97 protein-coding genes (1 of these 97 running past the window's edge) are annotated in these 115,343 nt (G+C 66.3%); 47 read left to right on the top strand and 50 right to left on the bottom strand.

All coding sequences use genetic code 11. The annotated features are described in order from the left end of the window. The 4 genes from ASC45_RS03050 to ASC45_RS03035 form a co-directional block, all read right to left on the bottom strand. Positions 1-1,698 carry the 5' portion of a glutamate synthase-related protein gene (locus ASC45_RS03050; RefSeq protein ID WP_055449567.1) on the bottom strand. It extends 3,054 nt beyond the left edge of the window, so 1,698 of the gene's 4,752 nt are visible here — the first part of the coding sequence; it begins with the start codon at positions 1,696-1,698; the stop codon falls past the left edge of the window. Positions 1,699-1,855: 157 nt separating this feature from the next. Next, positions 1,856-2,527, bottom strand: a complete 672-nt coding sequence (locus ASC45_RS03045) for a hypothetical protein (RefSeq protein ID WP_245609934.1) — start codon at positions 2,525-2,527, stop codon at positions 1,856-1,858. A 50-nt stretch (positions 2,528-2,577) separates the two neighbouring features. Beyond that, complete coding sequence (locus ASC45_RS03040) at positions 2,578-2,904, bottom strand: chaperone modulator CbpM (RefSeq protein ID WP_055449565.1); 327 nt, start codon at positions 2,902-2,904, stop codon at positions 2,578-2,580. Next, positions 2,901-3,863 carry a DnaJ C-terminal domain-containing protein gene (locus ASC45_RS03035; protein ID WP_055449805.1) on the bottom strand — a complete coding sequence of 321 codons (963 nt, stop codon included), beginning with the start codon at positions 3,861-3,863 and terminating at the stop codon, positions 2,901-2,903. Before ASC45_RS03035 ends, ASC45_RS03040 begins: the two co-directional genes overlap by 4 nt. 219 nt (positions 3,864-4,082) lie before the next feature. Between ASC45_RS03035 and ASC45_RS03030 the strand changes: the two genes are divergently transcribed. Continuing rightward, complete coding sequence (locus tag ASC45_RS03030; protein WP_055449564.1) at positions 4,083-5,552, top strand: DEAD/DEAH box helicase; 1,470 nt, start codon at positions 4,083-4,085, stop codon at positions 5,550-5,552. Positions 5,553-5,572: 20 nt separating this feature from the next. Here ASC45_RS03030 and ASC45_RS03025 read toward each other — a convergent pair whose 3' ends face one another. Beyond that, positions 5,573-7,567 carry a hypothetical protein gene (locus ASC45_RS03025; RefSeq protein WP_245609933.1) on the bottom strand — a complete coding sequence of 665 codons (1,995 nt, stop codon included), beginning with the start codon at positions 7,565-7,567 and terminating at the stop codon, positions 5,573-5,575. A 271-nt stretch (positions 7,568-7,838) separates the two neighbouring features. Between ASC45_RS03025 and ASC45_RS03020 the strand changes: the two genes are divergently transcribed. From ASC45_RS03020 to egtD, 6 genes are all read left to right on the top strand, one after another. Further along, complete coding sequence (locus ASC45_RS03020) at positions 7,839-8,504, top strand: enoyl-CoA hydratase-related protein (RefSeq protein ID WP_055449563.1); 666 nt, start codon at positions 7,839-7,841, stop codon at positions 8,502-8,504. 3 nt (positions 8,505-8,507) lie between these two features. Beyond that, positions 8,508-9,725: an acyl-CoA dehydrogenase family protein gene (locus tag ASC45_RS03015; protein WP_055449562.1), complete on the top strand. Its 1,218-nt coding sequence runs from the start codon at positions 8,508-8,510 to the stop codon at positions 9,723-9,725. 166 nt (positions 9,726-9,891) lie between these two features. Continuing rightward, entirely contained in the window at positions 9,892-10,584 is a 693-nt protein-coding gene (locus tag ASC45_RS03010) for a glutathione S-transferase N-terminal domain-containing protein (protein ID WP_055449561.1), read from the top strand. A 24-nt stretch (positions 10,585-10,608) separates the two neighbouring features. Then, positions 10,609-11,466 (top strand): fumarylacetoacetate hydrolase family protein, encoded by an 858-nt coding sequence (locus ASC45_RS03005; protein ID WP_055449560.1) that lies wholly within the window; start codon positions 10,609-10,611, stop codon positions 11,464-11,466. An 83-nt stretch (positions 11,467-11,549) separates the two neighbouring features. After that, positions 11,550-12,857 (top strand): ergothioneine biosynthesis protein EgtB, encoded by a 1,308-nt coding sequence (gene egtB, locus ASC45_RS03000; protein WP_082454214.1) that lies wholly within the window; start codon positions 11,550-11,552, stop codon positions 12,855-12,857. Between the two features lie 30 nt (positions 12,858-12,887). Beyond that, the gene (gene egtD, locus ASC45_RS02995) at positions 12,888-13,880 is read left to right on the top strand and encodes an L-histidine N(alpha)-methyltransferase (RefSeq protein ID WP_055449559.1); all 993 of its coding nucleotides are present in this window, start codon (positions 12,888-12,890) and stop codon (positions 13,878-13,880) included. Positions 13,881-13,895: 15 nt separating this feature from the next. Here the strand turns inward: egtD and ASC45_RS02990 are convergent, their stop codons facing one another. From ASC45_RS02990 to ASC45_RS02975, 4 genes are all read right to left on the bottom strand, one after another. Further along, the gene (locus ASC45_RS02990) at positions 13,896-14,444 is read right to left on the bottom strand and encodes a response regulator transcription factor (protein ID WP_055449558.1); all 549 of its coding nucleotides are present in this window, start codon (positions 14,442-14,444) and stop codon (positions 13,896-13,898) included. 11 nt (positions 14,445-14,455) lie between these two features. After that, positions 14,456-15,754 (bottom strand): ATP-binding protein, encoded by a 1,299-nt coding sequence (locus ASC45_RS02985; protein WP_055449557.1) that lies wholly within the window; start codon positions 15,752-15,754, stop codon positions 14,456-14,458. 96 nt (positions 15,755-15,850) lie between these two features. Beyond that, positions 15,851-16,831, bottom strand: coding sequence for a quinone oxidoreductase family protein (locus tag ASC45_RS02980; protein WP_055449556.1), 981 nt, complete (start codon positions 16,829-16,831; stop codon positions 15,851-15,853). Beyond that, a complete protein-coding gene (locus tag ASC45_RS02975) occupies positions 16,828-18,045 on the bottom strand; it encodes an MFS transporter (RefSeq protein ID WP_055449555.1) in 1,218 nt (405 codons plus the stop codon). Before ASC45_RS02975 ends, ASC45_RS02980 begins: the two co-directional genes overlap by 4 nt. A gap of 126 nt (positions 18,046-18,171) precedes the next feature. Here ASC45_RS02975 and ASC45_RS02970 point away from each other — a divergent pair, with 126 nt between their 5' ends. From ASC45_RS02970 to ASC45_RS02955, 4 genes are all read left to right on the top strand, one after another. Next, positions 18,172-18,894, top strand: coding sequence for a response regulator (locus ASC45_RS02970; RefSeq protein WP_055449554.1), 723 nt, complete (start codon positions 18,172-18,174; stop codon positions 18,892-18,894). After that, positions 18,891-20,255, top strand: coding sequence for an ATP-binding protein (locus ASC45_RS02965; RefSeq protein ID WP_055449553.1), 1,365 nt, complete (start codon positions 18,891-18,893; stop codon positions 20,253-20,255). The genes ASC45_RS02970 and ASC45_RS02965 overlap by 4 nt, the downstream gene beginning before the upstream one ends. Positions 20,256-20,363: 108 nt before the next feature. Next, positions 20,364-21,155 (top strand): 3-hydroxybutyrate dehydrogenase, encoded by a 792-nt coding sequence (locus ASC45_RS02960; RefSeq protein ID WP_055449552.1) that lies wholly within the window; start codon positions 20,364-20,366, stop codon positions 21,153-21,155. A gap of 6 nt (positions 21,156-21,161) precedes the next feature. After that, complete coding sequence (locus ASC45_RS02955; RefSeq protein ID WP_082454212.1) at positions 21,162-22,370, top strand: patatin-like phospholipase family protein; 1,209 nt, start codon at positions 21,162-21,164, stop codon at positions 22,368-22,370. Between the two features lie 51 nt (positions 22,371-22,421). Here ASC45_RS02955 and ASC45_RS02950 read toward each other — a convergent pair whose 3' ends face one another. Together ASC45_RS02950 and recG are read right to left on the bottom strand one after the other, a co-directional pair. Further along, positions 22,422-23,369 carry a LysR substrate-binding domain-containing protein gene (locus ASC45_RS02950; protein ID WP_055449551.1) on the bottom strand — a complete coding sequence of 316 codons (948 nt, stop codon included), beginning with the start codon at positions 23,367-23,369 and terminating at the stop codon, positions 22,422-22,424. Between the two features lie 75 nt (positions 23,370-23,444). After that, positions 23,445-25,562 (bottom strand): ATP-dependent DNA helicase RecG, encoded by a 2,118-nt coding sequence (recG, locus tag ASC45_RS02945; RefSeq protein WP_055449550.1) that lies wholly within the window; start codon positions 25,560-25,562, stop codon positions 23,445-23,447. 149 nt (positions 25,563-25,711) lie between these two features. On the opposite strand from recG, the gene ASC45_RS02940 reads away from it, so the two are divergent. The 4 genes from ASC45_RS02940 to ASC45_RS02925 all read left to right on the top strand — a co-directional run bounded on the left by ASC45_RS02940 (position 25,712) and on the right by ASC45_RS02925 (position 31,883). Beyond that, entirely contained in the window at positions 25,712-26,185 is a 474-nt protein-coding gene (locus ASC45_RS02940) for a hypothetical protein (protein ID WP_055449549.1), read from the top strand. A 123-nt stretch (positions 26,186-26,308) separates the two neighbouring features. Further along, on the top strand, positions 26,309-27,403 hold the full coding sequence (locus ASC45_RS02935) for an efflux RND transporter periplasmic adaptor subunit (protein ID WP_055449548.1): 1,095 nt from the start codon (positions 26,309-26,311) through the stop codon (positions 27,401-27,403). Next, positions 27,400-30,540, top strand: coding sequence for an efflux RND transporter permease subunit (locus ASC45_RS02930; protein ID WP_055449547.1), 3,141 nt, complete (start codon positions 27,400-27,402; stop codon positions 30,538-30,540). Before ASC45_RS02935 ends, ASC45_RS02930 begins: the two co-directional genes overlap by 4 nt. Continuing rightward, positions 30,540-31,883, top strand: coding sequence for a TolC family protein (locus ASC45_RS02925; RefSeq protein WP_055449546.1), 1,344 nt, complete (start codon positions 30,540-30,542; stop codon positions 31,881-31,883). The genes ASC45_RS02930 and ASC45_RS02925 overlap by 1 nt, the downstream gene beginning before the upstream one ends. Before the next feature lie 241 nt (positions 31,884-32,124). On the opposite strand, the gene ASC45_RS02920 is transcribed toward ASC45_RS02925, so the two are convergent. The 9 genes from ASC45_RS02920 to ASC45_RS02885 all read right to left on the bottom strand — a co-directional run bounded on the left by ASC45_RS02920 (position 32,125) and on the right by ASC45_RS02885 (position 40,855). After that, entirely contained in the window at positions 32,125-33,297 is a 1,173-nt protein-coding gene (locus ASC45_RS02920; RefSeq protein ID WP_055449545.1) for a deoxyguanosinetriphosphate triphosphohydrolase, read from the bottom strand. Continuing rightward, on the bottom strand, positions 33,294-34,406 hold the full coding sequence (gene aroB / locus ASC45_RS02915; protein ID WP_055449544.1) for a 3-dehydroquinate synthase: 1,113 nt from the start codon (positions 34,404-34,406) through the stop codon (positions 33,294-33,296). The genes ASC45_RS02920 and aroB overlap by 4 nt, the downstream gene beginning before the upstream one ends. 75 nt (positions 34,407-34,481) lie before the next feature. Next, the gene (locus ASC45_RS02910) at positions 34,482-35,033 is read right to left on the bottom strand and encodes a shikimate kinase (protein ID WP_281173288.1); all 552 of its coding nucleotides are present in this window, start codon (positions 35,031-35,033) and stop codon (positions 34,482-34,484) included. 12 nt (positions 35,034-35,045) lie between these two features. Then, entirely contained in the window at positions 35,046-35,543 is a 498-nt protein-coding gene (locus tag ASC45_RS15675; RefSeq protein WP_141655712.1) for a hypothetical protein, read from the bottom strand. Between the two features lie 22 nt (positions 35,544-35,565). After that, complete coding sequence (locus ASC45_RS02905) at positions 35,566-37,683, bottom strand: type IV pilus secretin PilQ (RefSeq protein WP_245609932.1); 2,118 nt, start codon at positions 37,681-37,683, stop codon at positions 35,566-35,568. A 203-nt stretch (positions 37,684-37,886) separates the two neighbouring features. Beyond that, positions 37,887-38,447 (bottom strand): pilus assembly protein PilP, encoded by a 561-nt coding sequence (locus ASC45_RS02900; protein WP_055449542.1) that lies wholly within the window; start codon positions 38,445-38,447, stop codon positions 37,887-37,889. After that, a complete protein-coding gene (locus ASC45_RS02895) occupies positions 38,444-39,127 on the bottom strand; it encodes a type IV pilus inner membrane component PilO (protein WP_055449541.1) in 684 nt (227 codons plus the stop codon). The genes ASC45_RS02900 and ASC45_RS02895 overlap by 4 nt, the downstream gene beginning before the upstream one ends. An 8-nt stretch (positions 39,128-39,135) precedes the next feature. Continuing rightward, the gene (locus ASC45_RS02890; protein ID WP_055449540.1) at positions 39,136-39,756 is read right to left on the bottom strand and encodes a PilN domain-containing protein; all 621 of its coding nucleotides are present in this window, start codon (positions 39,754-39,756) and stop codon (positions 39,136-39,138) included. A 19-nt stretch (positions 39,757-39,775) separates the two neighbouring features. Further along, a complete protein-coding gene (locus tag ASC45_RS02885; protein ID WP_055449539.1) occupies positions 39,776-40,855 on the bottom strand; it encodes a pilus assembly protein PilM in 1,080 nt (359 codons plus the stop codon). A gap of 384 nt (positions 40,856-41,239) precedes the next feature. Between ASC45_RS02885 and ASC45_RS02880 the strand changes: the two genes are divergently transcribed. After that, positions 41,240-43,603 carry a penicillin-binding protein 1A gene (locus ASC45_RS02880; protein WP_055449538.1) on the top strand — a complete coding sequence of 788 codons (2,364 nt, stop codon included), beginning with the start codon at positions 41,240-41,242 and terminating at the stop codon, positions 43,601-43,603. A gap of 17 nt (positions 43,604-43,620) precedes the next feature. Here ASC45_RS02880 and cyaY read toward each other — a convergent pair whose 3' ends face one another. Next, positions 43,621-43,947 (bottom strand): iron donor protein CyaY, encoded by a 327-nt coding sequence (cyaY, locus tag ASC45_RS02875; RefSeq protein WP_055449537.1) that lies wholly within the window; start codon positions 43,945-43,947, stop codon positions 43,621-43,623. Between the two features lie 26 nt (positions 43,948-43,973). Between cyaY and lptM the strand changes: the two genes are divergently transcribed. After that, the gene (gene lptM, locus ASC45_RS15405; RefSeq protein WP_082454210.1) at positions 43,974-44,144 is read left to right on the top strand and encodes an LPS translocon maturation chaperone LptM; all 171 of its coding nucleotides are present in this window, start codon (positions 43,974-43,976) and stop codon (positions 44,142-44,144) included. A 27-nt stretch (positions 44,145-44,171) separates the two neighbouring features. Further along, entirely contained in the window at positions 44,172-45,464 is a 1,293-nt protein-coding gene (lysA, locus tag ASC45_RS02870; RefSeq protein WP_055449536.1) for a diaminopimelate decarboxylase, read from the top strand. On the opposite strand, the gene ASC45_RS02865 is transcribed toward lysA, so the two are convergent. The 6 genes from ASC45_RS02865 to ASC45_RS16140 form a co-directional block, all read right to left on the bottom strand. Next, the gene (locus tag ASC45_RS02865) at positions 45,437-46,126 is read right to left on the bottom strand and encodes a protein-methionine-sulfoxide reductase heme-binding subunit MsrQ (RefSeq protein ID WP_055449535.1); all 690 of its coding nucleotides are present in this window, start codon (positions 46,124-46,126) and stop codon (positions 45,437-45,439) included. The two genes, lysA and ASC45_RS02865, sit on opposite strands and share 28 nt — an antisense overlap. 2 nt (positions 46,127-46,128) lie before the next feature. Then, entirely contained in the window at positions 46,129-47,139 is a 1,011-nt protein-coding gene (msrP, locus tag ASC45_RS02860) for a protein-methionine-sulfoxide reductase catalytic subunit MsrP (RefSeq protein ID WP_055449534.1), read from the bottom strand. Positions 47,140-47,329: 190 nt separating this feature from the next. Beyond that, positions 47,330-48,796 (bottom strand): c-type cytochrome biogenesis protein CcsB, encoded by a 1,467-nt coding sequence (gene ccsB / locus ASC45_RS02855; RefSeq protein WP_072242958.1) that lies wholly within the window; start codon positions 48,794-48,796, stop codon positions 47,330-47,332. A 13-nt stretch (positions 48,797-48,809) separates the two neighbouring features. Next, positions 48,810-51,035, bottom strand: coding sequence for a cytochrome c biogenesis protein ResB (locus tag ASC45_RS02850; RefSeq protein ID WP_055449533.1), 2,226 nt, complete (start codon positions 51,033-51,035; stop codon positions 48,810-48,812). A gap of 378 nt (positions 51,036-51,413) precedes the next feature. Further along, entirely contained in the window at positions 51,414-52,130 is a 717-nt protein-coding gene (locus ASC45_RS02845) for a c-type cytochrome (protein ID WP_055449532.1), read from the bottom strand. Positions 52,131-52,277: 147 nt separating this feature from the next. Next, positions 52,278-52,406 carry a hypothetical protein gene (locus ASC45_RS16140; protein WP_281173290.1) on the bottom strand — a complete coding sequence of 43 codons (129 nt, stop codon included), beginning with the start codon at positions 52,404-52,406 and terminating at the stop codon, positions 52,278-52,280. On the opposite strand from ASC45_RS16140, the gene yihA reads away from it, so the two are divergent. Beyond that, the gene (yihA, locus tag ASC45_RS02840) at positions 52,405-53,034 is read left to right on the top strand and encodes a ribosome biogenesis GTP-binding protein YihA/YsxC (RefSeq protein ID WP_342665683.1); all 630 of its coding nucleotides are present in this window, start codon (positions 52,405-52,407) and stop codon (positions 53,032-53,034) included. The genes ASC45_RS16140 and yihA overlap by 2 nt on opposite strands. Here the strand turns inward: yihA and ASC45_RS02835 are convergent. The 5 genes from ASC45_RS02835 to ASC45_RS02815 all read right to left on the bottom strand — a co-directional run bounded on the left by ASC45_RS02835 (position 53,015) and on the right by ASC45_RS02815 (position 59,936). Continuing rightward, entirely contained in the window at positions 53,015-55,276 is a 2,262-nt protein-coding gene (locus tag ASC45_RS02835) for a patatin-like phospholipase family protein (RefSeq protein ID WP_082454208.1), read from the bottom strand. The genes yihA and ASC45_RS02835 overlap by 20 nt on opposite strands. A gap of 31 nt (positions 55,277-55,307) precedes the next feature. Next, entirely contained in the window at positions 55,308-56,450 is a 1,143-nt protein-coding gene (locus tag ASC45_RS02830) for a zinc ribbon domain-containing protein (RefSeq protein WP_055449530.1), read from the bottom strand. A gap of 51 nt (positions 56,451-56,501) precedes the next feature. After that, on the bottom strand, positions 56,502-57,785 hold the full coding sequence (locus ASC45_RS02825) for a zinc ribbon domain-containing protein (RefSeq protein WP_055449799.1): 1,284 nt from the start codon (positions 57,783-57,785) through the stop codon (positions 56,502-56,504). A gap of 174 nt (positions 57,786-57,959) precedes the next feature. Further along, positions 57,960-59,597, bottom strand: a complete 1,638-nt coding sequence (groL, locus tag ASC45_RS02820) for a chaperonin GroEL (RefSeq protein WP_055449529.1) — start codon at positions 59,595-59,597, stop codon at positions 57,960-57,962. 48 nt (positions 59,598-59,645) lie between these two features. Next, positions 59,646-59,936, bottom strand: a complete 291-nt coding sequence (locus ASC45_RS02815; RefSeq protein ID WP_013104897.1) for a co-chaperone GroES — start codon at positions 59,934-59,936, stop codon at positions 59,646-59,648. 402 nt (positions 59,937-60,338) lie between these two features. On the opposite strand from ASC45_RS02815, the gene ASC45_RS02810 reads away from it, so the two are divergent. From ASC45_RS02810 to ASC45_RS02775, 8 genes are all read left to right on the top strand, one after another. Continuing rightward, complete coding sequence (locus ASC45_RS02810; RefSeq protein ID WP_072242957.1) at positions 60,339-60,782, top strand: type IV pilin protein; 444 nt, start codon at positions 60,339-60,341, stop codon at positions 60,780-60,782. Position 60,783: 1 nt separating this feature from the next. Then, complete coding sequence (locus tag ASC45_RS02805) at positions 60,784-61,263, top strand: GspH/FimT family pseudopilin (protein WP_245609931.1); 480 nt, start codon at positions 60,784-60,786, stop codon at positions 61,261-61,263. Further along, positions 61,260-61,757 carry a type IV pilus modification PilV family protein gene (locus ASC45_RS02800; protein WP_055449528.1) on the top strand — a complete coding sequence of 166 codons (498 nt, stop codon included), beginning with the start codon at positions 61,260-61,262 and terminating at the stop codon, positions 61,755-61,757. The genes ASC45_RS02805 and ASC45_RS02800 overlap by 4 nt, the downstream gene beginning before the upstream one ends. A gap of 1 nt (position 61,758) precedes the next feature. Then, positions 61,759-63,069 carry a PilW family protein gene (locus tag ASC45_RS02795; RefSeq protein ID WP_055449527.1) on the top strand — a complete coding sequence of 437 codons (1,311 nt, stop codon included), beginning with the start codon at positions 61,759-61,761 and terminating at the stop codon, positions 63,067-63,069. Further along, a complete protein-coding gene (locus ASC45_RS02790; protein ID WP_055449526.1) occupies positions 63,057-63,674 on the top strand; it encodes a hypothetical protein in 618 nt (205 codons plus the stop codon). Before ASC45_RS02795 ends, ASC45_RS02790 begins: the two co-directional genes overlap by 13 nt. A 60-nt stretch (positions 63,675-63,734) precedes the next feature. Next, positions 63,735-66,728 (top strand): hypothetical protein, encoded by a 2,994-nt coding sequence (locus ASC45_RS02785; protein ID WP_141655711.1) that lies wholly within the window; start codon positions 63,735-63,737, stop codon positions 66,726-66,728. Positions 66,729-66,856: 128 nt separating this feature from the next. Beyond that, entirely contained in the window at positions 66,857-67,336 is a 480-nt protein-coding gene (locus ASC45_RS02780; RefSeq protein WP_055449524.1) for a type IV pilin protein, read from the top strand. A gap of 26 nt (positions 67,337-67,362) precedes the next feature. Further along, positions 67,363-70,161 (top strand): putative bifunctional diguanylate cyclase/phosphodiesterase, encoded by a 2,799-nt coding sequence (locus ASC45_RS02775; RefSeq protein ID WP_055449523.1) that lies wholly within the window; start codon positions 67,363-67,365, stop codon positions 70,159-70,161. Positions 70,162-70,213: 52 nt separating this feature from the next. Here the strand turns inward: ASC45_RS02775 and ASC45_RS02770 are convergent, their stop codons facing one another. After that, positions 70,214-71,041 (bottom strand): TIGR04325 family methyltransferase, encoded by an 828-nt coding sequence (locus ASC45_RS02770; protein WP_055449522.1) that lies wholly within the window; start codon positions 71,039-71,041, stop codon positions 70,214-70,216. Positions 71,042-71,245: 204 nt separating this feature from the next. Here ASC45_RS02770 and ASC45_RS02765 point away from each other — a divergent pair, with 204 nt between their 5' ends. Genes ASC45_RS02765 through ASC45_RS02755 form a run of 3 tightly spaced genes read left to right on the top strand, consistent with a single transcriptional unit; the run spans position 71,246 to position 74,510 of the window. Continuing rightward, positions 71,246-73,051 (top strand): tetrathionate reductase family octaheme c-type cytochrome, encoded by a 1,806-nt coding sequence (locus ASC45_RS02765; protein WP_082454206.1) that lies wholly within the window; start codon positions 71,246-71,248, stop codon positions 73,049-73,051. Positions 73,052-73,063: 12 nt separating this feature from the next. Beyond that, a complete protein-coding gene (locus ASC45_RS02760; protein ID WP_055449521.1) occupies positions 73,064-73,711 on the top strand; it encodes a cytochrome b/b6 domain-containing protein in 648 nt (215 codons plus the stop codon). A 28-nt stretch (positions 73,712-73,739) separates the two neighbouring features. Then, positions 73,740-74,510: a hypothetical protein gene (locus ASC45_RS02755; RefSeq protein WP_245609929.1), complete on the top strand. Its 771-nt coding sequence runs from the start codon at positions 73,740-73,742 to the stop codon at positions 74,508-74,510. A gap of 43 nt (positions 74,511-74,553) precedes the next feature. Here the strand turns inward: ASC45_RS02755 and ASC45_RS02750 are convergent, their stop codons facing one another. Continuing rightward, entirely contained in the window at positions 74,554-75,705 is a 1,152-nt protein-coding gene (locus ASC45_RS02750) for an NAD(P)/FAD-dependent oxidoreductase (RefSeq protein WP_245609928.1), read from the bottom strand. 568 nt (positions 75,706-76,273) lie between these two features. Between ASC45_RS02750 and ASC45_RS02745 the strand changes: the two genes are divergently transcribed. Beyond that, positions 76,274-76,717, top strand: coding sequence for a Uma2 family endonuclease (locus tag ASC45_RS02745; RefSeq protein ID WP_245609927.1), 444 nt, complete (start codon positions 76,274-76,276; stop codon positions 76,715-76,717). Between the two features lie 9 nt (positions 76,718-76,726). On the opposite strand, the gene ASC45_RS02740 is transcribed toward ASC45_RS02745, so the two are convergent. Then, positions 76,727-77,617, bottom strand: coding sequence for a LysR family transcriptional regulator (locus ASC45_RS02740; RefSeq protein ID WP_055449520.1), 891 nt, complete (start codon positions 77,615-77,617; stop codon positions 76,727-76,729). Positions 77,618-77,727: 110 nt separating this feature from the next. Here ASC45_RS02740 and ASC45_RS02735 point away from each other — a divergent pair, with 110 nt between their 5' ends. Continuing rightward, positions 77,728-78,690: a DMT family transporter gene (locus tag ASC45_RS02735; protein ID WP_245609926.1), complete on the top strand. Its 963-nt coding sequence runs from the start codon at positions 77,728-77,730 to the stop codon at positions 78,688-78,690. A gap of 12 nt (positions 78,691-78,702) precedes the next feature. Here the strand turns inward: ASC45_RS02735 and ASC45_RS02730 are convergent, their stop codons facing one another. The 4 genes from ASC45_RS02730 to ASC45_RS02720 form a co-directional block, all read right to left on the bottom strand. Then, complete coding sequence (locus tag ASC45_RS02730; RefSeq protein ID WP_055449794.1) at positions 78,703-79,110, bottom strand: VOC family protein; 408 nt, start codon at positions 79,108-79,110, stop codon at positions 78,703-78,705. 30 nt (positions 79,111-79,140) lie between these two features. Continuing rightward, a complete protein-coding gene (locus tag ASC45_RS02725) occupies positions 79,141-79,437 on the bottom strand; it encodes a hypothetical protein (protein WP_055449519.1) in 297 nt (98 codons plus the stop codon). Then, positions 79,397-79,699, bottom strand: coding sequence for a BrnT family toxin (locus tag ASC45_RS15400; RefSeq protein ID WP_072242955.1), 303 nt, complete (start codon positions 79,697-79,699; stop codon positions 79,397-79,399). The genes ASC45_RS02725 and ASC45_RS15400 overlap by 41 nt, the downstream gene beginning before the upstream one ends. A gap of 66 nt (positions 79,700-79,765) precedes the next feature. Next, positions 79,766-81,172, bottom strand: a complete 1,407-nt coding sequence (locus tag ASC45_RS02720; RefSeq protein WP_055449518.1) for an FAD-binding oxidoreductase — start codon at positions 81,170-81,172, stop codon at positions 79,766-79,768. Between the two features lie 66 nt (positions 81,173-81,238). Between ASC45_RS02720 and ASC45_RS02715 the strand changes: the two genes are divergently transcribed. The 8 genes from ASC45_RS02715 to ASC45_RS02680 all read left to right on the top strand — a co-directional run bounded on the left by ASC45_RS02715 (position 81,239) and on the right by ASC45_RS02680 (position 93,675). Beyond that, positions 81,239-81,832 (top strand): cob(I)yrinic acid a,c-diamide adenosyltransferase, encoded by a 594-nt coding sequence (locus ASC45_RS02715; RefSeq protein ID WP_055449517.1) that lies wholly within the window; start codon positions 81,239-81,241, stop codon positions 81,830-81,832. A gap of 115 nt (positions 81,833-81,947) precedes the next feature. Beyond that, positions 81,948-83,255 (top strand): efflux RND transporter periplasmic adaptor subunit, encoded by a 1,308-nt coding sequence (locus ASC45_RS02710; RefSeq protein WP_055449516.1) that lies wholly within the window; start codon positions 81,948-81,950, stop codon positions 83,253-83,255. A 2-nt stretch (positions 83,256-83,257) separates the two neighbouring features. After that, complete coding sequence (locus ASC45_RS02705; protein ID WP_072242954.1) at positions 83,258-86,518, top strand: multidrug efflux RND transporter permease subunit; 3,261 nt, start codon at positions 83,258-83,260, stop codon at positions 86,516-86,518. Next, on the top strand, positions 86,515-89,622 hold the full coding sequence (locus ASC45_RS02700; protein WP_055449514.1) for an efflux RND transporter permease subunit: 3,108 nt from the start codon (positions 86,515-86,517) through the stop codon (positions 89,620-89,622). The genes ASC45_RS02705 and ASC45_RS02700 overlap by 4 nt, the downstream gene beginning before the upstream one ends. A gap of 5 nt (positions 89,623-89,627) precedes the next feature. After that, the gene (locus ASC45_RS02695; RefSeq protein WP_055449513.1) at positions 89,628-91,076 is read left to right on the top strand and encodes an efflux transporter outer membrane subunit; all 1,449 of its coding nucleotides are present in this window, start codon (positions 89,628-89,630) and stop codon (positions 91,074-91,076) included. 76 nt (positions 91,077-91,152) lie between these two features. Further along, positions 91,153-91,422, top strand: a complete 270-nt coding sequence (locus ASC45_RS02690; RefSeq protein ID WP_055449512.1) for a type II toxin-antitoxin system prevent-host-death family antitoxin — start codon at positions 91,153-91,155, stop codon at positions 91,420-91,422. A gap of 16 nt (positions 91,423-91,438) precedes the next feature. Next, the gene (locus tag ASC45_RS02685) at positions 91,439-91,753 is read left to right on the top strand and encodes a CcdB family protein (protein WP_055449511.1); all 315 of its coding nucleotides are present in this window, start codon (positions 91,439-91,441) and stop codon (positions 91,751-91,753) included. Positions 91,754-91,869: 116 nt separating this feature from the next. Next, a complete protein-coding gene (locus ASC45_RS02680) occupies positions 91,870-93,675 on the top strand; it encodes a cation:proton antiporter domain-containing protein (RefSeq protein ID WP_055449510.1) in 1,806 nt (601 codons plus the stop codon). A gap of 50 nt (positions 93,676-93,725) precedes the next feature. On the opposite strand, the gene ASC45_RS02675 is transcribed toward ASC45_RS02680, so the two are convergent. The 6 genes from ASC45_RS02675 to ASC45_RS02650 form a co-directional block, all read right to left on the bottom strand. Next, the gene (locus ASC45_RS02675) at positions 93,726-94,250 is read right to left on the bottom strand and encodes a histidine phosphatase family protein (protein ID WP_245609925.1); all 525 of its coding nucleotides are present in this window, start codon (positions 94,248-94,250) and stop codon (positions 93,726-93,728) included. Between the two features lie 164 nt (positions 94,251-94,414). Continuing rightward, a complete protein-coding gene (locus ASC45_RS02670) occupies positions 94,415-94,651 on the bottom strand; it encodes a histidine phosphatase family protein (RefSeq protein ID WP_245609924.1) in 237 nt (78 codons plus the stop codon). Positions 94,652-94,746: 95 nt separating this feature from the next. After that, on the bottom strand, positions 94,747-95,994 hold the full coding sequence (locus ASC45_RS02665) for a Y-family DNA polymerase (protein ID WP_055449509.1): 1,248 nt from the start codon (positions 95,992-95,994) through the stop codon (positions 94,747-94,749). A 105-nt stretch (positions 95,995-96,099) separates the two neighbouring features. After that, the gene (locus tag ASC45_RS02660; RefSeq protein WP_055449508.1) at positions 96,100-96,975 is read right to left on the bottom strand and encodes a DMT family transporter; all 876 of its coding nucleotides are present in this window, start codon (positions 96,973-96,975) and stop codon (positions 96,100-96,102) included. A gap of 63 nt (positions 96,976-97,038) precedes the next feature. Continuing rightward, complete coding sequence (locus ASC45_RS02655; protein WP_055449507.1) at positions 97,039-97,557, bottom strand: methylated-DNA--[protein]-cysteine S-methyltransferase; 519 nt, start codon at positions 97,555-97,557, stop codon at positions 97,039-97,041. Next, positions 97,539-99,161, bottom strand: coding sequence for a DNA-3-methyladenine glycosylase 2 family protein (locus ASC45_RS02650; RefSeq protein ID WP_055449506.1), 1,623 nt, complete (start codon positions 99,159-99,161; stop codon positions 97,539-97,541). Before ASC45_RS02650 ends, ASC45_RS02655 begins: the two co-directional genes overlap by 19 nt. A 396-nt stretch (positions 99,162-99,557) precedes the next feature. Here ASC45_RS02650 and ASC45_RS02645 point away from each other — a divergent pair, with 396 nt between their 5' ends. The 4 genes from ASC45_RS02645 (at position 99,558) to ASC45_RS02630 (ending at position 104,821) form a co-directional block, all read left to right on the top strand. Further along, a complete protein-coding gene (locus tag ASC45_RS02645) occupies positions 99,558-101,051 on the top strand; it encodes an FAD-linked oxidase C-terminal domain-containing protein (RefSeq protein ID WP_055449505.1) in 1,494 nt (497 codons plus the stop codon). A gap of 48 nt (positions 101,052-101,099) precedes the next feature. Continuing rightward, positions 101,100-102,224 carry a glycolate oxidase subunit GlcE gene (gene glcE / locus ASC45_RS02640; protein ID WP_055449793.1) on the top strand — a complete coding sequence of 375 codons (1,125 nt, stop codon included), beginning with the start codon at positions 101,100-101,102 and terminating at the stop codon, positions 102,222-102,224. 5 nt (positions 102,225-102,229) lie between these two features. Next, on the top strand, positions 102,230-103,462 hold the full coding sequence (gene glcF / locus ASC45_RS02635; RefSeq protein WP_055449504.1) for a glycolate oxidase subunit GlcF: 1,233 nt from the start codon (positions 102,230-102,232) through the stop codon (positions 103,460-103,462). A gap of 228 nt (positions 103,463-103,690) precedes the next feature. Then, the gene (locus ASC45_RS02630) at positions 103,691-104,821 is read left to right on the top strand and encodes an ABC transporter substrate-binding protein (protein ID WP_055449503.1); all 1,131 of its coding nucleotides are present in this window, start codon (positions 103,691-103,693) and stop codon (positions 104,819-104,821) included. A gap of 6 nt (positions 104,822-104,827) precedes the next feature. On the opposite strand, the gene ASC45_RS02625 is transcribed toward ASC45_RS02630, so the two are convergent. After that, the gene (locus ASC45_RS02625; protein ID WP_055449502.1) at positions 104,828-105,337 is read right to left on the bottom strand and encodes a glutathione peroxidase; all 510 of its coding nucleotides are present in this window, start codon (positions 105,335-105,337) and stop codon (positions 104,828-104,830) included. A 15-nt stretch (positions 105,338-105,352) separates the two neighbouring features. Further along, positions 105,353-106,249 carry a DMT family transporter gene (locus ASC45_RS02620; RefSeq protein WP_055449501.1) on the bottom strand — a complete coding sequence of 299 codons (897 nt, stop codon included), beginning with the start codon at positions 106,247-106,249 and terminating at the stop codon, positions 105,353-105,355. 216 nt (positions 106,250-106,465) lie between these two features. On the opposite strand from ASC45_RS02620, the gene ASC45_RS02615 reads away from it, so the two are divergent. Beyond that, complete coding sequence (locus ASC45_RS02615; protein ID WP_055449500.1) at positions 106,466-109,825, top strand: EAL domain-containing protein; 3,360 nt, start codon at positions 106,466-106,468, stop codon at positions 109,823-109,825. A gap of 27 nt (positions 109,826-109,852) precedes the next feature. Here ASC45_RS02615 and ASC45_RS02610 read toward each other — a convergent pair whose 3' ends face one another. Further along, a complete protein-coding gene (locus ASC45_RS02610) occupies positions 109,853-110,656 on the bottom strand; it encodes a TlpA family protein disulfide reductase (protein WP_055449499.1) in 804 nt (267 codons plus the stop codon). Positions 110,657-110,658: 2 nt separating this feature from the next. Next, positions 110,659-111,987, bottom strand: coding sequence for a lysophospholipid transporter LplT (gene lplT / locus ASC45_RS02605; RefSeq protein ID WP_055449498.1), 1,329 nt, complete (start codon positions 111,985-111,987; stop codon positions 110,659-110,661). Positions 111,988-112,147: 160 nt separating this feature from the next. Here lplT and alr point away from each other — a divergent pair, with 160 nt between their 5' ends. Continuing rightward, on the top strand, positions 112,148-113,251 hold the full coding sequence (gene alr, locus ASC45_RS02600; RefSeq protein ID WP_055449497.1) for an alanine racemase: 1,104 nt from the start codon (positions 112,148-112,150) through the stop codon (positions 113,249-113,251). A 92-nt stretch (positions 113,252-113,343) separates the two neighbouring features. Next, positions 113,344-114,756 carry a DNA repair protein RadA gene (gene radA, locus ASC45_RS02595; protein ID WP_055449496.1) on the top strand — a complete coding sequence of 471 codons (1,413 nt, stop codon included), beginning with the start codon at positions 113,344-113,346 and terminating at the stop codon, positions 114,754-114,756. A gap of 321 nt (positions 114,757-115,077) precedes the next feature. Here radA and ASC45_RS02590 read toward each other — a convergent pair. Continuing rightward, a partial coding sequence (locus ASC45_RS02590; protein ID WP_167344834.1) for an ATP-binding protein occupies positions 115,078-115,343 on the bottom strand: 266 nt, incomplete at its 5' end.

The following is a 115,343-nucleotide window of genomic DNA, read 5'->3' as shown; positions in this document are numbered from 1 at the left end:
GATGTCGAGCAGGTTCGGGCGCGGTCCGATGAAAGACACCAGCGACATCACCATGTTCTCGCGGATCGAATCGATCGGCGGGTTGGTGACCTGTGCGAACAACTGCTTGAAGTAGTTGTAGAGCGGCTTGGCGCGGTTGGACAGCACCGCCAGCGCAGCGTCGTTGCCCATCGAACCCACGGCCTCGTCGCCCTTCTCGGCCATCGGCGCCATGAGGAACTTGAGGTCTTCCTGTGTGTAGCCGAAAGCCTGCTGGCGGTCGAGCAGCGGAATGGGCGATGGCTCGGCGTGGCCGAGATGATCGAGGTCATCGATGCGGATACGCAGGTTCTCGATCCACTGCCCGTAGGGACGCGCACCGGCGAGCTGGCTCTTGATCTCCTTGTCGTCGACGATGCGGCCAGCTTCCATGTCGATGAGGAACATCTTGCCCGGCTGCAGACGCCACTTCTTGACGATGTGGCTCTCGGGAATGGGCAGCACGCCCGACTCGGACGCCATGATGACCAGATCGTCGTCGGTGACGATGTAGCGAGCCGGCCGCAGGCCGTTGCGGTCGAGCGTGGCGCCGATCTGGCGGCCGTCGGTGAAGGCGATCGCGGCGGGGCCGTCCCACGGCTCCATCATGGCGGCGTGATATTCGTAGAAGGCGCGGCGGCGCGGGTCCATCAGGGTGTGCTGCTCCCACGCCTCGGGAATCATCATCATCATGGCGTGCGACAGCGGGTAGCCCGCCATCAGCAGCAGCTCCAGACAGTTATCGAAGCTCGCGGTATCGCTCTGACCGGGGTAGATCAGTGGCCAGAGCTTTTGCAGATCGGTGCCGAGCACCGGCGAACTCACCGCGCCCTCGCGTGCGCGCATCCAGTTGTAGTTGCCCTTGACGGTGTTGATCTCGCCGTTGTGCGCCACCAGCCGATAAGGGTGAGCCAGCGGCCATTCGGGAAAGGTGTTGGTGGAAAAGCGCTGATGCACCAGCGCCAGCGCCGACACCACACGCGGATCTTTCAGATCCTTGTAATACTCGCCCACCTGATCGGCCAGCAGCAGGCCCTTGTAGACGATGGTGCGCGCCGACATCGACGGCACGAAATACTCCTTGCCATGGCGCAGGTTGAGCTTCTGGATGGCGTGGCTCGCGGTCTTGCGGATGACGAAGAGCTTGCGCTCGAGCGCGTCGGTCACCATCACGTCGGGGCCGCGACCGATGAACACCTGACGGATCACCGGCTCCTTGGCGCGCACCGTGGGCGACATCGGCATCTCGGCATCGACAGCCACGTCACGCCAACCCAGCAGTTCCTGCCCTTCGGCGCGCACTGCCCGCTCGATTTCCTGCTCGCACGCCAGACGTGACGCCTCCTCGCGCGGCAGGAAAATCATGCCCACGCCGTACTCACCCGGCGGCGGCAGTTCCACGCCCTGCTTGGCCATTTCTTCACGGAAGAAGGCGTCGGGGATCTGGATCAGAATGCCTGCGCCGTCGCCCATGAGCTTGTCGGCCCCCACCGCGCCGCGATGGTCGAGATTCTTGAGGATGAGCAGGCCGTTCTGCACGATGTCGTGCGACTTCACCCCTTTGATGTGTGCCACGAAACCCACGCCGCAGGCGTCGTGCTCGTTTTGTGGGCAATACAGGCCGCCACGTGAGAGGGCAGCGATTTCGGCGCCGGAGGCGGAAATTTCGGGCGTGGACATGGCAGGCTCCGCATGAAGTCGACTAGGAGGTGCGAATTTACTGCATCGCAACACAAGGCGCAAGGAAAAATCTTTATTCCGTCCCCATTAAATACCCGAGTCACGCAAATACGGCACTAAAAAGGGACAGATTATTGAATCGCGTCTGCGCCCCGACTCAAGCAATATTCATGCGCGGCCGCCCGCGCGCGGCTGGTCGCAGACGACGCCCGGTTTCCATCTCCACTTGAGTCAGAAAGACTTCATCGCCCACCGCCAGACCTCGTCGCAGGGCGGCGTCCAGCGCGTCCTCCAGTTCGGCAGTCCATCCGTGGGCGAGACGTTCGCGGTAGGCGGCTTCGCGCGCAAAGGGCGTATTACCCAAATGCCAATATGACTCGGGGGCGGCGAGCGCGGGGCCGCGTACTGCGCTCGATGGGGCCTCACCGACGTGAACGCCCAGGCTGCTCCAGCGCCAGGGCGAGGCGCCCGCCAGCCCGGCGCGGTCGGCGGCGCGGTCGATCCAGACCATGGAGGTCAATTCCCATTCACCAGGTTGCACCAGCGCGCTCTGAAACCGCCCGGCCCATGCTGCCTCGCGGCCGACAGGCTCGGGGGCCTCGACGCGGGGGGCAGGTCGGGCGCGGCTGCTGCGCCGCGCCAGCCCCTGCACGAAACGGGACAAGTCTTCCGCGGCCTGCGGGGTGAGCAACATCTGCACCGCGTCGGGCAGCACCGCATAGGCATGCAGGCGTACCGACACCTGGGCGAGCCCCTGCGCCATCGCCTGCAAGAACCGGTCTCTCTGGTCGGGCGTTGCCAGGGGTGAAGGGCCTTGGGCAGCTTGCATGCGCACCAAGTGAGCGCGCCCCGGACTGCAAAAACGGGCCTGACGCGCCATCAGGCGGCGAAGTCGCGCAGGGCCTGCCGCAGAGATGCAACCTCATCGAGCAGATCGAGCACTAGCGCCGCCGCTGCGGGATTGAGTTCGAGTTCTCGCTGCAGCCGCAGGGCGCGGCGCGCACGCGAGAGCGCCTCGCCGCTGAATCGCCATTGCGCCGAGAGAGCAGGCGTCGGGGGAAGCGGATCGATCACACCTTCCTCGACCAGGTGCACGACCTGCGTGTGCTCTACCCGGCAGAGGGCACAGATCTGATCGACGGTGATGTCGACCTGCTCTTCCAGGACGACGCCCACCAGGGGCGTGGCGGTCAGTTTGTCGCTCATGATGCGGCTCCTTGATCCAGATGGGCGCGCGGCTTGAACGCCGGAAAATCGCTCTGCATACGCCGATAGGCCGAACGGGCGGCGTCGGTGTCGGCCGCCGGCAGCACGATTTGCGCGATCACGTAAAGATCACCCGGCGTCGCCCCCGGAATGCCGCGGCCCTTCAGGCGCAGGCGTCGGCCGCTAGCCGTCGTCGGAGGAATCTTGAGTTCGACACGCCCGTCCGGCGTCGGCACCTGCACTTCCGCGCCCAGTGCCGCCTCCCAGGGCGCCAGCGGCAGGTCGACGAACACGTCGCGCCCTTCCACGCGGTACAGGCCGTGAGGATTGAAGCCGATCTCCAGATACAGATCACCGGCGCCGCCCTCGCCGAGGCCCGGCGCGCCCTGCCCGGCGAGCCGGATGTGCTGCCCGGCGCGCACGCCCTTCGGAATCTGCACCTGCAGGGTGCGCTCGCGCGTCACCACATGGCCTTGCGCGTCTACCTCGGGCATGCGCAGGGTGAGCGTGCGGGTTGCGCCGCGGTAGGCGTCTTCGAGGTCGATGAGGATCTGCGCATGATGATCCTGCCCTCGCATGTGCATGCCCTGCGCCCGCCCACCTGCACGACGCGACCCGGCTCCGCTGCGCGCGAACAGCGCCTCGAAAAAGTCGCTGAAGTCGGCCTCGCTCTCGGGCATGCCGCCGCGCTGCTCGAAGCCCGCGCCCCAGCCCGGCGGGGGCTGGAAGTCTTGTCCGGCGCGCCAGTTGCTGCCGAGCTGGTCGTAGGCCGCGCGCTTTTCCGGGTCTTTGAGCACCTCGTAGGCCTCGCCCAGTTCCTTGAACTTGGCCTCGGCCCCGGCCTCCTTGTTCACGTCCGGGTGGTACTTGCGGGCGAGCTTGCGGTAGGCCCGCTTGATTTCATCTTGCGTGGCGCCGCGCTCCACGCCCATCACCTTGTAGTAGTCCTTGTAGTCCATCGTGCGATCCAGCCATGAAGTCTTGTCGGCCATATGGGGACGAAAGCCGAATTTACAAAAACGCGGGCGACGGCGCGATCGGCCTAGAATACACGGCCGATGCATCCGCCACTGCAGGCACTCTTGTGCTGCACCCTCGTCCAGGCGGAACACCGCGAGGGCCGGCCCCCTTCTTGTCTGGCGCTCCATGACATCATCGCCGCCTGCGGCACCGCACGGATGAACACCACCACACCCCCGACCGACTCCACCCCCCTCCCTGAACGCTTCGCCGACCTGGCGCTCGATGACCGCATTCTGCGCGCCGTGGCCGACATGGGCTACGAAAAGCTCACGCCCATTCAGGCCAAGGCCATTCCTCTGTTGCTCGACGGCCGCGACATCATGGGCGCGGCGCAGACTGGCACCGGCAAGACCGCCGCGTTCTCACTGCCCATTCTGCAGCAGCTCCTGCCTCTGGCTTCCACCAGCGTGTCACCGGCGCGCCACCCGGTGCGCGCGCTGATGCTCGCGCCCACGCGCGAGCTGGCCGATCAGGTCTACACCAATCTCAAGGCCTATGCCAAGCACACGCCACTGCGCTGCGCCTGCGTCTTCGGCGGCATGGACATGAACCCGCAGAAGGACGAACTGCGCAAGGGCGTGGAACTGCTGGTGGCCACGCCAGGGCGACTGCTCGACCACATCGAAGCCAAGACCGCCAACCTGAGCCAGGTACAGTTCGTCGTGCTCGACGAGGCCGACCGTATGCTCGACATCGGCTTCCTTCCCGATCTGCAGCGCATCCTGGGCTATCTGCCCAAGCAGCGCACCACCCTGCTGTTCTCGGCCACTTTCTCGCCCGAAATCAAGCGACTGGCGCAGAGCTATCTGCAAAATCCGCTGCTGGTCGAAGTGGCCCGCCCCAATGCCACCGCGACCACGGTGGAACAGCGTCTCTATCAGGTGGACGAGGACGACAAGCGCGCCGCTCTGGTGCAACTGCTGCGCGACAACGCGCTGCCGCAGGTGATCGTGTTCGTCAACAGTCGGCTCGGCGCGGGCCGCCTGACGCGGGCGCTGGAGCGCGACGGCATCAAGGCCGCCGCGATGCACGGCGATAAATCTCAGGCCGAGAGGCTGACCACTCTCGACGCCTTCAAGCGCGGGGAAATCCAGGCGCTGGTGGCCACCGACGTGGCCGCACGCGGTCTCGACATCGCCGAGCTGCCCGGCGTGGTGAATTACGACGTGCCCTTCAACGCCGAAGACTATGTGCACCGCATCGGCCGTACCGGCCGCGCAGGCGCCTCGGGCCTGGCCATCACCTTGGCGACATCGCGTGACGCACGGGCCGTGGCCGACATCGAAAAACTGATCAAGCGTCAGTTCGAGAAGCTGACCGTGTCGATCGAGCGCGTGTCGCGCCCGCGCCGCGAGGCCGACGAATCACGTGAACACCGCATGCCCCGCGCGGCTCGTGGCCTGACGGTCGAGGGACAGTCGAGCGCGATGGCTGCACCCCGTGCCGGGCGCTCTTCCCGACACGATCCCTGGTTCGACAAGCCCTACGAGGCCGACCCGAATGCCCAGCCAGCCTGGGACGCCGCGACGCCCACGCCGACCAGCGGCAGCGGCCGCTCGGTCTCTCCGAGCATTCGTCCGCGGCGCAAGGTCGCCGCACTGCTGGGCGGGCAGGGCCCGAAGTAGGCCCGTTACCAGCAAGCCCCTCAGGCGTCGGAAGGTTTATCGCCTGGACGCGGCACCAGCCTGAACTCGGCAGAAGTCGGCCCGGGCGTCTCAGGCCGGGGGGCGTCGGCTCCGGCAGCGGAGGGCTCCAGTGGCAGCTCGAAATCCAGATCGAAATGCGCCGGGGTATCGAGCGTCGAGAGCTCGACGTGCTCCACCTGCGTCGCCGTGGAAATGTTGTCCGGGAACAGATCGCGCGCGACGGCGAACAACATCAGCAGGTCACGATAGGCCGCCAGCTCGAACCCCATGCGGTGCTGATGCGGATCATCGAGCAGCATGCGCTCGAGCACGGTCACGATCTGCGGCTCTCCCCAGGTCATGGTGATGAGCTTCATGGCGCGGTCGTAGTCCATCAGATCGCGGCTCTGCGATTGCTTCAGCACTTCGGGCGACGTGCCCCAGGGCGGTACGGCGACGTTGAATCGCCGCTCGAAGCGGCCGTACAGCGCCTCGAACGCCTGCTTGCGTCCATGTTTGCGATACAGCTCGAACAGCAGAAGGTAAGGCAAGGCGAAGCTGTCGCTCGTGCTGTCGTCGAGCGATTTTTCGAGCAGGGCCATGGCGCGATCATCGTCGCCCATGTCGATGAAGTACTCGGCCAGATGCCCCGCATCCATCAGCTCGTCCACATGCACCTGCTTGTCCTGGCTGAGCGGCTGCATGAAGCGTGAATCCCAGTTGATGCCCGAATCGGCCCATTGCCCTGGTCGGGCCACATCGGGCTGCGGCGCATCGATTTCGGGCTGCACGGGGCGGCCGTCCACCATGGGAGGCAGGCCGAAAGGCAGCACCGGCGGCTGGATGGTGCTGGCCTGTACCGACATGGACGTCATCGGCGACGCCAGCTCGTGCCTCGTCGCTGGCGCTTCGGGCTCTACGTTGGCAACCCGCGCCCCGGCACCGATCGAGGCCGGCACGAAGGGGCTCTCCGTCGGCCCCGGGTCGGCGCCACGGCGCCAGAGCCAGAAGCTCAACAACCCCATGGCCACCAAGGCGGCGATCAGGGCGTAGACCACACCCGCGGAATAACTCTGCCCTCGCAGGTTCGTCAGCTCGGACCGCGATCGCTGCGCTTGCGCCGAGGCCTGCTCGAACTGCCGCTGCAGCACCGTAGCGCGCTCCTGCAGCGCATTGAGCTGCTGCAGGGTCGGCTGTGCCTCTCCCGGCGCTGCGGTCGCGTCGAGTATGAGCTGGCGCAGTTGATTGAGCTGGCTGCGCTGTTCCGGGCTGAGGTTGGGCAGGGCCGCGGGCAGAGCCGTGGCCAGACGCAATTCAGGCACGGCGGCCAAGTCGGCCGCGCCGAGATCATCGAGTTCGAGCCGATTGGCAGCATGTACCGGTGCGACAGGCTTGATGACCTTGATCGGCGGAGGACGGCGCTGCTCCGTCTTGGCCACGGTCGGTGCCGGATGTCGGGGAGGCTCGCGGTCGCGCCGAACCGGCCGGGGGACTTGCGGGACGGCCTGCGGCGCAGTGGAAGAAGAACCGGACGTTCCGGAAGACGTTGCATCTGCCGACGCACCCGACGAGCCACGCGAGGACGTTGACGCCAGCCGCGACGATGCCGCAGCACTGCCCGCCACCATCGGCAACTCCGGTGCGGGCGGATCGACGAGCAGGGTATAGACCTGGGTGCGCTGATACTGGCAGGCCAGCTGCAGCCGCACGGTCACGATGGGCTCACGCAGCGGCTGCTGGCTGCGTAGCGACAGCGTCACCCCGTCTGCCGACGGGCTCGACGCGATCGTCAGCGTGCCCAGCCCCTGGCCGAAATCGGCCGATTGAGCCTGCGCCTTCACGCACGACAGCGGCAAGGACTCTTTCGCATCCAGGCGGATGGGAATCGTCATCTGCAAGGTGCGGCCCAGTTCGGCGCGTGTGTGCGGCGTGCCGATCATCAGCGCCTGCGCCGGTGCGATCAGCCCGACGGCCAGCCCCGCTGCGACGGCCCACGCACGCACCCGCAAGTTCACGTCTTGACGAGGTGCAGAAAAACGGGCGAATGGGCGAAAAATCGAAAGCATGGATGCAAAAGAGTATCTGTGTGTCTCCACGGAGCGAATCTTGGGAAGGCAATGTATCACGCGGCCTTGCAGCAGAAAGCCGCCGCGCTGAATGCAGCCAAAGCCGTGTGACAAAATTAACAAATTGCCGATTTAGTGTCGGAATCAACCAACAGTCGCAAGGCTGCGGCAGCCGACTCCCTATCATGCGCTCACCTCTTTCACAGAGCCCCTTGACCGCATGAGTGCCGAACTCCGAGCCGAACGACAGGGTGACAGCCTGGTGCTGAGCCTGCACCACCCTGAAACCCGCCACGCGCTGACCGCCGCGCTTTGCGCCGCCGCTCTAGAGGCGCTGACCACGGCGCAGCGCGACACCGACATCCGCGCCGTGGTGCTGACCGGCACCGCACCCCATTTCTGCAGCGGTCTGCACGACCTCGATGCGCTCGAAGCCCTGCACGACTGCATCCTCGCGTTGCGCGACTGCGAGCCGCTGATCGTCGGCGCGGTCGAAGGCTTGGCGCGCGGCGCCGGGGCAGCGCTGGCGCTGGCCTGTGACCTGCTCGTGCTGGCGGAAGATGCGCAGGTGCAGCTCATCGACCCGCTGCTGCCCAACCGGGATGTCGGCGGAGCCCAATGGCTCGCCGCGCAACTGCTGCCCCGCCCGGTTTGCAACGAGGCGGCGCTGCCCGGTCTGGGTCTCGGCGCCGCGCGTCTGCATCAGCTCGGCGTGGCCAACCGCTTGTGCCCACCCGGCCTGAGCGTGCAAACTGCGCTGCGGCTCATCGACGGCATCGGTCACACGCCCAACGCCCCGCGCAAGAACCTGCCCAACCCGCGCAACGCTGATGGCGACCTGCATCGGCATCTGAGTGCCCAACATCACACCGTCACGCGCGACTGACCCATGCCTCCCAGACCGATGAACGCGGCGCCCTCGCCACGCGTCAGCACGCTCCAGACCCGGCTGCACCGCTTCCTGCACACCGTGGTGCTGCCCCAGGAAAGCGCCATCAACACCGCGCTGCGGCTGGGCAGCTCCAACCCGGAGCCGTCGGCAGGAGCGCAGCTCGCCCTCATTCGCCAGAAGGCGCAACTCGCGGGGCTGTGGAACCTGTTTCTGCCCACCTCGCCCCGCGCCAGTCAGGGTCTGAGCCATTGGGAATTTGCCCCGATGATCGAGGCCATGGGGCACATCGCCTGGGCCACCGAGCTCTTCAATTGCGCCCAGCCCGATGCCGGCAATATGCAACTGCTCGACAGCTATGCCAGCGAAGCGCTGAAAGACGCCTGGCTCGAGCCGCTGCTGCGTGCCGAAACACGCAGCGCCTGGGCGGCGGCCGAGCCCGATGCCGCGCTGCACCAGCCCGACACCCTGCAAACGCACGCCACGCGCGAGGGCGCTCACTGGCTGCTCAACGGCCACAAGACCTGGGTGCAGGGCCTGCTCGACCCGCGCGCGGCCTGCCTGCTGGTGCTGTGCCGCACCGATGCCGAGGCCGCCCTGCATCGGCAGTTCAGCGTGCTGCTCGTGCCCATCGGAACCGATGGCGTACACATCGGACGGCAGTTGCACGGCTGGGGCACGGCGCAGTCGGTGCTGGCCGAGGTCAGGTTCGACGGCGTGCGCGTGCCCGAATCGCACGTGATCGGCCAGCCGGGCCAGGGGCTGGAGATGCTGCAAGCCCGCCAGCGCATCGTCGGTCTGCATGAAGCCTTGTGGAGTCTGGGCGCGGCCGAGCGCGCGCTAGGCCTGCTGATCGCCCGCTTGCAGACCCGCCGCATCGGCGAGCAGCTCGCCGTTCATCACCCGGTCTGGCAGCAGCGCATCGCCCGCACCCGCACCGGGCTGGACACTACCCGCATGCTGGCACGCCGCAGCGCCTGGCAGATGGATCAGAACGACAGCCACCTGCCCTTGCAGGAACTCGCCATGCTGCAAAGCCTGGCGCTGCCGCTGGCGCTTGACGCGGTGCAGTGGAGCATCGTCGCCCACGAAGCCGACGCGCTCGACGACAGCCTGCCCCTGGCCGGTCTGGCCGCTCAACTGCGGCTGATGCAGCAACTCACCCCACCGATCGAAACCCTGCACGCCCAGATCGCCCAGGGCGAACTGTTGCGCTGAGACGGCGCTCACAGCGGCCTTCGCGGGCCGCTGCAGCTTCGCGGCAGCCGTCGCACAATGCAGTCACAGCCTGTCAACGATCTACGCACGCACCCAAGTCTGCGAACCCGCATGAGAACAGGACCCGATCCACTGTTCATACCGCCGCATCGTCGGCACACTCACCATGATCGACCTCTACTCCTGGGCCACTCCCAACGGCCACAAGATCCACATCCTGCTCGAAGAACTGGGCCTGCCCTACCGGGTGCACGGCGTGAACATCGGCCGCGGCGAGCAGTTCGCACCCGACTTTCTCGCCATCAGCCCGAACAACAAAATCCCCGCGATCGTCGACACTGAAGGGCCGGACGGCCAGCCCATCAGCGTGTTCGAGTCGGGTGCCATCCTGCTTTACCTCGCCGAAAAGACCGGCCGATTTCTCGGCACCGGGCCGCGAGCGCGCATCTCCACGCTGGAATGGCTGATGTGGCAGATGGGCAGCATCGGCCCCATGCTCGGGCAGGCGCACCATTTCCGCCAGTACGCGCCGCAGAAGATCGACTACGCCATCGACCGCTACACCAACGAGGCCCACCGGCTCTACGGCGTGCTCGACAGGCGGCTGGCGTCTCACCTGTATCTGGCGGGCCCCGACTACACCATCGCCGACATCGCCACCTTTCCCTGGTGTCGCAGCGCGGCCAACCAGGGCATAGACTGGTCAGAGTTCCCCCACGCCAAACGCTGGTTCGACGCCATCGCCGCAAGGCCTGCGGTGCAGCGCGGCGTCAAGGTGCTGGCCGACGTGCGACCGCCCGAGATGGACGCCACCGCACGCGAGCACCTGTTCGGCAGCACCCAGTACCAACGACGCTGAATCACCCCTACCGAGGAGACCGCGATGAAGTTCGTCCGCTACGGCCGCAACGGCCAGGAACAACCCGGCCTGATCGATGCCCAGGGCCGACTGCGCAGCCTGAGTGGCCAGGTCAACGACATCGACGCCAGCGTGTTCGGCCCGTCCGGCCAAAAAGCCCTGCGCCGCCTCGACCCCGAGCAACTGCCGCTGGTCACCGGCAGGCCACGTCTGGGCGTGCCCTTCGTCGGCATCAGCAAGTTCATCGCCATCGGCCTGAACTACCGCGACCACGCCAACGAGGCGCAGATGGCGATACCGACATCGCCCATCGTGTTCAACAAGTGGACGACCTGCATCAGCGGCCCCAACGATGCGGTGCTGCGCCCGCCCGGCGCGCACAAGCTCGACTGGGAGGTCGAACTGGGCGTGGTCATCGGGCGCGAGACGCGCTTCGTGCGCGAGGCCGACGCGCTCAGGCACGTGGCCGGCTACTGCCTGGTCAACGACGTCTCCGAGCGCGCCTACCAGTTCGAACAAGGCAGCCAGTGGAACCTGGGCAAAGGCTGCGACACCTTCGGCCCGGTCGGCCCCTGGCTGGTCAGCGCCGATGAGATTGCCGACCCGCAGGACATCGACCTCTGGCTGGAGGTCAACGGCGAGCGCATGCAGACCGGCAACACGCGCGACATGATTTTCGGCGTGGCCTACCTCGTCGCCTATCTCAGCCGCTTCATGACCCTGCTGCCCGGCGACCTCATCGCCACCGGCACCCCGCCCGGCGTGGGCATGGGCCGCAAGCCCCCGCGTTACCTGCAGCCCGGCGACGTGGTCACCCTGGGCAGCCCGCAGCTCGGCACTCAGCGTCAGGAAATTCGCAGCGCCCCGCAGCGGGTGGGCTAAGGCCAGTCACGGTCTGATCGGCGTGTTTCACGTCGTGCGGCTATGCTTGGCCTTCGCCAACGGGTCACACGGAGTCCATCGCCATGCCGACACTCGATCTGGCTTTGCCGCCGCACGCGCATGACCAACAGTCTTTGAATACCGTCAGGGCCGGGCGTTTGCTCGACAGCCTGCTACAAACCCGTGCGACCAGCGTGTCGCTGGTGGAGGGGCTGAGCGACGCCGACTGCACCGTGCAGTCCATGCCCGACGCCAGCCCGGCCAAATGGCATCTGGCGCACACCACCTGGTTTTTCGAGGAGTTCATCCTCTCGCCGCATCTGCCGGGCTACCGGGTGTTCGATCCGGCCTTTCGCTACCTCTTCAATTCGTATTACGACACCATCGGGCCGCGCCACCCGAGACCGCAGCGTGGCCTGCTCACCCGGCCGACGCTCGAACAGATCTCCGCCTTCCGCGACCATGTCGATGCGGCGCTACTCAAGCTACCCTTGGACGCCGCGCCCGCGTCGCTGCTCGAACTGGGGCTGCATCACGAGCAGCAGCATCAGGAATTGCTGCTCACCGACCTGTTGCACCTGTTCGCGCAGAACCCGCTGCATCCCGCATATCGGCCCCTGCCCGGCCCGCTGCCCGCCGAGCGCACGCCAGTTGCACTGCGGTGGATACGCTTTCCCGGCGGGCTGACCGAAATCGGTCATGACGGCGAAGGCTTCGCGTTCGACAACGAAGGCCCCCGTCACCGCGTCTGGCTGGGCGATTTCGCCCTGGCGCATCGCCCCGTGTGCAACGCCGACTGGCTCGACTTCATGGCCGACGACGGCTACGCCACGCCCACCCTCTGGCTGGCCGATGGCTGGCGCTGGGTACAGGAACATGGGGTGCGCGCACCAGCCTACTGGCAGGCGCACGACGACGGCTTCTACACCGAGACCATGACCCTGCACGGCCTGCAGCCGCTGCTGCCGCAGGCGCCGGTCTGTCATGTCAGTTTCTATGAAGCCGACGCCTATGCCCGGTGGGCCGGTGCCCGCCTGCCGACCGAATTCGAATGGGAGGCGGCAGCGGGCCGACAGGCGCCGACCGCGCCAGCGCAGCTCGCCGATCATCCGTGGCGCCTTCCCCTTGCAATGGGCGCGGCGCCCGAAGGCGACCTCCACGATCTCTGGGGCGGGGTGTGGGAATGGACCGCCAGCGCCTATCTGCCCTACCCCGGCTTTCGCCCTGCCCCCGGTGCCGTGGGCGAATACAACGGCAAGTTCATGAGTGGCCAGATGGTGCTGCGCGGCGGTTCCTGCGCCACACCGCCTGGCCATCTGCGCCCCACCTATCGCAATTTTTTCTATCCCCATCAGCGCTGGCAGTTCACCGGGCTGCGACTGGCACGGTAAGTCACCTCAGCCCACCAAAGAGGATTGCGCATGACGCCCCGGCCCGCCACCACCCTGCACCCGCCCGACTCCGATGGGGTCCAACCCGAAGGCTTCTCCGAGGTCTTCGCCGAGCAGGTGCTCGAAGGGCTGTCCAGCCGTCCCAAACGCATTCCCTCGACCTGGTTCTACGACCATCGCGGCTCGGAGCTGTTCGAGCAAATCACCGAACTGAACGAGTACTACCTCACCCGCACCGAAACCGCACTGCTTCGCGGCCTGCGGGCCGATCTGGCCCGGCTGCCCGCCGGTGCGGCGGTGATCGAGTTCGGCAGCGGCTCCAGCCGCAAAACGCCTTTGCTGCTCGATGCGCTAAAGGCTCCAGCCAGCTACACCGCCATCGACATCAGCGGCGACTTCCTGCGCCAGTCGGTGCAGGGGCTGCAACTGCGCTACCCGCACCTGTTGGTGCAGACGCTGGAGGCCGACTTCAGCGCGCCGCTGACCTGGCCACCGGCGCTGCAATCCGCGGTGGGGCAACAGCCGCGCATCGGCTTTTTTCCGGGCTCGACCATCGGCAACTTCACCCCGGAGCAGGCGGTGCGTTTTCTGCACGGCGCAGCGCAGTTTCTGGGAAGCGGCGCCCACCTGCTGGTCGGCGTGGACGGCACGCAGGACAAGGCCCGGCTGCTGCCCGCCTATGACGATGCGCGCGGCGTGACCGCGGCGTTCAACCGCAATCTGCTCATCCGCATCAACCGTGAGCTTGGCGCCGATTTCAACCCGCAGGCCTTCCGCCATGTGGCCCGCTTCGACAGCGCGCGCAGCCGTGTCGAAATGCACCTGCTCAGCCCCACGCCACAGACGGTACGCCTGCTCGGCCAACGCTTCACCTTTGCCGAGGGTGAAACCCTGCATACCGAGAATTCGTACAAATATCCGATCGCGGTGTTTCAGCGCATGGCGCGCGCTTCGGGCTGGACACCGCACCAGCACTGGCTCGCCGCCGAGGCGGCGATGGCACTGCACCTGCTGCAATGCTGAAAAAGGGCAAACAGGTCAGTCTTCGGCACTGTCCATGGGTGCCTCGCGCACCGGGTGCTTGAGCAGCTTGCGCTGCAGGGTGCGGCGGTGCATCTGCAGCGCCCGGGCCGTGGCGGAGATGTTGCCGTCATGTTCGGCCAGCACCTTCTGGATGTGCTCCCACTCCAGCCGATCGACCGGCAGCGGCTGCGCGGCCACGGCCCGGTCGGCATCGGGCGCGTCTTCCTCCAACGCGGCGAGGATGTCGCTGACGGTCGCCGGCTTGGGCAGGTAGTTGGTCGCGCCCAGCTTGATGGCATCGACCGCGGTGGCGATGCTCGCATAGCCGGTGAGCAGCAGGATGCGCATGTCGGGATAGGCCGCGCGCAGCGGCGCGATCAGGGTCAGGCCGCTGTCGCCGGGCAGGCGCAGATCGAGCACCGCGGCGTCGAACGCGGCCGTGCCGATGAGGGCGCGGGCCACGGGGGCCGAGTCGGCATGCCAGACCGTGATGCCGCGGCGTTCCATCGAGTTGCGTGTGGCCGCGGCCAGCGCGGCGTCGTCTTCGACCAACAACAGATTCATGGGAATGTCGTTCAGGAAGTGGAGGACAGACGCGGCCATTGCAGGGTGGCGCTAAGCCCGCCGCCCTCGCGCCGCGCCACGGTGAGCGTGCCGCCGAGGCGCTCGATACCGGCGCGGGCCAGCGCCAGACCGAGGCCGCGAGTCTCGCCCTTGGTACTGACAAAGTCAAAGCCTGCGCGCGCCAGGCGATCATCGGGCAGGCCGGGGCCGCGGTCGAGCACGCGCACGCGCAGATCGGCGTCGTCCCACTCGGCCTCGACGGCCACGGCGTCGGGGCTGGCGTCGGCGGCGTTGTTGAGCAGACTCACCAACGCGGCGTTCAGCCCGGCGTCCACGCGCAGCGTCGGCGGCGCTCCCGCCGTGCGCAGCGAAAGATCGGACTGCGATTGCGGCCGCATGAGGTGCCAGTGCTCCAGCGTCTGCTCCAGCCAGTGCGCCAGCGTCTCGGTCTGGCCGCTGCGGCTGCGGGCGGCACCGGCGGCGGCGGTGATGTGGCCGAGCACGGTGCGGATCTGCGCCACCTGCGCCTGCATGCGCTGCAGCGCGGGGCCGAGTTCTTCATCGCCGGCGTAGTCGGCCTGCAGATCGTCGACCGTCACCGCCAGGGTGGACACCGGCGTGGCCAGCTCGTGCGCCGCGGCTGCGGCCTGCATGCCCAGCGCGAACAGATGCTGATCGCGCAGCGCCACCTCGCGGCTGCGGGCCAGCTCGACCTCGCGCTCGCGCAACGCCCCCGACAGCCGCGCCACCACCGCAGCCACCAGCAGCGCGGTAATGAGGAAGTTGCCCCACATGCCCGAGAGATGCTCGCTGAGCACCCCGGTCATGGTGCCGCAGGCCTCGGTCTGCGGCGCGGGGAAGAACGACAGCAGCGAATACAGCAGAATCACCGTGCCCGTCATGATCCAGACATAGAGCCCGGGCAGCGCCACGGCGCTGAGGATGAGCGGCACCAGCAGCAGCGAGATGATGGGATTGACCTCGCCCCCGCTCCAATACACCAGAAGAGAGAGGATGAGCGCATCGGCCAGCAGATGCGCAAAACCGCCGAAAGCCCGCAGCCCCCGGGCGCTGCGGCTTTGCAGCCAGAGCAGCAGACCCAGCCCCGCCTGAAGCGCGATCAAGCCGAGCACCTTGTAGAGCGGCCAGGTGATGTCGAGAAAGTGATGCGCCCAGGGCAGCACCGCCACCTCGGCCAGCAGCATGACCACGCGTGCGGCGAGCAGCCGGGTGAGGGTGACGGAGGGCAGCGGCGGCGCGGCCCCTGGGCGTAGCAGCGTCAGAGGCGGCAGGCGGAACGACATCGGCATGATCACATTCTAGGAAGCGTCCCCACGCCGTCGCCTGGAGGTTGGCCCCACATTCGGCAATGTGTCGCAGGTGGGCAGCGCGCCAAGTCAAGGACCTTACGGCAGCAGCACCGTAGAACCCACGGTCTTGCGGGCTTCGAGGTCGCGGTGCGCCTGGTCGGCATCGGCCAGCGGGTAGCGCTGGTTGATGTGAATCTGCACCTTGCCACTGCGGATCAGGGCGAACAGCGCATCGGCCATCTGCTGTTTCACCGCCGGGTCGGCCATGTGCGTGCCCAGCGTGGGGCGGGTGACGTAGAGCGAACCCGCGGCAGCCAGGTCGGTGAGCTTGATCGGCGGCACCGCCCCCGAGGCGTTGCCGAAACTCACCATCAGGCCGAAGGGCTGCAGGCAGGCGAGCGAGCGCTCCCAGGTCTCGCGCCCGACCGAGTCGTACACCACGGGCACGCCGCGCCCTGCGGTGAGGTCCTTGACCCGGGCGACGAAGTCGTCGTGAACATAGTCGATGGCGTGGGCATAGCCATTCTCCAGAGCCAGCGCGCATTTCTGCGCCGACCCCGCCGTGCCGATGAGGGTGACGCCCATCGCCCGCGCCATCTGTCCGGCGATCAGACCGACCCCGCCGGCCGCGGCATGGAACAGCGCCACATCCCCGGCCTGCAGCGCCCGGGTGCGATGCAGCAGGTAATACGCAGTCAGGCCCTTGAGCATGCTGGCCGCGGCCACCTCGAAGGCGATGTCGTCCGGCAGCTTGATGAGCGGCGCCACCGGCACGATGCGACGCTGCGCATAGGCGCCCGGGGTGCCGGTGCAGTAGCCCACCCGGTCGCCCACGGCGACTTCGCTCACCCCCGGCCCCACCGCCTCGACCACGCCGACGGCCTCGCCGCCCAAGCTGCCGGGAAGCGGCTGCGGGTACAGCCCGGTGCGGTGATACACGTCGATGAAATTCAGGCCGATCGCCTCCTGTCGCAACAGCACCTGGCCGGGGCCGGGCGCGGGCAGCTCCACCTCGCGCCATTGCAGCACTTCAGGGCCGCCGAATTGTTCAAAGCGGATCGCGTGTGTCGTCGTCATGTCTCGTCCTTCATGGGAAGTCCCCGCCACAGGGCCGCGAGGCAAAACAGCGCCAGCAAGGCCGCCAGGTTGAACAGCGTGCTCGAGCCCACGGTCTGCCAAAGCCAGCCGGCGCCGATGGCGGCGATCAGTTGCATCAGCCCTATGGTCAGGTGATAGAAGCCGAACGCCGTGCCACGCAGGGCGGGCGGCGCGGTTTCGGCCACGGCTGCGGAGAGTAGTCCCTGCGTCAGCCCCATGTGCAGCCCCCACAGCGCAACCCCCAGCCAGAACCCGGGCATTCCCCAAGGCAGCACCCCGCCGAGCAGCACCATGGCAAGCGCCAGCACGATCAGGCCCGCAGCGAACAGGCGCTTGCGCCCCCAGCGCGCGGCCAGCAGCCCGACCGGGTAGGCCGACATCGCATAGGTGAGCGACAGCACCAGCGTGACCAGGGCAATCCACACCACCGAGACGCCGATCTGGTCGCCGCGCAGCACCAGAAAAGCCTCGGTCAGCCGCGCCAGGGTGAACAGCGCCGCCAGGGCGACGACCCGCCAGAATGCCGGGGGCAGATCGCGCGCCGCGCGCCAGTTCCATGCCTTTCGGTCGGCCTGGGCCAAGGCCGTCTCTGCCCTCGCCCGCCGGGGCTCGCGCACGCCAAAGGCCAGAATCGCCACGGCGATCACCGCCGGAATCACTGCGAACCACAGCACCAGGCGCAGATTGTCGGCATAGACGGCCAGCAGGCCGATGGCCGCCAGCGGCCCGAGCACGGCGCCCACGGTATCGAGACTTTGCCGCAGGCCGTAGGCGGCGTTGCGCAGCGCAGCGGGCGTGGCATCGGCCACCAGCGCGTCGCGTGGGGCGCCTCGAATACCTTTGCCAATGCGGTCGATGAAGCGCGCCGCGATCACTTCGCCCGCACCCGACGCCAGCGGGAACAAGGGCTTGGTCAGCGCCGACAGCCCATAACCGGCCACGGCCAGCCACTTGCGCGAACCGATGCGGTCAGACCACGCGCCCGACACCACCTTGAGCATCGACGCCGTGGCCTCGGCGATGCCTTCGACCATGCCCACGCTGAGCACGCTCAGGCCCAGCACCGTGGTCATGTAGACCGGCAACAGGGCATGGATGAGTTCGGACGACATGTCCATGAACAGACTGACGAAGCCCAGCATCCACACGGTACGGGGCAGACGATTCGCGTCGGGGTAGAGGGTGTTGTGCATCGCTGAGTGGGGGGTGTGCCGAGTTGCTTTTGTGCCGAGATGGCGGTTCGAGCCATCGCGGTGTTAAGCGCAGTCTAAGCGCCGATCGGTAAAGTTAGGGTCATCTGCATTCGCGGTAAGCCTTCCATGCGCCTGCTCCTGGTTGAAGACGACATGATGATCGGCGAGAGCGTGCTCGACGCCCTGCGCGGCGAGGGCTATGCCGTGGACTGGGTGCGCGACGGCGCGCTGGCCGACACCGCGCTGCGCACCGAACGGTACGACCTGGTGCTGCTCGACCTCGGGCTGCCGAAGATGGACGGCATTGCGGTACTCAAGGCCCTGCGCGCGCGGCGCGAGACCACCCCGGTGCTCATCGCCACTGCGCGCGACGCCGTGCCCGCGCGCATCGCCGGGCTCGACGCCGGCGCCGATGACTATGTGCTCAAACCCTACGACCTCGACGAACTCTCCGCCCGCATCCGCGCCCTGCTGCGGCGCGCTGCGGGCCGCGCCGAGCCGGTGTTCGCCTATGGCCGCATCAGCTTGAACCCGGCCACGCACGAAGCCCTGCTCGACGGCGAGCCGGTGGCGCTGTCGCAGCGCGAGTGGGCCGTACTCGAAGCGCTGATCGCGCGGCCCGGCATGATTCTCTCGCGCACCCAGCTCGAGGAGAAGCTCTACAGCTGGAAGGACGAAATCTCCAGCAACGCGGTCGAGGTCTATGTGCACAGCCTGCGCAAAAAGCTCGGGCCCGACCTGATCCGCAACATTCGCGGCATGGGCTACATGATCGCCAAAGAGCCTGCCGCCGCAACGCGCCACGATGGCGGTGGCGATGGCGGCGATGGCGGCGGAGGCGGTGAATGAAATCGCTGCGCGCCCGTCTGCTGCTGTTGCTGTCGGTGGCCGTCACGGTCGCCGCGCTGGTGCAGGCGGTGGCAGTGTTCCGCAACGCCATGAACGAGGCCGACGCGGTGTTCGACTATCACCTGCAGCAGCTCGCGCTGTCGCTGGCCAGCGGTGACATGGGCCTGCCCGGCTTCGGCCCCGATGTCAGCCCTGGCAACAACGTCGATTACGTCGTGCAGGTCTGGGCGCCCGACGGCAAGCGCATCTACGTGTCGCGTCCGCGCAGCGATCTGCCCAGCCAGGCGGTGCTCGGCTACACGAATGTGATGGTGGGCAACGAGCAGTGGCGGGTCTATTCCATGCAGGCTGGGGGCCGCACCATTCAGGTCGGTCAGAGCACCGCCACACGCCAGGCGCTGGCGCTGGGCTTCGCGCTGCGCTCGATCTGGCCCATGGCGGTCATCGCCCCGCTGCTGCTGCTGGCCGTGGCCTGGGTGGTGCGGCGTTCGCTCAAACCGCTGTCCGACCTGTCGCTCGAACTGGAGAACCGCGCCGCCACCAGCTTCGACCCGCTCGATCCTCACCCCGTGGTCAGCGAGATGCGGCCCGTGGTGCGGGCGATGAACGGGCTGTTCGCCCGCACCCGGCAGGCCTTCGAGACGCAGCGCATGTTCGTGGCCGACGCCGCGCATGAACTGCGCTCGCCGCTGGCCGCACTCAAGGTGCAGGTGCAGATGCTGGGCCGCGCCCACGACGACGCCCAGCGCGGTGTGGCGCTGGCGCGGCTGGAAAGCGGCATCGACCGCGCCAGCCATCTGGTCGAGCAATTGCTGCTGCTCGCGCGCAACGAGTCCGGCGCCGAAGAGGCACTCGCACCCGTCAGTCTGCTCGATACGGCGCGCGTGGCGCTCTCCGACACCGCCGAGCTGGCGCAGACCCGAGGCGTCGACGCCGGGCTGGAAGACGCCGAGGACTGCACCGTGCTGGCCCCGGCCAGCGGCCTGCGCATCCTGGTGCGCAACCTGGTGGACAACGCCCTGCGCTACACCCCTGCCGGTGGCCGGGTCGATGTGCGAGTGCGCTGCGAAATGCAGCCTGCGGAGCGGAACGGCAGCGGCCCGCCGCATCGCATGGCCGTGCTCGAAGTGAACGACTCCGGCCCGGGCATTCCCGCCGAGGACCGCGAGCGCGTGTTCGACCGTTTCTACCGCCGCGACGGCAGCCCGGCCGGCGGCAGCGGCCTGGGGCTGGCCATCGTGCGCAGCGTGGCCGACCGCTGCGGCGCGCGCGTGGAACTGGGCACTGCCGATCTGGGCGGGCTGCAGGTACGGGTGGTGTTTCCTCCCACAGCCGAGCAAGACCGCTTCAGGCCGGGTTAAGTCCCGGCGTCCATGCTCTTTATGAACAGGGCATCACGCCCGACTTGCCGCAGTGCAGCAACTCCGCTTCAATCGGGTTGCTTCCCTCATCCCAATCAGGAGATTCGTATGACCATGCAACTCAGCCTCAAGGACAAGACCGCCATCGTCACCGGCGCCGCCAGCGGCATCGGCAAGGAAATCGCCGAGACCTATGCCAAGGCTGGCGCCAAAGTCGCCATCGCCGACCTGAACCTCGACGCCGCCAACGCGGTAGCCGAGGCCATCAACAAGGCGGGTGGACGGGCCATGGGCGTGGCCATGAACGTGACCGACGAAGCCCAGGTGAACGCTGGCTGCGAGGCCGTGGCCAAGGCCTTCGGGCCGGTGGACATCCTGGTGTCGAACGCCGGCATCCAGATCGTCAATCCCATCGAGAATTTCGCCTTCGCCGACTGGAAGAAGCTGCTCGCCATCCATCTCGACGGCGCCTTTCTCACCACCAAGGCCGTGCTGCCCGGCATGTACGCCAAGAACGGCGGCGTGGTCATCTACATGGGCTCGGTGCACTCGCACGAAGCCAGCAAGCTCAAGAGCGCCTATGTCACCGCCAAGCATGGCCTGCTCGGTCTGGCGCGGGTGCTCGCCAAGGAGGGCGGCCCCAAGGGCGTGCGCTCGCACGTCATCTGCCCCGGCTTCGTGCGCACCCCGCTGGTGGAAAAGCAGATTCCCGAGCAGGCCAAGGAACTGGGCATTTCCGAGAACGACGTGATCAAGAACGTCATGCTGAAGGACACCGTGGACGGCGAGTTCACCACCACGGCCGACATCGCCAATCTCGCGCTCTTCCTCGCCGCCTTCCCCACCGCGGCGCTCACCGGCCAGTCCATCATCGCCAGCCACGGCTGGTGCATGAACTGAGAGATCATGGCAACCGCAGCAGCGCGCAGCGCCCCCGCGCAACGCGGGCGCAAACCCGCGGGCAACGTCCCCTCGTGCCGATCCGACGCGGTGCTGGAACAAGTACGGCAGTACGACCGAATCGCCCTGGTGCTGCAGGGCGGCGGCGCGCTCGGTGCCTATCAATGCGGCGTGGTGCAGGCGCTGGAAGACTGCGGCGTGCATCCGCACTGGGTGGCCGGCATTTCCATCGGCTCCATCAACGCGGCGCTGATCGCGGGCAATGCTCCGGGCGAGCGCACCGCAGCGCTGCGAACCTTCTGGGAGACCGTGACGCAGCAGCCGCTGCTGCCCGCCCTGCCCTGGGATCATGTCGCCATGCTGGGCTGGATTCCCGAACCGCTGCAACCCCAGATTGCGGCGATCCAGGGCCTGCGCGCCATGTTCGAAGGCCAGCGCGGCTTCTTTCTGCCTCGCTGGCCTGGAACTGGGGGCCAGCCCAGCTATTACGACACTGCCCCACTGCGCGAAACCCTCAAGCGGCTGGTCGATTTCGACCGCCTCAACAGCGGCGAAACCCGCATCAGCGTCGGCGCGGTGAACGTGCGCACGGGCAATCAGGTCGTGTTCGACAGTGCCGACATGCGCCTGGGCCCCGAGCACATCATGGCCTCGGGCGCGCTGCCCCCGGGCTTTCCGGCGGTGGAGATCGACGGCGAGTTCTACTGGGATGGCGGTCTGGTGTCGAACACCCCGTTGTCGCAAGTGCTCGGCGGTCACCCCAGCCATCACACCCTGGTGTTCCAGGTCGATCTCTGGAGCGCTTCGGGAGAACTGCCCAGAACCTTGCTCGACGTCTCGGAGCGGCAAAAAGACATTCAATACTCCAGCCGAACCCGCACCATCACCACCACGCTGCAGCGCGCGCAACAGCAGCGCCATGTCCTGCGCGACTTGCTGGCGCGAATTCCAGCCAAGGTGCGCCAGACCGACGCGCTGTGCCAGCAAGTCGAGAAGATGGCGCAGGACAAGCGCTACAACGTCATCCACCTTATCTACCGCGACAAACCCTTCGACGGTCAGGGCAAGGACTACGACTTTGGCCGCGCCGAAATGCGCGCCCACTGGCAAAGCGGTCTGGACGACATGCACCGCACCCTCGACCACCCGGACTGGTTCGCCCTGCCCAGCGCCAAGGAGGGCTTCATCACCCACGACGTGCATACGCAGGCGTGAAACCGCAGTCGGGGTAGAACCGCGCCGACGGTTTTCGCAGACCGTCGGCGCTCAGGGTGTGACCATGGTCACACCGCGCAGATCGCAGGCCATGACGGCCTGACGCAGCGCGGCGATGGCCTCGTGCCGGGTGAAGCTCTTGCGCCACACCAGCACCACGCGGCGCGTGGGCGGTGGGTCGGCGAACGGCACGTAGCAGACGTGATCAAGGCTGGGGTCGGCGGCATGCGGCACGTCCTGTCGCGGCACCGACAGCTTGGGCACCACCGTGATGCCCATGCCCGAGGCCACCATCTGCTTGATGGTCTCCAGCGACGAACCCTCGAAGCTCTTGCGTATGCCTTCCGAACTGGGCGAGAAGCGGGCGAACTCGGGACAGACTTCGAGCACATGGTCGCGAAAGCAGTGGCCCGTGCCGAGCAGCAGCATGGTCTCGTCCTTGATCTCCTCGGCGCTGAGTTCGCTGCAACGGGCCATGGCGTGCTCGCGCGGCACCGCCACGACGAAGGGCTCGTCGTAGAGCGGCGACACCGCCAGCCCCTGATCGGGAAAGGGCTCGGCCAGAATCGCCGCGTCGAGCTCGCCGGTGCGCAGCATTTCGAGCAGCCGGGTGGTGAAGTTCTCCTGCAGCAGCAGCGGCATCTGCGGCGTGCGCTCGATGACGTTGCGCACCAGTTCGGGCAGCAGGTAAGGCGCCACCGTGTAGATCACGCCGAGCCGCAGCGGCCCGGCCAGCGGGTCCTTGCCGCGTTTGGCGATTTCCTTGATCGCGGCAGCCTGTTCGATGACGCGCTGCGCCTGCTCGATGATGGCTTCACCGATGGGGGTGACGCTGACCTCGTTGCCGCCGCGCTCGAACAGGCGCACGTCCAGTTCGTCTTCGAGCTTCTTGATGGCTACCGACAAGGTGGGCTGGCTGACGAAGCAGGCCTCGGCGGCCCGGCCGAAATGTCGCTCGCGGGCGACGGCGACGATATAGCGTAATTCTGTCAGAGTCATAGAAAGAATTAAAACAGAAACGCCGACAGATTGTGTTAATCAATGCATCCAGACTGTGGCTGCTGGGCGTCTCGGTCAAGCACTCAACCAGTCGAAACCCTCGCCGAGCCAGAGCGCCACATGCTGTCGGGCGGCATCGGGCGCGTTCTGCAGCAGGCGCTGCGCGGTGTCTCGGGCGGCTTCGAGCAGGTCGGCGTCTTGCGCCAGATCGGCGTAGCGCAGCCCCGGCACGCCCGACTGCCGCAGACCCAGCAGCTCGCCCGGCCCGCGCAGCTCCAGGTCCTTCTGCGCCAGAGCGAAGCCATCACTCAGTTCGCGCATCGCCGCCAGCCGCTCGCGCGCCGTGGGCGACAGCGGCGGCGTGAACAGCAGCACGCAATCGGACTGCGCCGCCCCTCGCCCCACCCGCCCGCGCAGCTGATGCAGTTGCGACAGGCCGAAGCGCTCGGCATGCTCGATCACCATGAGGCTGGCATTGGGCACGTCCACCCCGACTTCGATCACCGTGGTGGCCACCAGCAGGCCGATGTCTCCGGCGCTGAACGCCTGCATGGCGGCGCGCTTCTCGGCGGCCTTCATGCGGCCATGCAGCAGACCGACGCGCAAGGGCGGTTGTTGCGCCGCACGCGGCAAGGCGGCCAGCGCGGCGCTGAGTTCGGCATGCGTGGCCACCGCGTTTTGCAGATCGAGGGTTTCGCTCTCTTCCACCAACGGACACACCCAATAGGCCTGCCGCCCCTGCGCGATCAGCGCGCCGATGCGAGCGATGAGGTCGTCGCGCCGCTCGGCGCTGAGCACGGTGGTGCGCACCGGCGTGCGACCGGGCGGCAGGGTGTCAATGGTGGACACGTCCAGATCGCCGAACAGCGCCATCGCCAGGGTGCGCGGAATGGGCGTGGCGCTCATCATCAGCAGATGCGGCTGCAGCCCGGTGTCCTGCGTGCCGGCGCGCAGACTGTCGCGCAGGGCCAGACGCTGCGCCACGCCGAAGCGATGCTGTTCGTCGACGATGGCCAGGCCGAGCCGCGCAAAGCGCACCTGCGCCTGAATGACGGCATGAGTGCCGAGCACGAGCTGCGCCTGTCCGCTGGCCACCCGCTGCAACGCCGCCTCGCGCTCCTTTTTGCTCTGGCTGCCCGACAGCCAGGCCACGCCCACGCCCAGCGGCTCCAGCCAGTCGGCCAGCTTGCGCGCGTGCTGCGCAGCGAGAATTTCCGTGGGCGCCATGATCGCGCACTGCCAGCCCGCCGCGATGGCCTGCGCAGCGGCAAGCGCCGCCACCACCGTCTTGCCGCTGCCCACATCGCCCTGCAACAGCCGGTGCATCGGTGCCGTCTGCGTCAGGTCGGCGGCAATCTCGGCCACGCAGCGCTCCTGCGCCGGCGTGAGGACGAACGGCAGCGCGGCACGAAGACGCTGCGGCAGCGCTTCATCGCCACCAGACCCTGACAACGCGGGCGCCTTCCAGCGCAGCCGCTGCACCCGGGCCTGCTGCTGCGCGAGCTGCTGCGCCAGAAGCTCGTCGAACTTGAGCCGACGCTGCGCCGGATGTTCCCCGGCCTCCAGGCTCGCCCATGCGGACGGCGGCGGCGCGTGCAGCGTCCGCAGGCTTGCCACCAGATCGGGCAGATGGTGGCGCGCACGCTCCTCCTGGGGCACGTTGTCGCGCGCATCCAGACGCGCGAGCGCCCCTGTCACCGCCTTGCGCAAATAGCTCTGCGGCAAGCCTGCGGTGGTGGGATAGACCGGCGTGAGCGTGGTCGGCAGAGGATCGTGCGCATCCACCGTCTTCCAGCTCGGATGCACCATCTCCCAGCCGAACAGGCCCTGTCTGACCTGACCATGAACCCGCAGCCGAACGCCCGGCTGCAGACTCTTGATCTGATTGGGGTAGAAGTGAAACAGCCGCAGGGTCAGGGTTTGCTGCGGCGAGTCGGCGTCGCGCAGGCGCACCAGGAGCTGACGACGGGGCGAGCGCCCCTGCACCTGCGCCTCGGTCACGACAGCATCGACCGTGACGTCCGCGCCGTCGCGCAGTGCGTGCAACGGTGTGAGCCGGGTTTCGTCCTCATACCGCAGCGGCAGATGCAGTGCGATGTCCCAATCGCTGCGCAGGCCGAGCCGGTGCAAGGGCGAGCTCTTGCCGCTGCCACCTGGGGACGACTGCGAGGAAGGCTTGCGCGCGGCGCTCATGCACGCATTCTAGAAATGCCGTCTGGCCAGCTGATTGCCGCACACCGAGAGCATGCCGCGCGCGCGGACTGGCCTTGCAAAAAATCCCCACAAGATGGCAGGTCATCGAGATTCTGGATATAGTTGTTACATATTTTCATACGTTGCCCATGCCCGCCGTCGCCTCCACTCTGCGCACAGCCTGGTTCTCCATGCTGATGCTGCTGCTTGGCCTGATGCCGTTCATTCACGGTCATCTGGGCCAGCCGGTGCAAAGCGGATGGCACATCCACGCGCTCTCGGCCGTGGAGGAAGTGCAGTCCAGCGCGCAGTTCGACGGTCTGGCGTGTCTGTCCAGCCAACACGACAGCGCCGCCAAGCCGCACGGTTTCGCCCTGCACGCGCCCGAGCCCAGCGATGTCGAACCGGGCACGGTCATCGCCTCGACACGCCTGTCGCAACTCCGCGCGGCGGCCATCGCCGCCGAAACGCCTGCGCTGCCCGCCACGCTGGCCGCAACAACAGCGCTGCCCGCTGCGCAACCCGCCCGCCTGGCTTGGCTGCCCGCCTCGCGTCAGGCGCTGCCGGGTGCCCGGCACGGCCTGCCGCCCCCAGGGCAGGCGCCTCCCCTCCATCGGGTCTGAAGTTCGCCTGCGGCTTCCCACCGCAGCGCTTTTGCCGCGCAACGCGACACAGCCGGGCCAGGCCCGAGCGTCGTGCCGCGATTCGACAGTCTCTGATGGAGCCCGGCCCAGCCGGGGAAACACATGTCCCCAATCCGATTTTCACGCACGCCGCTGGCGCGCGTTCTGTCCGCCAGTGTGATTAGCCTGGCCTTCGTTTGCGCGCCGATCTCGGCGCAGGCCGCGGAAAGCGGCGTCATCGCCATGTCGCTCGACCAGCAGACCGCGCTGGGCGTGCGCCTGGCCCCGGTGCAGCCGATGGCGGCCGCGCAGATCGAACTGCCGGCCCGCGTGGCCGTGCCGCCGTCGCAGCAGGCCATGGTTTCGGCGCCTGCGGCTGGTCTGGTCACACGTCTGATGGTCAATCCGGGTGATCAGGTCAAGAAAGGCCAGCCGCTGCTTGAGCTGAGCAGCCCACAAATCGCGCAATTGCAGCGCGAGCGCAGCGAGGCCGCCAGCCGCCATGACCTGGCCCAGCGCCAGTTGCAACGCGACACCGTGCTCGTGAACGAGGGCATCGCACCCGCTGCCCGACTGGAAGCGGCGCGGGCGAACAGCCGTGAAGCCCAGGCCATGCTGGCCGAGCGCGATCTGGCACTCAAGCTCGCCGCCGGTGGTACTGCGCTCAACGGTGTGGCGGTGCTGCGCGCCCCGATCGCCGGCACCATAACCGAAGCCACCGCGCTGCCCGGGCAGCGCGTGGACATGGCCGCGCCGCTGTTCCGCATCGCCCAGCAAGGCCAGCTCTGGCTGGAAATCGACGCCAGCCCGCAACAGGCCGCGATGCTGCAGCCGGGTGCGACGGTGACAGTGCCCGCGCAACAGGCGCAGGGCGTGGTACAGGCCAAGGCCACGGCGCTGAACGCCGGGCAGAGCGTGCTGATCCGCGTACGCATCACCCAGCCCGGCAGTCTTCAGGCCGGGGGCGTGGTGCAGGCCCGGCTGAATTTGCCCGCGCAGGCGGGGGTGTGGCGCCTACCGCCCGCAGCCGTCACCCAGATCGGCGGACGTGATGCCGTGCTGGTGATGGTGAAAGAGGGCTTTCGCATCGTTCCCGTCACCGTGGCAGGCCGCCTGAATGATGCCGTGATGGTGCGCGGCGGGCTGAAGGCGGGCGACAAGGTGGCGGCCACCGGCGTGGTGGCGATCAAGGCCGCGGCTGGCGAGGTGGCGCCATGAATTTGATCGCCCTCACCCGCATCGCCCTGCGTCAGCGCCTGCTGACCCTCGGTGTCATGCTGGCCTTGGTGATCGGCGGCATCGTCGCCTGGCGCGCGCTGCCCATTGACGCCTTTCCCGACGTGTCGTCGCCGCAGGTCAAGATCATCATGAAAGCGCCGGGCATGACCCCGGAAGAGGTTGAAACCCGGGTGGTGCTGCCCATCGAGCAGGAAGTGCTGGGCATCGCCAACAAGCGCATCGTGCGCTCGGTGTCGAAGTACGGCATCGCCGACATCACGGTGGACTTCCTCGAAGGCACCGATGTGTACTGGGCGCGGCAGCAGGTCGGCGAGGCGTTGGCCAATGTGCGCGGCGACCTCCCGGCCTCGGCGCAGGGAGGGCTGGCGCCCATCACCACACCGCTGTCGGATCTGTACATGTTCACCATCGAGGGCCCGGCCAGCCTGGAAGAGAAGCGCAGCACGCTGCAATGGCTGATCCGCCCGGTGCTGCGCACCGTGCCCGGCGTGGCCGATGTCAACATGCTCGGCGGCGACGTGCGCGCCTTCGCCGTGCAACCCGATCCGGCGAAGCTGTCGGCCTGGGGCTTGTCGCTCAACCAGTTGCGCACCGCGCTGCAGGTCAACAACAGCAATGACGGCGCGGGCCGCCTCGACGAAGGCGAGGAAACCCGCATCGTGCGGGTGCAGGGCGCTTTCGCCAATGCCGACGACATCCGCAACACCGTCATCGCCAATGTGCGCGGCACGCCGGTGCGCATCGGCGACGTGGCGCAGGTGAGCGTGGACAGCAGCACGCGCTACGGCATCGTCACCGCCGACGGCAAGGGCGAGGCGGTCGAGGGCATCGTGCTCGGCCTGCGCGGTGCCAATGCGCAGCAGGTGATCCACGGCGTGAAGGAACGCCTGACCGAACTGGAGCCACGGCTGCCGCAAGGCATGACCCTGCGCGTGTTCTACGACCGCAGCCAACTGGTCGAGCGCGCCGTGGGCACGGTGACCGAGGCGCTGGCCGAGGCCGTCGTGCTGGTGGTGGTCATGCTGCTTCTGTTCCTCGGCAACTGGCGTGCAGCGCTGGTCGTAGCCATCACCCTGCCGCTGTCGGCGCTGGCCACCTTCATCCTGATGCGCTGGTTCGGTCTCAGCGCCAACCTGATGAGCCTGGGCGGCCTGGCCATCGCCCTGGGCATGCTGGTCGACGCCGCGGTGGTGGTGGTGGAAAACCTGGTCAGCCATATGGCGCACGACCCGGATGCCGAACCGCACACGCCGCATCCGCCGCAGACGGGCGGCGACGATCGCATCACCCGCATCTTGCGCGGCGTGGGCGAGGTGGCCGGGCCGGTGCTGTCGGGCGTGGCCATCATCGCCATCGTGTTTCTGCCGCTGCTCACCCTCGAAGGGCTGGAAGGCAAGCTGTTCCGCCCGGTGGCGCTGACCATCGTGTTCGCGCTCGGCGCCTCGCTGCTGATCGCGCTGACCATCGTGCCGGTGATGGCGTCGCTGCTGCTCAAGACCGCCTCGCATACCGACCCCTGGCTGGTGCGCAAGTTGTCTGCGGGCTACCGCCATGTACTGAACTGGAGCTTCGCGCACACCCGCATCGTGGTGGCGGTGTCGGTGGTTTCGTTGCTGTTCGCCGGCTGGGCCTATACCCGCGTGGGCAAGACCTTCATGCCCACGCTCGACGAGGGCGATGTGATCGTGCAGTTGCAGAAGCTGCCTTCGGTCAGCCTGGGGGCCACCGCCGCGCTCGACCTTCGGGTGCAGCAGGCGCTGCTCAAGGATGTTCCTGAAATCCGCTCCATCATCGCCCGCAGCGGCTCCGACGACCTCGGCCTCGACCCGATGGGCCTGAACGAAACCGACACCTTCCTGGTGCTCAAGCCCATGTCGGAATGGCGCGCCGGCGGCAAGGATGCCGTCATCGAAGCGATGCGCAAGGTGCTGGAGCGCTTTCCCGGCGTGGATTTCGGCTTCACCCAGCCGATCGAGATGCGCGTCTCGGAAATGCTCACCGGCGCGCGTGGCGATCTGGTGGTGAAGATTTTCGGCCCCGACATCGCCCAGCTCGGCACGCTGTCACAGCAGGTGGCCGAAACGCTCAAGGCCGTTCCCGGCGCCGAGGAGGTGCTGGCGGCGCGCCCCGAAGGCGTGCAATACCTCACCGTGCAGGTCGACCGCCTGGCCGCAGGTCGCGCCGGGTTCGACGTGGACAGCCTGCAGCAGGATCTGCGTGCGCTGATCGAAGGCCAGCCGCAGGGCATGGTGCTCGAAGGCGTGCGCCGCACCCCGCTGCTGCTGCGCGGCGGTGCCGATCTGCGCAGCAATCCCCAGGCGTTCGCGCATGTGATGATCACCGCGCCGGACGGCACGGCCTATCCCTTGTCGCAGCTCGCCACGCTCACGCCCACGCAAGGCCCGGTGCTGGTGGCGCATGAGGACGGCAGCCGCTTCGCCGCGGTGCAGGCCAACGTCAGCGGACGCGATCTGGTCAGCTATGTCGCCGAGGCCAAGCAGGCCGTAGCCAGCAAGGTCAAGCTGCCCGAAGGCGTGCGACTGCAATGGGGCGGCCAGTTCGAGAACCAGCAGCGCGCTGCGGCGCGGCTGGGCCTGGTGGTGCCGGTGGCTCTGGTGCTGATCTTCGTGCTGTTGATGACCACCTTCGGTTCGTTCCGGCAATCGGTGCTGGTGTTTGCCAACATTCCCTTCGCCCTTGTGGGTGGGGTGGTCGCGCTGTGGGCCAGCGGGCAGTACCTGTCGGTACCGGCCTCGGTCGGCTTCATCGCACTGCTGGGCATTGCCGTGCTCAACGGCGTGGTGCTGGTCAGCCACTTCAACGAGTTGTTGCAGCGCGGCCTGCCTCTCGCGCAGGCGGTGCGCGACGGCGCCATGCGGCGGCTGCGACCGGTGATGATGACCGCCACCATCACCGCGCTGAGCCTCATCCCGCTGCTGTCGGCCACCGGGCCGGGCTCGGAAATCCAGAAACCGCTGGCCGTGGTCGTGGTCGGCGGGCTGGTGAGCTCGACCACCCTGACCCTGGTTCTGCTTCCCCTGATGTTTGCCCGCTTCGGTCTGCCGCGCGCTGCGCGCAAGGCCGATGCGGCCATTGCCAAGACGGAGAACGTCTGATGAACACCCCTATTCCTTCCCGAACCCTGCTGGCCTGCGCCCTGGCGCTCGCGCTCGCGCTGCCGGCTAGCCCCGCCTGGTGCGCGCAGTCCAAGGCTGCCGCCCAGACGCCGACGGCCACCCTGGCCGAGACCGCCCTGCCCGCGCTGGACAGCCTGCCCCGGCCCAGCCTGCCGCAGACGGTCGCGATCGAACGCACCCTGGCCGAAACCCCCGCGCTGCAGGAAGCGCAGGCCATGCAGCAGGCCGCGGCGCATAACGGCGCGGTGCTGCGCGCAGGAACCAACGAGTTCACCGCCCAGGCGCAAGTGCAGCAGCGCCGCATCGAAACCCAGCCTGACGCCGGGCGCTACACCGAATGGCAGTTGCTCATCAACCGCCAGTTGCGCCTGCCCGCGCAGGCACTGGCCGACGCCCGCATGGCCGAGGCGCTGCAGGTCTCGGCCGAGGCGGGTCGCGCGGCGGCGCGTCAACAGCTTCTCGGCGGTCTGCTCACGGCCTGGTTTGCCGCCGAGCGGGCTCAGGCCGAAGCGACTCTGGCGCAGCAGGATCTCGCCCTGATCGACGCCCAGGTCAAGGCGCTGCAACGTCGCCAGGCGCTTGGAGACGCCAGCGTGCTCGACGTCGAGCAGATGCAGGCCGAGCAGGCGCGCGCCCATGCCACGCTGCTGCTGGCGCAGGGACTGGCCGCGAGCAGCCGCGCGGCCTTACTGGCACGGTATCCGCAGCTGGCCCAAGGTGACACGCTGCTGCAACAGCCGCCGGGTGATGCCCTCGCGCTTCCGGCGATGAGCGCCGATCAGCTCGGCGCTCAGGCAGCGCAGGCCAGCGCCCTCTTGATGGCACAGCGAGCCGCGCTGCAACGCGCTCAAGCCACGGCCGAGCAAGCCAAGGCCGCACGCACGCCCCAGCCCACCGTGGGCGCCTACGTCGGCTCGGATCGTGGTGGCAGCGAGCGCATCGTGGGCCTGCAGTTCGCCATGCCCTTCGGCGGCCCCGCACGGGTCTCGCAGGAGCGTGCCGCGCTCGCCGAGGTCGATGCAGCGCAATGGCGCCTGCGCGATCTGCAGGCGCAGACCCAGGCGGAGTTTGCGCAGCTCTACGCCAGCGCACAGGCGCAGGCCGCGGCAGCGAATGCCGCGGCACAGGCCGCACAGACGCAGATCCAGGCCAGCGCCCGGATGCTGCGCGCTTACCAGTTGGGCGAGGCCGGGCTGTCTGACTGGCTGCTGGCGCGGCGCAGCGCGCTGGACGCCACGCGCATGCTGCTGCAATCACGCTTCGACGCTGCGGTCTCCGCCGCGCAACTCAAGCTACAGACCGGGCTGCTCTACGCGCCGTAGCGCGGTGATCGGTGCGGGAAACATCCGCTGCGACATAGGGAGGGCTGGTGTGACCCGTGGCAGTCCGCCCCCCTCCCAGCCTCCCCCATTGCTGGGGAGGAGTACGTGTTTGCTCCCTCCCCAGGCGTGGGGGTGAAGGCGGAACAAGTAAAGCCGACTGCTTGGCTTTGCCCCGCCGGAACGGGGCTGGCCTGCAGGCCAGCCCTTGGGAGGGTCGGGGTGGGGATTTTTCTCAATCTTCTCAATACACCGGCCAGTCGCGCATGGAGAACAGGCGCTGGTGTTCGCGTATCGCGTAGCGGTCGGTCATGCCGGCGAGGTAGTCGGCGATGGCGCGTGGTTGGCGCGCGGCATCCTCGCGCTGGTAGGGGCGCGGCAGCAGGCGGGGGTCGGCGTGGTAAGCCTCGAACAGCTCGGTCAACAGGCGCTGCGCTTTGGTGGTGTTGCGAAGCACGTCGGGGTGACGGTAGAGCCGGTGCAGCAGCAGTTGCTGCAATTGCTGCAATTGCTCCTGTACGGGCGCGCTGAACGCCGCCAGCGGCGGGGCGGCGCGCACGGCGTCGGGCGAGTCCACGCCTGCCTGGGCAATGCGACGGCTGGTTTCGCCCACCAGATCTTTGATGAGCGCCGAGATCATGCGGCGGATGGTCTCGGCCACGCGACGCCTGCCCTGCACCGCGGGATAGGCGCGCTGCACCGCGTCGAGGTGCCCGGCGAAGAACGGCACGGTCTGCAGTTCCTCCAGGTCGATGAGACCGGCGCGCAAACCGTCGTCGATGTCGTGGTTGTTGTAGGCGATGGCGTCGGCCAGATTGGTGATCTGCGCCTCGAGGCTGGGCTGGCCGCCGTGCAGAAAACGCGCACCGACCTCGCCGAGCTGCTGGGCGTTGCGTCGCGAGCAATGCTTGAGCACGCCTTCGCGGGTCTCGAAGCTCAGGTTCAGGCCGTTGAATGCGGCGTAGCGTTCTTCCAGCGTGGTCACCACCCGCAGCGATTGCAGGTTGTGCTCGAAACCGCCTCCCTGCGGCGCATGGCGGCGCATGCACTCGCCCAGCGCGTCCTGGCCGGCATGGCCGAAAGGCGTGTGCCCCAGATCGTGCGCCAGCGCGAGCGCTTCAGTCAGGTCTTCGTTCAGGCGCAGCGCGCGGGCGATGGAGCGGGCGATCTGCGCCACTTCGAGGCTGTGCGTCAGCCGGGTGCGGAACAGGTCGCCCTCGTGGTTAAGAAAGACCTGGGTCTTGTATTCGAGGCGGCGAAACGCGGTGCTGTGAATGATGCGGTCGCGGTCGCGCTGGTAGCCGGTGCGGTCGGACGGTGGCGGTTCGACATGCTCGCGCCCGCGCGAGGTGGCGTCGCTGCAGGCGTAGAGCGCCAGCCCTGGCGCCGCCTGCACTTCACCGGCCGGACCGGTCATGCGGAAAGCGCATCCTGGGTCGTAACCGGCTGCAGATGCGCGGCGATGCTGGCCTGCGCCTCGGCCATCGGTGCAGCGCGCAGCACCGGCCGCCCAAGCCCCTGCAGCAGCACGAAGCGCACCTCGCCGCCCTCGGTCTTCTTGTCCACCTGCATCAGCTCGGCCCAGCGCGCCGCGCCCAGGTCGGGGGCGCGCACGGGCAGACCGGCACGGGCGATCAGCCGCGCCAGACGCTCGGCATCAGCGCGAGGCAGCAGCCCCAGACGCACCGACAGGTCGGCCGCCAGCACCATGCCGGCCCCCACCGCCTCACCATGCAGCCAATGGCCGTAGCCCATGCCGGCCTCGATGGCGTGGCCGAAGGTGTGACCGAAGTTGAGTATGGCGCGCATCCCGGTCTCGGTTTCGTCCTGCGCCACCACATGCGCCTTGATGCGGCAGCAACGCGCCACGGCCTCGGCCATCGCGGCGTCATCCTGCGCCATGAGCGCATCGATGTGCGCCTCCAGCCAGTCGAGAAAATCCACATCGGCAATCGCCGCGTGCTTGATCACTTCGGCCAGCCCGGCCGACAACTCGCGGGGCGGCAAGGTGTGCAGGGTGGACAGGTCGGCCACCACCAGCCGCGGCTGGTAGAACGCCCCGATCATGTTCTTGCCCAAGGGATGGTTGATCGCGGTCTTTCCCCCCACCGAGGAGTCCACCTGCGCCAGCAGCGTGGTCGGCACCTGCACGAAGGGCACGCCGCGCATATAGCTCGCTGCGGCAAAGCCCGTCATATCACCGATGACCCCGCCGCCCAGCGCAAACAGCGTGGTCTTGCGGTCGCATTGCTGGCGCAGCAGGTCGGTGAAGATCTGATCGAGCGTCTCCCAAGTCTTGTATTGCTCGCCGTCGGGCAAGCTGCAGCGCAGCACCCGGGCGAAATGCGGCCGCAGGCTTTGCTCCAGACGCGCGGCATAAAGCGGGGCCACCGTGGTGTTGGTGACGATGAACGCCGTCCCTTTGGGAGCTGCCACCGCGGCGAAGGTGTCGGGTGCGTCGAGCAGTCCGGCGGCAATGCGAATGTCGTAGGCGCGACGTTCCAGGTCGATGCGGACGGTGGTCATCGGAAATCCTCGAAGGGCCCGGTTGGAGCAATGACGGCATTGTAGAAAGCCGCCGCAGCTCGTGGTGCCTGCAGGTCAGCCCGGTGCGCCAGAGGACGGCAGAACCCCAGCGAGTTCGAGCTGCATCTGCACCATATTCGCCAGCAGCGCGGGCGAAGGCCGACCGGTTTCGATGACGAAGTGCGCGGTCTCGCGGTAAAGCGGATCGCGCACGCGATACAGCTCGTGCAACTTGGCCCGCATGTCACCCTGCTGCAGCAGCGGGCGGGATCGATCATGCCGCAGCCGATGCGCCAGATCGTCCGGGCTGGCACGCAGGTAAACCACCGTGCCCCGTTCATGCAGCGCCTTGCGGTTTTCGGGGCGCAGCACCGCGCCGCCCCCGGTGGCAAGAACCACGCCCTCTCGCTGCGTCAGCGCATCAATGGCTCCTGCCTCGATGTCGCGAAACCCCGCCTCCCCCAGCCGAGAAAAAAGGGCTGCAATGGTGCAGCCCTGCTCGCGCTCGATCTCATGGTCGCTGTCGATGAACCGCAGGCCTGCACGCTGCGCCAGCGTGCGGCCAACCGTCGTTTTGCCGGCGCCCATGAGGCCGATGAGATAAACATTAACTGGCTTAGTATTCAATAGACATCGAAATTAAGGAACGTAGGTAAACGATGCCTGAGTTGAATAAGGCGCCGCAACCGCTGTAGCTACAGAAATCGGCGGCGTGACGCTGCCACTTGGCACCAAACAGCCAGTTACTTGGATTGAGACAGCCGAGGTGACACTTGCCTGCAAAATGATCGAAGCATTGCCGGAACCATCCGTTGTTGATGCGCATCCAGGATTAGGTTGATTTTGGGTGTTAAGGCACTGGTATGTGCCAGAACCCGTAACCCCGACAGCAAAAAGAACCAACTCATTGGGCACGCCATCGCCATACTTATCCTTGAGGTGATAGGTCACTGTAACAGGAGTATTTGATGGGACTTGAGTTCCATTCGGGCTTAGCGAAATACTGCTTTGCAAAGGCAAACTGGCACCGAGCAACGGAGTGCCCGCACTGCCACTTCCACCGCCACATGAAGCGAGAATGCCCGCGCAAGCAATAGCCATCACCAAAAGCAGAGACTGCCTACGAATCACCTTCATAATCACCTCAATATATTATTTGTTACTGGGACAGATCTGCGTTTGTCACAATTTTTGGCGTCAAAAACACCATCAATTCATTTTTGTTGTACATCTTGCTGTTATTTTTGAACAGATTACCCAGGACCGGGATATCACCCAGCAGCGGAACTTTGTCGGTCTGGTTTTGCTCCTGCGAGGTATAAATACCGCCCAATACCACGGTTCCACCATTCTCGACCTGCACTTGCGTAGTAACGGTATTCGTGTTGATCGAAGGCACTCCTGCCGTGGAAGCGCCAGGGCTGTCTTTGTGGATTTCAACTGTCATGATCACATTGCCATCAGGCGTGATCTGCGGGGTCACGTCCAGACTGAGCACGGCCTTCTTGAACGTCACTGCCGTAGCGCCGCTGGAGGTCGCCTGCTGGTAGGGGATTTCAGTGCCCTGCTCGATGGTGGCCTTGCTCAAGTCGGCCGTGATGACGCGGGGCGAGGAAATGATCTTGCCCTTGCCATCGGCTTCCATCGCGGACAGTTCAAGATTGATGAAGCGGTTGGCAGCGGCGTTGAACAGGCTGATACCGAGTGAACTCGGTGTAGCACCAGCCAACAGGCTGCCCGCCAGACCGAAGGCAGGCAGGTTGACAAACTGCGAATCCGCCAGCGTCGCTGCAGAGGAACCTGGTTGATTGGTCTGGTTTGCGACCCCGAGGTAATCACCGGTCACTGCTATTCGGTTGTTGCCTGAGCCATAGCCAGGTACCCCTCCCTGAATTCCCCGCGCGTCAAGAAAGCCCAGCTTCACGCCCAGGCTGCGCCCGAACTGATCACTGGCCTCGACAATACGGGCTTCGATCATGACCTGGCGCACCGGCTTGTCGATCTTGGCGATGAGCTTGGCCACCTCTTCGAGTTTGGAGGGGATGTCAGTGACGAAAATCTGGTTGGTGCGCGGATCGGCCAGCACGGTACCGCGCGGCGACAGGATGCGCGAGGTGGGCGCGGCGGTGCTGGCGAGGCCCGGCAGCGCGATGGGGGCAGGCGCAGCGGCGGCACCCTGCTGCACACCGCCCGCGGCGCCAGTCAGCATGGACACCACGGTGGCTGCCTTGACGTAGTTGAGCTGGAAGGTCTCGGCGCGCACGGGCTCGAGTTCACGCAGCGATTTCTTGGCCTCGAGATCGGCCTTTTCCCGGGCGAGAATTTCTTCGCGGGGGGCGATCCACAGCACATTGCCTTCCTTGCGCTCACCCAGCCCTTTGGCGCGCAGAATCACCTGCAGCGCCTGATCCCAGGGCACGTCCTTCAGACGCAGCGTGAGGTTGCCCGTGACGGAGTCGCTCACCACGACGTTGAGATGGGTGAAGTCGGCAAACACCTGCAACAGCGAGCGCACGTCGATGTTCTGGAAATTGAGCGACAGTTTTTCGCCGTGGAAGCCCGGGCCATTGCCTTGCACCAGCGCGTCGGGGTTGGGCTGGGTGCGGCGCAGTTCGATGACGAACTGGTCGTCGGCCTGATAGGCACTTTGTTCGTAGTCGCCATTGGGCTGGATGACCATGCGCACGTTGTCGCCCATCTGGAACGTCGTGATGGAGGTGACGGGCGTGGCGAAGTCGGTCACGTCGAGTCGGCGGCGCAGGTCTGCGGGCAGCGAGGTCTTGAGGAAATCGACGACGATGTTCTGACCCTGCTGGTGGATGTCCACGCCGACCTGATTGTTCGGCAGCGCGACGACCACGCGGCCCGCGCCGTCGGTGCCACGCTTGAAGTTGAGGGCCCGCAAGGCGACCTGCTGGGTGTTGAGGTTGTCGGCGAAGTGCACCGTCTTGGCCTGGGACGCGCCCGTGGCCGCCGATGTGGCTGCGGCTTGCTCGTGGGTGGTGTTCAGGAGCACCAGCAGGCGATTGCCTTGCACTTGCGTCTTGTAGGTTGCCGACTCGCGCAGGTTGAGCACGACGCGAGTGCGCCCCTGCGCCTGCACGACGTTGGCGGAACGCAGATTGCCTTGCTCGAAGTTGACGGTCTGGCGATCGAGGCCCGAGTCCACACCCGGGAAATCGAGCACGATGCGGGCCGGTTGATCAATGACGAAGCCATTGGGCGCTGCGGCCAGGGGTTCGGCGAGCTGGATCTGCACCACCGTTTCGGTCCCCATGCGGCTTGCGCTGACGTTCTGAATGGCGTTGTTCGCCGCCAGTGCCGGCGCCGACCAAGCACCCAACACGGCCGAAATGGCCAGCAGTGCGGCCCCCAAATGCCGTCGGATCTGCGCCCCCAGTGCCAGGCTACGCCCGACACCCCCCCCGAGGGGGCCAAGAAATCTTGGGGCGGCCCTGCGTTTTCTTGTCATCGGCGTCTTCATTGTGTGCTCTCCTGCAATTGAAGGGTGGCCGGACGTTCGACCCAGTCGCCTGTGGCGTCTTGGACCAGCTCCCTCAAATCGACTTCGCTATCGGTGATCTTGATGATTTTTCCGAAGTGCTGGCCGGCGTATTCACCGACATGCGCCCGGTACAGCAGGTTGCCCGCCTTGAGCAGGGCGTACTGCTGGCCTTTGATCTTGACGCTGCCGACCATCTGGATCTGGTCGAGCGAGTAGGCCTCGAGCGGCTGTTTGGGCCGCGCCAGTTCGGCCTGCAGCATGGGATTGAGCTGCTGCACTTCCTGCCTGGCACCGACTTCGAGCTTGGCCGCGGAAAACGGGTCGGTGCCAATCGTCGGGTCGTAAACCGCGGGGATGAAGGGCTTGGGCGGCTCGATGGGCTTGATGCGCGGATGCATGCTGGCGCGCTGCTGCGCCATCCACTCACGCAGGTCTTCATGCTTCTGGCCGCAACCCGTCAGCAGGGCCGAGGCGAGCAGCGCAAGGGCCAAAGCATGAACGGCGGGACTCAGGGTCATGGGGCGAAGGGCGCTCATTTCTTGCCTCCGGCCTTTTTCGCGGCTTGGGCTTGCGCGGCGATTTCATCGGCATCGAGGTAGCGGAAGGTCTTGGCGGTGGCGTCCATCACCATGGCCGCCCCCGTCTTGCCCGTGTTGGCCGTCAGGCTGATGTTGTTCAGCGTCACGATGCGCGACAGCTTGGCGATGTCGGTGGCAAAACCGGCCAGATCGGTGTAGCCACCCTGCAGCTTGATCGAGATCGGCAGTTCGGCGTAGTAGGGTTTGACATCGACCTGCCCCGGCTTGAACAGCTCGAACTGCAGACCGCGCCCGATGCCGGCCTGGTTGATGTCAGAGAGCAGGGCATCCATTTCCGCCTTGCTCGGCAACTGCTTCTCGAGCAACGCAACGTACTGCTGCACCTGCGCCTTTTGAGCCTTGAGCAGATCGAGGCTGACGGCCTGTTCAAGCTTGTGCCGGTATTCCTCGCGCAGCGTGACTTCCTGCTGCTGCGCCGAGGTGAGTTCGTCGCGTGTGCCCGAGAGCCAGGCGTACCAGCCCAGACCGAGGGTCAGCACAAAGGCCGCTGCAAAGACAGTATTGCGAGGCCAGGCCGGCCAGGCGCCTGGGTCGTTGGGGTTGAGGCCCCGAAACTGCGCCGAGATGTCCTGGAACATCCCGTTCAGATCGATTTTTGAAAGTTTGGAGGTCGCCATCGGTCGCCTCACGAATGTGCAGAAGAGGCCGCTGCGGCGCCCGAGGCCGCGCCAGGCGGCGCGGGCCGCTTGAGGGTGGCGCGCAACTGGAATTGCGCCACGACCCGCGCGGTGTTACCCGCCGATGCCGGGGCAATCTGGGAACGGATTTCGATCAGCTCGGGCTTTTCGAGCCAGCCGTCGGGGCGGCTCAGATTGCGCAGGAAGTCGGCCACCCGCTCCTGACTGAGCGCAACGCCCTGAATGAGCACCGCCGTGCCATCCTGGCGGATCTGAGACAACTGAACCCCTGCCGGCGTGTCGCGTGTCAGATCGTCGAACAGATGCACCGGCAGATTGCGGTCGGCCTGCAGGCCCTCGACGGCACTCTGACGCGCCCGCAGCGCTTCGATCTCGGCCTTCAGTGAAGCGATGTCCTTGATCTGGCCATCGAGCTTGGTGTTCTCGGCCTTGAGGAAGTCATTGCGGCTTTGCTGCTGAGTGATCATTTCACTCAGCACCGTGTAACCCAGGGCCAGCACCAGCCCACCAGTCAGGATCGAGGCGAAAACCCCCGCATAGAACGCCTCACGGCGCTTCTTGCGCTTGGCGTCCCGATGGGGCAGCAGATTGATCAACACGATATTCATGACAGATCCCGTTGCCGCGTCATTGCAGAAAACGCCGCATCGCCAAACCGCAGCACGTCAGATAGGACGGCGCCTGACTGCGCAACTTCTTCTCGCGCACGGACTCGGCCACCGCCATGCCCTCGAACGGATTGATCACCATGCAGGCCACCGAGGCGGTGGCGGTGATTTTTTCCGCCAGCCCCGGCAGCGCCGACGAGCCGCCGGCCAGCAGGATGTAATCGACGCGACCGAACGGCGTGGCGCGGTAGAAGAACTGCAGCGCCCGCGCGATCTCCTGAGTCAGGCTGTCCATATAGGGCGCGAGCACCTGGGTGGCGTAGTCGTCGGGCAGGTCGGCCGCGCGCTTCTTGGCTTCGGCCTCTTCCAGCGAAAAGCCGTAGGTGCGCGCGATCATCTGCGTGAGCTGGGCGCCACCGAAGGCCTGATCACGGTCGTACAGCGACTCGCCGTTGCGGAGGACCTGCAGGCTCGTGGAAGTCGCCCCCACTTCGAACAAGGCGACGAGCAGATCGAGCCCGGCGCGCGGCAGGCGCTCGATCAGGCGTTGCGCGGCCAGCCGCGAGGCAAACGCCTCGATATCCATCACCACGGGCTTGAGCCCCGCTGCCTCAGCCACGCCGCGGCGGTCATCCACCTTCTCGCGCCGTGAGGCCGCGATCAGCACTTCCTGATCGCCGGGCGACGTAGCGCTGGGGCCGAGGACGCTGAAATCGAGCGCCACCTCATCGATGGCGAACGGAATGTACTGATTGGCCTCGCTTTCGACCTGCACCTCGATCTCTTCTTCGCGCAATTCGCCTGGAAGAACGATCTTCTTGGTGATGACTGCCGACGGCGGCAAGGCCATGGCGACCTGCTTGGCCTTGGTGCCACTCTTGCGGACGACCTTGCGCACGGCCTCGACGACATCATCGAGCTTCTCGATATTGCCATCGACCACCGAGCCCTTTTCAAGGGGTTCCATGGCGGCGCGCAGCAAGGTGTACTGGCCACGCTCGTCCATGTCGAGCTCGACGAGCTTGACGCTGGAACTGCTGATGTCCAGCCCGATCATTGGCGCATAGCGCTTGCGAAACAGACTGCCGAATGTGGCCACTGACGACCCCCCGATTGATTTGCAACAGTGTGTGCACAATCACAGGCCAGCTTTTGGACGCATGAAATGCGCTCTGGCCCCGTTTGCACTACGGTTTGTTGACGCCAAGAACTGAAATTTTTTCTTCGATCCTACCAACAAGTCCTTGATGCAATAACGTGAAAAGCCCGCACTGCGACAAAAGCGTTGCAAAACTCCCACGACGATCGATCAAGCCTGCTCTGTGATTTCTTACGGCACGACGGCGCGGATTTTTATAATTTGCAACGAAATTTTTTCACCGCCTCTCCCGGCCTCGTGGCCTTCGGTCCCGCGGCGGCCTCCTCACGGTAAGCGTCCGGTTTTGCGCTTGCCTCTCGCGGAACTTCGATTCCGCCCGACTTCATGACATCGTCCTCTGCCTCCTCTTCATCCCCGGCACCCAAGCCGCGCTCACCCTGGTGGCTGCGCGCCCTGATCGGGCTGCTGGTCTCGCTGGCGGGGCTGTTCGTGGCGGCGCTGCTCGTCGTGGGGCTGGTTCTGGCGTTCAGCTGGCCGCGCCTGCCCGATATTTCCGAGTTGCAGGACTACCAGCCCACGTTGCCCTTGCGCGTCTATTCGGCAGACAACGTGCTGCTCGGAGAGTTCGGCGAGGAGCGGCGGGTGTTCACACCGATCGGACAGATCCCGGATCTGATGAAGAAGGCGGTACTCGCCACCGAGGATGATCGTTTCTATGAGCATGGGGGCATCGATTGGCCCGGCGTGGCGCGGGCCTTGGTGGCCAATTTGGAGCGGTCGCGCAGTCAGGGCGCTTCGACCATCACCATGCAGGTTGCGCGCAATTTCTATCTGTCGCGCGAAAAGACCTTCACCCGCAAGCTGTTCGAGGTGCTGCTCGCGCTGAAGATCGAGCAGCAAATGAGCAAGGATCAGATCCTGCAGCTCTACATGAATCAGATCTTTCTGGGCCGCAAGGCCTATGGCTTTGCCGCGGCCGCCCAGGCCTATTTCGCCAAGCCGCTCGATCAGTTGTCACTTGCACAGATGGCGATGCTGGCCGGCCTGCCCAAGGCGCCTTCGGCCTACAACCCCATCAGCAATCCGCAGCGCGCGCGCCAGCGCCAGCTGCATGTGCTGGCGCGCATGCAGCAACTGGGCTGGATTTCGGCCGCCCAGGCGCAGCAGGCCCGCGACGAGCCGCTCGCCTTGCGCACCAACCAGACCGATCGCGACATACACGCCGGATACGTGAACGAGACCGTACGCCAGATGGTGTTCGATCGCTATCAGGATGCGGCTTACACCCGCGGTCTGAATGTCTACACCACCATCAACGCCCGCGATCAGCTCGCCGCCTGGCGGGCGGTGCAGAGCGGGGTGCTGTCCTATGAATTGCGCCAGCCCTACCGCGGCCCAGACGCCTTCATCGACCTGCCCGCGGCGGTGGATGCCATTCCCGGCGCCATTGAACAGGCATGTGCCGATCGCACGGCGGCCGACGGTCTGCTGTGCAGTGTGGTGCTCAGCGCCAGCCCCAGTCTGGTGAAGGTGATGACGGAAGCGGGCCAGATCGTCGATATTTCGGGCGCCGGGTTGCGGCAGGTGCGGGCCCTCGGCCTGTCGGACAAGGCGCAGCCTGCGACCAAGCTGCGAGCCGGCGCGGTCGTCTGGCTGGCGGGCGACGGGCCCGGGCAGTGGGTGATCACCCAGTTGCCGCAGGTGCAATCGGCCTTCGTGTCGATGAACCCGAACAACGGAGCCATCGTGGCCATGGTGGGGGGGCTGGATTTCTCGCGCAACAAGTTCAACCATGTCACACAAGCGTGGCGGCAGCCCGGATCGAGCTTCAAACCCTTCATCTACTCGGCGGCGCTGGAAAAGGGCATCACCCCGCTCACCGTGGTGAACGACGCTCCGCTGTTCTTCTCGGCAGCACAAACCGGCGGTGAGTCCTGGGAGCCGAAAAACTACGACGGCAAGTACGAAGGGCCGATGAGCCTGCGACGCGCTGTTGCCCAGTCGAAGAACATGGTGGCCATCCGCGTGCTGGATGACATCGGCCCGAAGTTCGCGCAGACCTGGAGTACGCGCTTCGGCTTCGATGCCAGCCGTCAGCCGCCCTACCTCACGCTCGCCCTTGGCGCCGGCACGGTCACGCCCTTGCAGATGGCCCGCGCCTACAGCGTGTTTGCCAACGGCGGCTACCTGATCAAGCCCTATCTCATCAGCAAGATCACCGATGCCCAGGGACAGGTGCTTTTCCAGGACAAACCGCAGCAGGCTGGCGATGAAAAGCTGCGGGTGATCTCGCCGCGCAACGCCTATGTGATGGATAGCCTGCTGCAGGAAGTCACGCGCTCAGGCACAGCCGCGCGGGCTCAGGCCACGCTCAAACGTCCCGATCTGTACGGCAAGACGGGCACGACCAACGATTTTCTGGACGCCTGGTTCTGCGGCTTCCAGCCCAGCCTGGTGGGCATCGCCTGGGTGGGCTATGACACACCGAAGAAACTGGGCAACAAGGAAACCGGCGGGGCGCTGGCGCTGCCGATCTGGATCAAGTACATGCAAACGGCCCTGCGCTATGTACCGGTGTCCAGCTACGCGCAGCCCCCAGGCATCGTGGTGGAGAATGGCGAGCCGGTCTTCAGCAACTTTGCCGCAGGCTCGGGCGTGCGCAGCCTCGGCATGGACGACCCTCTGCCCGCCCCCGAGGTCACGCCCGAGGAGCGAGATTCGATTCTCAACCTGTTCAAGAGCAATTAGAGCGATGCAGCCGCGCCCTACAGCGATGGCAGAGCCAGCGAAGGAGCGCCCAGCCCGGCCATGACCCGCTGCAGCGCGGCGCCCAGGGTTTCGCCGGTACGGGTGTCGCACCAATGCTGGCCGTTCCACACATAGTGATGCGCCCCCAGGCGCGAGGCGAGCCAGACCTGATGCGTGGGCTGCTGCAGATTGACGATGACCTGATCGCCGCTGTCGAGATCGAGGCGCAGCACCGAGCCATCGCGCTTGGAGTCCAGATCGATGGCGTCGGCCGCCGCTTCGATGGCGGCCATGGCCTGTTCGGCAATCTGCAGATAACGGGTGTCGTCGAGCGTGTCGGTCATGGGGTGGCTGATACACTGGTTTTTCGATGAACAGACAGCTTAATCGACTGCGATTCCCGCGTGCCGTATGGCAGGCGATGGCCGTGCTTGGCGTGATTGTTTTGCTCAGCGCCTGCGGCCAGACCGGCCCGCTTTACCTGCCAACGCCCGCACACGCCACCGCCCCTGCGCAAGCGGCATCGGCCGCGTCGCGCTGATCGCGCCACCGCTCTTGTTCCACTGCGATGAAGACCATCACCCTTCCCAACCTGCCTGGACATCCCCACGTCGCCTACAACGGCCCGACCCTGCAGATCGAGCAGGTGACGGCATCCAGCGTGGCCGAAGCCTTCGGCACCCCGACTTACGTCTATTCGCGCACCGCGATCGAAGAAGCGGCGCAGCGCTACAGCCAGGCCGCCGCTGCGAGCCCGGTGCATGTAGCCTTGCGCTACGCGGTGAAGGCCAACTCCACCCTGGCCGTGCTGCAACTGCTCGCCCGCCTGGGCTGGGGCTTCGACATCGTCTCGGGCGGAGAACTCAAGCGAGTGCTGGCTGCAGGAGGCGATGCCGCCAAGGTGGTGTTTTCGGGCGTGGGCAAAACGGCGGAAGAGATGCGCCTGGCGCTGGACGTCGGCGTCGAATGCTTCAACGTCGAGTCGCCCAGTGAACTCGCCGCGCTCGATCGCGTGGCCCAGGCGGCGGGCAAGGTCGCCCGCGTCGCCCTGCGCGTGAACCCCGACGTCGATGCCGGCACACACCCTTACATCTCCACCGGGCTGAAGACCAACAAGTTCGGCATCTCGCAAGACCAGGCCACGCGGCTGGCGTTGCAGACCGCGCAGATGGGTCACGTCAAGCTGGTGGGCATTGCCAGCCACATCGGCTCGCAGATCACGACCGTCGAGCCCTACCTCGATGCCCTCGACAAGGTGCTGGATCTGGTCGAAGACATCGAACGCAGGGGCGCCAAAATCGAGCACATCGATCTGGGCGGCGGCCTGGGCATCCGCTACACCGACGAGACACCGCCCACGCCGCAGCAGTGGCTGCAGCCTCTGCTCGCGCGCATGGTCTCACGGGGCTTCGGCCATCGCACCGTAATGATCGAACCCGGCCGCTCCATCGTCGGCAATGCCGGCGTGTTGCTCACGCGCACCCTGTTCCTCAAGTCCACCCCCGCCAAGCATTTCGCCGTGGTGGATGCCGGCATGAATGATCTCATCCGCCCTGCCCTTTATGCCGCAGAGCAGATGGTAGTCCCGGCCGAACGCCGCGAGGGCAACGCGCTGAAGTACGACCTCGTCGGCCCCGTCTGCGAATCGGCCGACTGGCTGGCGCGCGACCGCGCCCTGGTCCTGGAGGAAGGCGATCTGCTGGCCGTGCTGTCGAGCGGTGCCTACGGCATGGTGATGGCGTCCAACTACAACAGCCGCGGTCGTCCCGCCGAAGTCATGGTCGAGGGTGCCAGCACCACGCTGATCCGCCCGCGCGAGACGGTCGAACAGCTCTACGCCAGCGAACGGCTCTTGCCCTGATCGTCGGCAGCTCGCTCGCCCTGCAATGAGGCCCGGCGCGCCTGCGCAGCACGCCACGCCCACCGCAGCCGCAGGCCGAGCAGCACGGCAAGTATGACGGCGTAGACCGTCGGGCTGGCGGTGTTGTTCTTGGCCAGTTTGCCCCACCAGAAGTGGAACACCGCGACGGCGCCGACTACATACACCAGACGATGCAGAGCCTGCCAGCGACGGGCGCCGAGCCGCTTGATCATGCCGTTGGTCGAGGTCAGCGCCAGCGGCGTCATCAACAGCAGGGCCGTCATGCCCGCCAGCACGAAAGGGTGTTTGACAATGTCGCGCGCCGCCATGTCGATACTGAAACCGTTGACTAGACCGAGCCACGCGGTGAAGTGCAGCAGCGCGTAGAAAAACACGAACAGACCGAACATCCGCCGAAACCGCGCCAGCTCGGCCCAGCCGGTCAGCTTGCGCAACGGGGTGACGGCCAGGGTAATCAGCAGCAGGCGCAAGGCCCACAGACCGGTAGTCCAGATCACGGTCTGTTCAGGGTTGGGGCCGAGATTGTTGGTCCAGCCGCGCCAGAACAGGCCCGCAAACGGCAGCAGGCACAGCAAGAAAATCAGCGGCTTGGCCGCGCGGACGCGCAACAGCCGACGCGGCCATGACAGTGACGTGCCCATGATCAGAAGAACTTGGTCAGGTTCATGCCCTGATACAGACTCGCAACCTGCGCGCCGTAGCCATTGAACATCTGCGTGGGCACGCGCGGCGAAAACAAGCCGCCAAAGGCGCCGCCCTGGCCGATCAGACGCTCGTTCGCCTGGCTCCAGTTCTGCGGGCTCACATCGGGGTTGACGTTGGAATAAAAGCCGTACCACTGCGGCACAGCGCGCATCCAAGAGGTGATGGGCTGCTTTTCCACCAGCCGGATCTTGACGATGGACTTGCCGCCCTTGAAGCCGTATTTCCACGGGATGACCATGCGCATCGGCGCGCCGTCCTGGTTCGGCAGCACTTCGCCGTACAGCCCGAAGGTCAGCAGGGTGAGCGGGTGCATCGCTTCGTCCATGCGCAGACCTTCGAGGTAGGGCCATTGCAGGATCGGGTCGTTCTGCCCCGGCATTTCCGCCGGGTCGAGCAGGGTGATGTATTCGACGTACTTGGCGTTGCCCGTGGGCTCGACCGCCTTGAGTAGGTGCGAGAACGAATAACCCAGCCACGGCACCACCATGGCCCAGCCTTCGACGCAGCGGTGGCGATAGATGCGCTCTTCCATCGGCGCGAGTTTGAGCAGATCGTCGATGCCGAAGGTGCGCGGCTTGTTCACCTCGCCTTCCACCACCACCGTCCACGGCCGGGTTTTCAGGCTGCCGGCGTTCTGCGACGGATCGCTCTTGCTGGTGCCGAATTCGTAGAAATTGTTGTAGGTCGTGATGTCCTTGTACGGCGTGGGCGTCTGCGTGGTGGACAGTGCGCTGTTCTTGCGCGAGGCCAGGGCCTGCAGTTTGCCCGGCGCGGGTTGACCACCGCCTGCCGACGTGGCCTGCGCATGATGCGCCGTCAGCGCGGCCACGCCAGCGGCCGCACCGATACCGGCGGCCGCCAGAAAGTGACGGCGGTCCTTGTAGATTTCCTTCGGCGTGATGTCCGAAGAGGTCGGATGTTCGAAGCCTTGATCCTGTCGCTTGCTCATAACTTGCTCCTGCGGAGAGTGCGGCCTTGCCAGCCTATCGACGGAACGACGATCAGCGTTATTCCATCGCTGCCTAAGGTAGTCGGCACAGCAGGCCAAACCTTACAGCGCAACGCCAACCCGGATGAGCAGAGGGACTTCGCGCCACAAAAAAAGGCCCCGAAGGGCCTTTTTCCGTCATCCCATGAACTCAAAGCTTGCCGTAGGAATGCAGGCCCGAGAGGAACATGTTCACGCCGAGGAAGGCGAAGGTGGTGACCAGCAGGCCGGTAAGAGCCCACCAGGCGGCAACCTGACCCCGCAGACCCTTGATCAGGCGCATGTGCAGCCAGGCGGCGTAGTTCAGCCAGACGATCAGTGCCCAGGTTTCCTTAGGGTCCCAGCTCCAGTAACCGCCCCAGGCCTCGGCAGCCCAGAGCGCGCCCAGAATGGTGGCGATGGTGAAGAAGGTGAAGCCGATGGCGATGGACTTGTACATCACGTCGTCCATCACTTCGAGCGAGGGCAGGTGCGCGGCGATGCGTTGGCGACCATACAGAATGCCGCCGACGATCAGCGCCGAGACCCCGGCGAACACGCCCCAATATTCGGAAATACCACCCTGACGGAACACCAGCGGCTCGAAGAACATGACGAAACCGATGATCCACAGCGGCGTGAGCTTCCACCAGGAGGTTTCGTGGGCATGGGTCTTGATAAGGTAGGCGAAGCCGACCATGGCCGCGATGGCGAAGGTGCCGTAGCCGATGAAGTTGGCCGGAACGTGCAGCTTCATCCACCAGCTTTGCAGTGCGGGCACCAGCGGCTGGATTTCATAGGCGTTCTGCACCATGCTGTACCACAGCAGGAAACCCACCGCCGCGCTGACCACCAGCATGGCAAAAGCACCCATGCTGCGCGTCTTGTATTTCTGTTCGAAATACAGATACAGAATGGTGGTCAGCCAGGAGAACAGCACGAACACTTCGTACAGGTTCGACAGCGGAATATGGCCGATGTCCGGGCCGATCTGGTAGCTCTCGAACCAGCGCATCATGGTGCCGACCAGCGCCATGGTCACGCCCACCCAGGCCAAGCGTGAGCCGAAGTATTGCGCGAAGTTGGACTGCCAGCCCTTGGCATCGCGCACCACCCCGTCACCGCCACCGGCGATCGCGCCGCCACCACCGGTCGCCAAGGCCATACCTACCGCGGTGTTCTGCGCAGGGCCGGTGAACATTCCGAACCAGTAGGCCGCCGTGCTGAGGAACAGCAGGAAGGCCATCCACAGAATTGCCGACTGGCTGGCCAGGAAGTACTTGAGGAAGAAGACCTGCTCGCTGCGCGCCAGAACCGGCTGCCCGTTCGGCCCGTAATACAGCCAGATGCCGAAGAGCGACAGACCGGCCACCACGAGCGCCAGATTCTTGATCGCAGTCCAGCCCCAGCCCAGGAACAGCAGGGTGGTGGTCGCGCCCAGGAAAATGAGCTTGACGTAGTAATTCATGTTCTGGCCATACTGGCTCAGCACAAAGGCATCTCCGCCGACGATGAGCAGCAGAAAGATCCAGTCGTAGACGGAGCGTCGGCGCAGGTATGCACCGATGCCGTTCTGGCGCGGGGGTTCCGAACTCTTGGAGTTCAGTGGCAGGCTATGGGATTTGCTGGCAAGTTCCATGGCGGGTCCCTATTCAGGTCGAGGCATTGTCCGGCGCGGGAGAGTCGGGCGTCGGGTCGGGTGATGCTACGCCCAGACTGGCTGCGCGCAGTGTTTCAAATTCCTTCTTGTATTCCAGAGTGCGGCGGTTGGTGCTCATGGCCATAAGGGTGTCGCTGCCGCCATCGGCGCGATCCTTCACCAGGAACCAAATTCGGCGCTCGCGGATGTAAAGCATGGCAAACACGCCAAGAATGAGCAAGACCGCGCCCGTATAGACCACAACCTTTCCAGGGGCACGCGCCACCTGGAAGATGCTGGCCTGCACCTGCTTGTAGTTGGTCATTTGCAGGTAAAGCGGCGCGGGGTAGAAGAAGGTGTCGGACAGGGCCAGCACCGCCGAGTCGAAGAACTTCTCGTGAGCCGCATCCTGCGTCGCGGGCTTTTCGCCGTGATTTTCGCGGCTGATCTGCCAGAGCTGCCAGAGCGTGCCATTCAGAATGCGCACGAACACGTCGGAGGCCTGCTGCTGCTTGTCCTCAGGCACTGCCGCTTCGAGATATTGCGCCAGCGCGGGCAGACCACCGGGGGCCTGCACCACCGGTTTGCCGGTCTTGGGATCGTTGGGGATTTCGCCAGCAAAAATATCCAGCGTCCGGCCCGCGGTGACCATCAGTTGACTTTTCAGTTCGGCCGTCGCATCGGGAGGCAGGGTGGCCGACACATATTGCGCTGCGGCCTGCTCGCGCGCCTTCGGATTGAACAGGGCGGCGCGGAAGCGCATCCAGCCGTCGATGGAATCGTTGCCGTCGGCGGGGATTCTCAGGTATTTGTACCCGGCGTCCAGCGAGCCGCGCTCGCCGGCGAGGAAAACCTTTTCGCCGTTGAGTTCGGTGGGCAGCATGTAGTTGAAATACTCGTGCGCCTGACCCGAGGCGTCGCGAATCTTGTAGATCACCGCAGGGCCGATGTTCTGCAGATGGCGCTCGCCCGGGGCCGCCACGGGGGCGCCGAGATGCTGATCGAAACTCGACATGAAGGATGACTTGTCCTTCGGCTTGATGCCGCTGGTCTGCGCCGGGCTCATGTCCTGCACGTTGAAGACGCGCAGTTCACTGAACTCGACCTGCAGGCTTTGCGCCCCGTTGCTGAGCTGACGGTCGGAGCCCACGGTGCCGGTGAGATCGAAGGTCTTGTCGCTGGGGCCGTGCATCGGCCAGGCCTTGAGAAACAACTCGGAGCCGCCATCGGCGAAGCCCGACTGGAAGATGGTGACGCCGTCGTAGGTCAGCGGATGGTTGACCTCGATCTTGGCCGGGAAGCTCTTGCCGTTGCGCGGATCGGTGATGACCACGTCGCTGGCAAACAGCCGCGGCATGCCGGTGGAGTAAAAGTCGATGTTGAATTTTTTCAGGTGTATCTCAAACGGCAGCGGCTGCAGCAGCACGCCGTCACCCATGGTCAGCACCGCCATGTTCGATTCACCGCCATCGGGAATCTGCAGGTTGCCGCGGTAGGTGGGGTTGTGCACCGACAGCTTGTTGATCTCGGGCACCTGCGACACCAGCATATTGGTCTTGAGCGGCTCCTTGCCGAACATCCACATCTGCGCCTTGATCATCATGTCGCCGTCGAACAGCGCGCCCACGCAGATCAGCACGAAGGCGGCGTGCGCCAGCACATAGCCGACGCGGTTGAGCCCGCCTTTCTTGGCGGCGATCATGGTGGAGGCTGCGGCACCTTCCTGGGCAGCAGGCCGCTCCTGCAGCTTGACCTTGTAACCATGGCTGCGCATCACGCCGGTCAGGTGCGCTACCGTGGCGGCACGACCGTCGGTGAACGTCGCCTCGCCGCGCTCGTGGAAGTGACGCATGCTCTGCTCGCGCACGCCTTCCTTGTAAGTCTTCAGGTCGGTGATGATCTTGGGGGTATTGCGGATCAGGCAAAGACTGGTGGACACGACCAGAAAGGTCAGGATCAGCAGAAACCACCAGGAGGAATAGACGTTGTAGAGCTCGAACTTGCGGAACACTTCGGCCCAGAACGGTCCGAACTGGTTGATGTAGTTGTTGTAGGGCTGACCCTGCGTCAAGACCGTACCGATGATGCTGGCAATGGCCACGATCACCAGCAGGGCGATGGCGAAACGCATCGACGACAGCAGCTCGATGAAGGCGCGCCAGGCTCGCGAACCGTGCTTCAATTCCCAGCCGGAGGTGCTCAGAGTGGTGTTGGGAACGGGCGTTGGGTTGGCAGACATACGGTGGGAAACTCGGTTCAGAGCGAACGATTTGCAGAAAAATGTGCAGACGATGAACCGAACTGCAAGGAATCGGCCCGACATGAAGCGCCCTTGCAAGGGACTGAAATCACAGCTGAAGGCGGGCGCCGGAACATGAAAAGATCAACGAACCACTATAACAAAAGAGCAAAACCTCAAATTTGACATTCCACAGGCCGGGGCTTGGGTGTCGGCTTGCGAGCGGCAGGGTCGGAGTGCTGCTCGACTGAGCGCCGCGCGGTCTTCAGCCCCGCACTTCATCCCACCAAGAACGCGGGTGTTGCCGTGAAAAGAGCTGCCCGGGCCGAAGAAAGTTCCGGTAACAGTGCGTATCGCCGCTCGATCCCTTGAGGCAACTCAGCGCGGCATGCCGTAGTGCGCCCGCAAACCGGCCGCATAGTCGGCCACGGCGGCAATTTGCTGGTCCGTCATGCGCGAGGCGATGTCGTGCATTTCCGGGCTGTTGGTGCGGCGATCATTGCGGAACATCTGCAGCTCGGTTTCCAGATAGCCCTGCCATTGCCCACCGATACGGGGATAGCGCGAAGGCATGCCCGCGCCTCCAGGCCCGTGGCAGGAGACACAGGCGGGCACCGCACGGTCAGGAATGCCGGCCATCCAGATCGACCGGCCGAGTTTGAGATCTTTCTTGTCGGCAAACGTCACGCCGGGCTTGAAGGTCTGGCGGCTGTAATAGAGCGCCACATCGCGAATCTGCGCGTCGGTGAGCGTCGCGGCCATGCCGTTCATGATGGCGTTGATGCGCGCCGGGTGGTTGGCGCCCTTGGCGACGCGATAGTCGTGCAGTTGCTTGACGAGATAGTCGGCGTGCTGCCCCGCCAGCTTGGGAAACTCGGTGGACGTCGCGTTGCCGTCGAGGCCGTGGCAGGCCGCGCAAGTCTGCGCCACCTTGGCGCCGGCCTGAAGCTGCGCCGCTGTCGGCGCCGGGAACGAGCTTTCCATCACACTCGATGCCGGGGCAGCCGGTGTTTCTGCGCTCCAGGATGGGGCAGAAGCCAGCAGCAAGCCAGCAGCGATCAGGGCAACACGCATATCGACCTTAGGGGTAGGCATGAAGGCAATCCATCAGAAAGGAGGCCGCAAAGAGCAAACAGTAAGCAAACAGTGAACAAACAGCGACAATGCACTGCGTGCACTGCGCCGCGCGGCTCGGACTCCGGCATGAGCACAGCCCAACGCTGCGCCCCGGCCAGCTTGTTTTCATGAGTTGGCGCATCCTAACGATACATAAGTCATGGCGAATATAGGGAATTCCAGCAGGTCGGCAGCGCCGGTGCGCTTCAGTCCGCTGCTGCACAGCGCAAGGTTCATGGTGACGAGCTCGGCCATGGACAATCTGCCGGTCACGGGTCTGCCGGAGATCGCCTTCGTCGGCCGCTCCAACGCCGGCAAGTCCACCGCGATCAACACCCTGTGCCAGCAGCGTCAACTGGCGTTTGCCTCCAAAACGCCCGGTCGCACCCAGCACATCAATTTTTTCGCAGTGGGGCCGAAGGAGCATCCCAGCGGCCTGCTGGTCGATCTGCCGGGCTACGGCTATGCCGCCGTGGGCAAGGCCGACAAGAAGCGCTGGCAATTGTTTCTGGCCCAGTATCTGGCCGAACGCGGGCCGCTGGTCGGCCTGATCTTGCTGGCGGATTCGCGCCTGGGTCTGACCGACATCGATCTGAGCCTGCTGGAATTCATGGCCCCGGCGAGCGTGCCGCTGCATGTGCTGCTGACCAAGGCCGACAAGCTCAATCGGCAAGAGGGGCAACGAGCAGCGCAGGCCGCGCGCGATCAACTCGCGCAGCATGCGCAGGCGGTGGGCATGACGGCGCCGATCTCGCTGCAACTGTTTTCGGCCACGCGGCTGTCGGGCATCGAAACCGCTTCACAACTGATCGAAAGCTGGCTCGAAGACGCGGTGCGCCACTCGCACGACGAAGCGCACGACATCAAGGCCGACCCAGCGTGAGATAGAAGTTGATCTTCTGGCCCGGTGCCTTGCCGAAGCCGAAATACACCGGGCCCAGCGGCGTGTCGGTGCCCAGATAAACGCTGGTGCTCGAGCGCAGATCGCCCAGGCTGACCTGGCTGCGCTGCGCCCAGGTGTTGCCGCGTTCATAGGCCAGACCGAGGTAAGCAGCGCCGCCGAACAGGCCGGGCGTGATGAGTTCGTAGCGGTACCCGATGCGGCCATAGATCAGATAGTTGCCGATGAGCTGCCCTTCGCGGTAGCCCCCGAGCGCATCAAAGCCGCCGAGCGAAAGGTAATCGAGATTCAGCCCGGTGCGGTCGCGGAAGCTGGCGGTCCGGGCGGCGACCTCCAGGGTATGGCGGCCGAAGCTGACGACGTCTTGACCGGAGAGATCGATGCGGTCGTAGTTGGCATCGCTGCCCAGCACCGTGCGGGCGAAAAACACCTCGCCGCGGCCCCGCCAGCCCTCGCGGGGGAAGTAGGCGTGATCGAGGCGGTCGGCGATGAGCAGCAGCCGCAATCCGCCCTCGCGCAGCACGGCGCTCTTGACGAGACCCGGCGTTCCCAGCAGATAGCTGCCGTAGATGTTCGCCCGGCTCCAGCCCGCGCGCACTTCGCCGTACTCGCCCAGCGGCACGCCCAGATCGAGCCCGACGCGCTCGGTGGTGAGGCGGTAGCGCAGGATGGGGTTGTCGCCGACATAGACATCGACGGGCCGCGAGTTCAGATCGAGATAGGGCGACACGAACAGCCAGCCGCCCCGATTGACCGGCTGGTACAGCTCGGACATCCAGCGGTTGCGCCAGCCGATCTGCAGGTCGTTGCGCCACTCCCCGCCCAGGTCGTTGAGCCAAGGGCGGCGCTGCGAAATCTGCAGGGAAAAACGCGACTGATTGCGCAGATCGGTGTAGAGCCCCAGGCCGAAGCGCAGGTAGTTGGGGCCCCAGGGCTTGTCCTGCAGTCGGTATTCCAGCACCTGGCCATGTCGGCCGGAAACGAGTCGGTAATCGACGCGGGAAAAATCGCCCGTGCCGAACAGGCGATCCACGTCCTCGCGCACCTTGTCGAACTGCAGGGGTTCGCCTGCCTTCTGCTGCAGTTGCGCCTGAATCGTCCGGCTCACACCCGGTGTCAGGCCGCGCACCTCGACACCCGCCAGAGGCGCATTGAACTGCAACTGCGCCACCAGCGCCTGCGCCCTGCGCGCGAAGGCGTCGCGCCACTGCGCATATTGCGCCGGCGGCAGCGCCAGCGGGGCAAGCTGCTCGCGTGCGGCCATCACCGCGTCATAGCCGATCTTGATGGCGCGGTCGCCCGCCTGGAAATCGAGCGCGGATACATCGCCGAGCTCGGGCGAAATCAGCACATCGCCGGGCCCCAGCGTGCCGATCTGCGCGCGGATATTCTGCTCGATCAGAATGTTGATCATCTGCGACGTGAGCCCGACGATGTTGTCGAGCGAGGCGCGCGAGGCCAGCGGCGTGCCGATGTTGATCGCCACGACATGCTTGGCCCCCATGTCGCGCGCCACGTCCACCGGCAGGTTGTCCACCAGGCCGCCATCGCCCAGCAGAGCGTCGCCCACCTCGGTGGGCGGAAACACGCCGGGCACCGACATGCTCGCGCGCAGCGCCGTGGCCAACACACCGTGCTGCAGGATGACCTTTTTGCCGTTCACCATATTGGTCGCTACGGCGCGAAACGGAATCGGCAGATCGTTGAAGTCGTGCACGCCGATCGCTGGCAGGGTCAGATTGGTCAGCACCTGCTCCAGCTGGGTCGTGTTCACCGCCGCGTTCGGAAACTGCACCTGCCCTCGGTCGCTCAGGCCGAATTCGATGCCGCCAGGCATCTGCTCGTCGGCACGTTTGCGGCTGAAGGTCAGCCCCTCGCGCGCCGGACGGCTCGACAGCACGCTGGTCCAATCCATGCCCGAGACCTGCTGGCGCAACACATCGACTGACACCCCTTCCGCATACAGCCCACCGATGATGGCGCCCATGCTGGTGCCTGCGATGCAGTCGATGGGCACATGCAGTTGCTGCAGCGCCTCCAGGGCGCCGATGTGCGCCAGCCCGCGCGCCCCGCCGCCGGAGAGGACGAGGCAAATCTTGCCCTCGCCTGCATCCGGCTGCTTCACCGGTGCTGCTGCGGCAACGTCCACGACAATGGTCAGCCAGAACAGGCCGACCAGTAACGGCAGGAGACGCGCGACCAGGCGCGATGGGAGTGCGTTCATCCCCGAATTGTGCCGACTCCCACCGCGAAAATCACTCGCCGACGTGTCGATCGGCCTCCTTCAGACGGTGCCCGCAGTTGCCGCAAAACACGTCATCGGGCTGCACCGAGGCATGGCAGGCCGGACATTGCAGGGCGGCATCGGGCGTTGCATTCGGGCCGACTTCGGGCGGTGGCGGGGCGGGCTCTGCGGCGGCGGGCGCAGCCGGTGCCGGACGCGGTTTGTATTCGTCGAGCTTTTGCTTGAACTGAGCCAGTTTCTGATTAACCACATCCGTGGCTTCCGACCCCACACCTTCCCCAACGGCACGATAGACAAAGATCATGCCCAGAACGTAGATCAGGCTCACCACGGCCCAGGCGAGAAACCACACCAGGCTGATCGACAAACCCGCGCCGCCCATGCCCGCACCGCCCAGCGCGACGCCTTCCATGCCGCGCATCCCGCCCCATCCACCCATGCCGCCCCAGCCCATGCCCATGCCGCCGAAGCTGCCCGCTGCGAAAAACCCGCCGACGAACATGCTGCCGACGAACACCACGGCGAAGATGAAGGCCACCGCCGGGAACACCAGCAGCCCCAGCACCAGAAAGTGCATGAACACCTCCAGCGGCCGCCTCGCCACGATGCCCACGGCCCGCGACAAGCTGGCGACGAAACCCTCGCCATGCCAGACAGCAGCAATCATCAACGGCCCCGCCAGGAGCAGCACCGCGTAGGCCAGCGCCACCACCACGACCAGCGGCCCGCCGAGCAGAAACCCGAACAGCCCGCCGATGCCCGGAATGCGGCCAAACAATGAGAGCAGAAAAGCCGCCAGCAGAACGACGGCGAAGCTCAGGCCAAGCAGGATCAACAGGCCGATGACGTACAGCGCCGACTGCACCCCGCCGAGAAACGCCGGCGCGAAGCCGCGGATCGGCTGGTCGTAAGCCTGATCGACCAGCATCAATCCGCTGGCGTTCATGCCCACGATGATGATGATGGCGCCCAACAGGCTCATCAGCGCGGTCACCGCGGGGCTGCCCGAGCTCATGCCCGCAGCGGCCCCGCCGCTAATGGCCAGCCCGCCCAGCACAAAACTCCCCGCTAGCATGGCCAGCGCCCGCCAGTTGTGCAGCGCCTCGTAGCTGCGCAGCAGCACGCCGAGGTTGTTGGTGGTCTTCACGGTCATGGTGTTCTCCCTGCAAGGTTGATGTGACAACGAACGCAACGGCCAGATGAATCAAGGATTGTTGGTTTGCTGGGCCGAATTCGGACATTCGGGCACCTTGCCCCAGAGCGGGTCAGCACTCAACGGCGCGCCACAATACTTCCAGCGCTGCTCCTGGATGCACAACTGCTGGGTGAAGAAATTGCCTTTCTGCTGACAGGCCGCGAGCGCCGCACGCAGCGCCTCCACCCGCGATGGCGGCCTGGGCGGCGCAGCCGACGTAGGCGCAGCAGGCTCCTCGGCAGGCGTGGGTGCCTGGGTCGGCGTCGGCTTGGGCGCAGACTTCGGCGCTGGAGTTGCTGGCTGCGCGACCGGCTGCGGGCGATGCGGCCTGGGGGCGGGGGCAGCCACCGGCGCGAAGATCTCAGGCTTTCCCTTGCCCTCGAGCTTGACCGGCGGCTGGGCCTTCTGTGGTTCGGACTGCGGCGAGGGCGCGACGGCCGGTGCCGCTTGTGCGGTCACAGCCTCCGCGGCCGCGCTGGACGCGGCAGGCGCCGCAACGGTCAATGGCTCGGATACGGCCTTGGTTGCGGCAGTCATAGGCGAGGTGGGCACCGACGCCGCATTGTCCGCCGCCAGCGGCGCGCTGGCTGTACTGGGCATCCGGTGCTGGGTGGACCACCAAAGCCCGCCACCGCCTATGAGCAGCAGGGCGATCACCCCGGTGGCGATGCCGCCGACCAGAAACGCATTGCTGCCCTTGACCGGCTGCGGGCTGGCCTGTGATGCGTCGAGCCCATCGGAAGGATGCGGCGCGATCTCGGGCGCAGACGGGCTGTGCGCAGCTCGCGCCCGAATCTCCTGCTCCAGCCGCGCTGCGGCGGCGCGACGTTCGTGCTCGCGCTGGGCTGCAACCGCCGCCGCGGCGGCCTGCGCCTGGCTTTGCGTCAGTTGGACGGCGCGTTCAGCCTCGGCGGCGAGTTTCTCTTGCGCCGCCTGTTGCGCCAGCGCGTCGCGCTCGGCCTGGGCAGCGCGCGCCGCCTCATCGGCTCGCTGCTGCGCCTGCGCGCGCTCTTGCTCGGCGCGTTGCTGCTCGGCTCGTTCCTGTTCTGCGCGTTGTTGCTCGGCCAGTTGGCGGGCTGCCTCCTGCTGCGCGGCTTGCTGGCGAGCAGCCTCCTCTTGCTCAGCCTGCGCCGCAGCGAGCGAGGGCGATGCGACCTCGGCAGGCTCTGGCCCAACCTGCGGCGCGGGTTGCGCAGCGACTCGCTCGGGCGACTTCAGCGCCGCACCGCATTGTTTGCAGAATCTGGCTTCGTCGTTGTTGGGTGTGCCGCATTGCGTGCAAAAGCGTGACATTTCGACTCCCTGCATCCGATGAGCCCCGATCTTAACGACGGAATCTGATGCCGCCGCCGGAGAAGATCGACGCAAAAAAAGCCCGCCATCCAGGTGGATGACGGGCTTCTTCGGTGTCGGCGGCCAGACAAGGGCCGCCGACACGGGCGCAAGACTCGTGAGCTGGACTCGAACTTACATGTCCATGCCCATGCCGCCCATGCCACCGCCTGCGGGCATGGCGGGGGCTTCTTCCTTCGGCGCCTCGGCCACCATGCACTCGGTGGTCAGCATCAGGCCGGCCACGGAGGCGGCGTTCTGCAGCGCGGTGCGGGTGACCTTGGTCGGGTCGAGAATGCCCATGGCGATCATGTCGCCGTACTCGCCGTTGGCGGCGTTGTAGCCGTGGTTGCCCTTGCCTTCGAGCACCTTGGCGACGACCACGCTGGGCTCGTCACCGGCGTTGGCAACGATCTCACGCAGCGGTTGCTCAATGGCGCGCAACACGATCTTGATACCGGCGTCCTGATCGTGGTTGTCGCCCTTGATCTCACCGACGGCCTGACGGGCGCGCAGCAGTGCCACGCCACCACCGGCCACGATGCCTTCTTCCACCGCAGCACGGGTGGCGTGCAGGGCGTCTTCGACGCGGGCCTTCTTCTCCTTCATCTCGACTTCGGTGGCGGCGCCGACCTTGATCACCGCCACGCCGCCGGCCAGCTTGGCCACGCGCTCCTGCAGCTTCTCACGGTCGTAGTCGGAGGTGGCCTCCTCGATCTGAATGCGGATCTGCTTGACGCGCGCCTCAATGTCGGCAGCCACACCCGCGCCGTCGATGATGATGGTGTTTTCTTTGCCCACTTCGACGCGCTTGGCCTGGCCCAGGTCGGCCAGCGTGACCTTCTCCAGCGTCAGACCGACTTCCTCGGCGATGACCTTGCCGCCGGTCAGGATGGCGATGTCTTCCAGCATGGCCTTGCGACGGTCACCGAAGCCCGGAGCCTTGACGGCCACGGTCTTGAGGATGCCGCGGATGCTGTTGACCACCAGGGTGGCCAGCGCCTCGCCGTCCACATCTTCAGCGATGATCAGCAGCGGGCGGCTGGACTTGGCCACTTGCTCCAGCGCGGGCAGCAGGTCGCGGATGTTGCTGATCTTCTTGTCGTGCAGCAGCACGAACGGGTTCTCCAGCACGGCAACCTGTTTGTCCTGGTTGTTGATGAAGTAGGGCGACAGGTAGCCACGGTCGAATTGCATGCCTTCGACGATGTCGAGCTCGTTCTCCAGGCTCTTGCCGTCTTCGACGGTAATCACGCCTTCCTTGCCCACCTTGTCCATCGCCTCGGCGATGATCTGGCCGACGTGCTCGTCGCTGTTGGCCGAGATCGAGCCGACCTGGGCGATTTCCTTGCTGCTGGAGCAGGGCTTAGAGGCTTTTTTCAGCTCTTCGACCAGGGCGGCGACCGACTTGTCGATGCCGCGCTTGAGGTCCATCGGGTTCATGCCGGCGGCCACGTACTTCATGCCTTCGCGCACGATGGCCTGGGCCAGCACGGTGGCGGTGGTGGTGCCGTCACCCGCGTTGTCGCTGGTCTTGGAAGCCACTTCCTTGACCATCTGCGCACCCATGTTCTGCAGCTTGTCCTTCAGCTCGATTTCCTTGGCCACGGACACACCGTCCTTGGTCACGGTGGGGGCGCCGAACGAGCGCTCGAGCACCACGTTGCGGCCCTTGGGGCCCAGCGTCGTCTTGACCGCGTTGGCCAGGATGTTCACGCCTTCGACCATGCGGGCGCGGGCGTCAGCGCCAAAAATCACGTCTTTTGCAGCCATTGAATTTCTCCGTAAATTGCAGTTGAAGCAGGGATCAGAAGGATCGGATTACTTCTCGATGACGGCCATCAGGTCGTCTTCGCGCATCACCATCAGCTCGTCGCCGTCGACCTTGACGGTTTGGCCGGCGTATTTGCCGAACAGCACGCGGTCACCCACCTTCACGGCCATGGCCACCAGCTTGCCCTGGTCGTCGTGCTTGCCCGGACCCACGGCCAGCACTTCGCCCTGATCCGGCTTCTCGGCCGCGCTGCCCGGGATCACGATGCCCGAAGCGGTAGTGGTTTCTTGTTCGATACGCTTGACCACGACACGGTCATGCAGAGGGCGCAATTTCATGCAAATCTCCTGATGTGTGTTGAAAACCGGGCTCGCGAAGAGCCCAATGACGAGCCGCCCACCGGGCCGAAACCCGGAACCGACAGCAAGAAAGCGATTTTGAAGACTCGCGCATGACGGCGCGATGACATCGTGGAGCGTCACCGCTGTTAGCACTCACCTCCAACGAGTGCTAATTATAGGGACGGCTTTTGCCCTTTCAAGAGCCAGAGGGCCTGCTCACCCCATAGCCATGGCGCCCCACAGCTCTCGTGGGCATCGGAAAAGTCGAACGTAACGACTTGTTAATTACGCAACCCAAGGAAAAAGTCAGCCGTTCGTCGCCTCAAACGTGCCGTTCGTCGCCTGGAGGGCAAGACCGCGCAAGGTCCTGACCACAATGAGCGCAAGGAGAGCACAAGCATGCAGCGCAACCGCGGTTTTACCTTGATCGAACTGATGATCGTCGTGGCGATCATCGCCATTCTGTCGGCCATCGCCATTCCGGCCTACACCCAGTACGTCGCGCGCAGCAAGCTGACCGAGGCGTTCTCCGGGCTGTCGGGCATGGCGGTGGCGGCGCAGCAGTACTACCAGGACAACCGCAGCTACGTGGCCGCCGGAGGTGGAGGCGCCACGACCTGCCCGGTGCCGACGGCCACGGCGCAGGATTACAGCTTTGCCTGCTCCAACGTCGGCGCCACCACCTTCACCTTCACCGCCACACCGCAAGGCAACTTCGTCGGCCCGTCGTACACCATCGACCAGGACGGGACGAAAACCACGGTCTTGCCCGTGCCCGCTGGCTGGAGCGCCCCCAGCGGTGGTCAGCAATGCTGGGTGCGCAACCAATCCGGGGACTGCTGACGTGAAACAGCACCTCCGCCCCCTGCGCGGCTTCACCCTCGTCGAGATGATGGTGACCATCGCCATCGCCGCCCTCCTCGGCCTGATGGTCGTGCCCAACCTGGTCAGCATGGTCGACTCGGGCAAAACCTCGGTGCTGGTCAACAAGTTCCCGCAGGACGTGGCCTGGGCGCGCAATCAGGCGGTGACGACGCAACAGCCCGTCACCATCACTCTCGGCGCGAACACCTGCACATGGAGCACCAGCGTGGGCGGCACGGTCAGCGCTGAACATTCGCTGACCGCCAGCCAGCTCGCCGCGAGCTATCCGAATGTGAGCTGCACCATCACGGGCGGCACGGCCCAGACCCTGACCTTCGACAGTCAGGGCTTCATCAACACTGCGCCCACCATCACCGTAACCGCCGCGCATGGCCAGACTTGGACGCTGCAGGTGCTGGCCTCGGGCAGTGTGATCCTCAACGCCTATACCGCATCATGAAACCGAGTTCATTGAGCGCACAGGCGTCGCAGCACGGCATGTCGCTCATCAGCGTGCTGGTCGCCATCGTCGTCTTCGGCCTGGGCATGCTGTCCATCGCCTCGCTCTACGGCCTGGCAGTGCCAGCGCAGACAGCCAACCAGGAAACATTGGACACCGCCGCTTTGGGCAACCAGTTCTGGGCCATCCTGCAGGCCAACCCGCAAGTGGTATCGCAGATCGGTGCCGGTGCCACGGCCAGCTACACCAGCGCGAGCAGCAGCGCGCCTGCGGCACTGCAGCCCTGGCTGACCAACATCTTCACCACGCCGTCCATGATGTTGCCGGGCGCCAAGGTCACCATCACCACGGGCAAAGGTGCCGAGGGCAACCCCTGCGATGTCAGCAACCCCGCCGCTCCGCTGTGTGGCGTGACGCTGACCCTCGACTGGACCGCTGGCAAGGGCGGCGGCGGTGCACGCTCCCAGACATTTCATTATCAGGTGGGGTTCTGACATGCCAACAACGCAACCCGGCCTGCCCGCCCCTCAGAGCCAGCGCGGCTTGAGCCTGATCGAACTGATGGTCGCCCTAGTCATCGGGCTGATCTTCGCCATCGCCGTGCTGCTGGTGCAGTCTTCCCTGACCAAGCAGAACGTGACCATGAGCGACGTGATGCAGCGCGACACCCAGACCCGCGCCGCGCTCGACCTCATCAGCCGCGATCTGTCGAACGCGGGCTTCATGCTCGGCGGGACGCAGTCGCGATGCGACGTGCTGCTGGCCTACGACAGCGGCGTCAGCGGCAGTCAGACGTTTGCCCAGTACCCCGTTTCCGCGGCTTCGCAACCGCTGGCCCTGCCCACCAGCACCACATCGGGCAGCACCAATTACCCCAGCACCACACCCGATCCTTCCGCCTACGGCACCAAGCAGCAGTTCACCGACATGCTGTTCTTCACCGGCGCCAGCAGCGCGCTGCAGGTTCCCAGCAACGGCAACCCCACCGCCTACGTCGTGCAGAACTCCACCACTCAAGCCGCAAACGGCCAAGGCACACTCAACAGCAGTCAGCTCCCCCTGGGCTCCACAGCAGGACTGGCGGTAGGCGATGCCGCCCTGCTGCGCATGCCGCTGAATGGAAAACTGGCGTGCTTTCGCGTACCGATTACCTATGTCGGCCCAAGCACCGCGCCCAGTTCCACCTATATCAACAGCACCGGCAGCGCCCAGTTTCCCAGCACCGGGTATGCAGCATTCAACAGCCAGTTGATCGCCGCCGGGGTGCTGCCGCCAGGTGGCTCGCTGACCAATGCGAATTTCATCCAGTCTCGCCTTACCGACCTGGGACCGCAGACCAGCAGCACCTTGCAGACCGTGGTGTATTACATCGGCCAATACGCCAATGCTGGCGGTGGCTCCTATCCCGTGTTGGTGCGCGCTGTGCTCAATGCCCAGACCGACGCGCTGGTCGCCCCACCCGTGCCCATGGCAGCGGGTGTGGTCAGCTTGCAAGCGCTGTTCGGGGTGGACGAAACACAAACGGGTAACGTGACCAACTACCTCACCTGGCCGGCCGTAGTCGCCGGCAACTACAGCAAAGACGTGCGCAGCGTGCTGTTTGCGCTGATCACCAAGTCACTGCAGAACGACACCGGCTACACCGCCCCCGCAACCATCACTCCGCCCAGCCCCAGCCTGGGCCCGGCGCAGTTCACCGCCTACACCGTACCCACAGGAGCAGGCGGCCAGCCCGATTACAGCCACAACCACTTTTCCGTCATCGAGTCCGAATTTGCCGTTCGGAACCAGCTATGGCCGCACTGACCCCCAGCCCCAAGCGCCGCAACGAGGGCGGCTATGTGCTGCTGCTCACCCTGATCACCCTCGTGGTGCTACTGTTCGGCGTGCTGTTCACCATGCGCGGCAGCCTGCTGCAGAACGTGATGACCGGCAACACCGTCCAGCGCCAGAAAGACGTGCAGGCCAGCGACATGGCCTTGCGGCAGGTGCAGCAGGCCATCATCCAGACCTCGAACAATGCGGGCACGGTGCCGCTTGAGATTGCCGCCAGTTCGACGCATTGGTTCTACATCCCACCTGCCTCGACCACGACGCCAGCAACACCCTGGAGCGCTCCAGGCACGGGTGCCAATGCCAGCTTCTGGCAAACCTGCCTAAGCGCCAATCAATGTGACACCCTGGCCCATGTCGCTGCGGTCATCAACCCAGCACCTCCGGCCCCGTCGGGGGGCTACACCGCGCTGGTGACCGTCGTGCCAACGAATTTGCCGACCGATACCTATGCCTGCGGAACAACGGGCTACACCGCCACGTACTACGACATCTTCCTGCATGTGCAGGAAGCCAACGGCACCACGGGGGCCAACACCGAGAGTGTCTTCAAACTCTGCACCCTCGGCGCATCTTGAGACGCGAGCCATCTTGCACCATCCCCGTCACCATCCTTGAAGTCTGATTGGAACCAAGCCATGACCACACCATCCCGACTGCGCCGTGTCTTGACATGGTTGAGCGCTGGCGTCGCACTCAGTGGCGTGCTGGTTTTCGCACTTGCCCAGGCCCAGACCACCAACATCCTGCAAGAGGACTTCACCGGCGCCGCGCCCAACTTGAATTGGTATTCCTTCGGCGGTGCCTGCCTGACAGCCGGCTCCGCGACGAACAGCGGCCCAAGCGGCGCCAGCAATACGGGCATTCCTGCGTGCCTAGGCGATAGTTACTACGCAAAAGGGGTGCTGAGTTACGGCGCAACACCCACTACGCCTGCACAAACGCAAACGGGATTGACCAACAACCAAGACTCTGTGGGACAGGGCGCACTGCGCCTGACCAACGGCTGCGCGACCGTGAAGGGCAAGAAGGTCTGCTACTACCAACAATCAGGCGCCATCATCCTGGCGAATGAATATTCGTCGAATCAGGGCATCCGTGTATCCTTCACCACCTACACCTATGGTGGCGACAACGCCGGCGGTCATGGTGCCGATGGCATCGGTTTCTACATTCTGAACGGCTCGGCCACGCCCAATGTCGGCGCCTGGGGCGGCAGCCTGGGCTACAGCTGTTCAAACACCAATTCTCCCTACGACGGCATGACCGGCGCCTATCTTGGCTTGGGCATGGATGAATATGGAAACTTCCTGAATCAGGGCGACAACACCGGCACGGGCATCAACCCAACCTACAGCGGAGGGCCAACCAACCAGCTAAATCCCGGCGAAATCGGGATTCGCGGCTATGGCAACGTCAACCTCGCCGCACTTCGGGCCATCAATCCCAATGCAACTGTGTCTGACGTTCAAAATACCTGTAAGAACGGCGGGAAGTACTCGTATGGTGGGAAAACCTACACCTTCCCCGACTATGCGATGGTTCCTGGAAACTACCCGACTGGCCTGACCATCGCCAACGAATCGGCAACGACCCGCAGCCAGGCAACCCCTATCACTTATACACTTGAAATCACCCCGAACGGCCTGCTCAGCCTCTGGTACAAGTACAACGCAACGAGCACGGTAGGCGGCTTCGGCAAGCAGGTGCTGAACAGTGTGAGCATTGCCGACCCCACGCTGTACGGCCCCATGCCACAGAGCTTCCTCTTCGGCTTTGGCGCCTCGACCGGGGGCAGCGACAACGTTCATGAGATCACGTGTTTTCAGGTCGTCCCTGCAACACAGGCGGTTACGTCACCCGTCGCTCCAGTATCCATCTCAGGTGGCAGCTATATCTATTCGCTGAGCAGCGACCCAGACCCCATCGCTGGTCATGTTCAGGCTTTTCAGACCGTGGCCACACCAACCTCCAGCGCCAGCGCGCCCTTGGGCACAGCCACAGGCACTCCCGTTTGGGATGCGGGAGACTCGACCCATATGTCGGCCAGCATGCGCGCGGCCAGTCTGTATTCCACGTCCGCCACGCCAACTGGCGGAACGGTGGGCTCGGGAACGACACCGCTGCTGACGTCACTCGATTCGGCTGCCTTCGGCACTTGGACAACCTCGTCCTGCCTGCCTTCTGGAAGCACGGGCATCGGCATCATTCAGCAATACACCATCGACCCAAACTACACCTACAACGGCAACAACGGCACATGCTCCTATCTCGCCGGGCGCAAGGCGGGATGGATGCTGGGTGGCATGAGCAGCAACGATTCGGCAGCCTTCATGGGGCCGCCGGGCAACGCCAACATTCTCAGTTTGCCAGGGTACGTAGCGTTTGCTCAGGCCAACAAAAATCGTGAAAAGGCCGTTCTCTTCACGAGTAACGACGGTTTTCTCTACGCCATCGACGCCACCAGCGGCAACCTGATCTGGGGCTGGATGCCCCGCCCCTTCGTGGCCAGCCTGGGCAATGCGTTCGGCCTAGTCGGCGCAACCTGCGGCAACCCGAATGCCAACGGCGCCTGCTTCGACGGTCAGTTCGTCACGACAGACGCCGTCAACACCACGACCAATCCGACGGCCAGCAACTGGGCCACCTACGTCGTAGGCACTGCGGCGGGCGGCTCTTATCACTATGCGTTGAAACTTTCGACGAATACGGCGGGCGCCCCCATGCCGTCGGGGCAAACCTGGGGCGTGCGCGTGACCGGCGGCAGTTCTCCGCAGGAACAAGCGCCAGTGATCGCGACCATCAATGGTCAGCAATACGCGCTGTTCACCGTGAACACCACGACGAATGGCACGACAACCAGCAAACTCTACGAGGTCAATGTCGCCACGGGAGCAGGCGCGGCCTCTCCCGCGACGCTGCCTTTCGTCGCCAGCAGTTCCATCACCTACATTCCGGCGACGGGCACGGTCTGGATGGGCGATGCGAGCGGTGGCGTCTGGAGTCTGAATCTTTCCGGTTCGGCATCCTCGGACGTGGCCGGAGCAACCAAAGTGGCAACCATGAGCCCGGCGGCGGCGGTGCAATACGTTGGCTACACGGAAATCAGCGGCCTGCCTTATCTGTGGGCCGCGTCGGCAAACGAGATCGAGGCATTCGCACTCTCGGGCGCCAACGCCACTCCCATCTGGGCAAGCACCGGGGGTAGTTCTCCTCAAGGTTTCCTGGGCAACGGTTCCGGTGGCCTTACGTCCAACAGCGCCGTCATGGGGCTGCAAACTGGCGGGCAGATCTCTGCCGCGCCTGCGCTGATCAACGGCGTACTCGTCGTCCCGGTCTATGTTCCTCCGACTGGCTCGTGTGGTGAGGTTGGCACGGGCTACTACGACCTGTTCGATCTGGTCAGCGGCGGACTGCCGAAGATTCCCATCACCTACAAAAACAACGCTGTGACGAACGGCATCATCTCGCTGGGTCTGGGTATCCCGTACACGCCCTCCTACACGGTGACCGCCTCGGGAACGCTGGTCTACCCTGGCAACAGCCAGCCGCCGTCACCAACGCAGGGGATCAACCCGATCGAGTTTGGCGGCAGCGTGATGAACAAACCCATCGCCTGGCGCCAGTATTGAGCCATGACGCCCTCGCGTTGTGGTGATCGATCCACAACGCGGAGGCGGTCTGTGCATGATTTCACGCTTTGGCCGCTTGGCTTGCGTCGGCCTCTGTTGCTGAGGGCGCGGACGGGTTACAACGCTGCATGTGCATCGCCTCTGTCTTCTTCCACCCTCGCCAGCGCCGCGCGCGCGGCTTCACACTTCTCGAACTGATGATGGCCATCGCCCTCGTGGGCGTGCTCACGGCCATTGCGCTGCCGATCTACAGCGGCTACAAGCTCAAGGTGCAAAACGCCCAGGCGCAGCAGGACGTGGTGTCGATTTCAGCGGCGATCGAGAGCTACCAGACCTACAACCGCAAGCTGCCTGACTCGCTGGCCGACATCGGCATGGCGGGCAAGCTCGACCCCTGGGGCCATCCTTACGCTTACTACAACATCGAGGCCAATGGCAGGGGTGGCGCACGCAAGGACAAGGCGCTCAACCCGATCAACACCGATTACGACCTCTACAGCATGGGGGCCAACGGCCAGACCCAGTCGCAGATCTCGAGCAAGGTCAGCCTCGACGATATCATCCGCGCCAACAACGGGGCCTACATCGGCCTGGCGTCGAATTATTGATCCGGCCACAGCGCACTGAAATCGTCATGCCCCGCCCAGCGCTGCAAGCACGTCTTTTTGGCAGCCGTCTGGCGCGGCGCGTGTTCGCGCTGTTCGTACTGGCGGCGCTGGTGCCGCTGGCGGTGTCGGACTGGCTTTCGAGCACCGCGGTGAACACGGTGGCGCGGCAGCTCCATGTGCAACGCCAGGAGCAGCTCACGCGGCAGGTCAGCCGTCAGGTGCTCGAGCGCCTGCTCACGGCCAAGAGCCTGCTGCGCGCCCTGCCCCTTGCGCCGCCTGCGTCTGGCGTGCGCCCGCCCGGCCTGGGCCGGGTGTTCGAGGGCTTGATCCTGCTCTCGCCCGAAGGCCGACCGCTCTGGGCCGGGCCCAACGCCGCCGATCTGCAACAGGCCTGGCAAAGCGGTTCGCCCTCGGTGCCGCCGGTGCTGCCCACGCCGGATGCCGATCCTCGCGCGGCGCTGGTCTTGCTGCGCACGCTCAGCGTGCCGGGCCAGCAGGCGCGCATTCTTCTTGCCGCCATGCGCGATGGCGAGCCGAGCTGGGTCGCCGAACTCGACCCCGACTTTCTCTGGGCTCCGGTCCACGATGCCATGGAGGGCGGCATCTGGCGGGTGAGCAACGCCAACGGCCAGCCGCTCTATTCCGGCGATGCAGCGCCATCATCGGCGCCGGGCGGCTCGTCGAACTTTTCGCATTTCGTCTTCAGGCTGTTTCTGGGTGGCGATTTCGGCACGCCCGACTGGGTGTTCTCGCAGCAGGTGCCGCCGCCGCAGGTGCGCTGGCTGGGCTGGCCGCTGCCGATGTGGCTGGGGCTGGTGGCCTTGGCCACGCTGCTGTTCATCGGCCTGCTGGCGCAGCGCCAGATTCGCCGCACCCTGGCGCCGCTGGAGCGGCTGACGGCGGGCACGCGCAGCCTTGCCGCGGGCGACGTGGCCACGCGGGTACCGGTGCAGGGCGACGACGAATTCGCCGTGCTGGGCGCAGCCTTCAACGACATGGCCGCGCGCATCGGCCGACAGTTCCATGCCCTCGAAGGTCTGGCCGCCATCGACCGCGACATTCTGGCGGGCGCCGCGGTGGACAGCCTGGCGCAGCGCGTGCTCGAACAACTGGAGACGATCTACCCCGGTACTCACGCCGTGGTCGTCTGGCAGCAGGGCGGGCAGCAGTTTCGCCGCGCCACGCTGTGGCACAGCGGCAAGAGCGGCATGACCGTGTTCGACGCCCGCGACATCGCCTGCGAAGGACTGGCGCAAACGCCGTGGTCGGCGCTGGAGGGCGACCAGGTGCTCGCCGTGGACACCCTGCTGGCGCAGCGCGGCGGCCCGCACGACCTGCCCTGCCTGTCCAGCCTCATGCCGCAGGGCGCAGACTGGGTGGCGCTGTTTCCGCTGCGCCAGTCCGACTCGATGCGCGCGCTCATCGCACTGGGCTTCGCCGAGCAGCCGCAGGCCGGCTCGCTGCAAGTGGCCGCCGAGTTGCGCGACCGCCTGGCCGTGGCCTTTGCCGCCCAAGACCGTGAACGCGCACTCGTGCATCAGGCCACGCACGACAGCCTCACCGGGCTGCTCAACCGCCACGGCCTGCACCAGCGCCTCGACGCCTTGCTGGCCCCGGAGCCCGCACCCAGGCTGGCGCTGCTCTACATCGACCTCGACAACTTCAAGGACGTCAACGACAGCCGCGGCCATGCTGCGGGCGACGCCTTGCTGCGCTTGGCCAGCGAGCGGCTGCGCGTGCGCGTGCAGGCCGACGCACTGGTGGCCCGACAAGGTGGAGACGAGTTCACCCTGGTGCTGCCCGAGGCCGACGCTGCTACCGCGCGGGCCGTGGCCGACATCGCCATTCGCGCCATGAGCGAGCCCTTCCACCTGCCCGGGGGCGACTTTCAGGTGGGCGCGAGCGTAGGCATCGCGCTGTGCCCGCAACATGCCCGCACCCGCGACGACTTGCTGCGCTGCGCCGACATTGCGCTCTATGCCGCCAAGGCCGACGGCCGTGGCCGGGCGCAATGCTTCAGCACTTCACTCGACAGCGAGGCGCGCGCTCAGGCTGCGTTGCTGGCCGATCTGCGGCAGGCTGTGGCGAAAGGGGAGTTCGTCGCCCACTTCCAGCCCCGCGTGGGCGCGGGCGACGGTCGCGCCAGTTCGGCCGAGGCACTGGTGCGATGGCAGCATCCGCAGCGCGGCCTGCTCTACCCGGATGCCTTCATCGAAATGGCCGAGTCTTCCGGCCTGATCGTGCCCATCGGCCAGTGGATGCTGCAGGCTGCCTGCAAGGCCATGGCCGACTGGCGCCGCGCCGGGGTGGCGCTGCAGCGGGTGTCGGTCAATGTGTCGCCGGTGCAACTGGTGGAGGGCGATCTGGTGGGTCAGGTGCGCGAGGCTCTGGCGGCGAACGGCCTCGCCCCCGAGTCGCTCGAAATCGAGATCACCGAATCGCTGCTGGTGGACGACCACGAGCCCACCTTTGCGCAGCTCGGCGCACTGCGCGCGATGGGGGTTGCCGTGGCGCTCGACGACTTCGGCACCGGCTACTCGTCGATGGCGGCGCTGCGCAAGCTGCCCATCGACGTGATGAAGATCGACCGATCCTTCGTCACCGATCTGGAAACCGACTCCAGCGCCCTGCCCTCGGTGCGCGCCATCGTGGCGCTGGCGCAGGCCGCGCACTTGCATCTCGTCGCCGAGGGTGTGGAAACACCGGCGCAAGCCGACATGCTGCGCGAACTGGGTTGCCACGAGCTGCAGGGCTATCTCTACTCGCGCCCGGTGCCGTTCGCCGAGTTCGGGCGCCTGCCCTGCGTGCGGCAGGCCGGGGCCTGAAACCTTCCCCCTCCCAACCTCCCCCACGACGTGGGGGAGGAGATCGCACGCCCTACCCCCGTCGCAGATAGAACCCGTGATACCCGTCGAGCGAGTGCGCGGGCTCGAAGGCGATGTGGCAGTGCTTGTCGGGGTTTTGCCAGCGGTCGACGATCTGGTAACCCAGGCTGGTGAAGCCCGCCAGAAACGGGCCGTAGGCAGCGATGCGGTAGGGGCAGAAGGCGGTGCCGATGCTCTGCAGGGTGAAATAGTCTTGCGCGCCGTTGTCGAGCACGTGCAGCGGCGTGAGGTTGAGAATGATGTGGTGCGGCGGGTTGGCGAGCGCGGCCAGACGCTGCGCCAGGGTATCGGGCAGGTACTGCAGCACGCCCAGCGCGAGCAGCACGTCCACCCCGTTCGCCCCGGCGAAGTCGCCGTTGAAACCCAGCCGCCCTGACGGGTCGCGCTCGCGCGCAATCTCAGCACCACGCGCCATCACCGCGGGCACATCGCTCACCGTCCAGCGCAGGCCCGCGGGATAGTCGAGGTAGCGCTGATAGCCGTAATAGCCGATGCCGATGTGCCCGCCCAGATCGAACACGGTCTTGTTGCCCTGCGCAAACAGCTTCTGCAACCAGAAGATCACCGGATAGTCGCTGGGGTAGATGCGCTTGATGCGCTCCAGATACATGCCGGCCGCGTCGGCGTTGTCGTAGCCCAGCGGCCGTGTGCTCGGCGCGCTGGCCTGCGCGGCGTCGAAGGTGGGATAGATGCCCCGGAAGAGGTTGGCGTCGGTGTTGCCGGCGAAGGCAGCCTCTGCGCGTTGCCTGCGCAGTTGCCCCAGCGGCGGCAGGTCGGCCAGACGGTCGAGGGCGGCGTGGGCTTGTTCGAGAAGATGCATGGCTGTCTCCGTGACGCAGGTCGTTGGGGCGGTGAAAGATGTCATCAAACGTGACATTCCGTATCGCTGTTTTGCATTTTCGTGGCGAGATCAAACCGGGTCGATTGCGCGACGCGCTGACCGAACGGAATTGCCGCGCGTCAATTTTGCAACACCGCCTTGCGCGCAGCATCTCGCCCATTCTTCTGAATGCGAGTGCAGCCCATGTCATCGAATCGACCCGTCGAATATCGCCGCAAGCCGCGCGTGGAATGGCGGCATCTGGCCCACTTCATCGGTCTTGCCGCCTTGCTGCTCGGGCCCGCCGCCATCGCCCATGCGCAGGATGCCGCCAACTTTGTGGCGCAGAACGGCGTGCAGGTTCAATCAGCCGATGCATCGTCCGGCGGTTGGCATGTCGTGCCCACGGTGCAAAAGGGCAATGTCGGCAAGGAAATGCCGCAGGACCACAGCCAGTTCCCGCAGCTCAAGGGGCCGTTCACCTCGCCCGAGCAGGTGACCAAGGCCTGCCTGAGCTGCCACACCGACGCGGCCCAGCAGGTCATGTCCACCATCCACTGGACGTGGAAAGCCTACGAACCCGCCACCAAGACCCTGGTGGGCAAGAACCACGTCTACAACAACTTCTGCGTCAGCCCCATCAGCAACGAACAGTTCTGCACCGTCTGCCACGTCGGCTACGGCAGCACCGACCCGAACAAGTTCGTACCCTTCGACCACCGCTCGCAGGATCATGTGGACTGTCTGGTCTGCCACGATCAGACCAAGACTTATCACAAGATTCCGTTCATCGGCGGCAATCCGGCGATGGAGAAGATCGCGGTGCGCCCGGGATGCGGCGAGGTGTACGGCACCGACAAGCCTTACGTCGAGCCCGAAGACCTGGCCAAGATCGCGCAAAGCGTCGGCGCGCCCACGCGCTACACCTGCGGCCAGTGCCACTTCTACGGCGGGGGAGGCGACGGCGTAAAGCACGGCGACATGGACAGCTCGCTGCTCAATCCCTCACGCGCCGAAGACGTGCACATGTCGCCGCAGGGGCTGAACTTCACCTGCCAGGAGTGCCACAAGACCGAGAACCACAACGTCAGCGGCTCGCGCTACATCACCGACATGATGATCAACGATCATCAGTTCATGCGCGGAAGCCCGCATAACACCCAGGCCGCAAGCTGCGTGTCGTGCCACGGGCAAACGCCGCACAAAGGCAACGACATCAACAGCAGCATCCAGGCCGCGACGCTGAACATGCATACCCGCGACATCGCCTGCGAGACCTGCCACATCCCCGAATTCGCCCGGGGCGGCCTGCCCACCAAGATGGAGTGGAACTACGCCACCGCCGGCAAGCTCGCGCCCAACGGCTCGCCGCTGGTCATCAACGACAGCCACGGTTGGAACACCTACTGGGGCGTCAAGGGCAGCTTCAAATGGGCCGAAGACGTGGTGCCGCAATACCACTGGTTCAACGGCGTGGAGCGCTGGATGAACATCGGCGACAAGGTGCAGGACTTCAAGAACAAGGACGGCGTGGTGCAGCTCAACGCCATCGAAGGCAGCCCGCTTGACGGCAAGTCCAAGATCTTCCCATTCAAGATCATGCGCAACAACCAGCCCTACGACACGCAGACCGGCATTCTCGCGGTGTTTCATTCCTTCGGCTTCGACAAAGACTCCTACACCATGAACTACGACTGGCAGACCTCGATCGCCGCCGGCATGAAGGCCGCGCATCTGCCGTATTCCGGTCACTTCGGCTTCGTCAAGACCGATATGTACTGGCCCATCGAGCACATGGTCGCGCCCAAGGCGCAGGCGCTGTCGTGCATGCAGTGCCATGCTGACAACGGTCGCCTGCAGAACATCGACGGCGTGTACATGCCGCACCGGCCAAAAGACCATAACCCCTGGCTGGAGCTCATCGGCCTGGCGGCTGCCGCGCTCGCCCTCGTGGGCGTGACCCTGCACGGTCTCATTCGATTCGGCATGTGGCTGCGCCGCCGTCACTGAAAGGACATCGCCATGTCAACCGCACAACCAACCACGCACCGCGTCTACAAGTTCACCCGCTTCGAGCGCTTCTGGCACTGGAGCCAGGCCGCGCTCATCATCACCATGCTGTTCACCGGCTTCGAGATACACGGCTATCTGGGCGGGCTCAATTTTCAGCAGGCGCTGCTGATTCACGAATACGCGGCGTGGATGCTCATCACCCTGTGGACTTTCGCCATCTTCTGGCACTTCACCACCGGGGCGTGGAAAAACTACATCCCCGACCTGCGGCCGCAAAGCCTGCTCAAGGTAGCGCGCTATTACGCCTGGGGCATTTTCATCGGCGAGAGCCACCCCTATCACCCCACGCCCGATCGCAAGCACAACCCGCTGCAGCGCCTGGCGTATCTGTGGCTCAAGCTGATGATCAATCCGCTGATCTGGGTCAGCGGCATGCTGCTACTGTTTTTCAGCTACGACTGGATTCGGCTGTCCCCGCTGGGCCTGCAACTCGACTGGGTAGCGCTCACCCACACCGCGGCGGCGTACATGATGCTGCTGTTCTTCATCCTGCACGTCTATCTGGCCACCACCGCGCACCCGCCGACGGCCTACATCAAATCGATGATCACCGGCTGGGAAGACGAACCCGGCCCGGCCGGCATCGACACGCACTGAATACCTCGCCAACCGAACAGGACTTTCCATGATGTCTGACTTGCACCACCCCACGCGCTGCCGGCCCGCACTGCGCCTGCTCCTAGGGGCGGCGCTGGTCGGCCTGAGTCTCGCCACCGCGCGGGCCGATCAGGCTGCGGCCGCCTCCTCACCGTCCATCAACCTGCAAAGTGCCTCGAACACCGACCTGCCCGGCTCACCCTCGCGCGTGCGTCTCGACCAGGGTCTGGGCGTGCATGCCATCAAGCAGCGTGACGGCTTTGTGCTGCTCGACAACGCGGTGCTGCTCAAGACTTATGTGACGGCGTGGAGCAAACAGCCGGTGAACTACACCGGCATTCTCACGGCCAATACCGAAATGATCGACCCGCCCCAGCCGGTACAGGCCACGGCGCGCGAGAAGCAGCAGGTCGACGCGATGATCGCCTTCGCCAAGGCTCACCCCAAACTGCGCATCGACGTGGACGACATCGCCCTCGACCCCTACGTTGCCACGGGCTCGTACTACCCCATCGACAACCGTCTGTTCATCCACGGCGCGGGCTACTACTTCGACAACTCGCCGTATCACTACACCTACGACCACCCCGAAGCCTTCCGTCATCTGCAATGCACCAATGCCGCGGCGATGAAAACGATCAACGACAGCATCGCCAACTATGTGCACTTTCACATGGCGATCTTCGCCACGGTGCTCGGCGCCGATGCGACAACCCAGACCCTGCACCTGCGCGTGGACGAAGTTCAGCTCAAGGACTCTATGGGCAATGTACTGATCGACCAGAAGGCTGGCGGTTGATCCGACTGGGGCGCGGCCGACTCCTCCCAGCCCCAATCCCCACTCAAGTCCCCGCGCGATAGTCTTTCAGATACTTGCCTTCGAACCAGCGCTTGGCCCAGGTGAAGGCGCGTGACGGCGGCAGCACGATGGTTTTCTTCGCGTCGCGGAACACCAGAATGCCGCTGTCCACGGTATCGACGATGCACACCAGTTCGGCCTTGGGCACATGCTCTGCGGGCTTGCCCTCCATCGCCAGCAGCAGGTTGGCGGCGGCCGCCTCGGCCTGCAGATCGGCCATGTGCGCCTGCTTGGGCAACCAGTCGGGGCCGGGATAGCTGCCGGCATCTCCGGCGACGAACACGCGCTCGAAGCCCGGCACGGCGCAATGCGCGTCAGCCTGAATGAAGCCCCCGGGCGAGCGCGGCAGCTCGGTCTGGTGCATCCACCCCGGCCCCGTCATGCCCGGCATGAACAGCACCAGATCGGCCTTGACCATGCCGCCTTCGGTCTCCACCCCCTCGGGCGAAATGCGCAGCGGCTTGTGGCCCAGGTGCGTATCGATGCGCCGCTTGGCCATCTGCGACAGCAGGCCGGTGACGGCGCGCTCGCCCAGCCGCTGGCCCGGCGTTTCAGAGGCGTTGAAGAACACCAGTTCCACCCGGTCGCGCTTGCGCTGACGGCGCAACCAGGTGTCGATGCCAAACAGCAGTTCGAACATCGGCCCGCCACGCGCGGCAGAAGGTTCCTGTGGATTGCCGCCAAATCCGCAGGCGATGCGCCCGCTGTCCATCGCCAGCAGGCGCTCACGGATTTTTTCTGCCGCCGCCACACCCTCGCATAGCGCGATGGCATGCTCGATGCCCGGCAGCTTTTTGATGAAGCGCCCGCCGGTGGCGATGATGAGCCCATCGTTCTCCACCGGCCCGGCGCTGGTCAGCACGGTGCGCCCGCCGTCTTGCAGGCCGTTGACTTCGGCGGCGAGGAAGTCGATGCGCAGCTTGTCGAGAAAAGGCGCGAGGTCGATCACTAGATCGGCGCTTTTGCGCACCCCGGTGGGCACCCAGATCAGGCTGGGCAGATAGACAAATTCGGCCTTGGGCGCCACCAGGGTGATGCGCGCCTGCGGCGCCTTGGCGCGCAGCGTGCGCGCAGCAGTAAGACCGGCGAACCCCGCGCCGAGAACGACGAAATGGGCAGACATGGAAGCAGACATGAGAGGCGATGTCCAGGGAGTTTTATTAGCCCAGATTGTTCATTAGGGCGCGGGATGATGGCGCGGCGGGTTGGGGATGGATTTGGCGCCGGGTGACAAGCCCATAGCCCAAGCTATGGGCGCGAAGCACGGGGGCAAAGACGCCCCAAACCGACTGCCAGCACCCGTGCAGGCGCGAAGCGCCGCCTCATGGACAATCTGGGATCAGTACAGCAAGCATAGACGCCGCTCGCCCGAAACGCATTGCCAAATGTTAGTTCCGCCCGGCCGCGTCAGAAGAGTTGACACCCCCTCGGGGAGAAATGCGCGCAGCGAGTCAGGGGGGCTGTTTCAATGAGTGCCTGGCTCTTGTTGTCGACACGCCAGTACACGTCACACATGCCGCACACAAGACAAAGACGGCCGGAATACACTGCGCCCGTCCGCACCCTGCAACGAGGGTGGCCCATGGCTCTGGCGCAGCCGACACTCGATCTGGATAACTATCTCACCTGGGAAAACGCCCAGCCCGAGCGGCACGAGTATTACCGCGGCGAGACCATTGGCAAGGTGGGGATGCGGCGGGTGCATGGAATGGTCGGGCAATCTGTTTGCGGTGCTGAAATCCGCTCTGCGCGGGCGACCTTGCGAAGTGTTCACCGAGAGCCTGAAAGTCCAGGTGGCCGATGAGGCGGTGTTTTACCCGGACGTGTTCGTCACCTGTTATGGCGACGATCTTCGCACCGATATGCTGTTCCGCCACCCGCTGCTGATCGCGGAGGTGCTGTCGGACAGCACCCAAGGCTATGACCGCAGCCTGAAGTTTGCAATGTACCGCCGCATTGCCGAGCTGCGCGAGTATGTGCTGATCGACCCTGACAACCTCAGCGTGGAGGTCTTTCGGCGCAACGAGCGCGGTCTGTTTGAGCTGCACGATTTCACCGGCGTGGCAGAGCTGGAACTCGCCAGCGTGTCGCTGCGCGTGCCGATGGCGGAGCTGTTCGAGGGCGTGGAGCCGCAGCCCGGCGCGTGATGAGCGACCTCAGGGCTGATCGAAACAGTCCACAAGATAGTCGATGAACACCCGCACCTTGGGTGGCAGAAAGCGGTTGGGCAGGTAGAGCGCGAAGAGTTCGGCGCGGCTGGGTGGTGCGTAGTCGGCGAGCACTTCGTGCAAGTTGCCATCCAGCAAATCCTGGCGCACGGCGTAGTCGCGCATGTACACCACGCCCAGCCCGAGACGCGCAGCCTGTCGGAGGGCCTCGGTGCTGTTGCTGCGAAAGCTGCCGCGTACCGGCACGACCAACGGGCGCCCGTCGCGCTCGAAGGTCCAGGTGCCGGCACCCTCGGCTTGTGGATAGATGAGACAGTTGTGCTGCGCCAGATCCTCGGGCTTTAGCGGTATGCCGCGCCGCTGCAGGTAAACGTCTGCCGCGCAGGCCAGACGACGGATGCGGTGCAGTGGCCGGGCGACCAGGCCCTCGGGCGGGCGGGCGGTGAGGCGGATCGCCAGGTCGTAGCCGTCTTCGGCCAGATCGACCTGACGGTCGCTGGCGTCGAGTTCGAGTTGCACGTCGGGGTAGCGTTCGAGAAAGGCCGGCAGCAAGGGTGCCAGACTGCCGTTGGCGAAAGCGACCGGCGCGCTCACCCGTAACTGCCCCCGAGGTGACAGATGAAACTGGCTCACCGCCGCTTCGGCCGTCTGGGCGATCTCGATCAGTTGTAGGCAATGCGCGTGAAACGCCGATCCGGCTTCGCTCAGGCTCAGATGACGCGTGGTGCGGTTGAGCAAGCGCGTGCCGAGCTGTCGCTCCAGACGCGCCACTTGCTTGCTCACCACGGGCAGAGAAATGTCCAGGCTGCGGGCGGCTTCGGAAAAGGAATGCGTCTCCACCACACGGGCGAAGATGCGACAGGCGTCCAAGTCGAGCATTGTGCCTCCAATATTTTCTGATTTGGAAATAACTAATTCGAGTTTTGATTATTTATCAACTTTTGGGAAATTTTTAAGCTGCCGCCATCGTCATCTTTGAGGAGAACGCCGTGAAACGGAGTTTGAGCTTTCCCCAGGCGCTGGGGGCGTTGGGTGTGGCGGCCATGGCCTGGGGCGGCATGCTGCCGCTGGCCAAGGCCCTGATGTTGCACATGGATGTGTTCGTGATGACCGCCATCCGTTACGGATTGGCCGCGCCGCTGTTCCTGCTTGCGCTTGCGTGGAAAGAAGGCCGTTCCGCGCTCAAGCTCGATGGTCGGGGCTGGCAACTCGCCGTGCTGGGCAGCCTGGGCTTCGCGGGATTCAACTTGCTGGGCTACGAAGGGTTGCGCCACACCCAGCCGCAGCAGGCTGCCATCATCATCGCGCTGATGCCGCTGCTCAGCGCCCTGGTCAACTGGGCACTCAACGGGGTGCGCCCCAGCGGCGGCACCTGGGCCAGCATTGCGCTCTCGCTGCTGGGCGTGGCGCTCGTGCTCAGCAACGGCAACCCCGCCCATCTTCTGGCGGACAACCACCTCGGCGGCGACGGCCTGGTGCTGCTGGGCGTACTGTGCTGGGTGATCTATACGCTGGCCGCGCGCCGATATCCAGCCTGGTCATCGCTGCGTTACACCGCCTGGACCTGCGCCTTCGGCGCCTTGAGCATCGTGGTCATCGCCCTTCTGGCGGTCGCCCTGGGCCGTGCGGACTTGCCGACCCTGCCCATCTTGCGAGAGTCGGCCTGGGGGCTCGCCTACCTCGTGTTGATTGCCGCCTTCATTGCGGTGCTGGGCTGGAATGCGGGCATCCAGCGCGTCGGCGCCTCGGTGGGCGTGCTGTTCATCAACTTCGTCCCGGTGACGGCCTTCGGCATCGCCTTGTTTCAAGGCGTGCACTTCGGCGGCGCGGAAGTGCTCGGCGCGGGGCTGGTGATGCTTGCCTTGTTGCTCAACAGCGCACTGGCGCATCCGCGCTTGAAGCCACTGCTGTCGCGCCAGCAAGCGGTGCGCACTTGCCCACACGAAGCCTGAGCCGCCTGTGGATCAGGATGCAGCGCGGCACACGGCGGCGAGTTTGTTGCCGTCGGGGTCGCGCACATAGGCGGCGTAGAAATCGGGGCCGTAATGCGGGCGCAGTCCGGGGGTGCCTTCGCTCAAACCGCCGTGTGCCAGCGCGGCGGCATGAAACGCATCGACCTGCGCCCGGCTGGCGGCGGCCAGAGCAATCATGCTGCCGTTGCCCACCGTGGCCATCTGGCCGTTGAAGGGCTTGCACAGCCAGAGCGCCAGTTCCACCCGCCCTTCGTCGGCGTAGCGGCCCCAGCCGATTTCGTGGCTGGGATCGTCGGCTTCCGTCACGCATCGCGCATGGCCGAGCGCGGCCATGACGGGGTCGTAGAACGCCGCCGCCCGCGCAAGGTCGTTGGTGCCGAGCATCAGGTAGGTGAACATGGTCATGCTCTCAAGAACGCGCAGGGCCGCTCAGTTGTTGGTCTTCGCCACTCCGCGCTTTGCCGAACGCTTGGTTGATGTCTTTGCGGAATCGGCTGCGCTGTGGCGATCCACATAGGCATCGAGCAGGTGGCGAATCATGCGCTGGTATTGGGAATGATGAGTCTGCGCCTGATGCTTGAAGAAATCCACACTCTTCTTGCTCAGAGCCAGAGTGACTTTGACGCCTTCTTCGCGAAACACCAAAGCCTCCGGCGGAGGCAAGAAATCCGCCACGATTTTCACATCACCGATCGGTTCGTCGGTGTATTTGATTTTCTTGCTCATAGACAGCCTTTCCTTTGCGCCAATAGCCAGCGCCGATGATCCGAATGCGGGTGCCCCTGTAGGTAAAGCGCACTGTGAGAACGCCTCCATCCACCTTGCCGAAACAGAAATAGCGTGCTTCGTTTGTGCTGTGCTCCGCGTCGCGCGCGATCACCCGTTGCGGATCGGCAAAGGCATACTGCGCACGTTCAAAGCCAACGCCATGCTTTGCCTGATTGGTTTCATCCTTCGCCTCACCCCATTCGAAACTCGAATCCCGCATGGCTGGAGTTTAGGTGCAAGCCATACTTTTTGCCATACCAGACACAACCCGGTGAGCAGCCTCCCTTCACGCAAAAATCTTCCCCGGATTGAGGATGCCCTTCGGGTCGAGTGCCTGCTTGATGGCGCGCATTACGTCGAGCGCGTCGTCGCCGGCTTCTTCGCGCAGGAAATCCTGTTTGTGCAGGCCGATGCCGTGTTCGCCGCTGCAGGTGCCGCCGAGTTTGAGCGCGCGGCGCACGAGCTGGGCGTTGAGGGTTTCAGCGAGTTCGCGTTCTTCGGGCTTGGCCGGGTCGATGAGGTAGCCGATGTGATAGTTGCCGTCGCCCACATGGCCGACGACGAAGTAGGGCAGACCGGCCGCGTCGGCCTCGACGATGGTGTCGTTGATGCTCTCGGCCAGACGCGAGATCGGCACGCAGGTATCGGTGGTGACGCAACGGCAGCCGGGTTTCATCTGCAGCGCCGAGAGATAGGCGTGATGTCGCGCCTTCCACAGTTTGCTGCGCTCTTCCGGGGTGTCGGCCCAGGCGAAGTCGCTGCCCTGGTGTTCGGCGGCGAGCGCTTCCACGGCCTGCGCCTGCTCGCGCACGCCGGCGGGCGAGCCGTGGAATTCCATCAGCAGCAGCGGGCATTCGGGTAAGCCGAGATGGTCGTGGGCGTTGACGGCGCGCACCGCGCCGGCGTCCATCAATTCCACCCGGGCGATGGGGATGCCAGCCTGGATGATGGCGATGGTGCAGTCCACCGCCTGCGCCACGCCGGGGAAGGAGCACACCGCGGCGGCCACGGCTTCGGGCTGAGGGTACAGGCGCAGGGTAACTTCGGTAATGATGCCCAGCGTGCCCTCGCTGCCGACCATGAGGCGGGTGAGGTCGTAGCCCGCACTGCTCTTGCGCGCCTGGGTGCCGGTACGGATGACGCGGCCATCGGCCAGCACCACGGTGAGCGCCAGCACGTTTTCGCGCATGGTGCCGTAGCGCACGGCGTTGGTGCCACTGGCGCGGGTGGCCGCCATGCCGCCCAGGGTGGCGTCGGCGCCGGGGTCGATGGGGAAGAACAGGCCGGTGTGGCGCAGTTCGTCGTTCAACTGCAGCCGCGTCACCCCAGCCTGCACGGTGGCGAGCATGTCGGCTGCGGCGACCTCGAGCACGCGGTTCATGCGGGTGAGGTCGAGGCTGATACCGCCTTGCACCGCGAGCAGCTGGCCTTCGAGCGACGACCCGGCGCCAAAGGCGATCACGGGCACGTCGTGCGCGGCGGCCAGCTTCACCGCGTCGGCCACGTCCTGCGTGCTTTCGCAGAACACCACGGCGGCGGGCGGCGGCACGTCGAAGGGCGATTCGTCCCGGCCATGCTGCTCGCGCACGGCCAGCGCGGTGGAGAGTTGCGCCCCGAAGCGGCTGGCCAGCGCATCGAGCACGGCCGATGGCACGGGACGGGTGAGAATCTTCGGCGTGATGGGGGCATTCATGGCGGCGATCCTTGCGTCAATGGATTCAGCAAGAATACGCCTACGAAACCAAAGGAGCACACACGCATGGGTCACCGCCTCACCGCCATCTCCACCCGCACCGGCGACGCGGGCACCACCGGTCTGGGTGACGGCTCGCGCTGTTCCAAAAGCGCCGCGCGCATCCAGGCGCTGGGCGATGTCGACGAGCTCAATTCGCACCTGGGCCTGCTGCGCAGCCTGGGGCTGCCCGAGGCCATCGACAACCTGCTGCTGCAGGTGCAGCACGATCTGTTCGACCTCGGCGGCGAGCTTTCGGTACCTGGCATGACGCTGCTCAAGCCCGAGCAAGTCGCCGCGCTCGACGAGGCGCTCAAGGCCTACAACGCGCAGCTTCCGCCGCTGGCCGAGTTCATCCTGCCAGGCGGCACGCAGACGGCCTCTCAGGCGCATGTCTGCCGCACCGTAGCGCGCCGAGCCGAGCGCTCGGTGGTGGCCGTGGCCGACGAGGTGGCCCCCTCGGGCGGGGCGGAAACGCCGCCGCTGCTGCGCCCGGAGCTGCTGCAATACCTCAACCGCCTGTCCGACCTGATGTTCGTGCTGGCGCGCACCCTCAACCGCGCGGGCGAGGCCGCCAGCACCGAGATTTATTGGAAACACCAGCGCCAGCCGCGCGCGTGACGCGACCCATCACGCGACAAACTTCTTCACACAGCCTGCACACGGCTTTCACCTGAGACAGGCACGATCTGAAGACAGCCTTTCCCTCAGCCGATCTCTTTGTGACCCACCGCCCATGACTGAGCATTCCAACCCCACCCCGAAGCACCCTCATTCAGCCCCGCGCCGCTGGTGGTGGGGCGGATTGGGCATGGCGCTTCTGGCCGCAGCCGTGCTGGCCTTTGTCGGTGGCGAGCACGCCGTACAGGCGCAGATGCCCGGCGGCAAGGGTGGCATGGCCAAGGGGCAGATGCCACCGCAACCGGTCACTGCCGCCAGCGCCCGGTCGCAGACGGTGCCGGTATGGCTCACCGCGCTGGGCACGGTCACGCCGCGCAGCTATGTGAACGTGATGCCGCGCGTGGCTGGGCTGCTGCAGAGCGTGGACTACAAGCAGGGGCAGATGGTCAAGGCCGGGCAGTTGCTGGCGCAGATCGATCCGCGTCCTTTTAGCATCGCCGTGGAGCAGGCGAAGGCGCAGCTGGAGCAGACCCAGGCGCAGCTCAGCGGCGCGCAAAGCGACCTGCAGCGCTATGAAACCCTGCTGCAGCAGGATTCGATTTCGGCGCAGCAGGTCTCCGACCAGCGCGCCACCGTGGCCCAGCTCAAGGCCACGCTCGACGCCAACAAGGCGGCGCTCGACAACGCCCGGCTGCAACTGAGCTGGACGCGCATCACCGCGCCGGTATCGGGCCTGGTCGGGCTGCGGCCGGTGGATGCCGGCAATATGGTGACCACCTCCGGCGCCGTGGGCAGCAACACCAGCACCGGCACCAACTCGGCCTCGCCGATCGCCACCATCGCCCAGGTGCAGCCGGTGTATGTGACCTTCGCACTGCCGCAGCAGAGCATCGGCGAAGTCGTCGGCCAGCTCATGGCGGGCAAGCAGCTCAAGACCGAAGCCTGGGACGCCCGCAACACCCGAGTGCTCGAAACCGGCAAGCTGGTGGCGGCCGACAACCAGATCAACAGCACCACGGGTACGCTCAACCTGCGCGCCGAGTTCGCCAACAAGGGGCTCGCCCTGTATCCCAACCAGTTCGTCAACGTGCGCCTGCTGGCGCGCACCATCCCCGATGCCATCGTGGTGCCCACCACCGCCGTGGCGGTGGGCGCGCCCGGCACTTATGTGTATGTCATCGGCGACGACAACAAGGTGAAGATGCGGGTGGTGAAAACCGGCGTGGCCTTCGACAACCTGACGCAGATCGTCAGCGGCTTGCAAGCGGGCGAGCGCGTGGTCACCGACGGCCTCGACCGCCTGCGCGACGGCCGTGAAGTGAAGGTGGTGCAGCCGCTTTCGGCGCAAGGCGGCACGCACGGCGGCGCTGCAGGCGCCAAGACCGGCGAACACGCCCGGCCCGCCGCCAGCGGAGCGCGCTGACCATGAGCGCTCCACAAGACGAACACGACGCCCCACCCCAACCCTCCCCGCTGCCGGGGAGGGAGCAAACCGCGTCACCGACTGACGTCGCCGACCGCCCCAGCCCGTCGCGGCTGTTCATCCTGCGGCCGATTGCCACCACGCTGTTGATGATCGCGGTGCTGGTGGCCGGGTTCATTGGCTACAAGCTGCTGCCGCAGGCGGCGCTGCCGGAGGTGGATTACCCCACCATCCAGGTCACCACCCTCTACCCCGGCGCCAGCCCGGACGTGATGACCTCCTCGGTCACCGGGCCTCTGGAGCAGCAGTTCGGCCAGATGCCGGGGCTGGCGCAGATGTGGTCGGTCAGCTCGGGCGGGGCTTCGGTCATCACCCTGCGCTTCGATCTGTCGCTGTCGCTTAGCGTCGCCGAGCAGGAAGTGCAGGCCGCCATCAACGCCGCGAGCAATCTGCTGCCGTCCGACCTGCCGCAGCCGCCCATCTACGCCAAGGTCAACCCGGCCGACACCCCCGTCATCACCCTGGGGCTGACCTCGTCCACACTGCCGCTGACCACGCTGTACGACCTGGCCGACACAAGGCTGAGCCAGAAGCTGTCGCAGGTCTCGGGCGTGGGCCTGGTGACGCTGTCGGGTGGACACAAGCCCGCAATCCGCGTCACCGTCAATGGCCCGGCGCTGGCCGCGCTCGGCCTGAGCATGGACAGCATCCGCACCGCCATCGCCGGGGCCAACGTCAACAGCCCCAAGGGCAGCATCAGCGGCAGCCAGCAGTCGTTCACCATCGACGCCAACGACCAGTTGCAGTCGCCGCAGCAGTACCGCGACATGATCATCGCCTACTCGAATGGCGCTCCGGTGCGGCTGGGTGACGTGGCCACCATCGCCACCGGCGCCGAAAACGCCTGGCAGGCGGCCTCGGTCAACGGCAAGCCGGGCATCGTCATCAACGTGCAGCGCCAGCCCGGGGCCAACGTCATCGCCGTGGTCGACGCCATTCACAAGCTGCTGCCCAGCCTGCAGACGCAGTTGCCCGCAGCGGCCCAGCTCACCGTGCTCTCCGACCGCACCGTGACCATACGCGCGGCCATTGCCGATGTGCAGTTCGAGCTGCTGCTCGCCGTGGTGCTGGTGGTGCTGGTGATCTTCGTGTTCCTGCGCAGTGCCCGCGCCACCTTCATACCGGCCACGGCGGTGCCGCTGGCGCTGGTGGGCACGTTCGGCGCGATGTATCTGTTCGGCTTTTCCATCAACACCCTCACGCTGATGGCACTGACCATCGCCACCGGCTTCGTGGTGGACGACGCCATCGTGATGATCGAGAACATCTCGCGTTACATCGAGGCCGGCGAGCGCCCGCTGCAGGCTGCGCTCAAGGGTGCGGGGCAGATCGGCTTCACCATCATCACCCTCACCTTCTCGCTCATCGCGGTGCTCATTCCGCTGCTGTTCATGGGCGACGTAGTAGGTCGGCTGTTCCGCGAGTTCGCCATCACCCTGGCGGTGGCCATCGTCATTTCGGCGGCGGTGTCGCTGACCTTCACCCCCATGCTGTCGGCGCGGCTGCTGCGGCACAAGCCCGAGGAGCAGCAGGGACGACTGTTCCACGCCACCGGGCAGTTGTTCGAGCGGCTGTCCGCCGCCTACACCCGTGCGCTGCGCTGGGTGCTGCGGCATCAGCCGCTGGTGCTGCTGCTGGCCTTGGGCACGCTGGCGCTCACGGTGCTGCTGTATGCGGTCATTCCCAAGGGCTTCTTTCCGGTGCAGGACACGGGCATGATCCAGGCCACCACGGTGGCGCCGCAGGACGTGTCGTTCCAGTCCATGGTGCAGCGCCAGCAGGCGCTGGTGGACGCGCTGCTCAAAGACCCGGCGGTGGCTTCGGTGTCGTCGGTGGTGGGCATCGATGGCGTGAACACCACCATGAACACCGGGCGGCTGCTGATCAACCTCAAGCCGCTGGCCGATCGGCCCAGGGTGCTTCCGCTGATCGACCGGCTCGACGCCCGTGCCGCCAAGGTCGCTGGCATCGAGGCCTTTCTGCAGCCGGTGCAAGACCTGACCATCAACGACATCTCCAGCCGCTACCCCTACCAGTTCAGCCTCGCGGCCACCAGCGCCGCCGGACTGGCCAGCGCCAACGCCGCGCTGATGGAAAGGCTGAAGACGCTGCCGCAGCTCTCGGGCGTGACCAGCGATCTGCAGGATCAGGGGCTTCAGGCCTATGTGAACGTGGACCGCAGCGCGGCCTCACGTCTGGGCATCACCATGAGCGCCATCGACAGCGCGCTCTACAACGCCTTCGGCCAGCGGCTGGTGTCCACCATCTTCACCCAGTCGGCGCAGTACCGCGTGGTGCTGGGGGTGGAGCAGACGACGCGCCCGACCCCGACCTCCGCCGCGGGTGGGGAGGAAGGCGGCCCGCTGCGCACCTTCGACAGCATCTACCTCACCGGAAGCAGCGGCCAGGCGGTGCCGCTGTCGAGCATCGCCACCATAGAGCAACGCAGCACGCCGCTGGCGATCGACCATCTCGGCCAGTTCCCGGCGGCGCTGATCTCCTTCCAGCTCGCGCCTGGCGTGTCGCTGGGCGAGGCGGTCAGCGCCATCGAGCAGGCGGCCAAGGCGGCAGCGCTGCCCGCTTCAGTGACCATCGCGTTCCAGGGCGCGGCCAGCGCCTTTCAGTCGGCGCTGAGCAATCAGCTCTGGCTGCTGCTGGCGGCGGTGGCGACCATGTACATCGTGCTGGGCGTGCTTTATGAGAGCACCATCCACCCGGTGACCATTCTGTCCACCCTGCCGTCTGCGGGCATCGGCGCGCTGCTGGCGCTGATGGGCTCGGGCCACGACCTCACGGTGATCGCGATCATCGGCATCATTCTGCTCATCGGCATCGTGCAGAAGAACGCCATTCTGATGGTGGACTTCGCGTTGGACGCGCAGCGCAACCAGGGCCTGCCGCCCGAAGACGCCATGCTGCAGGCCGCGCATCTGCGTCTGCGGCCCATTCTGATGACCACCTTCGCCGCGCTGTTCGGCGCCGTGCCGCTGGCGCTGGGCACCGGCATGGGCTCGGAGCTGCGCCAGCCGCTGGGCATCGCCATCGTCGGCGGGCTGCTGCTGTCGCAGTTGCTCACGCTGTTCACCACGCCCGTGATCTATCTGGCGTTCGACCGCCTCGCCACCCGCGCCTCGGCCTGGCGGGCGCGCGCCTTCGGCTCCGCGCACCCTGCAGCGGCGCTGTCCGACGAGGACGTGCGGTGAATCCGTCGGCGCTGTTCATCCGCCGCCCCATCGCCACCAGTCTGCTGGCGCTGGCGGTGCTGCTGGTGGGCATCATCGCCTTTAGGCTGCTGCCGGTGTCGCCTCTGCCGCAGGTGGACTTTCCCACCATCGTGGTCAACGCCAACATGGCCGGGGCCAGCCCGGAAGTCATGGCGGCCACGGTGGCTACGCCGCTGGAGCGCAGCCTGGGCACCATTGCCGGCATCTCGCAGATGACGTCGAGCAGCTCGCTGGGCTCGACCCGGGTGATCCTGCAATTCGACCTGTCGAAGAACATCAACGATGCCGCACGCGAAGTGCAGGCCGCGATCAACGCCGCGCTGCCGCTGCTACCCAGCGGGCTGACGGGCAACCCGACCTACAAGAAAATGAACCCGGCCGACGCGCCGATCATGATTCTTTCGCTCACCTCCAAGAGCCTGTCGCGCGGGCAGATGTTCGATGCCGGCTCGACCATCCTGGCGCAGAAGATTTCGCAGATCGCGGGCATCGGTTCGGTGACCGTGGGGGGAGCTGCGCTGCCCGCGGTGCGGGTGGAGCTCGATCTGCCGCGGATCAACGGCATGGGGCTGGGTCTGGAGCAGGTGCGCCAGGCCATCGCCTCGGCCAATGTGGATACGCCCAAGGGCGCGATCGACAGCGGCGCGCGGCGCTGGCAGGTGGGCGCGAACGACCAGATGAGCACCCCGGCGCAATACCAGCGCATCGTGGTGGGCTACCGCAACGGCGTGCCCATCCGTCTCGACCAGATCGCCACGGTCAGCGAGGGCCTGCAGAACGACCGCAACATGGGCCTGGCCAACGGCCAGCCCTCGGTGCAGCTCATCATCTACCGCCAGCCCGGGGCCAACATCATCGACGCGGTCGAAGGCGTGAAGGCGGCACTGCCCGAACTCGAAGCCAGTATTCCGGCGGCGATCAAGGTCACCATCATGTCCGACCGCACCACCACCATCCGCGCCTCGCTCAAGGAGGTGGAGAACACCCTGATCCTGGCCGTGCTGCTGGTGATCGGCGTGGTCTGGCTGTTTCTGCGCGACTGGCGCGCGACGCTGATTCCGGCCATCGCGGTGCCACTGTCTCTGGTGGGCACCTTCGCGGCGATGTGGCTGCTCGACTACTCGCTCGACAACCTGTCGCTCATGGCGCTGATCGTGGCCACCGGCTTCGTGGTGGACGACGCCATCGTGGTGCTGGAAAACATCATGCGCCATGTCGAGCAAGGGCTCTCCCCCCTGGCCGCCGCGTTCAAGGGCGCGCGCGAAGTGGGGTTCACCGTGCTGTCGATGAGCATCTCGCTGGTGGCTGTGTTCCTGCCGGTGCTGTTCATGGGCGGCATCGTCGGGCGCTTGTTCCACGAGTTCGCGGTGACGCTGTCGGTGGCCATCGGCATTTCGCTGCTGGTGTCGCTCACGGTCACGCCCATGCTGGCTTCGCGCTGGCTGCGTGGCCATACCCGTTCCACTCCAGCTCAGAAAGAGGGCCGGGTTTCCTCTCTCGAACGCGGCTGGGACGCCGTGCATCGCGGCTACGCCCGCAGCCTGCGCGGGGCGCTCAAGCATCCGCTGCTGATGCTGCTGCTGTTTTTCGCCACCATCGGGCTGACGGTGTTTCTGTTCAAGGAAGTGCCCAAGGGCTTTTTCCCGACGCAGGACACGGGGCTGCTGATCGGCTCGGTGCAGGCCGACCAGTCGGTCTCGTTCCAGGAAATGAGCAAAAAGCTGGAGAGCATCGTCGCCATCGTGCGCAAGAACCCGGGCATGGAGAACGTGGTGGCGTTCACCGGCGGCGGCACCACCAACAGCGCCTTCATGTTCATGCAGCTCAAGCCGATGGATCAGCGCAAGGGCATCCAGACCATCATCGTCGAACTGCGCAAGGCCTTGTCGCGCGTGCCCGGCACGCAGACCTTCATGTTCCCGGTGCAGGACATCCGCGCCGGGGGTCGGCCGTCTGCGGCGCTGTATGAATACACCCTGCAGGCCTCCGACCTGAATCTGCTGCGCGAGTGGGAGCCCAAGGTGCTCGCCGCGTTCAAGCGCATTCCGGGCCTCAACGATGTCAACAGCGATCAGCAGGCCAACGGGCTGCAGCTCGCGCTGAAGATCGACCGCGCCGCCGCCGCGCGTTACGGCATTCCCGTGTCCACCATCGACCAGACGCTCAACGACGCCTTCGGCCAGCGCCTGGTGTCCACCATCTACGCCCCGCTCAATCAGTACCGCGTGGTCATGGAGGCCGCGCAGCAATACCAGAACAACGCCAACGCCCTGAACGACATCTTCCTGGTCGGCAGCAATGGCCAGCGCGTGCCGCTGTCGGCGCTGGCGCACTATGAACTGGCCAACACCCCGCTGTCGGTCAACCATCAGGGGCTGTTCGTGTCGTCCACCATTTCCTTCAACCTCGACAAGGGCGTGTCGCTCGGCGCGGTTCAGTCCAAGATCGACGAAGCCCTGGCTGCCATCGGTCTGCCCTCGGAGATTCGCGGCGGCTTCCAGGGCACGGCGCAACTGTTTTCCGACACCCTCAAGAACGAGCCGCTGTTCATCATGGCGGCCATCTTCGCCATCTACATCGTGCTGGGCATGCTGTACGAGAGCACCCTGCACCCGCTGACGATCCTCTCCACTCTGCCGCCAGCCGGGCTGGGGGCGCTGCTGGCGCTGCAGCTCACGCAGACCGAGTTTTCCATCATCGCGCTCATCGGCGTGTTTCTGCTCATCGGCATCGTGAAAAAGAACGCCATCCTGATGGTCGACTTTGCGCTGACCGCCGAGCGCGAGCAGGGTGCAAGCCCGCGCGATGCCATCTATCAGGCGGCCACCCTGCGGCTGCGCCCCATCCTGATGACCACGCTGGCCGCGCTGGGCACCGCATTGCCGCTGGCCTTCATCACCGGCAACGGCGCCGAACTGCGCCAGCCGCTGGGCATCTCCATCGCCGGGGGGCTGATCGTCAGCCAGGCGCTCACCCTCTACACCACCCCGGTGATCTACCTCGAACTCGACCGCCTGCGCCGCTGGACCTTGCGCAGGTTCGGCCGCGAAGGCCGCCCGGCGCCGATCGACACACCGGCCTGAATGCCATGAACCCGACCCTCCCTCGCCGCCCTTTGTTCATCTCGTCGCTGGCGCTGCTGCTCGGCGCCTGCGCCGCCACCCCACCCGAGCCGCCGGTGCGAGTGCCCGTCCCCGCGCACTATGCCCAGGCGCAGGGCGACTGGCAGCCCGCGCAGGCGCTGGCCGCCGCACCGCGTGGCGCCTGGTGGAATGTGTTTGACGACCCTGTGCTGGCCGCGCTGCAGGCCCAGGTGGCGCAGCACAACCAGAGCCTTGCCGCGCAGCTTGCGGCTTACGAACAAGCGCAGGCTGCTGTGGCACAGGCGCAGGCGGCCTACTACCCCGCCGTGACCGCAGGCGCGTTGGCCACCCGCGCCCGCACCGCCAATACCGGCAATGTGAGCAACAGCGTCAACGTCTCGCTGGGCGCAAGCTGGGAGCCCGACCTCTGGGGCAAGGTGCGGCTGCAGGTCCAGGCCGGACAGGCCACCGCGGCCGCGAGCGCGGCCATCCTGGCCAATACCCAGCTCAGCCTGCAGTCCACCCTGGCCACCAGCTATCTGCAACTGCGCACGGTGGACGCGCAGATCCGACTGGCGCAAGACACCGTGGCCGCCTATGCACGCGCACTGCAGATCACCGAAAACCGCTACAAGGCCGGGGTAGGCACCACCGCCGACGTTGCCTCGGCCCGCACCCAGTTGCTGCAGGCGCAGACCAGCCTGACCGACCTTGGCGTGACGCGCGTGCAGTTGCAGAACGCCATTGCCGTGCTCGTGGGCAAACCGCCCGCCGACTTCACCCTGCCCGCCACCGACACCTTGCCCCAGGTTCCCGCCATTCCCGCTGGCGTGCCGTCGCAACTGCTGCAGCGCCGCCCCGATCTGGCCGCAGCGCAGGCGCAGGTGCAGGCCGCCAACGCGCAGATCGGCGTCGCGCAGACGGCCTGGTTCCCCAACCTGACCCTATCGGCCCAGGGCGGCAGCCAGGCCGCGCGCATCGCCGAGCTGTTTTCCGCACCCTCGCTGTTCTGGTCGCTCGGCCCGCAGCTTGCGGCCACGCTGTTCGACGGCGGCCTGCGCCGCGCGCAAGTGCAAAGCAGCGAGGCGGCCTATCGCCAGACCGTGGCGAACTACCGCCAGAGCGTGCTGACCGCGCTGCAACAGGTGGAAAACAACCTCGCCGCGCAACGCATCCTGGAGCAGGAAGCCAAGCAGCAGGCCGAGGTGGTGCAGGCCGCCGAGGTGTCGCTGCGGCTGGCCGAAAACCAGTACAAGGCCGGCACCGCGCCCTACCTCAACGTGCTCACCGCGCAGACCACCGCCACCAGCGCCCGCAATGCCCAACTTACCCTGCTCAACCGCCGCTACGCCGCTGCTGTCGGGCTGATTCAGGCCCTGGGCGGCGGCTGGGGAGATGAAAACACACCAGCCATCGGCCCGTTGCCTGCGGGGGCTGACAGACAACCAGGTTGACATGCCGCAATGGCTAAATAGCCATCAATCCCTGATTGTCCACGAGGGCACGGGAGGGCATTGAAAGGAGCTCGTCATGCACATCTCCGCCACCGAAGCCAAGAACCGTTTTGGCAGCGTCTGCGCCCAGGCCAAACGCGAGCCCGTCTTCGTGGAAAAGGCGGGCCTGGTCGACACGGTGATCCTGTCGGTCGAGCACTACCAGGCGCTTCAGGCGGCACACAAGCGCAGCACGCTGGCCGCTCGCAAAGCCGCTTTCGAAGCCGAGTTCGGAGACTGGATCCAGGCGCAGAATGCCTTGGTCGAATCGGCAGGCATCCCCGGCGCCGACCTGCGTCCCTGGTGAACCGGGGGCCGTGCCCATGGCGCAATACGACGTCTACCCCAATCCCAGCGCGAGCGCGGAACAGGGCATCCCCTCTGTGGTCGTCATCCAGAGCGACCTGCTCGGCGGCCTGTCCACCCGCCTGACCATTCCGCTGGCCACGCTCGATTTCAGCGGCAAGGTTCCCGCGGCGCTGTGCCCGCTGGTCACCGTGCAGGGCCAGCGCCTTCACGCTCTTGCTCACTTTGCTGCGCCGCTGCCTGCGCGCCTGCTGCGCAAACCAGTTACCTCCGTGGCGGGCCAGGCCAGCGCGCTGGTAGCGGCAGTGGATGCGGTGATGTCGGGCATTTGACCGCGCAAGGTTCCTGCCCGGCCCCTGATCCATACTGACCCGCATGCAGCAGGTTGGCAGCGGACTGGGCGAGCGGGCCACCAGCGAACCCCGCGGATGACCCCTACCATCGCGCCATGTCCGCCATCGCCCTGCTCACCCTGCTGGCCGCCAGCGTCTTGCTGGTGCCGCTTTTCAAACGCTTCGGCCTGGGCTCGGTGCTCGGCTATCTCGTGGCCGGCATCGCCGTCGGGCCTTACGGTCTGGCCGTGGTGAGCCGTCCCGAGTCGGTGCTGCACACCGCCGAGCTGGGCGTCACGCTGCTGATGTTCCTCATCGGCCTGGAGCTACAACCCAGCCGCCTGTGGGCGCTGCGGCGGCAGGTGTTCGGCCTGGGGGCGCTGCAGATGGCCGGGGTGGCGCTGCCGGCTGCGGCCCTGGCCGCAGCGCTGGGCCTGGGGTGGACGGACGCGGCGCTGGTCGGCGTGGCGCTGGCGATGTCGTCCACCGCCTACATCCTGCCGCTGCTGGCCGAGCGCCGCGAGCTGACCACGCGCTTCGGCCGCGAGACTTTCGCCATCCTGCTGTTCCAGGACGTGAGCGTCATTCCCATCCTGGCGCTGCTGGCCCTCAGCGGCGCGGGGGGGCATGCCCCGGGCTGGCCCGCGCTGGCGGCCTTGCTGGTCGTGGCGCTGGCCGGTCGGCCGGTGCTGGCCACCATGTTTCGCTATGTGGCGCGGTTCGGCGGCGGCAACCGCGAACTGTTCGCCGCCGCCGCGCTGCTGGGCGCGGTGGGCATAGGCGTGGGGCTGAACAGCGTGGGGCTGTCGGCCTCGCTGGGCGCGTTTCTCGCCGGGGTGCTGCTGGCCGATTCGGAATTCCGCCATGAACTGGAGGCGGCCATCGAACCGTTCGAGAGCCTGCTGCTCGGCCTGTTCTTCATCGCGGTGGGCATGGGCATTGCGCTGCCGCTGGTGATGGCCGAGCCCTTGCAAGTGCTCGGCCTTGGCGCGGGCATTCTGCTGCTCAAGGCGCTCACGCTGTACGCTCTGCGGCGGCTCATCGGCGGCGACGATGCGGTCAGCCGCCCCTTGGCCATCGTGCTGGCCTGCGGCGGCGAATTCGCCTTCGTGCTGTTTGCCACGGCGCGCACCAACCACCTGCTCGATGGCCCCACGGCCGAGCTGTTGACCGTGGCGGTGGCCGTCTCCATGGCTCTGGCGCCGTTCCTGCTCATCCTCAACGACCGGCTCATTCAGCCCTGGGCGCGAGGTCGGCAGGCGCCGCCGTTCAGCACCATCGACGAGCCGGGCCAGCCCGTGGTCATAGCCGGCTTCGGCCGCGTCGGTCAGGTGGTTGGGCGCATGCTCAATGCGCAGGGCGTGGCCTTCACCGCACTGGATGCCAGCGCCGAACAGGTGGACTTCGTGCGTCAGTTCGGCAACAAGATTTATTACGGCGATGCCACCCGCCTGTCGCTGCTGCGCGCCGCGCATGTGCAGGACGCCCGGCTGTTCGTTCTCGCCGTGGACGACGTCGAGGCCAGCCTGAAGATTGCCGAGCTGCTGCGCCTGCACTTTCCCGAGGTGCCACTGCTGGCGCGGGCGCGCAACCGCACCCATCTCATGCGCCTGCGCGAGCTCGGCGTGCAGAACATCATGCGCGAAACCTGGCTGTCGAGCGTGGAGATGGGCAAGCAGGCGCTGCGCGCAGTGCGCCCGGAACTGGATGTCGAACGCCTGGCGCAACTGTTCACCGCCCACGACCTGCGCATGCTGGAGCGCCAGCAGGCGGTGTTCCACGATCAGGCCGCGCTCATCGCCCTGTCGAAAGACGCCCGCGCCGAGCTGGAAGACATCTTGCAGGACGACGCGCTACTGCACCAGACCACCGCGGAAGGCAACACCGACATACCCAAGACCGCGCCGGATGCGGCGGCGTAGGGTGCTGTCGGACTTGGGGTGCAAATGACTCCAAAAGGAAGCCTGCGCTCTCAACGCTCCGCAGTCGGACGCCACCATTTCGAGATGCGATCGGCAATCTCGCGGTCAGGGAAGGCCTGGTAATGCGAAATGTCGTTGAACAATTTCAGGCGCGGGCGGACCTCGTTCATGAAGTCGAGAATGGTCAGCGCCGCGGGGCTTTGATCGAGGCGCTCACGGTAGCCGCGCGCATCCAGGCCCAGAAGGCTGCTGACGAGCAGGCGATTGGTGCCCTTGTGCGAGACGACCAGCACGGTCTGATGCCGATGCCGCTCGATGATCTCGCGCACGAAGGGCAGCGCCCGATGGATGACGCTCAGACCCGACTCGCCGCCTTCGGGCGCCACCAGCAGCGGGTCTTCCTCCCATAGGCCGTAGGCCTGCGGAAAGCGGTCGATGACTTCATCGCGGGTCAGGCCTTCCCAGTGGCCGTAGGGCCTGTTGACGCTATTGATGCACCCGCGCCGGGGGTCTGGGCGGATGCAATGCGAGGCGCAGTCCGCGCCGTGGTGTGTGGCACCAGAAGCGGACTGCAACGTAGCAGTGCGCCGCCCAGACCCCCGGCCCGCAGGGTTGCCCCAGGCGGGGCGTCTGTGGCGTTGTCGGGCATGGGCAAGGCGATCAGCCTTGCCCATGCCCTCCGCCTTGCATCCATCCCCGCCTGGGGGCAACGCGGGTGCATCCATAGCGTTAACAGGCCCTAGTCAATCTCGCGCAGCGCGGCGGCGGTCTGAACCGGCAGACCATGCGGGGCCGCCACGAGCTGCGCGGTTTCCATCGTGCGGGCCATCGGGCTGGCGTAGGCCGCGGCGATGGGCACGCTCGACAGCCGAGCGCCCAAGCTGGCGGCCTGCTCGCGCCCTTCGTCGGACAAGGGTTCATCGTTCGATCCGGCGAAGCGGTCTTCCAGCGTCAGGCGGGTCTCGCCATGGCGCACGAGCAGGATGCGGGTGGGCTTCGGAGTCTCCCAGATGGGTTGTGGATGAAAGGCTGTGCCACGTCATTTTCGCCGCAGCCCTGTGACGCGTGCATTCACCCCTCCGTCTCCAGATCGGGGATGTGGTTGAACGCGATGCGCATGGGGGCTTCCTCCCGTCCCTGGTGGCCGCTGCCGCAATAAACGGTGTGACGCCCAAAGCGCACGTTGAGGGCATCGACCGCGCTCCACAGCGCGGCCTGCTCGGCGTCGGTGCCGGGTACGTCGTCGGCAAACAGATTGCCGCTGGTCTGCCCGGGCTGGCGCAGATCGTGCAGCAGCATGGCGACCTTCATGGGCGCCCAGCCCGCAGGCACCATGCCGGGCCACAGCCCGCGCAGGGTGTGCAGCAGGGCGCGGGTGTCGGCCGTGGCGGCGAAGCGGGCGCCGCGCTCGGGCCGCAGGCGTTCGCCGTGGCGGCGGGTGAGCTTGAGCATCACGGTCATGGCGCCGGCCAGCAGGTGCTCGCGGCGCAGCCGCATCGCCGCTTTTTGCGTGAGACGGTCGAGCACGGCCAGCGCGCCCTCAGCGCTGCGCATCTCGGGCGGCAGAACATGAGAATGGCCGAGCGAGCGCCGCGGATTCGCAGCTTGCACGCCCGAGGCCAACCCGTGCAGGCGATCGAAAAACGCCTCGCCCGCAATGCCGCCCCACACCACGCGCAGTTGCTCGCGCCGCGCCCGCCAAAGCTGCTCCACGCTGTGAATGCCCTGCGCCTGCAACCGCGCCAGCATGCGCACGTTGATACCGGTGAGATCGGTGAGCTGCATGCGCAGCAGCGGGCCGGGCAGATCGCCCGCGTCGAGCACCACCAGGCCGTCGGGCTTTTGCAGGTTCGACGCCTGCTTGGCCAGGAACACATTGGGTGCGATGCCCACCGACACCCGCATGCACTCGCCCAGCGCCTCGCGCAGCGCGGCCTTCAGGCGCAGCGCCAGTTGCGTGGCCCGCTCGCGGCTGGTCCAGCCCATGGGCAAGCTGCAGGCCATCTCGTCGATGGACAGCACCTGCTCGACGGGGGCGATGGTGTCCACCACGGCCACGGCGCGGTGGTGAATCCGCACATACTCGGCATGCCGCGCCACCACGAACACGATGCCCGGGCAGAGCCTGCGCGCCTCGGCCACCTGCGTGCCCGTTTTCACGCCGAAGGCCTTGGCCTCGTAGCTGGCGGCGATGCAGCAGGTGGTGTCGGCCATCATGGGCACCACGCCCACAGGCCGCCCGCGCAGTTCCGGGCGGAGCTGCTGCTCCACCGAGGCGAAATAGGAGTTGAAATCGACCAGCAGGCAACGCAGCGTCATGGCGGGTCGTGCCGATGCGGCACGCTAGAATACTGTTTTTATGATCAGTATTTCACAACCACCTTGGCGACGCAACGCCGCTCGCCCCGCTGCAAAGAGGGACGTTCAAGCTCGCAGCAAACCCACCAGCCGCTTCCACTGCCCGCTCGCCAGCGCCGTGCCCACCAGAATGATTGCGCAGCCTGCCAGCATGGAGCCGGTCACGGGCTCGCGCAGGAACAGCGTGCCCCACAGCATGCCGAAGGCCGGGATCAGAAAGGTGACCGAAGCGGCGTAGGCCGCGCCCACCTGCGCCACCAGGCGGAAATACAGCACATAGGCCAGCCCGGTGCACAGCACCCCGAGAGCCACCACGGCGGCCCAGATGTCGCCCCGCACCGCATGTGCGGGCCAGGTGAACGCAGCGGGCAGGGCAAGCAGCGCCGCGGCCGTGAGCTGGCTGCCGAAGGCGGTGAGCGCCGGATCGACCCCGGCCAGATGATGCCTCGTGTAGTGCACGGCATAGCCGTAGGACATCGGCGCCAGCAGCACCGCGGCGACCGCCCAGTGCGCCGCGCCCTGCGACAGCCCGGGCTGATCGCTGACCAGAACGATCACGCCCAGCAGGCCGACGCCCAGGCCCACGATCTGCGCACGACTGATTGGCGCGCCGAACAGCGTCGCCCCCAGCACGGCGGCCCACAGCGGGGTGGTGGCATTCAGAATGGCCTCGAAGCCCGCGCCCAGGTGCAGCGCGCCCACCGCGAACAGGGTGAAGGGCAGCGCGGAGTTGGTCACGCCCACGACCAGCAGTGGCCACAGCTTGCGGCGAAACTGAGCCCGCGCGGTCACCGTGCGCAGCACTGGCAGCAGCACCAGCGAGGCGATACCCACGCGCAGGGCGATGAGCGGCACCGGCCCGAATTCGGGCGCGGCGATGCGCAGGAACAGGAACGACGCGCCCCAGATGGCGGCGAGCAGAAAAAGTTCGATGAAGGGCATGGCGTGACGGGAAGGATGGAGGAACGGGTGGACGGCACTGGCCGGGCAGGGCAAGACTCCAGCTCAGACCGCCAGTAAGCGGCGGAGCGTGGCAGATTTCGCGGACACAGTGGCGGCGCGTTCGAGATCGAGCAAGGCCTGCTTGCGCGGCAGGCCGGCCGCGTAGCCGGTCAGCGCACCGTCATGGCCGACGATGCGATGGCAGGGCACGACGATGAGCAGAGGATTGCGGCCCACCGCCGCCCCCACCGCACGCGCATGGCTGGCGGGCAGGCCCAGCCGCTGCGCCAGTTGCGCGTAGCTGATCGTCTGCCCGGCGGGCACGGTCTGCAGCGCCCGCCACACCGTCTGCTGGAACGGCGTGCCTTGCGGCCGCAGGGGCAGATCGAAGGCCATGGCAGCGCCGCTGAAATACGCCTGCAACTGCGCGCGGGCCCGCCGCAGCAGGGGCGTGGCGAAGTCGGCCGGTGCCGCGTCGGGCAGCGGTGCGCCTTCAAGAAAACACAGTGCGGTCAGCGCGTCGCAGGCGAGGCTCAACCGCAGCTTGCCCAGAGGGCTGTCGATCACATGGTGCGAATGCATTCGGGCTCTCCTTGCGCGGCGCGACGCCAGAGGTGCATCGCGGCATAGCCCCGCCACGGCGCCCAGCGCGCCGCGTGGGCCAGCACATCGTCGGGACGGCTCAGGCCGAGTTGCTTGCGCAACACCAGGTCCGCCGCCGGAAAGGCATTCGGCCAGCCCAGGCCGCGCAGCGCGATCATCTGTGCCGTCCAGTCGCCGATGCCGGGAAGCGCCCGCAGCGCCGCAAGCGTGGGCTCGACCGGCGCGAGCGGCTGCAGCGTCACGCGTCCGCTGGTCACCGCAAGGGCGAGCGCGTGCAGGCTGTGGGCCCGGGCGCGGGTCAGACCGCAGGCCTGCAGCGCCTCGGGCGTGCAGGCGGCGAGCGTGGGCGCGTCGGGCAGGGTGCGGCACAGACCGTGGGGCGCATCGGGTACGGGCGTGCCGTGTTGCTGCGCCAGACGCGCGAGGATGGCGCGTGCCTGCGGCAGGCCGATCTGCTGACCGACCACGGCGCGCAGTGCGATCTCGAAACCGTTCAGGGCCCCCGGCACGCGCAGCCCCGGCACCTCAGCGGCGAACTCGGGCAGATGGGTGTCGATCAGGTCAGGACGCGCCCCGAGGTCGAACAGCCGCCGCACGCCCGCCAGAATGCGGCCGATGTGCGGCGACAACCGGGGCGGCAGGGTCAAGCGCAGGCTGTGGCGTTCAGGCTCAAGGAAACGCCGGGCAGCCCCAAGTTCCTTGTCCACCTCGCGGCTTGCAAGCCGCTCGGATTCGGCTCCGTCCAAGCTGCCGCAGGGCAGCTTGGAGCCGCGGGCCTTATTCCCCTCGGGGAGCGGGTCGGCGAGCCGACCCTGGGGGCGCTCACAGCTCACCGTGATCCAGCCCGTGACCGGCTTCGCGCCCGGCGCACCAGCGAAGGCGACGGCACGGCAGTAGCGATCTGCGGTGATGTGTTCCACACCGTCCACCGCACGGCGCGCGAGAAAATCGATCAGCGGCGCCCAGGCATAAGGCGGCCGGTAGGCCAGAGAGAGCGTCAGAAGGTCGTCGCCCGTTGATGCGCTGCCCGCCTTCCGCAGCCGCAGCGGCGTCAGCCCGTATCGGCTGCGGAAAAGATGATTGAAGCGCCGCACGCTGCCAAAACCGGCCGCCCCGGCTACCTCGGCCATCGGCAGCGCCGTGTCGGTGAGCAGGCGCTTGGCCAGCAGCAGCCGCTGCGTCTGCGCATAGGCCACGGGCGAGACGCCGAACTCCGTCTCGAAGATGCGCCGCAAGTGCCGCGGCGTCACCCCGACGCGGCCCGCGACGACGCCCAGCCCGTCGCGGTCGGACAGCCCCTGGTCGATCAGCGCGGCAGCCGCTCGGGCGAGCTGACCCGAAAGGTCGAGCACACCATGACCCGGCGCCAGCTCGGGGCGGCAGCGCAGACAGGGCCGAAACCCCGCCTGCTCCGCCGCCGCCGCGCTGAGATAGAAGCTGCAGTTGCGCTTGAGCGGCGTGCGCACGGCGCACACCGGCCGACAATACACCCCGGTGGACGCCACGCCGACGAAAAACCAGCCATCGAAGCGACGGTCGCGGGTGAGCAGCGCGCTGTAGCAGGCATCGGGATCGAGTTCCATGCCCTCACTCTAGCCGCGCGGCACGCCGCCGTCTGGCCGAAAACGGACATCAGTTCCCCCACACGGTCTTGCGCTGCGCCCCACTCCTCACTCTTTTGCGCAACACAGCTTTGCCTTCGACAAAACGCAAAAAGCCGGGTTAGTCCTGCCCCGCTGCAGCGCAGCAAAAGGGATAATCTGCAACCAAAATCAACAAATTTATTAAACCCAGATGGCTCATGAGGGCACGGGATGATGGCGAGGCGGGTTGGGGATGGATTTGGCTCCGGGCGACAAGCCCATAGCCCAAGCTATGGGCGCGAAGCACGGGGGCAAAAACGCCCCAAACCGACCGCCAGCGCCCGTGCAGGCGCGAAGCGCCGCCTCATGGACGATCTGGGTTAAAGACGACTCGCGATGAATGCCCCCCTCCAACCCGACCTGGCTGCGCGCGCGGCGCGGCAGGCCGAAGTGGTCGCCGCGCTGGGTGCGGTGGTGCCGCAGCACATCCTGCTCTGGCAGCCCGAAGAGGTCACGCCCTACGAGTGCGATGGCCTTTCGGCCTACCGGCGCAAACCTCTTGTGGTGGCGCTGCCAGAAACCGAAGCGCAGGTCGCGGCGGTGCTCAAGGCCTGCCACAAGCTGAACGTACCGGTGGTGGCACGCGGCGCCGGTACCGGACTTTCCGGCGGCGCCCTGCCGAATGAAGACGGCGTGCTGCTGGCGCTGGCGCGGTTCAACCGCATCAAGCGCGTCGACCCCCTGGCGCGCACTGCCACGGTGGAATGCGGGGTGCGCAATCTGGCCATCTCCGAGGCCGCAGCGCCGCACGGACTGTTCTACGCACCCGACCCAAGCAGCCAGATCGCCTGCACCATCGGCGGCAACATCGCCGAAAACTCGGGCGGCGTGCACTGCCTCAAATACGGCCTCACGGTGCACAACGTGCTGCAGGTGCGCGGCTACACGGTGGAAGGCGAGCCGCTGACCATCGGTGGCCTAGCCTGCGACTGCCCCGGTCCCGATCTGCTGGCGGCGGTGATCGGCAGCGAAGGCATGCTCATGGTGGTCACCGAAGTGACGGTGAAGCTGCTGCCCAAGCCGCAGCTTGCGCGCTGCATCATGGCCAGCTTCGACGATCTGCGCAAGGCGGGCGACGCGGTGGCGGCCATCATCGCCGCGGGCATCATTCCGGCCGGGCTGGAAATGATGGATCAGCCGATGACCGTGGCGGCCGAATCTTTCGTCCACGCCGGTTACGACCTGGAGGCCCGCGCCATTCTGCTGTGCGAGAGCGACGGCACGCCCGAGGAAGTGGAAGAAGAGATCGGCCGCATGACCGAGGTACTGTCGCGCTGCGGCGCCACCGCGCTGAAGTGCAGCGAGAGCGAGGCCGAGCGCCTGCGCTTCTGGAGCGGGCGCAAGAACGCCTTTCCCGCCACCGGCCGCATCTCGCCCGACTATTACTGCATGGACGGCACCATTCCGCGCAAGCGCGTGGCCGACATGCTCGAAGCCATTCAGGGCATGGAGGGCAAGTACGGGCTGCGCTGCGTCAACGTATTCCACGCGGGCGACGGCAACCTGCACCCGCTCATCCTGTTTGACGCCAACCAGCCCGGCGAGCTGCATCGCGCCGAGGAATTCGGCGCCGAAATCCTGGAAACCAGCGTCGCCATGGGTGGCACCGTCACCGGCGAACACGGCGTGGGTTTCGAGAAAATCAACGCCATGTGCGTGCAGTTCAGCCCCGAGGAGCGCGAGCAGTTCTTCGCCCTGCGCCGCGCCTTCGACCCCGGCGAGACGCTCAATCCCGGCAAGCAGATCCCCACCCACGCCCGTTGCGCCGAATACGGCAAGATGCATATAAGCGGCGGGCGGCTGCCCTTCCCCGACCTGCCCCGGTTCTGACCGCCCGCCCCTAGACCCTGGCCGCGGCGCATGCTGCGGCTTCACCTCATGCAAGCAGACGAACTGATTCCTCTTTGGCAAGATCTGGTGCGGGAAGCGGCCTCGCGCGGCGAACGCATCCGCATTCATGGCGGCGGCAGCAAGGCGCCGTGGTGGGCCGCGGCGCAGCACAGCGGGGCCGACACCGCCGAACACACGCTCGACGCCACGCAACTGTCGGGCATCACCCACCTCGAGCCGACCGAACTGGTCGTCACCGCCCGCGCCGGCACGCCGCTGGCCGAGATCGAAGCGGCGCTGGCCGAACATCACCAGTTCCTGCCCTTCGAGCCACCGCACTTCGCGCGCAGCGGCCGGGCCACGCTGGGCGGCGTGGTGGCCAGCGCGATGAGCGGGCCGGCGCGCATCAGCGCAGGTGGGGTGCGCGACTATGTGCTGGGCGCCAGCCTGCTCAACGGCCGCGGCGAAGTGCTGCACTTCGGCGGCGAGGTGATGAAGAACGTCGCTGGATTCGACGTCTCGCGGCTGCTGTGCGGTTCGCTGGGCTCGCTCGGCGTCATTCTCGACGTGTCGCTCAAGGTGATGCCGCGCGCCCCGGCGGAGGCCAGCCTGCGCTTTGCCATGACGCAGGACGAAGCCATCGCCCGCTGCAACGCCTGGGCCGCCCAGCCGCTGCCGCTCAACGCCAGCGCCTGGCTGCCCGACCGCAGCGGCGGCTCGGGCAAGGGCGTGCTCACGGTACGGCTGCGCGGAGCGCAGGCTGCGGTGCAGGCCGCCTGCGCCAGGCTGGGCGGCGAACGCATGGCCGAAACCGAAGCCACCCCCTTCTGGACGGCGCTGCGCGAGCAGACGCTGCCCTGGTTCACCCCCACCTGGCCGGGCGATTCGCAGGCGGCGCTGTGGCGGCTGTCGCTGCCGCCCACCGCGCCCGCGCTCGACCTCTCGGGCACGCAACTGGTGGAATGGTTCGGCGGCCTGCGCTGGCTGATCAGCGCCGCGCCCGCCCCCATCATCCTCGAAGCCGCGCGCCAGGCCGGCGGTCATGCCACGCGCTTTCGCGGCGGCGATGCCAGCGTCGCGGTGTTCGATACGCCGCAAGCCACGCTGCTGCGCATCCAGCGCAACATCAAGACCGCCTTCGATCCGCACGGCGTGTTTCCCACCCTTTTCTGAAAACGATGGAAACCCATCTCAGTCCCGAATTCGCCGGTACTCCCGAGGGTCAGCAGGCCGAGGCCATTCTGCGCAACTGCGTGCATTGCGGCTTCTGCACCGCCACCTGCCCCACCTATCAACTGCTGGGCGACGAGCTCGACGGCCCGCGCGGGCGCATCTACCAGATCAAACAGGTGCTCGAAGGCGAGGCGCCCACCCGCACCACCCAGCTCCACCTCGATCGCTGTCTGACCTGCCGCAACTGCGAGACCACCTGCCCCTCGGGCGTGGAATACGGCAAGCTGATCGACATCGGCCGAGCCGTGGTGGACGCCCGGGTCGAACGCCCCACCGGAGAAAAACTCTCCCGCTGGGCGCTGCGCGAAGGCATGACGTCGCGGCTGTTCGCCCCGGCCCTCAAAATCGGCCAGGCACTGCGCCCGCTGGTGCCCGCCGCGCTGCGCGACAAGGTGCCCGCCCGTCAGCGCGCCGGGCAGCGCCCTCAGCGCAGCCACGCCCGCAAGGTGCTGATGCTCGCTGGCTGCGTGCAACCCGCGCTGATGCCCAACATCGGCGCGGCCACCGCCCGCGTGCTCGACGCCGTGGGCGTGCAGCCGCTGCTGGCCGACGGCGCCGGTTGCTGCGGCGCCATCCGCCAGCACCTCTCCGACCACGACGGCGCGCTGGCCGACATGAAGCGCAATGTCGATGCCTGGTGGCCGCTGGTGGAAAGCGGCACGGTCGAAGCCATCGTCATGGACGCCTCGGGCTGCGGTGCCATGGTCAAGGAGTACGCCCACCATCTGCGGCACGACCCCGCCTACGCCGATCGCGCGCAGCGCATCAGCGCGCTGTGCCAGGACATCAGCGAGTACCTGCCGCAGTTCGCCGCCACGCTCAAGACCCTGCTGAAGAACAAGCCGGTCGATCACCTCGCCTACCACCCGCCCTGCACCCTGCAGCATGCGCAGCAGGTACGCGGCAAGGCCGAGGAATTGCTGCGGACCCTGGGCTTCGAGGTCAAACTGCCGCTGGAAAGCCACCTTTGCTGCGGCTCGGCCGGCACCTATTCGGTGTTGCAGCCCGAGTTGTCGAAAGAACTGCGCAACCGCAAGCTACAGCACCTGGCCGAGACCGCACCGCAGCGCATCGTCAGCAGCAATATCGGCTGCATCCAACATCTTCAGACCGGCACCACCATCCCCGTGCAGCACTGGGTGGAACTGCTCGACGAAGCGCTGCACGGCAAGCCCTGATTGTTTGCGCACCCTGTTGGATTTCCGCTGCGCGCTGTTGTCACTGCCCGCCTTGTTGTGGACAATGCAAGGCAGCTTTTACGAGTGCAGGGTCGGGGGGCTCTGCCCGCGACAACCAGAACGGCCTGTGCCCTGCCGTCACCCGTCCCCGATGTCCGACCCTACTGCCGCACCGACCGCCATCGGCGCCGCCGCAGGCTTGACCCAGCCCGCCTTTTCGAGACCACGATGAAATTTTTCGCCACCCTGCTGCTGTCCCTGAGTCTGGCGGCCCCTGCGTTCGCCGCCACGCCGGGCGTGACCGATACCCAAATCGTCATCGGCCAGTCCGCGCCGCTCACCGGGCCTGCAGCCCAGCTGGGCATTCGTCTGCGCATGGGCATCGAGGCCTACTTCAAGCAGGTCAATGCCGACGGCGGCGTGGCGGGGCGCCAGCTCAAACTGGTCAGCCTCGATGACGGCTATGAGCCCCCGCGCGCCGTGGCCAACACCAAGACCTTCATCAACGGCGGCGACGTGTTCGCGCTGCTGGGCTATGTCGGCACCCCCACCACGCTGGCGGCCAAACCCCTGATCGACCAGGCCGGCATACCGCTGATCGGCCCCTTCACCGGCGCCATGGGCCTGCGCACTCCGGTCGATCCCTACATCTTCAACATCCGCGCCAGCTACAACGACGAAACCCGCAAGATCGTCGATCAGTTCCTGTTCCTCGGCCTGAAAAAGATCGCCGTGTTCTATCAGGACGACGCCTACGGCATGGCCGGTCTCACCGGGGTGCAGAAGGCGCTGGCCGCACATGGGCTCAAGCCCGTGGCCACAGGTACGGTCAAGCGCAACACCGTGGACGTGGCGGCGGCGCTGGCCTCCATCCTGCCGGCCAAGCCCGACCTGATCGTCGAGGTGGGTACCTACACCGAAGTGGCGGCCTTCAACCAGCAGGCCCTCGCCCAGGGCTACGGCGGCCAGTTCGCCAACGTCAGCTTCGTCGGCTCCGAAGCACTGGCCAAGGCGCTCGGCCCCTCGGGCAACGGCGTCATCATCACCCAGGTCGTGCCCTTCCCCTTCTCCACCGTCACCCCGCTGGTGCGCGAGTATCAGGCCGCGATGAACGCCGCCGGTCACAAGGACGACTACGACTTCACCAGCCTGGAAGGCTATATCGACGCCAAGGTACTGGTGCTGGCGCTGCGCAAGGCGGGCAAGACGCTCACCCGCGCCAGCCTGATGGATGCGCTCAACGGCATGAGCAACGAAAACCTCGGCGGTTTCACCGTGCGCTTCTCGCCCGACGACCACTCCGGCTCCGACTACGTCGACACCACCAGCATCACCGCCAGCGGCGGTTTCCGTCACTGACCCGCATCACACTGGCGCCTGCAGCGCCATTTCGATATCGGGCCCGATCAGCTCGGGCCTCTCCTGAGGCGGATAGCGCTTGAGCACTTGACCGTCGCGCCCGACCAGAAACTTGGTGAAATTCCATTTGATGGCGTGAGACCCGAGCAGGCCAGAGGCTTCTCGGGTAAGCCAGCGCCATAGCGGGTGCGCGTGCTCGCCATTGACCTCCACCTTGGCGAACAAGGGAAAGGTCGTGGCATAGCGGCTGGTGCAGAACTGCGCAATCTCCTCGCCGCTGCCGGGCTCCTGCGCGCCGAACTGGTTGCAAGGAAACGCCAGCACCGTGAATCCCTGCAGCCCGTAGCGCTCCTGCAGCGCCTGCAAACCGGCGTACTGTGGAGTAAAGCCGCAGGCGCTGGCGGTATTGACGATGAGCAGCACCCTGCCGCGCCATTGCGCCAGGGGCTGCTCGTGACCCGCGATGTCGAGCGCGGAAAAATCGAACGCGGAGTGAACCGGGGCCGCAACGCTCATGGCAGCATCTCCCAATCAAGCCGCCTGCGGGGTCGTCAAGCGGGGCCAAGCCGCCAGCATGATGGCCAGCAGGATCAGGCTACCACCAAACAGCGCTTGCGCGGAGAGATGCTCGGCCCCGAGCAGCACGGCGCTGCCGCTGGCAAACACGATTTCCACCGTCATCACCACCGCAGTCAAGGCCGACGGCAGACGCTCGGCGCCGTATTGCAGCCCCAGATTCGCCGCCAGAAACGCCAGCGCCATCAACACCACACCGATCAGCCAGCCGGGCGCCGGTGAGGGTAGGGGCTGAACGGCGCCGTGCGCCGTCAGCACCGCCGCCACACCGCCGGCCACGATCACCCCACCTGCGAACATCGCCAGTCCGCGGGCCTCCGGCGGGGTGTGCGCGTACTTGCGCAACAGCACATTGTTGAGCCCGAAGAACATGCCGCCGATCACGCCCAGCCAGTCCGCCGGATGCTGCGGCAGCGGCAGCCCGCCTTCTCGCGGCCAAAGCACCACCATGGCGCCGACCAGCGCCAGCGCCAGCCGCAGCCCGACCAGTCGGGTCAGACGCTCGTTCAGCAGCCAGCGCGCCAGCAGCGTGGCCCAGACCGGCATCAGATAAAACAGCAGCACAACACGCACCACGTCGCCCTCGGTCACTCCCCAGTTGAACGCGGCATTGGTCGCGCCGGACGCCACCAGAATGCCCCACAGCGACGGGTTCCGCCACAGGGCGCGCAGCGCCTGCGGTCGGGCCGCCAGGATGAGCGCGGTGCTCACCGCATACATCAGCGCGGTGGCCCACAACGGGTTCAGCCCCAGCGCGCTGAGATGGCGGAACGGCCACCACGACACACCCCAGACGAAGGCATTGAGCATCAGACCGCCGATCGCGGCCAGGGTGAAGCGGGAAGGGTGCATGAAAAACTCGATGAACGGCCAGGAGTCTGTCGGGCTTGGGGTGCGACGTGCGAACAAGGGCCATTCGCCCAGGATGTCAGATATTTCGGTGAATCAGGACAAAATTCACGCCTTATTTTCCGCCGACATCGTAAAGTCCGGCTGAAACCGGCTTTGGCGGCAGTCACGCATCGACAAGTCCGCCCTTGTCCTTTCTTCTTTCGTTCAGGCGCAGCCATGCAAGATCAGGGCGATCCCCTTCGACTGCTCGACCTGCCCCGCGACATTTTGCGGGGCCTGGCCGAGGGGCGCCCGATCGCCGAACTCGCGGCCATGCTTTGCCGCATGGCCGAGCAGGAAGTGCCGGGCCATGTCGCGAGCATCCTGCGGCTGGAGGCAGACGGTCTGCTGTATCTGCTCGCTGCCCCCAGCGCACCTGTGGAATTTCAGCGCGCGCTCCAGACGCTCAAGCCCGGTCCGCACGCGGGTTCCTGCGGCAACGCGGTGTTCGGCAACGCGCCAACTTTCGTTCAGGACATCCCCACCGACCCGCGCTGGGACGATTTGCGCCCGGTGGCCGAGCAATGGCGCCTGCGCTCATGCTGGTCGTGGCCGGTGCGCGAGGGTGACCAGGTCATCGGCAGCTTCGCGCTGACTGGCCTCGATGCGGGCCTGCCGTCCGAGGGCAATCTGAAGCTGCTCGAGTTCGTCGCCTCCATGGTGGGCGCGCTGTTGCACATGGATCAGTTGCAGCGCGAGCGCGAGTCTGCCGAACGGCTGCGCCAGGCCATGCTCGACAACGCGCTGGTGGCCATCGCGCTTGTGGGCGACCGCACCCTGCGCAGTGGCAATGCGCGCATGGCGCAGATGTTCGGCTACCCCGACACCGCATCGCTCCAGAACCTTCCGGCCCGCGCCATCTATGCCGACGATGCCGAGTACGAGGCCATTGGCGCCGAGCTCTACGCCGCCATGGCGCGTGGCGAATCCGTCACCCGTGAAGTGCGGATGCGCCGCGCCGATGGCAGCCTGTTCTGGTGCGAACTCACCGGCCAGACGGTCAGCGGCCAGCCCGGCATCGATTCCGTCTGGGTCGGACAGGACGTGACTGCGCGCCGCGCCGCCGACGAGCGCATGCGCTGGCAGGCGCAGCACGACGCGCTGACCGGCCTGCCCAACCGCTACGCCCTGGACGAATGGCTACCCGAACGACTGGCGCAGGCCCAGGCCGAAGGCGCCGCCGTGGCCATCGGGCTGCTCGATCTCGACGACTTCAAGGCCATCAACGACGGCTGGGGCCATGCCGCGGGCGATGCCGTGCTCAAAGACGTGGCCCGGCAGCTCGGCGCCTGCCTCGATCCGCGAGACCTGCTCGCGCGCATCGGCGGCGACGAGTTCGTGCTGGTGCTGCAAGGCGCGCAAGGCGAAGCCGACATCACCCGCCGCCTGCAGGCCCTCGATCAAGTCCTGCCGCTCACCGTGCCCTTGCCCGAAGGCAAGAGCCGCGCGATCAGTCTCAGCCTGGGCCTGGCGCTGTACCCGCACGACGGCCCCAACCCCGACACCCTGTTGCGCCGTGCCGACGCCGCGCTGCACGCCATCAAACTGCACAAACGCCATCGCCAGCACTGGTGGCTGCGCTGGGGGCAGGATGTGGAGCCCGATCTGCTCGAAGACGACATCGAGCACTGGCTGCTTCAGCCCTACGGCCCCCAGGCCGAAACCCTGCTGCAGATCGCCGGGCCGCATTACCAGGCAGTGGCCGAGTCGTTCATCGAACAGTTCTACGTCCTCGTCGGGCGCGACACCGAATCCAGCCAGTTGCTCGGCCACCTCACCCCGGCCGAATTCGCCCACCTCAAGGCGCGGCAGGTCGATCACTTCAGGCGCATGCTCTCCCCGGGCCTGCTGGAGGCCGAGCATGTGCGCGAAGCCACGCGCATCGGGCAGATTCACGCGCTGGTGGGCGTGCCCACGCGGCTGCTGGTGCAGTCCGCCGGGCTCTATCTGCAGGCGCTGATCGACATGAGCCATACCCTGCGCACCAGCTCACGCGACCGTCGGCGCATCGTCCAGTTGCTCACCGCACGCATGCAGACCGAGTTGCAGACCGAGGTGGAAGCCGCGCAGGCGCTGCGCGAGCAATACCAGCAATGCGTCATCGCCCTGGAGCACGCGCTGCAAGATGGCGCGCCGTGGAGCGAATTCATGCAGATGGCGCTCGACAGGCTCATCACCCTGCCCGGCCTGAAAGCCGTGGGCATGGGCGCGCCGGACGCCAACGGCGAATTCGTCGTCGAACTGTCGTCGGGGCTGGAACCCTTCGCCCGCGCCATGCAGAAACACTACGGCGCGCTCAAGGTGCCCAAGCTGCAGGGTTCGCGTGCCGAGAGCATCGGCCCCACGGCCCGCGCCTGGCAGACCGAACGCATCTGCACCATGGCGAGCTATGCGCTCGACGAAGCCGGTGCCCCCTGGCGCGAGGCCGCGCTCGAGGTCGGCATCCGCAGCGCCGCCTCCATCCCGCTGACCGACCGCAACGGGCGGGTGGTGGTCGTGCTCAGCCTGTACGGCGGCTACCCCGCCATGTTCGAGCGCAGCGCCGCGCGCAGCTTCCTCGACAACCTGGGCCAGACCCTGAGCCGCGCCTGGCAGCGCCTGCATGCCCACGGTCGCCAGCAGCCCGTTCCGTTGGCGATACGGCAGCACTGGCGCAGCGCCCTGTTCGACCACGGCCTGGAAATGCACTTGCAGCCCGTGATCGATCTGCAGACCGGCAAGCCCTACGGCGTCGAAGCGCTGGCGCGGCTGCGCACCGACGACGGCAAGCTGGTCATGCCAGGCCAGTTCCTGCCCTGGTTCGGCCACGCCGAACTCACGCGTCTGTTCCGCGGCGGACTCGAACAGTCGCTCGCCCACCTCGCCCGCTGGGATGCCGAGGGCCTGCGCCTGAACCTGAGTCTGAACCTGCCGCTCGACGTGCTGTTGCAGCCCGACTGCAGCCAGCGCGTGGACGGCGCGCTGCGCCATGCAGGTGTGGCGCCCGATCGCCTCTCGCTCGAAATGCTCGAAAACGCCGAATTCGACGACCCGCAGCGCCGCGACGACGCCGTGCGAGCACTCGCCGCCACCGGGGTGCAACTGGTCATGGACGATCTGGGCAGCGGCTACTCCAGCCTGCTGCGCCTGCGCACCCTTCCTTTTCACACCGTCAAGATCGACCAGGGTCTGGTGCGCGAGGCCGGGCGCGACCCCGACCAGGTCATCGGCTTCATCGGCGCGCTGGTGCAACTGGCGCAGAGTCTGGGTCTGTGGGTCGTGGTCGAAGGACTGGAGACCCCCGATCTGGTCGAAGCCGCCACCCTTCTGGGCGCCGATGCGGGTCAGGGCTACGCCCTGGCGCGGCCCATGCCTGCCGCCGAGCTGCCCGCTTGGGTGCGCCAGTTCCACTGCACGATCGACCCGCGCCAGCCCACCACGCCGCTGGGCCGCCTGGCGCTCGACTGGATGGCGCAGCACGGCCGCCAGCTCGCCGACGAATCGGCCCGCCGCCTGCTGCACGCCGCCCGACGCAAGGCACTGGGCACTCGCGCCTAAAAGTCGCGGCGAAGCACTTGTTGTGCCTTATCGCCGCAGAGCGGCGATGCCCTGCTGCAGCGTCGCCGCCGAAAGCTCGCCGATGTGCAACTGCTTCACGCGTCCATCGGCCCCTATGAACAAGGTCGTGGGCAAGCCCGGTGACCGATACGCCGACAGCAGTCGGCTGTCCGGGTCGAGCAGGATCTCCGGCTGGCCCAGCCGTTCGCGCGCCAGATAGGCCGCCACGCGCGAGGCGGCTTCGCCCTCGTTGACCAGCACGATGCGCGCGCCGGTCGGCTGTTTTGCCGCCTGAATCAGCATCGGCAACTCGCGGCGGCAGGGTGGGCACCAGGTGGCCCAGAGGTTGACCACGACAGGATGTCCGCGCAGACCGGCCAGCGCCACGGGCTTGCCCTGCAAGGTTTGCAAGGTGAGGTCGGGCAGGGGCGGGCGCGGCGGCTGCGTCAGGCTGAGCAGCCCCAAGCCCGCCAGCATCACGGCGGCCCCTGCGCCCGTGCTCAGCGGCAGACTCAGCCGCAACGCCGGTCGCCGCCAGGCAAACCACCCCACCGCCGCCACCGCCGCCGCCCATCCGGCCCAGGCGTTGAATCCACGGTCACGAATGTCGATCATGGACAGCACGCCGGGATAGTCGGCCGCATGCCGCAGCACGAACACCGCGCGGGCCACCACCAGCGCCGCCAGCAGCAGCCAGAGCAACAACGGCTCGGCGTTGCCACGCCCCGCCTTCTGCGCCAGCCCCGCCACCCACACCGCCACCGCATAGCCCAGCACCAGCAACAGCGGTGCCCAGGGCAGGACGATGGGGCCAAGGCGCAGGGCGTCCACGATCAGACGTGGGGTTCGCTGTGACGCGGCTCGCCGATGAGTTGCGTCCAGTCGCGTTCGCGCTGGTTGCGGCGGTACCAGAGGATGACCAGAAACATGGAGGCGCTGACGAAGACGCCGAACAGCGCGATCACCCATGGCACCGGCAGGTTCAAGCGAATGAGCAGGGCGTAGAACAGCAGCATCAGCAACACGCTGACGTTTTCGTTGAAGTTCTGCACCGCAATCGAATGCCCGGCTGACAGCAGCACATAGCCACGGTGTTGCAGCAGCGCGTTCATCGGCACGACGAAGTAGCCGGCAAGCGCGCCGATGAACACCATCACGCCGTAGGCCATCAGCATGTAGAGCGGCAGCTTCAGCGCCCACAGATGCAACTGGGCATCGGGCAGTAGATCGCGGTGGAAAAACGCCAGCGCCACCGTGGTCAGCCCCATGCCCACGCCCAGAGGCAGCACGCTCAGACTCTTTTTCAGCGGCACGCGCACCGCCGCGCTGATGGCCCCCACCGCCACCCCCAGCGCCACCGCCGCCTGCATCACTGAGGCCATGGTCAGATCCAGACCCAGGGCATATTCGGCCCACTTGAGCACGATGAACTGCAGCGTCGCGCCTGCCCCCCAGAACAGCGTGGTCACCGCCAGCGAAATCTGCCCCAGCTTGTCCGTCCACAGCACCTTGGTGCAATGGGCAAAGTCCACCAGCAGGGCAAACAGCCGCGTCTTCTGTTTTTCGTAGCGCGCGCCGGTGTCGGGGATGCGCAGATTGCACAGCGCCGCCAGCAGATACACCAGAGTGATGACCAGGATCGCCGATTCGGGCGTGGTGTCGATGCCCACCGCTGCCAGCCCCGGCAGGCCCAGCAGAAAGTTGGACGCCGCGTGGCTCACCAGAAACCCGCCCAGCACCGTGCCGAGAATGATGGAGCTGACCGTGGTGCCCTCGATCCAGCCATTGGCCGCGACCAGTTGCTGCGGCGGCAGCAACTCGGTGAGGATGCCGTACTTGGCCGGCGAGTAGGCCGCCGCGCCCAGGCCGACGACGCCGTAGGCCAGCAGCGGATGCACCGAAAACAGCATGAGCACCAGGCCCGCCACCTTCACCAGGTTGGTGATGAACATCACCTTCCATTTCAGAATGGCGTCGGCAAACGCGCCAACGAAAGGCGCAAGCACCACATACGAGATGGTGAAAAAGAACTTGAGCAGCGGCGTCATCCAGTCGGGAGACTGCATCTGCACCAGCAGCGCAATGGCGGCGATGAGCAGCGCGTTGTCGGCCAGCGAAGAAAAAAACTGCGCCGCCATGATCCAGTAAAAGCCTTTTTTCATCGAGCGGCGACCCGCGCTGCGGGGCCCTGTATCGGGTCGTGGGGCGAAGTATGGGAAAGCATGGGAGGCGTGCGACGGTTTGTCCCGCCCGCCGACTGCCGCGGTTTATAGCACAGGCCATTTGCGACAATGACGGCCTTCGCCACCCGTTCATCCCGTCATGCCCCGCCCGATTTCCGCCGTGATCCACACGGCAGCGCTCTCCCACAACCTGGCCCGAATCCGCCGTGCCACCCCGGGCAGCAAGATCTGGGCCGTGGTCAAGGCCAATGCCTACGGGCACGGCATCGCCCGAGCCTACGGTGCGCTGCGCACAGCCGACGGCTTCGCCCTGCTCGATCTGGCCGAGGCCGAACGGTTGCGCGCGCTGGGCTGGGTCGGCCCGATTCTGCTGCTCGAAGGCTGCTTCGCTCCGGAAGACCTGGCGCTGTGCGAGCGTCTGAACCTCTGGCATGTGGTGCATTGCCGCGAACAGATCGACTGGTTGGCGGTGCACCGCGCCAACCGCACGCACCGCGTGTTCCTGAAAATGAACACCGGCATGAACCGCGTGGGCTTTCAGCCCGAGGCCTACGCCGCTGCGTGGGAGCGTCTGAACGCCCTGCCGCAGGTCGGCGAAATCACCCATATGACCCACTTCGCCTGTGCCGACGAAGCCGACGGCGTGGACGAAGCGCTGGCGCGCTTTGCTCGCGGCGTGGGTGATCTGAGCGGCGAGCGCACCCTGGCCAATTCGGCCGCCGTCCTGATGCACGGCGCCGACCCGCGCGTGGCTGCGGACTGGGTGCGGCCCGGCATTGCGCTCTACGGCAGCTCGCCCACCGGCCTTGCGCCCGACGCCGCGCACTGGCAGCTTCAACCGGCGATGAGCCTGCGCAGTGAGCTGATCGACATCCAGTCCATCGCCTCGGGCGAATGCGTCGGTTATGGCGCGCGCTTCACCGCGCCCGCCCCGATGCGCATCGGCGTGGTCGCCTGCGGCTATGCCGACGGCTACCCGCGCGTCGCCCCGACCGGCACCCCGGTGGTGGTGGACGGGGTGCGCACCCGCCTCGTCGGCCGGGTGTCGATGGACATGATCACCGTCGATCTCGAACCGGTGTTCGCCGTCGGCGGCCAGCCCGTGGTCGGCAGCCCGGTGCTGCTGTGGGGCCAGGATGCCCAGGCCGAGCTGCCCATCGACGAAGTCGCCGCAGCCGCGGGCACGCTGGGCTATGAACTCATGTGCGCCCTGGCCCCGCGCGTGCCGGTGCGCGTGGAGTAGAGACCACCCCGAAAACCTCGCTACGCTCGGTTCTCCCCTCAAGGGGCCAGAAACTCTTGGGGCGGCCCGGCGAGTTTCTGAGACCACCCACCATGGCCAAACCCCAAACCGTTTTCATCTGCTCCGAATGCGGCGGCAAGTCCGCCAAGTGGCAGGGACAATGTCCGCACTGCCAGGCCTGGAACACGCTGGTCGAGACCGCGGAGCGCGGCGCCGATGCAAGTCGGCCCGGAGCACGGCACGGCGCGGCAGCGGCGCAGTTCGCCGGGCGCGGCGGCCTCGCGGCGCCGAGCGGCCCGGTGCTGCTCACCGAAGTCAAGGCCGAGCGCCACGCGCACCGCGCAAGCGGCATCGACGAACTCGACCGCGTGCTCGGCGGCGGTCTGGTGCCCGGCGGCGTACTGCTGCTGGGTGGCGATCCGGGCATCGGCAAGTCCACCCTGCTGTTGCAGGTGCTGGCCAACCTGTCGGGCGAACTGCCGGTGCTGTATGTGAGTGGTGAAGAGTCCGCCGCGCAGGTTGCGCTGCGCGCCCAGCGACTGGGGCTGAAAGACGCGCCGGTGCGGCTGATGGCCGAGACGCAGCTCGAAGTCATCCTCGACCTGCTGGCCTCCGAGCGCCCCGCCGTGGCGGTCATCGACTCCATCCAGACCCTCTACACCGAGGCGCTGTCGTCCGCGCCGGGGTCGGTGTCGCAGGTGCGCGAATGCGCGGCCCAGCTCACCCGCGCGGCCAAGGCCGGGGGCATCACCCTGGTGCTCGTCGGCCATGTCACCAAGGAAGGCGCGCTCGCCGGCCCGCGCGTGCTGGAGCACATGGTCGATACCGTGCTGTATTTCGAGGGCGACACGCAGTCGCGCTTTCGTCTCATCCGTGCGATCAAGAACCGCTTCGGTGCCGTGAACGAACTGGGCGTGTTCGCCATGACCGAGCATGGCCTCAAGGGCGTGTCCAACCCCTCAGCCATCTTCCTCTCCACCCACCTTGAGCCTGTGCCCGGCACCTGCGTGCTCGCCACGCTGGAGGGCACCCGCCCGCTTCTGGTCGAGGTGCAAGCCTTGGTGGACAGCGCCGCCGCACCCAGCCCGCGCCGCCTGTCCGTGGGCCTGGACGCCGCGCGCCTGGCCATGTTGCTGGCCGTGTTGCACCGCCATGCTGGAGTCGCCAGCGGCGATCAGGACGTGTTCGTCAACGCCGTGGGCGGCGTGCGCATCACCGAGCCCGCGGCCGACCTGGCCGTGCTGCTCGCCATCCAGAGCTCGCTACGCAACCGAGCGCTGCCGCGGGGCCTGCTGGCCTTCGGCGAAGTCGGCCTGGCCGGCGAAATCCGCCCCGCTCCGCGCGGACAGGAACGCCTGCGCGAGGCGGCCAAGCTGGGGTTTTCGGCGGCCATCATCCCCGCCGCCAACGCCCCCAAGGGCGCCTCCAGACAATTCGAGGGCATGGAGCTGCACCCCGTTTCGCGCATCGAAGAAGCGCTGGAGGTGGTGCGCGGGCTGGGGTGAACCCGCCCAGCGCAGAACCGTGATTTTTTCCACGAAATGCCGCGTCCGTGACGATGACTGCGGGTTATCCCGAGTGATGACGGAAAAACGTAAAGGTAGTCTTTACTTTCAATGAATAGACCGCAGGCGCAGTTGGCCGAAGCGACTCCTTGAAAGTACAACATGGCTCTTTTGACAGGCGCTCAAGCAGCGCCGCACGATACCTCTGCCGCTGAGCGGTCCGCGCACGCGCACACCATCGAGGCAGTCGATGCGCCCCGATGGCCACTTCAAATTCCCCCACTTGTGGCCGGTCAAACTCCCCCATGCAGGACGGGTGGATTATGAGGCATCGGCGGTGACGGCGATGCGCGCGGCGGCCTCCTTGAGGCGGTAGCTGCGGCCCTCGAACTCGAGCATGGTGGCGCGGTGCATGAGGCGGTCTAGGATGGTGGTGGCCATGGTGGCGTCGCCGAGGTAGCAGCCCCAGTCCTGCACCACGCGGTTGGAGGTCACGACGATGGAGCGGCGATGCTTGTAGCGCTGGTGGACGATGGCCTGCAGCAGTTCGGCCGCGGCGTCGCCGATGCGCCGAGCGAGGAACAGAT

Source organism: Thiomonas bhubaneswarensis (assembly GCF_001418255.1).
Classification (GTDB): domain Bacteria; phylum Pseudomonadota; class Gammaproteobacteria; order Burkholderiales; family Burkholderiaceae_C; genus Thiomonas; species Thiomonas bhubaneswarensis.
The sequence above is the reverse complement of the archived record's forward strand: the minus strand, read 5'-3'. Positions and strand labels throughout refer to the sequence as shown.

Bases quoted from the DNA above. Each gene is read 5' to 3' on its own strand.
- ASC45_RS03045 (WP_245609934.1), bottom strand. From the start codon at position 2,527: ATGCAAGCTGCCCAAGGCCCTTCACCCCTGGCAACGCCCGACCAGAGA.
- ASC45_RS03040 (WP_055449565.1), bottom strand. From the start codon at position 2,904: ATGAGCGACAAACTGACCGCCACGCCCCTGGTGGGCGTCGTCCTGGAA.
- ASC45_RS03035 (WP_055449805.1), bottom strand. From the start codon at position 3,863: ATGGACTACAAGGACTACTACAAGGTGATGGGCGTGGAGCGCGGCGCC.
- ASC45_RS03030 (WP_055449564.1), top strand. From the start codon at position 4,083: ATGAACACCACCACACCCCCGACCGACTCCACCCCCCTCCCTGAACGC.
- ASC45_RS03020 (WP_055449563.1), top strand. From the start codon at position 7,839: ATGAGTGCCGAACTCCGAGCCGAACGACAGGGTGACAGCCTGGTGCTG.
- ASC45_RS03015 (WP_055449562.1), top strand. From the start codon at position 8,508: ATGCCTCCCAGACCGATGAACGCGGCGCCCTCGCCACGCGTCAGCACG.
- ASC45_RS03010 (WP_055449561.1), top strand. From the start codon at position 9,892: ATGATCGACCTCTACTCCTGGGCCACTCCCAACGGCCACAAGATCCAC.
- ASC45_RS03005 (WP_055449560.1), top strand. From the start codon at position 10,609: ATGAAGTTCGTCCGCTACGGCCGCAACGGCCAGGAACAACCCGGCCTG.
- egtB (WP_082454214.1), top strand. From the start codon at position 11,550: ATGCCGACACTCGATCTGGCTTTGCCGCCGCACGCGCATGACCAACAG.
- egtD (WP_055449559.1), top strand. From the start codon at position 12,888: ATGACGCCCCGGCCCGCCACCACCCTGCACCCGCCCGACTCCGATGGG.
- ASC45_RS02990 (WP_055449558.1), bottom strand. From the start codon at position 14,444: ATGAATCTGTTGTTGGTCGAAGACGACGCCGCGCTGGCCGCGGCCACA.
- ASC45_RS02985 (WP_055449557.1), bottom strand. From the start codon at position 15,754: ATGCCGATGTCGTTCCGCCTGCCGCCTCTGACGCTGCTACGCCCAGGG.
- ASC45_RS02980 (WP_055449556.1), bottom strand. From the start codon at position 16,831: ATGACGACGACACACGCGATCCGCTTTGAACAATTCGGCGGCCCTGAA.
- ASC45_RS02975 (WP_055449555.1), bottom strand. From the start codon at position 18,045: ATGCACAACACCCTCTACCCCGACGCGAATCGTCTGCCCCGTACCGTG.
- ASC45_RS02970 (WP_055449554.1), top strand. From the start codon at position 18,172: ATGCGCCTGCTCCTGGTTGAAGACGACATGATGATCGGCGAGAGCGTG.
- ASC45_RS02965 (WP_055449553.1), top strand. From the start codon at position 18,891: ATGAAATCGCTGCGCGCCCGTCTGCTGCTGTTGCTGTCGGTGGCCGTC.
- ASC45_RS02960 (WP_055449552.1), top strand. From the start codon at position 20,364: ATGACCATGCAACTCAGCCTCAAGGACAAGACCGCCATCGTCACCGGC.
- ASC45_RS02955 (WP_082454212.1), top strand. From the start codon at position 21,162: ATGGCAACCGCAGCAGCGCGCAGCGCCCCCGCGCAACGCGGGCGCAAA.
- ASC45_RS02950 (WP_055449551.1), bottom strand. From the start codon at position 23,369: ATGACTCTGACAGAATTACGCTATATCGTCGCCGTCGCCCGCGAGCGA.
- recG (WP_055449550.1), bottom strand. From the start codon at position 25,562: ATGAGCGCCGCGCGCAAGCCTTCCTCGCAGTCGTCCCCAGGTGGCAGC.
- ASC45_RS02940 (WP_055449549.1), top strand. From the start codon at position 25,712: ATGCCCGCCGTCGCCTCCACTCTGCGCACAGCCTGGTTCTCCATGCTG.
- ASC45_RS02935 (WP_055449548.1), top strand. From the start codon at position 26,309: ATGTCCCCAATCCGATTTTCACGCACGCCGCTGGCGCGCGTTCTGTCC.
- ASC45_RS02930 (WP_055449547.1), top strand. From the start codon at position 27,400: ATGAATTTGATCGCCCTCACCCGCATCGCCCTGCGTCAGCGCCTGCTG.
- ASC45_RS02925 (WP_055449546.1), top strand. From the start codon at position 30,540: ATGAACACCCCTATTCCTTCCCGAACCCTGCTGGCCTGCGCCCTGGCG.
- ASC45_RS02920 (WP_055449545.1), bottom strand. From the start codon at position 33,297: ATGACCGGTCCGGCCGGTGAAGTGCAGGCGGCGCCAGGGCTGGCGCTC.
- aroB (WP_055449544.1), bottom strand. From the start codon at position 34,406: ATGACCACCGTCCGCATCGACCTGGAACGTCGCGCCTACGACATTCGC.
- ASC45_RS15675 (WP_141655712.1), bottom strand. From the start codon at position 35,543: ATGAAGGTGATTCGTAGGCAGTCTCTGCTTTTGGTGATGGCTATTGCT.
- ASC45_RS02905 (WP_245609932.1), bottom strand. From the start codon at position 37,683: ATGGGGACCGAAACGGTGGTGCAGATCCAGCTCGCCGAACCCCTGGCC.
- ASC45_RS02900 (WP_055449542.1), bottom strand. From the start codon at position 38,447: ATGAGCGCCCTTCGCCCCATGACCCTGAGTCCCGCCGTTCATGCTTTG.
- ASC45_RS02895 (WP_055449541.1), bottom strand. From the start codon at position 39,127: ATGGCGACCTCCAAACTTTCAAAAATCGATCTGAACGGGATGTTCCAG.
- ASC45_RS02890 (WP_055449540.1), bottom strand. From the start codon at position 39,756: ATGAATATCGTGTTGATCAATCTGCTGCCCCATCGGGACGCCAAGCGC.
- ASC45_RS02880 (WP_055449538.1), top strand. From the start codon at position 41,240: ATGACATCGTCCTCTGCCTCCTCTTCATCCCCGGCACCCAAGCCGCGC.
- cyaY (WP_055449537.1), bottom strand. From the start codon at position 43,947: ATGACCGACACGCTCGACGACACCCGTTATCTGCAGATTGCCGAACAG.
- lptM (WP_082454210.1), top strand. From the start codon at position 43,974: ATGAACAGACAGCTTAATCGACTGCGATTCCCGCGTGCCGTATGGCAG.
- lysA (WP_055449536.1), top strand. From the start codon at position 44,172: ATGAAGACCATCACCCTTCCCAACCTGCCTGGACATCCCCACGTCGCC.
- ASC45_RS02865 (WP_055449535.1), bottom strand. From the start codon at position 46,126: ATGGGCACGTCACTGTCATGGCCGCGTCGGCTGTTGCGCGTCCGCGCG.
- msrP (WP_055449534.1), bottom strand. From the start codon at position 47,139: ATGAGCAAGCGACAGGATCAAGGCTTCGAACATCCGACCTCTTCGGAC.
- ccsB (WP_072242958.1), bottom strand. From the start codon at position 48,796: ATGGAACTTGCCAGCAAATCCCATAGCCTGCCACTGAACTCCAAGAGT.
- ASC45_RS02850 (WP_055449533.1), bottom strand. From the start codon at position 51,035: ATGTCTGCCAACCCAACGCCCGTTCCCAACACCACTCTGAGCACCTCC.
- ASC45_RS02845 (WP_055449532.1), bottom strand. From the start codon at position 52,130: ATGCCTACCCCTAAGGTCGATATGCGTGTTGCCCTGATCGCTGCTGGC.
- yihA (WP_342665683.1), top strand. From the start codon at position 52,405: ATGGACAATCTGCCGGTCACGGGTCTGCCGGAGATCGCCTTCGTCGGC.
- ASC45_RS16140 (WP_281173290.1), bottom strand. From the start codon at position 52,406: ATGGCCGAGCTCGTCACCATGAACCTTGCGCTGTGCAGCAGCGGACTG.
- ASC45_RS02835 (WP_082454208.1), bottom strand. From the start codon at position 55,276: ATGAACGCACTCCCATCGCGCCTGGTCGCGCGTCTCCTGCCGTTACTG.
- ASC45_RS02830 (WP_055449530.1), bottom strand. From the start codon at position 56,450: ATGACCGTGAAGACCACCAACAACCTCGGCGTGCTGCTGCGCAGCTAC.
- ASC45_RS02825 (WP_055449799.1), bottom strand. From the start codon at position 57,785: ATGTCACGCTTTTGCACGCAATGCGGCACACCCAACAACGACGAAGCC.
- groL (WP_055449529.1), bottom strand. From the start codon at position 59,597: ATGGCTGCAAAAGACGTGATTTTTGGCGCTGACGCCCGCGCCCGCATG.
- ASC45_RS02815 (WP_013104897.1), bottom strand. From the start codon at position 59,936: ATGAAATTGCGCCCTCTGCATGACCGTGTCGTGGTCAAGCGTATCGAA.
- ASC45_RS02810 (WP_072242957.1), top strand. From the start codon at position 60,339: ATGCAGCGCAACCGCGGTTTTACCTTGATCGAACTGATGATCGTCGTG.
- ASC45_RS02800 (WP_055449528.1), top strand. From the start codon at position 61,260: ATGAAACCGAGTTCATTGAGCGCACAGGCGTCGCAGCACGGCATGTCG.
- ASC45_RS02795 (WP_055449527.1), top strand. From the start codon at position 61,759: ATGCCAACAACGCAACCCGGCCTGCCCGCCCCTCAGAGCCAGCGCGGC.
- ASC45_RS02790 (WP_055449526.1), top strand. From the start codon at position 63,057: ATGGCCGCACTGACCCCCAGCCCCAAGCGCCGCAACGAGGGCGGCTAT.
- ASC45_RS02785 (WP_141655711.1), top strand. From the start codon at position 63,735: ATGACCACACCATCCCGACTGCGCCGTGTCTTGACATGGTTGAGCGCT.
- ASC45_RS02780 (WP_055449524.1), top strand. From the start codon at position 66,857: ATGTGCATCGCCTCTGTCTTCTTCCACCCTCGCCAGCGCCGCGCGCGC.
- ASC45_RS02775 (WP_055449523.1), top strand. From the start codon at position 67,363: ATGCCCCGCCCAGCGCTGCAAGCACGTCTTTTTGGCAGCCGTCTGGCG.
- ASC45_RS02770 (WP_055449522.1), bottom strand. From the start codon at position 71,041: ATGCATCTTCTCGAACAAGCCCACGCCGCCCTCGACCGTCTGGCCGAC.
- ASC45_RS02765 (WP_082454206.1), top strand. From the start codon at position 71,246: ATGTCATCGAATCGACCCGTCGAATATCGCCGCAAGCCGCGCGTGGAA.
- ASC45_RS02760 (WP_055449521.1), top strand. From the start codon at position 73,064: ATGTCAACCGCACAACCAACCACGCACCGCGTCTACAAGTTCACCCGC.
- ASC45_RS02755 (WP_245609929.1), top strand. From the start codon at position 73,740: ATGATGTCTGACTTGCACCACCCCACGCGCTGCCGGCCCGCACTGCGC.
- ASC45_RS02750 (WP_245609928.1), bottom strand. From the start codon at position 75,705: ATGTCTGCTTCCATGTCTGCCCATTTCGTCGTTCTCGGCGCGGGGTTC.
- ASC45_RS02745 (WP_245609927.1), top strand. From the start codon at position 76,274: ATGGAATGGTCGGGCAATCTGTTTGCGGTGCTGAAATCCGCTCTGCGC.
- ASC45_RS02740 (WP_055449520.1), bottom strand. From the start codon at position 77,617: ATGCTCGACTTGGACGCCTGTCGCATCTTCGCCCGTGTGGTGGAGACG.
- ASC45_RS02730 (WP_055449794.1), bottom strand. From the start codon at position 79,110: ATGTTCACCTACCTGATGCTCGGCACCAACGACCTTGCGCGGGCGGCG.
- ASC45_RS02725 (WP_055449519.1), bottom strand. From the start codon at position 79,437: ATGAGCAAGAAAATCAAATACACCGACGAACCGATCGGTGATGTGAAA.
- ASC45_RS15400 (WP_072242955.1), bottom strand. From the start codon at position 79,699: ATGCGGGATTCGAGTTTCGAATGGGGTGAGGCGAAGGATGAAACCAAT.
- ASC45_RS02720 (WP_055449518.1), bottom strand. From the start codon at position 81,172: ATGAATGCCCCCATCACGCCGAAGATTCTCACCCGTCCCGTGCCATCG.
- ASC45_RS02715 (WP_055449517.1), top strand. From the start codon at position 81,239: ATGGGTCACCGCCTCACCGCCATCTCCACCCGCACCGGCGACGCGGGC.
- ASC45_RS02710 (WP_055449516.1), top strand. From the start codon at position 81,948: ATGACTGAGCATTCCAACCCCACCCCGAAGCACCCTCATTCAGCCCCG.
- ASC45_RS02705 (WP_072242954.1), top strand. From the start codon at position 83,258: ATGAGCGCTCCACAAGACGAACACGACGCCCCACCCCAACCCTCCCCG.
- ASC45_RS02695 (WP_055449513.1), top strand. From the start codon at position 89,628: ATGAACCCGACCCTCCCTCGCCGCCCTTTGTTCATCTCGTCGCTGGCG.
- ASC45_RS02690 (WP_055449512.1), top strand. From the start codon at position 91,153: ATGCACATCTCCGCCACCGAAGCCAAGAACCGTTTTGGCAGCGTCTGC.
- ASC45_RS02685 (WP_055449511.1), top strand. From the start codon at position 91,439: ATGGCGCAATACGACGTCTACCCCAATCCCAGCGCGAGCGCGGAACAG.
- ASC45_RS02680 (WP_055449510.1), top strand. From the start codon at position 91,870: ATGTCCGCCATCGCCCTGCTCACCCTGCTGGCCGCCAGCGTCTTGCTG.
- ASC45_RS02665 (WP_055449509.1), bottom strand. From the start codon at position 95,994: ATGACGCTGCGTTGCCTGCTGGTCGATTTCAACTCCTATTTCGCCTCG.
- ASC45_RS02660 (WP_055449508.1), bottom strand. From the start codon at position 96,975: ATGCCCTTCATCGAACTTTTTCTGCTCGCCGCCATCTGGGGCGCGTCG.
- ASC45_RS02655 (WP_055449507.1), bottom strand. From the start codon at position 97,557: ATGCATTCGCACCATGTGATCGACAGCCCTCTGGGCAAGCTGCGGTTG.
- ASC45_RS02650 (WP_055449506.1), bottom strand. From the start codon at position 99,161: ATGGAACTCGATCCCGATGCCTGCTACAGCGCGCTGCTCACCCGCGAC.
- ASC45_RS02645 (WP_055449505.1), top strand. From the start codon at position 99,558: ATGAATGCCCCCCTCCAACCCGACCTGGCTGCGCGCGCGGCGCGGCAG.
- glcE (WP_055449793.1), top strand. From the start codon at position 101,100: ATGCAAGCAGACGAACTGATTCCTCTTTGGCAAGATCTGGTGCGGGAA.
- glcF (WP_055449504.1), top strand. From the start codon at position 102,230: ATGGAAACCCATCTCAGTCCCGAATTCGCCGGTACTCCCGAGGGTCAG.
- ASC45_RS02630 (WP_055449503.1), top strand. From the start codon at position 103,691: ATGAAATTTTTCGCCACCCTGCTGCTGTCCCTGAGTCTGGCGGCCCCT.
- ASC45_RS02625 (WP_055449502.1), bottom strand. From the start codon at position 105,337: ATGAGCGTTGCGGCCCCGGTTCACTCCGCGTTCGATTTTTCCGCGCTC.
- ASC45_RS02620 (WP_055449501.1), bottom strand. From the start codon at position 106,249: ATGCACCCTTCCCGCTTCACCCTGGCCGCGATCGGCGGTCTGATGCTC.
- ASC45_RS02615 (WP_055449500.1), top strand. From the start codon at position 106,466: ATGCAAGATCAGGGCGATCCCCTTCGACTGCTCGACCTGCCCCGCGAC.
- lplT (WP_055449498.1), bottom strand. From the start codon at position 111,987: ATGAAAAAAGGCTTTTACTGGATCATGGCGGCGCAGTTTTTTTCTTCG.
- alr (WP_055449497.1), top strand. From the start codon at position 112,148: ATGCCCCGCCCGATTTCCGCCGTGATCCACACGGCAGCGCTCTCCCAC.
- radA (WP_055449496.1), top strand. From the start codon at position 113,344: ATGGCCAAACCCCAAACCGTTTTCATCTGCTCCGAATGCGGCGGCAAG.